The organism is Enterobacter cloacae complex sp. IR5450 (assembly GCF_049238665.1).
Lineage (GTDB): Bacteria > Pseudomonadota > Gammaproteobacteria > Enterobacterales > Enterobacteriaceae > Enterobacter > Enterobacter hormaechei_C.
Genome location: NZ_JBMKIC010000017.1, coordinates 1 through 97,806 on the forward strand (window position 1 = coordinate 1; position 97,806 = coordinate 97,806).

At 52.8% G+C, this 97,806-nt stretch carries 95 protein-coding genes, 1 tRNA gene and 3 pseudogenes; 52 read left to right on the forward strand and 47 right to left on the reverse strand.

The window, feature by feature from the left end:
* Nucleotides 1–77: 77 nt before the first annotated feature.
* Nucleotides 78–776 (forward strand): annotated as a pseudogene (locus tag ACOTYB_RS14060) (O-antigen ligase family protein); the annotation flags it as partial.
* A gap of 26 nt (nucleotides 777–802) precedes the next feature.
* On the opposite strand, the gene ACOTYB_RS14065 reads toward ACOTYB_RS14060, so the two are convergent.
* The gene (locus tag ACOTYB_RS14065) at nucleotides 803–1,756 is read right to left on the reverse strand and encodes a polysaccharide deacetylase family protein (protein ID WP_045346022.1); all 954 of its coding nucleotides are present in this window, start codon (nucleotides 1,754–1,756) and stop codon (nucleotides 803–805) included.
* 150 nt (nucleotides 1,757–1,906) lie between these two features.
* Here ACOTYB_RS14065 and rfaQ point away from each other — a divergent pair, with 150 nt between their 5' ends.
* From rfaQ to coaD, 7 genes are all read left to right on the forward strand, one after another.
* Nucleotides 1,907–2,977: a putative lipopolysaccharide heptosyltransferase III gene (gene rfaQ / locus ACOTYB_RS14070; protein WP_003860870.1), complete on the forward strand. Its 1,071-nt coding sequence runs from the start codon at nucleotides 1,907–1,909 to the stop codon at nucleotides 2,975–2,977.
* On the forward strand, nucleotides 2,974–4,101 hold the full coding sequence (locus ACOTYB_RS14075) for a glycosyltransferase family 4 protein (RefSeq protein WP_023315168.1): 1,128 nt from the start codon (nucleotides 2,974–2,976) through the stop codon (nucleotides 4,099–4,101). The genes rfaQ and ACOTYB_RS14075 overlap by 4 nt, the downstream gene beginning before the upstream one ends.
* A gap of 2 nt (nucleotides 4,102–4,103) precedes the next feature.
* The gene (locus ACOTYB_RS14080) at nucleotides 4,104–5,204 is read left to right on the forward strand and encodes a glycosyltransferase (RefSeq protein ID WP_023323973.1); all 1,101 of its coding nucleotides are present in this window, start codon (nucleotides 4,104–4,106) and stop codon (nucleotides 5,202–5,204) included.
* A gap of 11 nt (nucleotides 5,205–5,215) precedes the next feature.
* Entirely contained in the window at nucleotides 5,216–6,205 is a 990-nt protein-coding gene (locus tag ACOTYB_RS14085; protein WP_045335972.1) for a glycosyltransferase, read from the forward strand.
* Between the two features lie 66 nt (nucleotides 6,206–6,271).
* Complete coding sequence (gene waaA, locus ACOTYB_RS14090) at nucleotides 6,272–7,546, forward strand: lipid IV(A) 3-deoxy-D-manno-octulosonic acid transferase (RefSeq protein ID WP_003860874.1); 1,275 nt, start codon at nucleotides 6,272–6,274, stop codon at nucleotides 7,544–7,546.
* Complete coding sequence (locus ACOTYB_RS14095) at nucleotides 7,546–8,316, forward strand: glycosyltransferase family 2 protein (protein ID WP_003860875.1); 771 nt, start codon at nucleotides 7,546–7,548, stop codon at nucleotides 8,314–8,316. Before waaA ends, ACOTYB_RS14095 begins: the two co-directional genes overlap by 1 nt.
* A 3-nt stretch (nucleotides 8,317–8,319) precedes the next feature.
* Complete coding sequence (gene coaD, locus ACOTYB_RS14100) at nucleotides 8,320–8,799, forward strand: pantetheine-phosphate adenylyltransferase (RefSeq protein WP_023315165.1); 480 nt, start codon at nucleotides 8,320–8,322, stop codon at nucleotides 8,797–8,799.
* Between the two features lie 2 nt (nucleotides 8,800–8,801).
* Here the strand turns inward: coaD and mutM are convergent, their stop codons facing one another.
* From mutM to radC, 4 genes are all read right to left on the reverse strand, one after another.
* The gene (gene mutM, locus ACOTYB_RS14105; protein ID WP_003860879.1) at nucleotides 8,802–9,611 is read right to left on the reverse strand and encodes a bifunctional DNA-formamidopyrimidine glycosylase/DNA-(apurinic or apyrimidinic site) lyase; all 810 of its coding nucleotides are present in this window, start codon (nucleotides 9,609–9,611) and stop codon (nucleotides 8,802–8,804) included.
* Between the two features lie 72 nt (nucleotides 9,612–9,683).
* Entirely contained in the window at nucleotides 9,684–9,851 is a 168-nt protein-coding gene (gene rpmG / locus ACOTYB_RS14110; RefSeq protein WP_003024094.1) for a 50S ribosomal protein L33, read from the reverse strand.
* A 22-nt stretch (nucleotides 9,852–9,873) separates the two neighbouring features.
* Nucleotides 9,874–10,110 (reverse strand): 50S ribosomal protein L28, encoded by a 237-nt coding sequence (rpmB, locus tag ACOTYB_RS14115; RefSeq protein WP_002436699.1) that lies wholly within the window; start codon nucleotides 10,108–10,110, stop codon nucleotides 9,874–9,876.
* 217 nt (nucleotides 10,111–10,327) lie between these two features.
* Nucleotides 10,328–10,993 (reverse strand): RadC family protein, encoded by a 666-nt coding sequence (radC, locus tag ACOTYB_RS14120; protein ID WP_006812419.1) that lies wholly within the window; start codon nucleotides 10,991–10,993, stop codon nucleotides 10,328–10,330.
* Between the two features lie 173 nt (nucleotides 10,994–11,166).
* On the opposite strand from radC, the gene coaBC reads away from it, so the two are divergent.
* The 3 genes from coaBC (at nucleotide 11,167) to slmA (ending at nucleotide 13,532) form a co-directional block, all read left to right on the forward strand.
* On the forward strand, nucleotides 11,167–12,378 hold the full coding sequence (gene coaBC / locus ACOTYB_RS14125; protein ID WP_168707755.1) for a bifunctional phosphopantothenoylcysteine decarboxylase/phosphopantothenate--cysteine ligase CoaBC: 1,212 nt from the start codon (nucleotides 11,167–11,169) through the stop codon (nucleotides 12,376–12,378).
* The gene (gene dut, locus ACOTYB_RS14130) at nucleotides 12,356–12,814 is read left to right on the forward strand and encodes a dUTP diphosphatase (RefSeq protein ID WP_015570042.1); all 459 of its coding nucleotides are present in this window, start codon (nucleotides 12,356–12,358) and stop codon (nucleotides 12,812–12,814) included. The genes coaBC and dut overlap by 23 nt, the downstream gene beginning before the upstream one ends.
* Before the next feature lie 121 nt (nucleotides 12,815–12,935).
* Nucleotides 12,936–13,532: a nucleoid occlusion factor SlmA gene (gene slmA, locus ACOTYB_RS14135; RefSeq protein WP_003860901.1), complete on the forward strand. Its 597-nt coding sequence runs from the start codon at nucleotides 12,936–12,938 to the stop codon at nucleotides 13,530–13,532.
* An 82-nt stretch (nucleotides 13,533–13,614) separates the two neighbouring features.
* Here slmA and pyrE read toward each other — a convergent pair whose 3' ends face one another.
* Nucleotides 13,615–14,256: an orotate phosphoribosyltransferase gene (gene pyrE, locus ACOTYB_RS14140; RefSeq protein WP_003860903.1), complete on the reverse strand. Its 642-nt coding sequence runs from the start codon at nucleotides 14,254–14,256 to the stop codon at nucleotides 13,615–13,617.
* Between the two features lie 66 nt (nucleotides 14,257–14,322).
* On the reverse strand, nucleotides 14,323–15,039 hold the full coding sequence (gene rph / locus ACOTYB_RS14145; RefSeq protein WP_023315163.1) for a ribonuclease PH: 717 nt from the start codon (nucleotides 15,037–15,039) through the stop codon (nucleotides 14,323–14,325).
* A gap of 125 nt (nucleotides 15,040–15,164) precedes the next feature.
* Here rph and ACOTYB_RS14150 point away from each other — a divergent pair, with 125 nt between their 5' ends.
* Complete coding sequence (locus tag ACOTYB_RS14150) at nucleotides 15,165–16,028, forward strand: YicC/YloC family endoribonuclease (protein ID WP_003860907.1); 864 nt, start codon at nucleotides 15,165–15,167, stop codon at nucleotides 16,026–16,028.
* Between the two features lie 193 nt (nucleotides 16,029–16,221).
* A complete protein-coding gene (locus tag ACOTYB_RS14155) occupies nucleotides 16,222–17,484 on the forward strand; it encodes a tyrosine-type recombinase/integrase (protein ID WP_232961839.1) in 1,263 nt (420 codons plus the stop codon).
* Nucleotides 17,485–17,541: 57 nt separating this feature from the next.
* Here ACOTYB_RS14155 and ACOTYB_RS14160 read toward each other — a convergent pair whose 3' ends face one another.
* Together ACOTYB_RS14160 and ACOTYB_RS14165 are read right to left on the reverse strand one after the other, a co-directional pair.
* Nucleotides 17,542–17,895, reverse strand: a complete 354-nt coding sequence (locus ACOTYB_RS14160) for an acyl-CoA dehydrogenase (RefSeq protein WP_232961840.1) — start codon at nucleotides 17,893–17,895, stop codon at nucleotides 17,542–17,544.
* Between the two features lie 20 nt (nucleotides 17,896–17,915).
* A complete protein-coding gene (locus ACOTYB_RS14165) occupies nucleotides 17,916–18,461 on the reverse strand; it encodes a hypothetical protein (RefSeq protein WP_232961841.1) in 546 nt (181 codons plus the stop codon).
* Nucleotides 18,462–18,706: 245 nt separating this feature from the next.
* Between ACOTYB_RS14165 and ACOTYB_RS14170 the strand changes: the two genes are divergently transcribed.
* The 8 genes from ACOTYB_RS14170 (at nucleotide 18,707) to ACOTYB_RS14205 (ending at nucleotide 28,031) form a co-directional block, all read left to right on the forward strand.
* Entirely contained in the window at nucleotides 18,707–19,081 is a 375-nt protein-coding gene (locus tag ACOTYB_RS14170; RefSeq protein ID WP_232961842.1) for a helix-turn-helix domain-containing protein, read from the forward strand.
* A gap of 461 nt (nucleotides 19,082–19,542) precedes the next feature.
* Nucleotides 19,543–19,737 (forward strand): helix-turn-helix transcriptional regulator, encoded by a 195-nt coding sequence (locus ACOTYB_RS14175; RefSeq protein WP_232961850.1) that lies wholly within the window; start codon nucleotides 19,543–19,545, stop codon nucleotides 19,735–19,737.
* A gap of 143 nt (nucleotides 19,738–19,880) precedes the next feature.
* Nucleotides 19,881–20,906: a hypothetical protein gene (locus tag ACOTYB_RS14180; protein ID WP_232961843.1), complete on the forward strand. Its 1,026-nt coding sequence runs from the start codon at nucleotides 19,881–19,883 to the stop codon at nucleotides 20,904–20,906.
* A 491-nt stretch (nucleotides 20,907–21,397) separates the two neighbouring features.
* A complete protein-coding gene (locus ACOTYB_RS14185; RefSeq protein WP_232961844.1) occupies nucleotides 21,398–22,933 on the forward strand; it encodes an N-6 DNA methylase in 1,536 nt (511 codons plus the stop codon).
* Nucleotides 22,933–24,543: a restriction endonuclease subunit S gene (locus ACOTYB_RS14190; protein ID WP_232961845.1), complete on the forward strand. Its 1,611-nt coding sequence runs from the start codon at nucleotides 22,933–22,935 to the stop codon at nucleotides 24,541–24,543. The genes ACOTYB_RS14185 and ACOTYB_RS14190 overlap by 1 nt, the downstream gene beginning before the upstream one ends.
* Nucleotides 24,544–24,552: 9 nt before the next feature.
* Nucleotides 24,553–26,199, forward strand: a complete 1,647-nt coding sequence (locus tag ACOTYB_RS14195) for an AAA family ATPase (protein ID WP_232961846.1) — start codon at nucleotides 24,553–24,555, stop codon at nucleotides 26,197–26,199.
* Complete coding sequence (locus ACOTYB_RS14200; protein ID WP_232961847.1) at nucleotides 26,196–27,038, forward strand: hypothetical protein; 843 nt, start codon at nucleotides 26,196–26,198, stop codon at nucleotides 27,036–27,038. The genes ACOTYB_RS14195 and ACOTYB_RS14200 overlap by 4 nt, the downstream gene beginning before the upstream one ends.
* A 375-nt stretch (nucleotides 27,039–27,413) precedes the next feature.
* Entirely contained in the window at nucleotides 27,414–28,031 is a 618-nt protein-coding gene (locus ACOTYB_RS14205; protein WP_015570045.1) for a trimeric intracellular cation channel family protein, read from the forward strand.
* A 26-nt stretch (nucleotides 28,032–28,057) separates the two neighbouring features.
* Here ACOTYB_RS14205 and etk read toward each other — a convergent pair whose 3' ends face one another.
* From etk to ligB, 8 genes are all read right to left on the reverse strand, one after another.
* Nucleotides 28,058–30,235, reverse strand: a complete 2,178-nt coding sequence (gene etk / locus ACOTYB_RS14210; RefSeq protein WP_421765829.1) for a tyrosine-protein kinase — start codon at nucleotides 30,233–30,235, stop codon at nucleotides 28,058–28,060.
* A gap of 22 nt (nucleotides 30,236–30,257) precedes the next feature.
* A complete protein-coding gene (locus tag ACOTYB_RS14215) occupies nucleotides 30,258–30,701 on the reverse strand; it encodes a protein-tyrosine-phosphatase (RefSeq protein WP_003860912.1) in 444 nt (147 codons plus the stop codon).
* Nucleotides 30,689–31,822 (reverse strand): polysaccharide export protein, encoded by a 1,134-nt coding sequence (locus tag ACOTYB_RS14220; RefSeq protein ID WP_180241067.1) that lies wholly within the window; start codon nucleotides 31,820–31,822, stop codon nucleotides 30,689–30,691. Before ACOTYB_RS14220 ends, ACOTYB_RS14215 begins: the two co-directional genes overlap by 13 nt.
* A gap of 43 nt (nucleotides 31,823–31,865) precedes the next feature.
* Entirely contained in the window at nucleotides 31,866–33,959 is a 2,094-nt protein-coding gene (locus ACOTYB_RS14225; protein WP_072204470.1) for a YjbH domain-containing protein, read from the reverse strand.
* Nucleotides 33,959–34,696, reverse strand: a complete 738-nt coding sequence (locus ACOTYB_RS14230; RefSeq protein WP_250018352.1) for a capsule biosynthesis GfcC family protein — start codon at nucleotides 34,694–34,696, stop codon at nucleotides 33,959–33,961. The genes ACOTYB_RS14225 and ACOTYB_RS14230 overlap by 1 nt, the downstream gene beginning before the upstream one ends.
* On the reverse strand, nucleotides 34,693–35,337 hold the full coding sequence (locus ACOTYB_RS14235; protein ID WP_022650141.1) for a YjbF family lipoprotein: 645 nt from the start codon (nucleotides 35,335–35,337) through the stop codon (nucleotides 34,693–34,695). Before ACOTYB_RS14235 ends, ACOTYB_RS14230 begins: the two co-directional genes overlap by 4 nt.
* 115 nt (nucleotides 35,338–35,452) lie before the next feature.
* Nucleotides 35,453–35,749: a hypothetical protein gene (locus ACOTYB_RS14240; protein WP_022650140.1), complete on the reverse strand. Its 297-nt coding sequence runs from the start codon at nucleotides 35,747–35,749 to the stop codon at nucleotides 35,453–35,455.
* Nucleotides 35,750–36,456: 707 nt separating this feature from the next.
* On the reverse strand, nucleotides 36,457–38,127 hold the full coding sequence (gene ligB / locus ACOTYB_RS14245; protein ID WP_220153484.1) for an NAD-dependent DNA ligase LigB: 1,671 nt from the start codon (nucleotides 38,125–38,127) through the stop codon (nucleotides 36,457–36,459).
* A gap of 250 nt (nucleotides 38,128–38,377) precedes the next feature.
* On the opposite strand from ligB, the gene gmk reads away from it, so the two are divergent.
* The 5 genes from gmk to recG are packed head-to-tail and all read left to right on the forward strand — an operon-like array spanning nucleotide 38,378 to nucleotide 44,244.
* Entirely contained in the window at nucleotides 38,378–39,001 is a 624-nt protein-coding gene (gene gmk / locus ACOTYB_RS14250) for a guanylate kinase (RefSeq protein ID WP_006177710.1), read from the forward strand.
* A gap of 54 nt (nucleotides 39,002–39,055) precedes the next feature.
* Nucleotides 39,056–39,331, forward strand: coding sequence for a DNA-directed RNA polymerase subunit omega (gene rpoZ / locus ACOTYB_RS14255; protein WP_000135058.1), 276 nt, complete (start codon nucleotides 39,056–39,058; stop codon nucleotides 39,329–39,331).
* Between the two features lie 19 nt (nucleotides 39,332–39,350).
* Nucleotides 39,351–41,465, forward strand: a complete 2,115-nt coding sequence (spoT, locus tag ACOTYB_RS14260; protein ID WP_003860921.1) for a bifunctional GTP diphosphokinase/guanosine-3',5'-bis pyrophosphate 3'-pyrophosphohydrolase — start codon at nucleotides 39,351–39,353, stop codon at nucleotides 41,463–41,465.
* A gap of 4 nt (nucleotides 41,466–41,469) precedes the next feature.
* Nucleotides 41,470–42,159, forward strand: a complete 690-nt coding sequence (trmH, locus tag ACOTYB_RS14265) for a tRNA (guanosine(18)-2'-O)-methyltransferase TrmH (RefSeq protein WP_003860922.1) — start codon at nucleotides 41,470–41,472, stop codon at nucleotides 42,157–42,159.
* 3 nt (nucleotides 42,160–42,162) lie between these two features.
* Complete coding sequence (recG, locus tag ACOTYB_RS14270; RefSeq protein ID WP_015570052.1) at nucleotides 42,163–44,244, forward strand: ATP-dependent DNA helicase RecG; 2,082 nt, start codon at nucleotides 42,163–42,165, stop codon at nucleotides 44,242–44,244.
* A 3-nt stretch (nucleotides 44,245–44,247) separates the two neighbouring features.
* On the opposite strand, the pseudogene gltS reads toward recG, so the two are convergent.
* A pseudogene (gene gltS, locus ACOTYB_RS14275) lies at nucleotides 44,248–45,452 on the reverse strand (sodium/glutamate symporter).
* 225 nt (nucleotides 45,453–45,677) lie between these two features.
* Between gltS and xanP the strand changes: the two are divergent.
* Nucleotides 45,678–47,069 carry a nucleobase:cation symporter-2 family protein gene (gene xanP / locus ACOTYB_RS14280; protein WP_220153483.1) on the forward strand — a complete coding sequence of 464 codons (1,392 nt, stop codon included), beginning with the start codon at nucleotides 45,678–45,680 and terminating at the stop codon, nucleotides 47,067–47,069.
* 118 nt (nucleotides 47,070–47,187) lie between these two features.
* Nucleotides 47,188–48,882 carry an AsmA family protein gene (locus tag ACOTYB_RS14285; protein WP_220153482.1) on the forward strand — a complete coding sequence of 565 codons (1,695 nt, stop codon included), beginning with the start codon at nucleotides 47,188–47,190 and terminating at the stop codon, nucleotides 48,880–48,882.
* A gap of 84 nt (nucleotides 48,883–48,966) precedes the next feature.
* Here ACOTYB_RS14285 and yicI read toward each other — a convergent pair whose 3' ends face one another.
* Together yicI and ACOTYB_RS14295 are read right to left on the reverse strand one after the other, a co-directional pair.
* Nucleotides 48,967–51,285, reverse strand: a complete 2,319-nt coding sequence (gene yicI / locus ACOTYB_RS14290; protein WP_409248941.1) for an alpha-xylosidase — start codon at nucleotides 51,283–51,285, stop codon at nucleotides 48,967–48,969.
* 12 nt (nucleotides 51,286–51,297) lie between these two features.
* Nucleotides 51,298–52,689 carry a glycoside-pentoside-hexuronide family transporter gene (locus ACOTYB_RS14295; RefSeq protein WP_015570055.1) on the reverse strand — a complete coding sequence of 464 codons (1,392 nt, stop codon included), beginning with the start codon at nucleotides 52,687–52,689 and terminating at the stop codon, nucleotides 51,298–51,300.
* Between the two features lie 288 nt (nucleotides 52,690–52,977).
* Between ACOTYB_RS14295 and ACOTYB_RS14300 the strand changes: the two genes are divergently transcribed.
* Nucleotides 52,978–53,072 (forward strand) — tRNA-Sec (locus ACOTYB_RS14300).
* Between the two features lie 15 nt (nucleotides 53,073–53,087).
* Here the strand turns inward: ACOTYB_RS14300 and ACOTYB_RS14305 are convergent.
* Both ACOTYB_RS14305 and ACOTYB_RS14310 read right to left on the reverse strand, forming a co-directional pair.
* Nucleotides 53,088–54,101: a DUF3800 domain-containing protein gene (locus tag ACOTYB_RS14305; RefSeq protein WP_023323950.1), complete on the reverse strand. Its 1,014-nt coding sequence runs from the start codon at nucleotides 54,099–54,101 to the stop codon at nucleotides 53,088–53,090.
* A 5-nt stretch (nucleotides 54,102–54,106) separates the two neighbouring features.
* A complete protein-coding gene (locus ACOTYB_RS14310) occupies nucleotides 54,107–54,277 on the reverse strand; it encodes a YlcI/YnfO family protein (RefSeq protein ID WP_065186978.1) in 171 nt (56 codons plus the stop codon).
* Between the two features lie 128 nt (nucleotides 54,278–54,405).
* On the opposite strand from ACOTYB_RS14310, the gene ACOTYB_RS14315 reads away from it, so the two are divergent.
* The 4 genes and pseudogenes from ACOTYB_RS14315 to ACOTYB_RS14330 all read left to right on the forward strand — a co-directional run bounded on the left by ACOTYB_RS14315 (nucleotide 54,406) and on the right by ACOTYB_RS14330 (nucleotide 56,522).
* Nucleotides 54,406–54,702, forward strand: a complete 297-nt coding sequence (locus tag ACOTYB_RS14315; protein WP_023323949.1) for a SymE family type I addiction module toxin — start codon at nucleotides 54,406–54,408, stop codon at nucleotides 54,700–54,702.
* A 376-nt stretch (nucleotides 54,703–55,078) separates the two neighbouring features.
* Nucleotides 55,079–55,563, forward strand: a pseudogene (tssD, locus tag ACOTYB_RS14320) (type VI secretion system tube protein TssD).
* 9 nt (nucleotides 55,564–55,572) lie between these two features.
* The gene (locus tag ACOTYB_RS14325) at nucleotides 55,573–55,938 is read left to right on the forward strand and encodes a tlde1 domain-containing protein (protein ID WP_072031505.1); all 366 of its coding nucleotides are present in this window, start codon (nucleotides 55,573–55,575) and stop codon (nucleotides 55,936–55,938) included.
* The gene (locus ACOTYB_RS14330) at nucleotides 55,935–56,522 is read left to right on the forward strand and encodes a hypothetical protein (protein ID WP_023295690.1); all 588 of its coding nucleotides are present in this window, start codon (nucleotides 55,935–55,937) and stop codon (nucleotides 56,520–56,522) included. Before ACOTYB_RS14325 ends, ACOTYB_RS14330 begins: the two co-directional genes overlap by 4 nt.
* A 32-nt stretch (nucleotides 56,523–56,554) precedes the next feature.
* On the opposite strand, the gene ACOTYB_RS14335 is transcribed toward ACOTYB_RS14330, so the two are convergent.
* The 5 genes from ACOTYB_RS14335 to ACOTYB_RS14355 form a co-directional block, all read right to left on the reverse strand.
* On the reverse strand, nucleotides 56,555–56,998 hold the full coding sequence (locus ACOTYB_RS14335) for a GNAT family N-acetyltransferase (RefSeq protein ID WP_045346041.1): 444 nt from the start codon (nucleotides 56,996–56,998) through the stop codon (nucleotides 56,555–56,557).
* 48 nt (nucleotides 56,999–57,046) lie between these two features.
* The gene (locus tag ACOTYB_RS14340) at nucleotides 57,047–57,751 is read right to left on the reverse strand and encodes a GlxA family transcriptional regulator (protein ID WP_409248940.1); all 705 of its coding nucleotides are present in this window, start codon (nucleotides 57,749–57,751) and stop codon (nucleotides 57,047–57,049) included.
* A 21-nt stretch (nucleotides 57,752–57,772) separates the two neighbouring features.
* Complete coding sequence (locus ACOTYB_RS14345) at nucleotides 57,773–58,036, reverse strand: hypothetical protein (RefSeq protein ID WP_409248939.1); 264 nt, start codon at nucleotides 58,034–58,036, stop codon at nucleotides 57,773–57,775.
* A 134-nt stretch (nucleotides 58,037–58,170) separates the two neighbouring features.
* Nucleotides 58,171–58,650, reverse strand: coding sequence for a hypothetical protein (locus tag ACOTYB_RS14350; RefSeq protein WP_017693981.1), 480 nt, complete (start codon nucleotides 58,648–58,650; stop codon nucleotides 58,171–58,173).
* A 1-nt stretch (nucleotide 58,651) separates the two neighbouring features.
* Nucleotides 58,652–59,440, reverse strand: a complete 789-nt coding sequence (locus ACOTYB_RS14355) for a winged helix-turn-helix domain-containing protein (RefSeq protein ID WP_022650133.1) — start codon at nucleotides 59,438–59,440, stop codon at nucleotides 58,652–58,654.
* Between the two features lie 834 nt (nucleotides 59,441–60,274).
* On the opposite strand from ACOTYB_RS14355, the gene ACOTYB_RS14360 reads away from it, so the two are divergent.
* From ACOTYB_RS14360 to ACOTYB_RS14385, 6 genes are read left to right on the forward strand one after another with little or no spacing between them, the layout of a single operon-like run.
* Nucleotides 60,275–60,877 carry a helix-turn-helix domain-containing protein gene (locus tag ACOTYB_RS14360; protein ID WP_032660953.1) on the forward strand — a complete coding sequence of 201 codons (603 nt, stop codon included), beginning with the start codon at nucleotides 60,275–60,277 and terminating at the stop codon, nucleotides 60,875–60,877.
* Nucleotides 60,878–60,929: 52 nt separating this feature from the next.
* The gene (locus ACOTYB_RS14365; protein WP_023315123.1) at nucleotides 60,930–61,514 is read left to right on the forward strand and encodes a fimbrial protein; all 585 of its coding nucleotides are present in this window, start codon (nucleotides 60,930–60,932) and stop codon (nucleotides 61,512–61,514) included.
* Between the two features lie 53 nt (nucleotides 61,515–61,567).
* Complete coding sequence (locus ACOTYB_RS14370; protein ID WP_023323945.1) at nucleotides 61,568–62,245, forward strand: fimbrial biogenesis chaperone; 678 nt, start codon at nucleotides 61,568–61,570, stop codon at nucleotides 62,243–62,245.
* Nucleotides 62,246–62,268: 23 nt separating this feature from the next.
* Entirely contained in the window at nucleotides 62,269–64,794 is a 2,526-nt protein-coding gene (locus tag ACOTYB_RS14375) for a fimbria/pilus outer membrane usher protein (protein WP_045332979.1), read from the forward strand.
* Nucleotides 64,785–65,303: a fimbrial protein gene (locus ACOTYB_RS14380; protein ID WP_022650129.1), complete on the forward strand. Its 519-nt coding sequence runs from the start codon at nucleotides 64,785–64,787 to the stop codon at nucleotides 65,301–65,303. Before ACOTYB_RS14375 ends, ACOTYB_RS14380 begins: the two co-directional genes overlap by 10 nt.
* Entirely contained in the window at nucleotides 65,303–66,310 is a 1,008-nt protein-coding gene (locus ACOTYB_RS14385; RefSeq protein ID WP_045342670.1) for a fimbrial protein, read from the forward strand. The genes ACOTYB_RS14380 and ACOTYB_RS14385 overlap by 1 nt, the downstream gene beginning before the upstream one ends.
* Nucleotide 66,311: 1 nt before the next feature.
* On the opposite strand, the gene ACOTYB_RS14390 is transcribed toward ACOTYB_RS14385, so the two are convergent.
* Entirely contained in the window at nucleotides 66,312–66,836 is a 525-nt protein-coding gene (locus ACOTYB_RS14390) for a lipocalin family protein (RefSeq protein ID WP_003860954.1), read from the reverse strand.
* A gap of 117 nt (nucleotides 66,837–66,953) precedes the next feature.
* Between ACOTYB_RS14390 and ACOTYB_RS14395 the strand changes: the two genes are divergently transcribed.
* From ACOTYB_RS14395 to ACOTYB_RS14420, 6 genes are all read left to right on the forward strand, one after another.
* Nucleotides 66,954–67,679, forward strand: coding sequence for a MerR family transcriptional regulator (locus tag ACOTYB_RS14395; protein ID WP_023323942.1), 726 nt, complete (start codon nucleotides 66,954–66,956; stop codon nucleotides 67,677–67,679).
* A gap of 99 nt (nucleotides 67,680–67,778) precedes the next feature.
* Nucleotides 67,779–68,189, forward strand: coding sequence for a hydroxyisourate hydrolase (uraH, locus tag ACOTYB_RS14400; RefSeq protein WP_022650126.1), 411 nt, complete (start codon nucleotides 67,779–67,781; stop codon nucleotides 68,187–68,189).
* A 102-nt stretch (nucleotides 68,190–68,291) separates the two neighbouring features.
* Nucleotides 68,292–69,251: a YbgA family protein gene (locus ACOTYB_RS14405; protein ID WP_023323941.1), complete on the forward strand. Its 960-nt coding sequence runs from the start codon at nucleotides 68,292–68,294 to the stop codon at nucleotides 69,249–69,251.
* Nucleotides 69,252–69,397: 146 nt separating this feature from the next.
* Complete coding sequence (locus ACOTYB_RS14410) at nucleotides 69,398–70,486, forward strand: AAA family ATPase (RefSeq protein ID WP_006812462.1); 1,089 nt, start codon at nucleotides 69,398–69,400, stop codon at nucleotides 70,484–70,486.
* 175 nt (nucleotides 70,487–70,661) lie between these two features.
* Nucleotides 70,662–70,886: a hypothetical protein gene (locus tag ACOTYB_RS14415; RefSeq protein ID WP_023323940.1), complete on the forward strand. Its 225-nt coding sequence runs from the start codon at nucleotides 70,662–70,664 to the stop codon at nucleotides 70,884–70,886.
* Nucleotides 70,874–71,464: a DUF4225 domain-containing protein gene (locus ACOTYB_RS14420; protein WP_023323939.1), complete on the forward strand. Its 591-nt coding sequence runs from the start codon at nucleotides 70,874–70,876 to the stop codon at nucleotides 71,462–71,464. The genes ACOTYB_RS14415 and ACOTYB_RS14420 overlap by 13 nt, the downstream gene beginning before the upstream one ends.
* Here the strand turns inward: ACOTYB_RS14420 and ACOTYB_RS14425 are convergent.
* From ACOTYB_RS14425 to ACOTYB_RS14495, 15 genes are all read right to left on the reverse strand, one after another.
* Nucleotides 71,442–71,771 carry a hypothetical protein gene (locus ACOTYB_RS14425; RefSeq protein ID WP_023315117.1) on the reverse strand — a complete coding sequence of 110 codons (330 nt, stop codon included), beginning with the start codon at nucleotides 71,769–71,771 and terminating at the stop codon, nucleotides 71,442–71,444. The genes ACOTYB_RS14420 and ACOTYB_RS14425 overlap by 23 nt on opposite strands.
* A gap of 123 nt (nucleotides 71,772–71,894) precedes the next feature.
* The gene (locus tag ACOTYB_RS14430) at nucleotides 71,895–72,881 is read right to left on the reverse strand and encodes a GlxA family transcriptional regulator (RefSeq protein ID WP_022650122.1); all 987 of its coding nucleotides are present in this window, start codon (nucleotides 72,879–72,881) and stop codon (nucleotides 71,895–71,897) included.
* A gap of 25 nt (nucleotides 72,882–72,906) precedes the next feature.
* Nucleotides 72,907–73,686, reverse strand: a complete 780-nt coding sequence (locus ACOTYB_RS14435; protein ID WP_022650121.1) for an MBL fold metallo-hydrolase — start codon at nucleotides 73,684–73,686, stop codon at nucleotides 72,907–72,909.
* 89 nt (nucleotides 73,687–73,775) lie between these two features.
* Entirely contained in the window at nucleotides 73,776–75,026 is a 1,251-nt protein-coding gene (locus ACOTYB_RS14440; protein ID WP_022650120.1) for an HlyD family secretion protein, read from the reverse strand.
* A gap of 6 nt (nucleotides 75,027–75,032) precedes the next feature.
* Nucleotides 75,033–75,782, reverse strand: coding sequence for a hypothetical protein (locus ACOTYB_RS14445; RefSeq protein WP_045332981.1), 750 nt, complete (start codon nucleotides 75,780–75,782; stop codon nucleotides 75,033–75,035).
* Nucleotides 75,779–77,875, reverse strand: a complete 2,097-nt coding sequence (locus ACOTYB_RS14450) for a peptidase domain-containing ABC transporter (protein ID WP_017383654.1) — start codon at nucleotides 77,873–77,875, stop codon at nucleotides 75,779–75,781. The genes ACOTYB_RS14445 and ACOTYB_RS14450 overlap by 4 nt, the downstream gene beginning before the upstream one ends.
* Before the next feature lie 67 nt (nucleotides 77,876–77,942).
* Nucleotides 77,943–78,128, reverse strand: a complete 186-nt coding sequence (locus ACOTYB_RS14455) for a hypothetical protein (RefSeq protein ID WP_001196016.1) — start codon at nucleotides 78,126–78,128, stop codon at nucleotides 77,943–77,945.
* Nucleotides 78,129–78,151: 23 nt separating this feature from the next.
* A complete protein-coding gene (locus ACOTYB_RS14460) occupies nucleotides 78,152–78,346 on the reverse strand; it encodes a hypothetical protein (protein WP_022646586.1) in 195 nt (64 codons plus the stop codon).
* Nucleotides 78,347–78,419: 73 nt separating this feature from the next.
* The gene (locus ACOTYB_RS14465) at nucleotides 78,420–79,073 is read right to left on the reverse strand and encodes a hypothetical protein (protein ID WP_006812468.1); all 654 of its coding nucleotides are present in this window, start codon (nucleotides 79,071–79,073) and stop codon (nucleotides 78,420–78,422) included.
* 6 nt (nucleotides 79,074–79,079) lie between these two features.
* Complete coding sequence (locus ACOTYB_RS14470; RefSeq protein WP_023315112.1) at nucleotides 79,080–80,678, reverse strand: hypothetical protein; 1,599 nt, start codon at nucleotides 80,676–80,678, stop codon at nucleotides 79,080–79,082.
* Nucleotides 80,656–83,250: a CS1-pili formation C-terminal domain-containing protein gene (locus ACOTYB_RS14475; protein WP_220153474.1), complete on the reverse strand. Its 2,595-nt coding sequence runs from the start codon at nucleotides 83,248–83,250 to the stop codon at nucleotides 80,656–80,658. The genes ACOTYB_RS14470 and ACOTYB_RS14475 overlap by 23 nt, the downstream gene beginning before the upstream one ends.
* 6 nt (nucleotides 83,251–83,256) lie before the next feature.
* On the reverse strand, nucleotides 83,257–83,934 hold the full coding sequence (locus ACOTYB_RS14480; RefSeq protein WP_022650117.1) for a hypothetical protein: 678 nt from the start codon (nucleotides 83,932–83,934) through the stop codon (nucleotides 83,257–83,259).
* A 45-nt stretch (nucleotides 83,935–83,979) separates the two neighbouring features.
* A complete protein-coding gene (locus ACOTYB_RS14485; protein WP_003860995.1) occupies nucleotides 83,980–84,603 on the reverse strand; it encodes a common pilus major fimbrillin subunit EcpA in 624 nt (207 codons plus the stop codon).
* Nucleotides 84,604–84,830: 227 nt separating this feature from the next.
* The gene (locus ACOTYB_RS14490) at nucleotides 84,831–85,301 is read right to left on the reverse strand and encodes a hypothetical protein (RefSeq protein ID WP_220153473.1); all 471 of its coding nucleotides are present in this window, start codon (nucleotides 85,299–85,301) and stop codon (nucleotides 84,831–84,833) included.
* 18 nt (nucleotides 85,302–85,319) lie between these two features.
* The gene (locus ACOTYB_RS14495) at nucleotides 85,320–86,132 is read right to left on the reverse strand and encodes a winged helix-turn-helix domain-containing protein (RefSeq protein ID WP_022646580.1); all 813 of its coding nucleotides are present in this window, start codon (nucleotides 86,130–86,132) and stop codon (nucleotides 85,320–85,322) included.
* 374 nt (nucleotides 86,133–86,506) lie between these two features.
* Here ACOTYB_RS14495 and ACOTYB_RS14500 point away from each other — a divergent pair, with 374 nt between their 5' ends.
* Genes ACOTYB_RS14500 through ACOTYB_RS14515 form a run of 4 tightly spaced genes read left to right on the forward strand, consistent with a single transcriptional unit; the run spans nucleotide 86,507 to nucleotide 91,424 of the window.
* Nucleotides 86,507–87,091 (forward strand): fimbrial protein, encoded by a 585-nt coding sequence (locus ACOTYB_RS14500; protein WP_022646579.1) that lies wholly within the window; start codon nucleotides 86,507–86,509, stop codon nucleotides 87,089–87,091.
* A gap of 52 nt (nucleotides 87,092–87,143) precedes the next feature.
* Nucleotides 87,144–87,836, forward strand: a complete 693-nt coding sequence (locus ACOTYB_RS14505) for a fimbrial biogenesis chaperone (RefSeq protein ID WP_001223973.1) — start codon at nucleotides 87,144–87,146, stop codon at nucleotides 87,834–87,836.
* Nucleotides 87,837–87,851: 15 nt separating this feature from the next.
* Nucleotides 87,852–90,344, forward strand: coding sequence for a fimbria/pilus outer membrane usher protein (locus tag ACOTYB_RS14510; RefSeq protein WP_220153471.1), 2,493 nt, complete (start codon nucleotides 87,852–87,854; stop codon nucleotides 90,342–90,344).
* Between the two features lie 15 nt (nucleotides 90,345–90,359).
* The gene (locus ACOTYB_RS14515) at nucleotides 90,360–91,424 is read left to right on the forward strand and encodes a fimbrial protein (RefSeq protein ID WP_194302546.1); all 1,065 of its coding nucleotides are present in this window, start codon (nucleotides 90,360–90,362) and stop codon (nucleotides 91,422–91,424) included.
* Nucleotides 91,425–91,430: 6 nt separating this feature from the next.
* Here ACOTYB_RS14515 and ACOTYB_RS14520 read toward each other — a convergent pair whose 3' ends face one another.
* The gene (locus ACOTYB_RS14520) at nucleotides 91,431–92,066 is read right to left on the reverse strand and encodes a LuxR C-terminal-related transcriptional regulator (protein ID WP_220153859.1); all 636 of its coding nucleotides are present in this window, start codon (nucleotides 92,064–92,066) and stop codon (nucleotides 91,431–91,433) included.
* A gap of 570 nt (nucleotides 92,067–92,636) precedes the next feature.
* Here ACOTYB_RS14520 and ACOTYB_RS14525 point away from each other — a divergent pair.
* On the forward strand, nucleotides 92,637–93,257 hold the full coding sequence (locus ACOTYB_RS14525) for a LuxR C-terminal-related transcriptional regulator (protein WP_015570093.1): 621 nt from the start codon (nucleotides 92,637–92,639) through the stop codon (nucleotides 93,255–93,257).
* 75 nt (nucleotides 93,258–93,332) lie between these two features.
* Nucleotides 93,333–94,013 (forward strand): EAL domain-containing protein, encoded by a 681-nt coding sequence (locus tag ACOTYB_RS14530; RefSeq protein WP_193042212.1) that lies wholly within the window; start codon nucleotides 93,333–93,335, stop codon nucleotides 94,011–94,013.
* Between the two features lie 33 nt (nucleotides 94,014–94,046).
* On the opposite strand, the gene nlpA is transcribed toward ACOTYB_RS14530, so the two are convergent.
* Nucleotides 94,047–94,847 carry a lipoprotein NlpA gene (nlpA, locus tag ACOTYB_RS14535; protein WP_023323935.1) on the reverse strand — a complete coding sequence of 267 codons (801 nt, stop codon included), beginning with the start codon at nucleotides 94,845–94,847 and terminating at the stop codon, nucleotides 94,047–94,049.
* A gap of 229 nt (nucleotides 94,848–95,076) precedes the next feature.
* Complete coding sequence (locus ACOTYB_RS14540) at nucleotides 95,077–96,576, reverse strand: MDR family MFS transporter (protein WP_032608159.1); 1,500 nt, start codon at nucleotides 96,574–96,576, stop codon at nucleotides 95,077–95,079.
* Between the two features lie 78 nt (nucleotides 96,577–96,654).
* Between ACOTYB_RS14540 and ACOTYB_RS14545 the strand changes: the two genes are divergently transcribed.
* The gene (locus ACOTYB_RS14545) at nucleotides 96,655–97,302 is read left to right on the forward strand and encodes a TetR/AcrR family transcriptional regulator (RefSeq protein WP_003861018.1); all 648 of its coding nucleotides are present in this window, start codon (nucleotides 96,655–96,657) and stop codon (nucleotides 97,300–97,302) included.
* Here ACOTYB_RS14545 and ACOTYB_RS14550 read toward each other — a convergent pair.
* Nucleotides 97,299–97,718 (reverse strand): GNAT family N-acetyltransferase, encoded by a 420-nt coding sequence (locus ACOTYB_RS14550; protein ID WP_022650109.1) that lies wholly within the window; start codon nucleotides 97,716–97,718, stop codon nucleotides 97,299–97,301. The two genes, ACOTYB_RS14545 and ACOTYB_RS14550, sit on opposite strands and share 4 nt — an antisense overlap.
* Nucleotides 97,719–97,806 lie beyond the last annotated feature (88 nt).

The following is a 97,806-nucleotide window of genomic DNA, read 5'->3' on the forward strand; positions in this document are numbered from 1 at the left end:
ATAACGCTTACCGCTCATGGGTACCTCTCTTTAAGTCATCTTAAATGACTCTGAGGTGTCTGTTAAACCTGTGGCGATTCAGTCTTTACCTTCAACAGAACGTGAAGCTGTATGTTGTTGCGGGCTTCACTATATTAATCTCTTACTTCGTCATACTGTTGACGGGGACCCGTGCTGCGATGGGTTTATATCTGCTTCTGGCAATTGTGCTCACGCTTTATCATTTCAGAAAGATTCATCTTAAATCCGCCCTCATCTTTCTATGCATTGTTGCAGGCGTTGTAATCGTGAGCTACAAGCCATTGATTTCGCCGAAAATAAAATAAACCCAACATGAGGTTGAACGTTATCAACAAGGTTTTGACCGCACGTCATTGGGCGCACGTTTTTCGATGTGGACTGTCGGGATCGAGAATGGTCTTGCGCATCCGTTAGGGCAATCGCTGGAACAGCGTGAAGCGTGGACGCGGCAGTATATTAAAGACGGACATCCGCACCTTGGCAGTGCACTCGAATACATCAAAGTCCATCTGCATAATGAATTTATTGAGAAATACTCTTTGCAGGGGATCCCCGGCGTAGCGGTAATGCTCTTTTTCTTCGTTTCGATGATTGCGTATGCCCTACGAAACAGAAACGCGCTGCTGCTAACGTCAATGCTTCTTTTGCTTTTGTATGGACTGACGGATGTCATACTGCTCAGTTCAGAAGCCTTAATCTTCTTTATGATTTTGTTTGCGTTAAGTACACCTTTCTCACAAACAAAGCAGCAATAATAAATATGCCCGCCTGGCGGGCATAACTATTTTTTGTACTGGTAAAACTCCGCAAGCGTCATCCCCACGGTCTTATCTGATAACCAGGTAAAGAGCTGCTCCAGATCCTGATACAGTCCCTCAATCGCGGCCTGGTCTTTAAAAGTAGGGCTGCCGCCAGGCATAAATTCCGACGAATGCAGCATGAACTCTACGTAGTCATTCCCCTGAGCCAGGCACTGCTGCGCAACCTTAATCATCTCCTGCGCGTTACCGCCGGACGGGCGTAACCAGTTAACTGACGGAGAACGGTATTTACCGCGCAGACGATCGTAACCCTGCTTCAGGGAATTCAGCCATGCCGGGTGTTTATACTGGATACTCATCGGCACTTCGAGGAGAGGGCTGTTTCCCGGCCGGGAAATGTCGTCTACGTCCAAAAAATAGGCGCGATCGGGAAAATGCTGGTAATTCGTTCCGCCATTACCCTGCGGGGCACCTTTCGCGTTGCGCCAGTTCACGCGCGGCGTAACGGAACAATCTACCTGATACCCCAGCTCAATCAGCAACCGGGCGTAACGGCTGTCGAATGCCCAGCGCCCGGCGCGATGGCTGAGCATTTTTGTCTGGAAAGTCTCTTCCAGTAAGCGGGTCATGAACAGCACTTTCTCACGCATGACCTCGTCTGAAAACTCAATCAGATAAGGCTGCCAGCGCCAGTCATCACCGGTCAGATCGTGCTCCGGAGGGCTATTCCAGGCATGGAGATGCATTCCCACCTCACCCTGGCCGCGGGCTATGACCTCTTTCGCGAACTCAATGAATACCGGTTCGACGGCCATCTCGTAGTTGGTCAGCCAGACGGGCTTAAAGCCGAAGCGTTCACAAAGCGCCTGAAACCGCGCCAGGTAGCGCGCGTTTTCCGTTTTGATCATCCGGTGGTTCTGCCAGAGATTATCCCCTTCGGTATCGATCGTGATGATAAACGCTGGTTTTTTCATAATAAGTCCGCAAGACAAAATAGTTAGCGCTATGTTACGCACGCCCGAAAGCAGGAGTAAACCCTTCCAGGGAAATTCCTGACATTATGGAGAAAGAGTGCAAGTCGTTACCAGGTCTATTAGAATTGCCAATAGTACAACGCCGATAAGATGATGATGAATAACTTACCTGACACGCCTGATTTGCGCATTTTACTGATCAAACTTCGCCATCATGGCGACATGTTACTCACCACCCCCGTCATCAATTCATTACGCCAGAAATGGCCTGAAGCCCAAATCGACGTGCTTCTCTATGAAGAGACGCGAGACATGCTCGCCGCGCATCCGGCAATCGGGACGATCTATGGTATCGATCGTAAATGGAAGCAGCTGGGGACGCTGAAGCACCTGCAAAAAGAGTGGCAGTTGCTTCGTGCTTTACGCGCTCAGCATTATCATCTGGTGATCAATCTTGCCGATCAGTGGCGCAGCGCGATTGTTACCCGCTTCACCGGCGCACCGGTTCGGCTCGGGTTCGCTTTTAACAAGCGCAAGAATGCCTTCTGGCGTTTTTGTCACAGTGAACTGGTCTCGGTCGCCAGCCATCAGTCGCTGCACACCGTTGAACAAAATCTCTCCATACTGTCAGCGCTGCCGGTAATGGCCAACCCTACCGTCACCATGGCTTACAGCGCGGATGACTGGCGCCATGCTCACCAAAAGCTGACACAAAAGGGCGTGGGAGACCGCTACATCGTTATTCAACCCACGTCACGCTGGTTCTTTAAGTGCTGGGACGAAGGCAAAATGGCGCAAACTATCGCCGCGTTGCAGCAGGACGGCCACACTATCGTCCTTACGGCGGGACCGGATAAGAAAGAGCTGGCGATGATTGACCGCATTCTTGCCGCCTCCCCGCAGACGGGTGTTGTATCGCTGGCAGGGCAGTTAACCCTGCGCCAGCTGGCCTCGCTAATCGATCACGCGATCCTGTTCATTGGCGTTGACTCCGTACCCATGCACATGGCCGCCGCCCTTCAGACGCCCTGCGTGGCGCTGTTTGGCCCGTCAAAATTGACGTTCTGGTCGCCATGGCAGGTTAACGGCGAGGTCATCTGGGCAGGTAACTACGGCCCGCTTCCCAACCCTGACGCCATTGATACAAAAACGACGGAACGTTATCTCGACGCCATCCCCGTTGATGCTGTCGTCTCCGCCGCAAGGAGATACCTGCAATGAAGCTTCATCGTCTGGCCATTGTGCGCCAAAAATATCGTCCGGATGGAGGAGCAGAACGTTTTGTCTCCAGGGCACTTACCGCGCTGAGCAATCAAAATCTTGAGCTCAACGTCATCACCCGCGAGTGGCAGGGCGAAAAGCAGGACGACTGGCATATTCATATTTGCGATCCACGAAAGTGGGGCCGCATCAGCCGTGAGCGCGGCTTTGCACACGCCGCACGCGCGCTGTGGCAGCAACAGCAGTTTGATATTGTCCAGAGCCACGAACGTATTCCGGGCTGCGATATTTACCGCGCCGGGGATGGTGTACATCGACGCTGGCTGCTACAGCGTACGCGTATTCTTCCCGCCTGGCGTGCGAAGCTGCTTATGCACGATCGTTATCACCGCTACGTGATGAACGCAGAACGTGAAATGTACCAGGCTCCCGAGTTGAAAGCCGTTATCTGTAATGCGGAGATGATCAAACGCGAAATCGTCGAAGACTTTGATATTGACGCAAAAAAGATACATGTGATTTATAATTCAATAGATTCCAGCCGCTTCGTTCCGGCAGAAGAGAGACAACGCGCTGTACTGCGTCAGCAATTTGGCTTACCCGCTGATGCCGTCATTTTCTGCTTCGTGGGTTCAGGGTTTGAACGCAAGGGGCTGGCAAGCGCTATTCGGGCTATAGCAGGAACATCGGCATGGCTGGTTGTGGTCGGTCAGGATAAAGCGGAAAGCCGTTATCGCGACCTCGCCCGTTCATTAGGCTGTGAGGGGCAAATCCGTTTCCTGGGGATGCAAAAAGAGACGCTGCCATTTTATCAGCTTTCTGATGGTTTACTGCTGCCGACGCTGTATGATCCTTTCCCTAACGTCATACTTGAAGCAATGGCCTGTGGATTGCCCGTCATTACGTCAGAGAGTTGCGGTGGTTCAGAATTTATTGAGCAAGGCCAGAACGGGTTTTACTGTGATGCACTTGATATCCACACATTGAAGGAGGCCGTCATGTCCATCCCTTCACTGGAAAAAAATAATAATATGGGGCTTGCGGCGCGTGAACGCGTCAGAGAAGCAACCCCTGAAAAACTATCAAGTCAGCTTATTTCGCTTTATCAAAAATTACTGGATTAATAATGCGCATCCTAATGATTATTGATGGTTTACCCGGTGGAGGAGCCGAAAAAACGGTTCTCACCCTCTCCAGCGGACTGACAGAACTGGGGCATCAGGTCACCCTTTTCTCCTTACGGAAGGTGTGCGACTACGCCATTCCGGAAGGCATCGATTTTCAGATTGTGCAGGATACCTGTAAAAAACCCTGGCGGAAGCTGACCGAGATCCCGCGTCGCGCCCGTTTGCTGGATCGCGCCATCGAGAATGCAGAACGCAGCGGTAAATTTGACGTCGTGTTCTCGCATCTGCATAAAACCGACCGTATCGTGGCGCACAGCCGCGTGCTGGATCGGGATAAGGTCTGGTTCTGCGTTCACGGGATGTTCTCCTTCTCCTATTTGCGCCATCGCAGCGGGCTTTCTCGCTGGTTTAAGCATTATAAAATTCGGCATACCTATGAAAACCGCAACGTGGTGGCGGTTTCCGGCGCCGTGCTGCACGACCTCTCTCAAGTACTCGCGATCCCCCTGCGGCGCAAAGCGGTTATCCATAACCCCTTTGATATCCCTGAAATTCAGCGTCTGGCGGAAGCGCCCTTTGAGATGCAGGGGCAGGATTACATTATCCACGTTGGCCGTTTTCATGAACACAAACGTCACGACCGGCTGCTGCGGGCGTTTGCGCTGAGCAAGATCGACGCATCGCTGGTGTTGATGGGCAAAGGTTCTGACGCGAAAATAAACCAGCTCAAACAGCTTGCCGCTAAGCTGGGAATTGAAAACAAGATCGTCTTCCGCCCGTTCGAAACCAACCCCTACCCGTGGATCAAAGGGGCACGCCTTTTAGTGTTAAGTTCCGACTGCGAAGGTTTTGGTAATGTACTGGTAGAGTCCATTATCTGTCAGACCCCACCGGTGAGTACAAACTGCCCTGGCGGTCCTGCTGAGATCCTTACTGGCCCCCTGGCGCGAGGTCTGACAGCGTTAACCGACGAATCACTGGCGAAAACACTGGCAGAATTGTATGCCTCTCCGCCAGTTGTTGATCGCGAAACGATCGCATCGTTCGGTATTAACGCCATTTGCCAGCAATACATTGCTTTGGTCGACAACCAAAAATAATCAGGTTTCATATGCAAAATTCAGCGCCTTTATTAAGCGTGGTGGTTGCCGTTTATAACGGTGAAGCTTTTCTCGATCAGTTCTTTACCTGCCTTGTAAATCAACACATCGACAGTATGGAAGTCATCATCGTGAATGACGGATCCACTGACCGCTCGATGCAGATTGTCGAAAAATGGCGCGAAAAGCTGCCACAGATGCAGGTTATTGAACAACCTAATCAGGGCGTGTCCATCGCGCGTAATACCGGCCTGGCGGTTGCGACCGGGCAGTATCTCTCTTTCCCGGATATTGATGATGTCTTCAAACCCGGCATGTACCAGCGTCTGCTGGATATGGCCGTCACGCAGAACCTGGATGTCGCCACCTGCAATGGCAACTACGTCTGGGAAAATAACAAAAAACCGTCTCGCCCTATCTTCCCTGAAGATAAGCTCGCCTCAACGGGCGTCATGAATGGTGCGGCATGGTTAAAAAAGGCGCTGGATTCACGTAAGTTCCTGCATGTGACCTGGCTGAATATCTATCGTCACGATTTTATTCGTCAGCACGGCTTCCGTTTCGAGCCTGGCCTGCGCCATCAGGATATTCCGTGGACGACTGAGGTGCTGCTTGCCGCGGAACGCGTTCAGTACACCAGCGAACGCTTTTACGACTACTACATTCACTCCGCCTCGGTATCGCACACCCCGGATAATGACGACACGCTGATTCGCTCTGCGCGCCATTACATGAAGATACTGAAGATGCTTGATGCCATTAACCAGCGCTACCCGGATAAAGTGAAAAATATCCCGGCCTGCCACTGGCAAATCGCCAAAGAGGGTCTGGGAATTATTCATACCTTCGACAACATGAAGGATGAGGCAAAGAAAGCAATGATAATCAAAGAGTTCTTCGACACCGGGATCTGGAAGCTCATCTGGAAAAGTGCCAAAAGCCCGCGTTTGCGCTGGCGCCTGGGTCGACGCTACTTCCGTTTAAAACGGTATCTGGCATAAGAGATAGCTTTAGCACGCTTAAATGCTTAGAATTTCCCGGCCGAAACTAAAAAAACGGATAATCGCTTGGAATTGTTGTATACCGCCCTGCTCTACATCATTCAGCCACTGGTGTGGCTGCGACTGTTGCTTCGTAGCCGTAAAGCGCCTGCGTACCGTAAACGCTGGGCCGAACGCTATGGCTACTGCCGCAATAAAGTGGCGCCGGACGGTATTCTGCTGCATTCCGTGTCAGTCGGGGAAACGCTGGCCGCCATTCCACTGGTGCGTGCCCTGCGCCACCGTTATCCGTCACTGCCCATCACCGTCACCACGATGACGCCAACCGGCTCAGAGCGCGTGATGTCTGCCTTCGGTAAAGACGTGCATCACGTCTACCTGCCGTACGATCTCCCCTGCGCCATGAACCGTTTCCTGAATACCGTGCGCCCTAAACTGGTGATCGTCATGGAAACCGAACTGTGGCCGAATATGATTTCCGCCCTGCATGCCCGTAAAATTCCTTTGGTTATCGCCAACGCGCGTCTGTCGGAACGCTCGGCTAAAGGGTACGGCAAGCTGGGTAAATTTATGCGTCGCCTGCTCAGCAAAATCACGCTGATCGCCGCGCAGAACGAAGAAGATGCCGCGCGCTTTATCGCCCTAGGCCTGAAGCGCAACCAGCTTGCGGTCACGGGTAGCCTGAAGTTCGATATTTCCGTCACCCCTGAACTCGCCGCCCGTGCGGTAACGCTGCGTCGTCAGTGGGCGCCGCGTCGCCAGGTCTGGATTGCCACCAGCACCCATGACGGCGAAGAAGCCATTATCCTTCAGGCTCACCGCCAGCTGCTGGAAAAATTCCCTGATTTACTGCTGATTCTGGTTCCTCGCCATCCGGAGCGTTTTAAAGATGCCCGCGAGATGGTGCAAAAAGGCGGTTTCAGCTTTACCCTGCGCAGCAGCGGCGAAATCCCCTCTGGCAGCACGCAGGTGGTGATTGGCGATACGATGGGCGAACTGATGCTGCTGTACGGCATTGCAGACCTCGCCTTTGTTGGAGGTAGCCTGGTGGAGCGAGGTGGTCATAACCCGCTGGAGCCGGCAGCCCACGCCATTCCCGTGCTGATGGGTCCACACACGTTTAACTTCAAAGATATCTGCGCGAAATTGCAGCAAGCCGATGGCTTAATCACCGTGACCGATGCGGACTCGGTGGTCAAAGAGGTCTCAACCCTTCTGACTGACGAAGATTACCGCCTGTGGTACGGTCGTCACGCCGTTGAAGTCCTGCATCAGAACCAGGGCGCACTGACCCGTCTGCTGCAACTTCTGCAACCTTATCTGCCGCAGCGGAGCCACTAATGTCAACGCGTCTGTCGGTCGTGATGATCGCCAAAAACGCCGCCGACCTGCTTCCGGATTGCCTGGCCTCTGTTGCCTGGGCTGACGAAATCGTCATTCTCGACTCCGGAAGTACGGACAATACGGCGGACGTTGCCCGTGCAGCCGGGGCAAAAGTCTTTACCGACACCGACTGGCAGGGCTACGGTATTCAGCGTCAGCGTGCGCAGGGTTACGCCACGGGCGATTACGTGTTGATGATCGATACCGATGAGCGCGTCACCCCGGAACTCCGACAGGCCATTCAAACGGTGCTTGCCGCGCCACAGCCTGGCGCGGTCTACAGTATCGCGCGTCGTAACTATTTCCTGGGCCGCTTTATGCGCCACAGCGGCTGGTACCCCGACCGCGTGATGCGCCTCTATGCCCGCGAGCGTTATCAGTACAACGATAACCTGGTCCATGAGTCTCTGGCCTGCGATAACGCTCAGGTCATCCCCCTGACGGGCGATCTGCTTCATCTGACCTGCCGCGATTTCGCCAGCTTCCAGCGTAAACAGCTGAACTATGCCACCGCCTGGGCACAGGAGCGGCATGCGCGCGGCAAGAAGGCCACGCTGACCGGCATCTTCACCCACACGCTGGGCGCGTTTCTGAAAACGCTGCTGCTGCGTGGCGGCGTGCTGGACGGCAAACAGGGCTGGTTACTGGCCGTAGTGAATGCCCAGTATACTTTTAACAAATACACCGAGCTGTGGGCGCTGAACCGCGGCTACTCAGAGAAAACGTGAGCCATGAGCACAAAAGCGATTTATCCGGGTACCTTCGATCCGATCACTAACGGTCATCTTGATATCATCACCCGAGCGGCGTGTATGTTCGACAAGGTGATTCTGGCCATTGCCGCCAGCCCGAGCAAAAAGCCGATGTTCGACCTGAACGAACGCGTGCAGCTTGCCACCGATGCGATTTCGCATCTGTCGAATGTTGAGGTCGTCGGATTCAGCGACTTGATGGCAAACTTTGCCCGTGACCGGCATGCCAATATCCTGATCCGCGGTCTTCGCGCGGTAGCAGACTTCGAATATGAGATGCAGCTGGCACACATGAACCGCCATCTGATGCCGGAGCTGGAGAGCGTATTCCTGATGCCCTCCAAAGAGTGGTCCTTCATCTCTTCTTCGCTGGTGAAAGAGGTGGCGCGCCATCATGGGGACGTTACCCACTTCCTGCCGGTTAACGTCCACCAGGCGTTGATGGAAAAGCTAAAGTAACCCTACTTCTGACACTGACGGCAGTAAAACGTGGCGCGCTGAGCGTGCTTCGTGGCAATAATCGGCGTCCCGCAGGCTCTGCACGGCTCACCCTTACGGCCATAAACCTGCAACTCCTGCGCAAAATAACCCGGCTTCCCGTCGCTTTGCAGGAAATCCTTCAGCGTCGTCCCGCCCTGCTCAATTGAGCGCAGCAGTACCGCTTTAATAACTCTGACCAGCAGCTCGCACTCCTGCGCCGACAGCGAGGAGGCCAGCCGATCGGGATGGATCCCGGCGGCAAACAACGATTCGCTGGCGTAGATATTCCCCACGCCCACCACCAGCTTGTTATCCATCAGCCAGGGTTTAATCGGGGTTTTCTTTTTCGCGCACTTCTCTTTGAGATAATCTGCGTTAAACGCCTCTGAGAGCGGCTCAGGTCCGAGATGCGCCAGCACGTTGTGTCCTTCCAGCTCTTTGGTCCACAGCCATGCGCCAAAGCGACGCGGGTCGGTGTAACGCAGCACTTTGCCGTTACTCATCACCAGATCAACGTGGTCGTGCTTTTCCGCAGGCAACTCTTCGGTAAGAATACGCAGGCTTCCCGACATGCCCAGATGGATAATGATCCAGCCGTCAGGCAGCTCCAGCAGCAGGTATTTCGCGCGGCGCTGCACGCTCAGGACGGGTTTGTCACTTAACGCGTGGATCTCATCGGACACCGGCCAGCGCAGACGCCCGTTGCGAACGACAGCATGAAGAATAGTCGCGCCAACCAGATGGGGCTCAATGCCGCGGCGGCTGGTCTCTACCTCAGGTAATTCAGGCATGGTTCCTCCGTTGAGATGCAGAATGCAAAAAACCCCGCAGTTGCGGGGTTTTTCAATACAAGGAGACTAAAATTATTTGATTTTAGCTTCTTTGTACAGTACGTGCTGGCGTACAACTGGATCGAATTTTTTCAGTTCCAGTTTTTCCGGCTTAGTACGTTTGTTCTTCGTGGTGGTGTAGAAGTGACCTGTACCAGCAGAAGAAACCAGCTTGATTTTCTCGCGAATACCTTTAGCCATGATTTATTTCCTCTTTAAGTACTTAGTACTTTTCGCCACGGGCACGCAGTTCGGACAGAACTGTATCGATGCCTTTCTTATCGATTACACGCATACCTTTAGCAGATACGCGCAGGGTGACAAAACGCTTCTCGCTCTCAACCCAGAAACGGTGAGAGTGCAGGTTCGGCAGGAAACGGCGTTTAGTCGCGTTCAGTGCGTGGGAACGGTTGTTACCGGTCACCGGACGCTTGCCAGTAACTTGGCAGACTCGGGACATGTCTATTCTCCAAAAATCAAATTAGCTCGAGCTTCGTATGGGGTATCGGCGCCTCGTCAGGCTTTACAGCCCGGTCATCGCATAGTTCTATTGAACTCTCGATTGCCAGGCCCAAATGCCAAACCCGAGATTCTCAAAGGTGGCGTAGTATACGCTGACTCGGCGGTGTGCTCAAGTCCCGAACAGACAAAGATCCCGATGGATCGCGAGAAAAGGCCTAAATCCAGCCACGTTCGGCAAAAGAAATGTACTCTCCGCGGCCAATTATCAGATGGTCCAGCACACGAATGTCCATGAATTGACAGCATTTGATAATACGTTCGGTAATTGCTTTGTCAGCTCTGCTTGGTTCTGCACAGCCAGAGGGGTGATTATGCGCGAGGATCACGCCGGCTGCATTCACTTTTATCGCTTCCCGCACAATTTCACGCGGATGCACCTCAACATGGCTCAATGTTCCCGAAAAAAGGCGGGTATGTTTCAGTACCCGGTTTTTGTTGTCGAGAAAGATCACCATAAAGATCTCCCGCTCCAGATCGGAGAGCTGGCTTTGCAGAAATTCGCGGGTCATGTCGGGGGTGAGGATCGGGTCTTCTTCCTCCATACGCACGTTGTAAAATCGCCGGGCCAGCTCGGCAATGCCCCGCAACTGGGCATATTTCGCCACGCCAATGCCCTCAACGTGCGTAAACGCCTCCAGCTCAGCGGTCAGCAATCCATACAGTGAACCGAAATGGTCTATCAGTTCTTTCGCCAGCGTAAATACCGTTTTCCCCGGCGTGCCTGTGCGTAAAAAGAGCGCCAGCAGCTCGTCGTCCTTTAACAACGTGACGCCATGACGCAGCATTTTTTCACGCGGTAGCAGCAGTTCAGTCTCTTCCATGCCTGGCCTCCTTCTGTTTGCCATTATGCTGCCACAGGCAAATTCGGGGTTCGATGCTGGCATTTCGTTCTTGCGTAACGCCTCGCAAAGTGAATTAAGGACATCATCACCCCGTTTTAGGGATTGTGATAAAATGCCCGCTCTCTGGTGAAACCCAACAGGAAAGAATCATGATGAGCCTGGCCGGTAAAAAAATCGTTCTTGGCGTCAGCGGCGGTATTGCTGCCTATAAAACGCCAGACCTGGTGCGCCGTTTGCGCGAGCGCGGGGCCGACGTACGGGTCGCGATCACCGAAGGCGGCAAAGCCTTTATCACCCCACTGAGCCTGCAAGCCGTCTCGGGATACCCGGTATCCGACAGCCTTCTCGATCCGGCGGCCGAAGCCGCAATGGGCCACATTGAGCTGGGGAAATGGGCCGATCTGGTTATCCTTGCCCCCGCCACGGCAGATTTAATTGCCCGCCTGGCAGCCGGTATGGCGAACGATCTGGTAACGACCATTTGCCTCGCCACGCCTGCGCCCGTCGCGGTTGTGCCCGCAATGAACCAGCAGATGTACCGCAACGCCGCTACCCAGCACAATCTGGACACGCTGGCCTCGCGCGGCCTGCTGATTTGGGGACCGGACAGCGGCAGCCAGGCCTGCGGCGACGTGGGGCCAGGGCGTATGCTCGACCCATTAACGATTGTTGATATGGCCGCCGCCCATTTCTCGCCTGTCAACGATATGCAACATCTCAACATCATGATTACCGCGGGCCCCACGCGCGAGCCGCTGGATCCGGTGCGTTACATCACCAACCACAGCTCCGGCAAAATGGGCTTTGCGATTGCTGCCGCGGCAGCCAAACGCGGCGCGAACGTCACGCTGGTGAGCGGCCCGGTGTCGCTTACCACCCCTGCGTTTGTGCAGCGTATTGATGTGACGACCGCGCTGGAAATGAACGCCGCCGTACAGGCACATGCTCAACAGCAGCATATTTTTATCGGCTGTGCGGCCGTCGCTGATTACCGCGCCGAAACTATTGCTGACGCCAAAATTAAAAAGCAAGGCGATGAATTAACAATAAAAATGGTGAAGAACCCGGATATCGTTGCCGGTGTCGCCGCACTGAAAACTCATCGTCCTTACGTTGTTGGGTTTGCCGCAGAAACGAATAATGTGGAAGAATATGCCCGGCAAAAACGTACCCGCAAAAACCTCGATTTAATTTGCGCGAACGACGTATCGCTGTCCACGCAAGGATTTAACAGCGACAGCAACGCATTGCACCTTTTCTGGCAGGATGGAGATAAAGTCTTACCGCTTGAGCGCAAAGAACTCCTGGGCCAACACTTACTGGACGAGATCGTTACCCGTTATGATGAAAAAAATCGACGTTAAGATTCTGGACCCGCGCGTTGGCGAGCAATTTCCGCTGCCAACGTATGCCACCTCCGGCTCTGCCGGTCTTGACCTGCGCGCCTGTCTCGATGACGCCGTAGAACTGGCGCCGGGTGCAACGACCCTGATCCCGACCGGGCTGGCGATTCACATTGCTGACCCGTCACTGGCAGCGGTGATCCTGCCGCGCTCTGGCCTGGGCCATAAGCATGGCGTCGTGCTGGGTAACCTGGTCGGCCTGATCGACTCTGACTATCAGGGTCAGCTGATGGTATCCGTATGGAACCGTGGCCAGGACAGCTTCACCATTGAGCCGGGCGAGCGTATCGCGCAGATGGTGTTTGTACCGGTGGTGCAGGCAGAATTTAACCTGGTGGCAGACTTCGACGCTACCGACCGTGGCGAAGGCGGCTTCGGCCATTCCGGGCGCAAATAACCGCCCGACAAACACGCATCTCACAGCGCCATAATGCAATAACAAACCGCAAACGTCAGTTTGCGGGTCGCTGTGTGGTTGCCAGCCTGACAAGTGCTTATTTTCAGGGGTATTTTGTAACATGGCAGAAAAACAAACCGCGAAAAGGAATCGTCGCGAAGAAATACTTCAATCTCTGGCTCTGATGCTTGAATCCAGCGACGGCAGTCAACGCATCACCACCGCAAAACTGGCGGCCTCTGTGGGCGTGTCAGAGGCGGCGCTGTATCGTCATTTCCCGAGCAAAACCCGGATGTTTGACAGCCTGATCGAGTTTATCGAAGACAGCCTGATCACGCGCATCAACCTGATTCTGAAGGATGAAAAAGACACCAGCACGCGTCTGCGTCTGATTGTGCTGCTGATTCTGGGCTTTGGTGAACGTAACCCGGGTCTGACCCGTATTCTGACCGGCCACGCGCTGATGTTTGAACAGGATCGTCTGCAAGGCCGTATAAACCAGCTTTTTGAGCGTATCGAAGCCCAGCTGCGTCAGGTTCTGCGCGAGAAGAAAATGCGGGAAGGCGAGGGATATAATACGGATGAAACCCTGCTGGCAAGCCAGATCCTGGCATTTTGCGAAGGGATGCTCTCCCGGTTTGTGCGCAGCGAGTTTAAATATCGACCAACGGACGATTTTGACGCCCGCTGGCCGTTAGTGGCTGCTCAGTTACAGTAACGCCATCGCCGGATGGCGGCTTCGCCTTATCCGGCCTACGAACGGGTAGGCCCGGTAAGCGCAGCGCCACCGGGCAATTGAATTAAACGCCAAACTCTTCGCGGTATTGACGCACCGCCGCCAGATGATCAGCCATCTCAGGCTTCTCTTCCAGATACGCAATCAGATCTTTCAGGGTGATAATCGACGTCACTTTGCAGTTGTAGTCGCGCTCCACTTCCTGAATAGCAGAGATGTCGCCGCGCCCACGCTCCTGACGATCGAGCGAAATCAGCACGCCCGCAAGCGTTGCACCGTTAGCCTGGATTATCTCCATCGATTCACGGATCGCGGTACCTGCGGTGATCACGTCATCCACCAGCATCACGCGGCCCTGCAACGCACTGCCTACCAGATTGCCGCCTTCACCGTGGGTTTTGGCTTCTTTACGGTTAAAGCAGTACGGTACGTCGCGGTCATGGTGCTCCGCCAGCGCCACCGCCGTGGTGGTTGCGATTGGAATGCCTTTGTACGCGGGGCCAAACAGCAGGTCGAAATCAATCCCGGAATCCACCAGCGCTTCGGCATAGAAGCGGCCTAACAGTGCCAGGTCGCGCCCGGTATTAAACAGCCCGGCGTTGAAGAAATACGGGCTTTTACGCCCGGATTTCAGCGTGAACTCGCCAAACTTAAGTACCTGCTTGTTAAGCGCAAACTCAATAAACTGGCGCTGATACGATTTCATGGATTTGCTCCTTTGTCTTTTCAGTCTTACAGGCAAAAAAAAGGCGACTCATTGGTCGCCTTAAAATCAATTTTCTAACGCCGCTTTCTGCGTCGCTACAATAGATTCGATTCCCCCTCGGGCCAACGCCAGCAAGGTGAGCAGTTCTTCGTGGGTGAATGGCTCGCCTTCTGCCGTACCCTGCACTTCAATGATGCGACCATCTTCGGTCATCACCACGTTCATGTCGGTTTCTGCGGCAGAATCTTCAACGTATTCCAGATCGCAAAGCGCTTCGCCGTTAACGATACCAACGGAGACAGCAGCAACCATCCCTTTCATTGGGTTGGTTTTCAGCTTACCGGCGGCAACCAGCTTGTTCAGGGCGTCTGTCAGCGCCACACAGGCACCGGTAATAGAGGCCGTACGCGTGCCACCATCGGCCTGGATCACGTCGCAGTCCAGCGTGATGGTGAACTCACCCAACGTTTTCAGGTCAACCGCGGCGCGGAGCGCACGCGCGATCAGGCGCTGAATCTCCATAGTACGGCCGCCCTGCTTACCTTTTGCCGCTTCACGGGCATTACGGGTATGGGTTGCGCGCGGCAACATACCGTATTCGGCGGTGATCCACCCCTGGCCCTGACCTTTCAGGAAGCGAGGCACGCCCTCTTCAATGGACGCGGTGCAAAGCACCTTGGTGTCACCAAACTCAACCAGCACGGAGCCTTCAGCGTGTTTTGTATAGTTACGGGTCAGGGTGACGGGACGCACCTGGTTGGCGCTACGACCTGCTGGACGCATGATGGATTCTCCGGCTTGAAACGAATGTGGCTGCGCATTATACGGATAAAGGACGCTTATTCCTATCCTGAGAAGCCCCTGAAAGCTATAATCCCCCCATCTCTCCTTTAAAAACGGGAATGTCTATGATCCGCAGTATGACCGCCTACGCCCGGCGTGAAATCAAGGGTAGCTGGGGTAGCGCTACCTGGGAAATGCGCTCGGTAAACCAGCGCTATCTGGAAACGTATTTCCGTATGCCGGAACAGTTCCGCAGCCTGGAGCCTGTGGTGCGTGAGCGTATCCGTACGCGTTTGACCCGCGGGAAAGTGGAATGTAATTTGCGTTTTGAGCCCGATGCCAGTGCACAGGGCGAACTGATCCTGAACGAAAAGTTGGCAAAACAGCTGGTTAATGCGGCGAACTGGGTCAAAATGCAAAGCGATGAAGGCGAGATCAACCCGGTTGATATTCTGCGCTGGCCTGGCGTGATGGCCGCCGGAGAGCAGGATCTGGACGCGATTACCGCTGAGATCCTGGCTGCACTCGACGGCACGCTGGACGACTTTATCGTTGCCCGCGAAACCGAAGGCCAGGCGCTGAAAGCGATGATTGAGCAACGCCTTGAGGGCGTGAGCGCCGAAGTCGCTAAAGTGCGCGCTCATATGCCAGAAGTGCTGCAATGGCAGCGTGAGCGTCTTGTCGCCAAACTGGAAGAGGCGGAAGTCCAGCTGGAAAACAACCGTCTGGAACAAGAGCTGGTGCTGATGGCGCAGCGTGTGGACGTGGCTGAAGAGCTGGATCGTCTGGAAGCGCACGTTAAAGAGACCTACAACATTCTGAAGAAGAAAGAAGCGGTAGGCCGCCGTCTCGACTTTATGATGCAGGAGTTCAATCGCGAGTCGAACACGCTGGCGTCTAAGTCTATCAATGCAGAGGTAACCAATTCAGCGATTGAACTGAAGGTCCTGATTGAGCAGATGCGCGAGCAGATTCAGAACATTGAGTAATATCTCAGACGATCTCACCTTGTCTCATCCAAGCTAAGACCTCCTCTAATAGCCCGTTAATACGGGCTATATCTTTATTACCTTGTCTCATTATGTATCACTACAGCGCATGTTTAGCGTGTACTTAACTATGTACATAATGACTTTTATGGCATCATGATTATGTACACACAGCACATAAGCAGAGTCATATATGGCAAAAATGACAGACATACAAATCAAGGCATGGATCAGAGCTGACGAACGCTTCGAAGCAAGGTCAGATGGCAATGGTTTATCTCTCTGTTTTCCAAAGAAATATGCTGCTCCATTCTGGCGTTTTCGCTATCGTTTCTCTGGAAAACAGCGGGTAATGGGTATCGGTTCCTATGCTGAACTCTCACTAGCAAAAGCGCGAGAGACCGCCAAAGAACTCTCTGCACGTGTAGCATTGGGTTATGACGTTGCCGGAGAGAAGCAGGAACGGAAAGCTGACGCCCTCAAAAAAATAGAGGCTGAAAAACATGCACTTCGGGTATCCCAATTAGCCAGCGAATATTTTGAACGCCAGATACTTAAACGCTGGAAGCACCCCGACATACTGCGCCGCCGAATCGAAAAAGATATAAATCCAAACATAGGCAACCTGCGAATAGAGGACGTTCGCCCCTATCATATTGATGATATGTTGCAAAAGATCCTTCAACGAGGTGCGCCTACCGTTGCCAATGACGTCCTCAGATGGACTCGACGGATCTTTGATTATGGAATCAAGCGGCACATGCTGGCTGCTAATCCAGCAAGTGCATTTGACATCTCTGATGCCGGAGGACAAGAACAAAGCCGTGAACGCTGGTTAAGTCGAGAAGAGCTGGTACAGCTTTTTCAGGTAATGCCTTTGACCAAAGGATTTTCCCGTCAAAATGAACTAACTATGAAGCTCATTTTAGCCCTATGCTGCCGTAAGATGGAATTGTGTGGTGCCAGATGGTCAGAATTTGATCTGGATGAAGGCATCTGGCATTTGCCTGCTGAGCGCGTTAAAAACGGCGATGGTATTGATATCCCGCTGGCGGTACCCGTTGTTGGCTGGATTAAAGAATTAAAAATCATGTCCGGCAACAGTGAATGGGTTCTCCCAGCAAGAAAAATGCAACACCGCATGATTCCTCATATTCAGGAAAGTACATTACCAGTAGCGTTGGCTAAAATAAGATCAAATATGCCAGATGTGCCAAATTTCACGATTCATGATTTTCGGCGAACAGCCCGCTCCCATTTAGCTGCGCTGGGGGTAGATCCGGTGATAGCAGAACGCTGCTTAAATCATAAAATCAAAGGTGTTGAAGGTATATATAATCGCTATCAATACTTTGAAGAACGTAAGAAAGCTTTGACTGTATGGGCTGAGCTACTTACAACATTGGAAAAGGGTAATAATTACAACGTAGAACCAATAAGAAAAGAAATAGCTTAATATTGTAAGCTATTAATATTTACTTTAGCCTGATTAGTTTCAGGCTAAAGTAATCTTTCATTTATTATAGGTGCCGTTAATAGAACCTATAGATGTTACACTACAGTGTTTATCACAATCCTTCGAGATAACCTGCATGGCACCATTATCTAATTCACTTATCAACACAACACACATGCTTGACTGGTCACTATAAACCCAACGGTTACGTTGCCCTTTACGTGCATCAATAAGAGTTAATTCACCTCCTATTTCACATACTCCCGATGTAGTGCCAAGTGAAGAATTAATACTGAAGGCGGTGTGATTTTTGCTCTGATACAAAGAGAGTGTTCCATTTATTTTTTTAAAATCACTCGCTTTGGCTGAAAAACACAAAATCATCAGTGGTAGAGCCGTCAAAAGTTTCATATCTGCATCTATATATAAGATTAATATTTAACACCATTCTTATTAAATACAACAAAAGCGACTGAATAATATGAATTAAATACTAGCCCTTCCTCTTCTATATTCTCAGCCGCAATAAGTCCTTTTTCATTTATAACCCCCTTCAAGAAAAACTCATTATCCTCTTGATAAAGTGCAAATCCTGTTGCAGGACGCCCAGCAAGTTTTACTTTGAAGCCTATATAATTATCATACTTAACAACTTTGACTGACTGAAGATTTGGAAGGTCGTAAAAAACAGAGATAAACTGTTTCAGAGTCGAGAAAAATAAAAAGTTATCATTCAAGCTTGCGCGAACATAAACATTAGAGTTGAGATGATTATCTGTAAGTCCCAGGTGTGAGATTTCATCACTGTATTTTTCAGATAAGTATTTTAATACATCATTATTTGTCACTCCATCTTGCTGAGTTGACACTGAACTTACAGCCTCTTGTAAATGTATTTTATTCGAAGAGGAGTAGACAATATTACAAGAAAAAAACAACGAGATACTTAATATTTTAGCGATAGATGAATTGTTCATATTACCTCTCAATTATCAAAGATTCTTAGAAAAATTTATTGCTTGCTAGTGTTAATGAAGCCAAACCAAATTTCAGTTAAGTTCCTTTTATGGAAGCTGAATGATAGAAAAATGGACTTCCTTGAAGCCTAACCATCCATAAAGGAGTAAAAATCAATTTATAATCCATTATCGATATTCATGCAAGAGTAAAACACCCGCAAAATGTCTTTTATAGACATATACGTTGGAAACAAGGCGGGAAAATGGCGAAGCTTGCATCCGAAGTCACTGATAAGATGGTTGGTCAGCGTATCCAGATGCGCAGAAAGGAACTTGGTATGACTGCACAGCAATTAGCCGAGTATGCGGATATTTCACAGCAACAGCTTTCACGTTATGAAAGAGGAGCCAATAAAATTAATGTCGCACATCTTGTAAATATTGCCATAAAAATGAATACGCCAATTGGTTGGTTTTTCATTGATTGCTTTGATGAGAACTCCTCAGGTAATAACGAACAACCAGAATTTGTTCCAGTGAAAGATGTAGACCTAAAGAATAGATTTGAACAAATTTGGCCTCGTTTAACACATGAACAACGCAGGGTTCTAATCATGTTCCTAGATGAATACAAATAATTAATCTATCTTTCAAGAAGCTTTTTAGACATAAATATGTTTATGCCATGAAATCTCCTTATTTTAATTACATAACATCTATATCATTTCGAGTTAATTGATTAAAAATCACTCCTTAAAAACCAATCTAATGTAGTAAAAATAGTCATTCTTTTTATCATAGTATTCGCTGAGAGCAGCCCAAAAAGGCTGTTCTCAAGATCTACCAAGCTCACCTATTTTGCTCAGTAGGTGCGAAACTTTGCACATGGAAATCTGAAATTTTCCGCCGCTGAACTTTTGTTTTAAAACCCAGAAATTCCGAAACTTTTCGGCGTTTGAAACTTTCGAAAGTTTCAAACGCCTCAAAAAACAATAAAAACCAATAAATTCAATATGTTACAAATTTCCCACTCATTCAATCTACAAAACTGTAAATCGTAGAGGTATCAATCCGATGCGCTTTCTTGTGGATTCAAATGATGCCGAATCAACGTCTAATCAAGGTGAAAACTGTTCTGGAACTATGCGCAATTTCTCGTGCAACGCTCTACCGTCTAATCGAAGCAAATGCATTTCCTCGGCAAGTCAGCCTGACCGGAGCACGCGCAGTTGCATGGCGAGAAGAGGAGATTTTGGAGTGGATAACAAGTCGTCAGAAAGTGGATTCAATGTAGTGTAATCATTTCAGAGTTCAAATAGCTTTATCTGATTTCCCCTCTAATAGCACGCTATATACCACCTATATAGAACCTATGTATTTAGGTACATTCAAAGCCATAACCCATTTATAAAGGAAATATCCTATATGGAGACCTACATGTTTTTAAACGTCAAGAACATAGAAACAAGACCATCTATTAATGCAGGAAATAGTTATCACAGGCATGAATTGAAGATAAGAATAGACAAAGCTACTCTTGTTAGTAGTTTTTCTAACAAGAAGGAGAAAATTAAAATACACTCAGCACTCAGAAACTGTAATAAATCCCCAAACAATAAATACGTCATCACTCATACAAAACTAAAGGAAGGCCATCCGTACAAGAAAGCAATCAGCATTTTAAGCAGAGAAAAGATCCCAAGTATGCTATTGCATATCGCCTATTCCCCTGTAAATAATAACACTGGAAGTATAAGATTTGATTTTAGACCACAACATGTTAATGACGATGAATTTAAAGATCTTATAAATTGGATGGAATTACAATTTGGAAAAGCGATTATTAAAGCCATAAGAAGATCTTGGATTACACAAATAGATGTGGCATTGGATATTTATGATTGTAAGCTGCAAGATTATTTGTGGTCGCTAAAATATGCAGAAGTATCAGAATACTTTCATCATAAAAATGGATTGCCTGGCCTGAGACTGGGAAGCATAAGGTCTAAAAAGAATATATTATGTTATGAAAAAATATATATCGAAAGGAAGGAATTTTGTTCTTTGCAATCCGAAAATGGATTAGTGATAGTTAAAAATAAAAATCACAGGCATCTATTAAGAATTGAGGCTCGCGTTAAGCCTAATATCGTTTTAAAACATAAAAAATCAAAAGCACTTTCACTAAAAGAAGTATCTTCTATGGAGAACCCATTCTTACGTTTAAAAATATATAGCAACAAGATGCAAGAAAATCTTATTAAAAAAAACTACCTTCTTTATAAATTAAAGACTAATAATGTCATGGTTATCAAGAATAAAATGAAAAAAAGATCAACACTCTCTCGGCATTCTCTTGCGGTAATCGAGAAAAACGAAATTGATTTGATTGACCGAGATAAAGTATGGGAAAAATGGAAACTATGTATTAGTCGATTAGAGTATTTAATACGAGATTATTAATTTATATTAGATCGGAATTGTTCTGGAAGGTTTTGTAGGCTGAGTAAAACTAATATTACGGATGCTTATAAAATGAATTGCACGGTTTGCCGGGATAAATACAGCTTTTTCGGACCGAATAGCACTGTACTGTAGCGTACGAAATGCGGTGGGAAAAAATTTAACTGCACATGGAAGGATATTCGGAAGGTGAACATTCCAGCATATACAGATACGCTGGAAATGCGTAACCATCTGCATCAAAGGTATGAGAGTTGTACTTTCTATGATTATGTTGCCAGCAACAGCGGAGTGTGCCGTACTGGATCACGATGGTGTTGTCAGTCTGAGCAAGCTATCCAATGATAACTAGAAACAACCATTCCTGCTCATTTTTCTGAAAAATAGAGCATGTTCACCCCAATCCTAGGCTCATAATGGGTATCTTTTTATCGCGTCTTTCACGTAAAATTGTCATCCTGAGCATAGTTTAACCCTGAGTTAAAGAAAACATGAAACAAGATACAATCATTCAAAAAATTTGGAGTTTATGTAACATACTGAGAGGTGATGGAATTACCTATTACCAGTATGTATCCGAACTTAGCTATCTGTTGTTTCTTAAGATTGCTCAGGAAAATGGTTCAGAAAAACTGATACCTAAAGGCTACCGATGGGCCGATCTAGAGTCCCATGAAGAAGAAGGATTACTAGGATTCTATCAAGAGATGCTCACCCATTTGGGCGCAAATGTTGAAAATGAGATAATAAAAGCGATTTACGCATTTCCTACAACTGTTTTCTCCCATTCAGAAAATTTAAAAGCTGTCATAGACGGTATTTCAAAAATAGAGTGGCACGAAATTGGAAAAGATGGATTCGGTGACTTATACAGCGGTTTAATTGATAAGAGCGCCCAGGATACTCGTTCTGGAGCAGGACAATACTTCACTCCACGCTCTCTAGTTAATACTATAGTGCGATTGGTACAGCCAAATCTTGGGGAGTTAATTCAAGATCCCGCAACGGGTAGTGGTGGCTTCCTAGTTGCTGCTGACAGCTATATTCGAAGTAAATACCCAAGAGAAAAATACCAAATAAACCCTCCTAAATATCAAGGAGTGGAAATAGAGAAAAATACTCGTCGAATTTGCTTGATGAATGCATTTTTACATAACTTAGATGCAGATATTATTTATGGTGATGCACTAACTGATGATGCAACAGCGTTGGATAAGGCTCATATTATCATAGCCAATCCCCCCTTTGGCAATAAAGCTGGAAGCCAACGTCCTTTGCGCGACGATATTCCATTCCCAAATACAAATAAACAAATCGCTTTTTTACAGCATATTTATCTGGGATTGAGAGCTGGAGGTCGCGCTGCTGTAGTATTACCGGATAATGTACTATTTGAATCTGGTATCGGTACCGATGTTCGCCGAGACTTAATGAATAAGTGCAACCTACATACTATTTTGCGCTTGCCTACCGGTATCTTTTACGCCCAAGGTGTTAAAACCAATGTGTTGTTTTTTACTAAAGGTTCCTCCAAAGACAAAAACCAAACAGAAAAGTGCACTGAGAATATCTGGGTGTACGATTTGCGTACTAATATGCCTAGTTTTGGTAAACGCAAGCCATTTGGTAACCCTGACATTGGCTTTGCGCCAGAAGATTTCGGCACAGATCCACATCTTGGTGCGTTCGAGCTAGTGTTTGGTGAAAAACCTGATGGCACTAGCAAGCGTACTGAAGGCGAATATAGCTTCGGCGCGCAAGAGATTGATGTAGACAAAGAGGCTGTAGGTGAAAATCTGGATATTAATGAACAAATTGCTCATTCTCGCTGGCGCTGCTTTAGCCGTGAGTGGATTGCAAATACTAAAGATGACTCACTGGATATCTCTTGGTTGAAAGATAAAGACAGCCTCGACACCAACAACTTACAAGAACCAACCGTATTGGTAATGGAAGCGAAAGAAGAATTAGAGGCAGCGTTAAATAAGCTGGATAACTTGCTTGCTGCATTGGAAAGGGCTGAGTAATGGCAATATCTTTTCCGAATGAATGGGTGTCTACGAAATTAGGAATCGTCGTTGAGATTCTTGATTCAATGCGAATTCCTGTTAATAACAGTGAGCGTAGCGCACGAGTTAAAGGTAAGCTAGCAGGTGACCTTTTCCCATATTATGGCGCTACTGGAGAGGTCGGGAAAATTGATGGCTACATCTTTGATGAAGAATTGGTCGCACTAGGTGAGGATGGTGTTCCATTTTTCGACCATCAAAAAAATAAAGCATATTTGCTTACAGGAAAAACGTGGGTAAATAATCACGCTCATGTTTTAAAAGGCTGGCCAAACGGTTTAAATAATAGATTTCTTCTTCATTATTTAAACCAATTTGACTATCAAGGTTATGTTAATGGTGGAACTCGTTTAAAACTTACGCAGGCTAATATGCGGAAGATACCCGTTCCGCTCCCTCCGCTAGCCGAACAAAAAGTAATCGCCGATAAACTCGAAACCCTACTGGCACAGGTGGAAACCATAAAAGCCCACCTAGAATGCATCCCTGATATCCTAAAAACCTTCCGCCAATCAGTTCTCACTGCCGCTATAAGCGGGAGTTTGACGGAGGAATGGCGAGAATTAAATAAACAAAGCCTTAGTATGTGGAAACATGGGATTCTCGGTGATTTTATTGAAAAACCAACGTACGGTTCATCAGCTAAATCTCAGCCTGAAGGCCTTGTGCCTGTATTAAGGATGGGTAATTTACAAGATGGAAAGATAGATTGGAAAAACTTAGCGTATACATCTGACCCAGAGGAAATAAAAAAATATAAACTATCCGCTGGTGATGTACTTTTTAATCGTACAAATAGCCCCGAGTTAGTTGGTAAAACCTCGATTTTTAGGGGAGAAAGGGAAGCTGTATATGCTGGATATTTAATCCGAATCATATGCAAAGAGAATTTGAATCCTGAGTTTTTGAATTATATTTTGAATAGCCAAGATGCTAGGGACTATTGTTATCAAGTAAAGTCTGACGGCGTAAGTCAGTCAAATATCAATGCTCAAAAAATTAAAGCATATAGAATCAGCGTGCCAACAATACGAGAGCAAATTGAAATCGTCTGCCGCATTGAAGAGTTTTTCGCGTTTGCAGATAGCATCAATGAAAAAACTAGCGCCGCATTAAAACGAGTAAATAGTCTCACTCAATCTATTCTGACTAAAGCCTTTCGCGGTGAACTCACTGCTGACTGGCGTGTCGCCAACCCAGAGTTGATCTGCGGCGACAACAGCGCTAAAGCCTTGCTTGAAAAAATTCAGGCACAACGTGAAAATAATGAGAGACAACCTAAGCCAAAACGTTCCACTATAAAAAGGAAAACAGGCAGTCGTATGAGCAAACAGATCATCAAAGTGGTTGAAGCTTTAGAACAAGCTGAAGGAGCACTTAGTGGCCAGCAACTGTTAGCGGCTGCTGGCTACCCCGCTGACAGCAGCACCGAGCAGCTGGAACAGTTCTTTCTTGATATTCGTTACGCTCTTGCCATTGAAAAGTCTATTGTAAAGCTTGAGCGCGGCGATGACAATCAAGACTGGTTTGCCTTGGCTAAGCCCCCAATGAAAAAAGCAAAGAACTAAGGACAGTCCATGAAGGTCGACAAACTGCATATTCGTTCACGCTTTAAAAACCTTGAAAATGTGAAAGTGGACTTTGACGAAGACCACCTGATGACAGTAGTGGTGGGCCGTAATGGTTCCGGTAAATCCAATGTTCTAGAAGCCTTAGTGGCTATATTTCGCAACCTCGACCTAGGTGAAGCCCCACCTTTTTCTTACGAGCTGATTTATCGCCTAGGTGAGCGCCATAAGCCTAACCAACCCAGTGAGAGGTGGCTGGAAATAACTATTGATGCCGATCCAGACCGCGGCACTCTGGCAAAGCAATACGAAATACATGTACGCGATCTTTTAAGTGATGGCGTATCAAAGGACATATTTAATGAGAGGCCTTCAAGCATCATTGTTCCGTTTTCAAAAGTTAAGCGGGATAAAAGCGGTAAAGCGCCATATCTGCCTAACTATGTTTTTGCGTATTATTCAGGCCCAAGTGATCGGCTTGAAAACCATTTCAAAAAGCACCGTACGGATTTTTATCGTAAGTTGCTAGAAGATGAGTTAGATCTAAAAGGCGACATTCGGCCGTTATTTTATGCCAAGCCTCATCACAGTCAATTCGTATTACTTGCCTTTTTCTTATCAGAACATGACAGTGCAGATAAGGCATTTTTGCGAGAGCATTTAGGCATTGAAGAACTGGACAGCATTCATTTTGTAATGCGCCAACCGGGGTGGGCCAAGAAAAAAGAAGAACTATTTTGGGGTGCTTATGGCGTCGTGCGCCGCTTTCTTGATGAGCTCATAAAACACAGCCTATCCCCAGTAAAAGTAACACGAAAAGAAGATATCTCGTTGACTGGAAAAGATATTCGAAATGAATTCTTCCATTTATTTTTACCGAGCGTAAATGCATTACGTGAATTCGCTAAAGAGCTTAGTGCCGATGAGTTGTTTAAAATGCTCGAGAGTACTCTGCTGTCGGAAATTATCTCTGAAGTCAGTATACGTGTAAAAATATCCAGCAGCAAAGAACCTCTCACTTTTCGTGAACTCAGCGAAGGTGAACAGCAACTCTTAACCGTATTGGGTCTACTTAAGTTCACCGGTGGTAAAGATTCCTTGTTTTTACTCGACGAACCTGATACCCATCTTAATCCATCATGGGCTGTTAAATATCTTAAGTTCCTGCGTGAATTTGTACCCAATCATGAAACCAGCCATCTACTCATGGTCACACACCACCCTTTGGCTATTGCTGAACTGAAAAAACAGCAAGTACAAGTCATGTGGCGTGACGATGAATATAAGGTTCACTCACAAGAACCTTATATAGACCCTCGTGGTGCTGGCTTCATGGCTACGCTTACTGAAATTTTTGGTTTAAATACAACACTGGATTTAGAGACCCAGAAGTTATTGGACCATAGGAACGAACTAGCCCACATCGGAGACAGAACTGAAGCTCAGAACAATCAATTAGATCTTCTTAATGATGAGTTAAACAGACTTGGGTTTTCATTTGAAAACAGGGACCCGTTATACAGTGAGTTTCTTTTAGCTTGGCAAGACCTGAGATACAGTGATAGACCTCTACTAACCCCAGATAGAGCCGCTCACAGACGGGCCGCTATGAAAAAGGTAATTGAATCGCTTCAGGCGAAGAAGGCTAGCGAATGATTTTCATCAAACGAGACGCTGCGCTTATTCCAGCAAAGATACTAAACGTTGCTCAACGCGCGCAAGTTGCTTTAGAAGAACTACCCGCTGACCAGAGGAAAGACTTCATCAAGAAGAAGTCTCATATTTGGAGAGGCTTTTCAAAATATCTAGCCAAAATGTCTTATGGGAAGTGCTGGTATTCTGAGGCTAAAGATGCAGGTGCAAACTTTGATGTAGATCATTTCAGACCTAAAGCTGAAGCAAAAAGGACAGAAGATTTAGTCGATGCAGAAGGTTATGCATGGCTTGCATTTGATTGGAAAAACTTTCGACTTTCCGCTCAAAATTGTAACCGCTTGAACACGGATGAATCAGGTTACACGGTAGGCAAAGGCAGCTGGTTCCCGCTGCTGAACGGTAGCCCTAAAGCAAACTGGGATAACCGTTGTACCAACGATGAAATGGTTACTCTAATAGACCCTGTAGTTCAAGCTGACCTCATTTATATAGATTATGACGACAATGGTAGATTTACTTCGAGTAGGCACTGTATTGGGCAAGCAGCCTTAAGAATTGAGCAGTCTGGTGTTATTTATGGTCTTAATTTTGAGAAAATGCGTGAAGCACGATTTCAAGTCATGAGAGAAGCAAAAGAGCTTCTCGAAACTATTCAGCAAAGTGTTGAGGACTTAGATCCATTGGGTGATGAAGCACCGATGAGAACCATTGAGCGCCAAATAGAACAACTCAAAACCAAAACACGAGCCGATGCACCATTCAGCCGCGCAGTGAGAGCCCAGCTTATAAAACTTGGGGCAGAAGATTACTTAATCGATAGAAGTTTGGATGCAGCCTGAGCTTAGCACCAAATTTAGGAGACTCAGTGGGCATTTTCACCAAACTCGTTAAATACTTTCGATCCCTGTGTACTTAAGCGCGTACTTAAATAAAAGAAACAAAAATAAAAACACAATAAAATCAACGGTGACAAGTGCACATTCAACATTCAGATCCAATCGAGTAATTCCTTTCAGGGTGGTATTGCCTCGCATACCACCCATTACTTTTTCTAATCCTTTCTTAGCCCTACTTCCTTTCTATCCCGCCTTATATCAAGCCTGCCTGGCATGCGTTGATAATTTTCTGTAGGGCAAACTCCCTCACCTTAGAAAATCTCAATCGTGATCTTCCGCACAAATCGCTAATCTCCTTCTCTTCATTCCGGAGGGTTTATGCTGCTTCACATTCTTTATCTTATTGGCATTACCGCAGAAGCCATGACCGGCGCGCTCGCTGCCGGACGTCGCCGTATGGACACCTTCGGCGTGATTATCATTGCCACAGCCACCGCGCTCGGCGGCGGGTCCGTACGCGATATCCTGCTTGGCCATTATCCGCTCGGCTGGGTAAAAAACCCTGAGTACGTCATTATCGTGGCAACGGCAGCCGTGCTAACCACGATTGTGGCCCCGGTGATGCCTCATCTGCGCCGCGTGTTCCTGGTGCTGGATGCGCTTGGGCTGATTGTTTTTTCCATCATTGGCGCACAAATCGCTCTCGATATGGGTGAAGGCCCGGTTATCGCCACCATTGCTGCCGTGATCACGGGCGTGTTTGGCGGGGTGCTGCGGGATATGTTCTGCAAACGTATCCCGCTGGTTTTCCAGAAGGAACTGTATGCCGGCATCTCCTTTGCCGCGGCAGTGCTTTATGTCGCCTTGCAGCACTATGTCACCAGCCACGATGTGGTGGTTATCTCCACCCTGCTGTTTGGCTTCACCGCGCGTATGCTGGCATTGCGCCTTAAGCTGGGCCTGCCCGTTTTTCATTACAAACACAATGCGCATTAATGTCAGAACGGGCAGGCGCCGGATAATCAGTTACTCGAGTAGTTGTAACCGTAGTGATGATAGCCGTAGCCGTAAGCGTTGCTTGCCCGCTTAACGACGCCGTTGAGAATCACCCCTTTGGTATTGACGCCACTCTGCTCCAGACGCTGTACACAGACCAGCATCTCCTTCACGCTGTTCATCCCGAAGCGGGCGACCAGCAGCGTGGTGCCTGCGCGACGGCCGACAACCGCCGCGTCGGTGACCGCCAGGATCGGTGGCGTATCGATAATCACCAGATCGTAGCGTTCATTCGCCCAGTCCAGCAGCTGCTGGAAACGCGTATGCATCAGAAGCTCCGCCGGATTAGGAGGGATCTGCCCGCGCACGATGGTATCGAACCCGCCTTTATCGAAGGTCTGAACGCCCTGGGTATACTCCGCCTTACCGGACAACATCTCCGACAAGCCGCAGGTATTGTCGAGCTTAAACAGATCATGGGCATACCCGCGACGCATATCCGCATCAATATAGAGCACTTTCTGGCCCGCCTGCGCCACGACGGCCGCCAGGGTACTGCTGACAAAGGTTTTACCGCTGTCAGGCGTGGCGCCAGAGATCATCAGTATATTGTTCGCTGACTCCATCATCGCGAAATGCAGGCTGGTGCGCAGGCCGCGAATCGCCTCCACGGAGAGATCGACCGGATTATCCGCCGCCAGGAAGGGGATATGTTTGGTCTTATGGCGCAGCCCTGGGGACATAAAGTCTTTTTTACGCAAACGCATCTTTTTAGCCAGCCATTCTGACAGCGGTACGGTGGCATAGACGTTAATCCCGTGCTCCTCCAGCTGCTCCGGCGTTTCAATGCCCATACGCAGCATACTGCGCGCCAGGATCCAGCCCGCAGAGACGAACAGACCCAGGAGAACCCCCAGAACGACGACCAGCGCTTTTTTCGGCTTGACTGGCTGCGGCCGGGTCACGGCCGGATCGATAATGCGGACGTTACCAATTGCGCTCGACCGGGCGATGCTCAGCTCCTGTTCGCGGTTAAGCAGCTGCTGGTAGATAACGCGTCCCGACTCCACATCACGGCTCAGGCGCAACACCTCCTGCTGGGTTGACGGCATGGACGATACCCGTTTATTCAGGCGGTTTTTTTCCTGCTCCAGCGTCTGCCGTTTCTCAATCAGCGCCCGGTAGGTGGGGTGATCTTTTTTGTAGAGCTGCGAAATTTCCGCTTCCCGGAAGGTCAGTTCATTGAGCTGATTGTCCGCATTTACAATCTGCTCCAGCACCGCTTTTGCCTCCAGGTTCAGGTCAACGGAGTCGTTTTGCTGGCGATAGCGGTTGAGCTTCTCCTCGGCCTGGTCCAGCTCGCTGCGCACCTGCGGAAGCTGCTGCTTCAAAAATTGCAGGCTTTTCGCATCCTGCGCCGCCTGGCGAGCCACGTTCTGTTGTAAATAGTTGTCGGCGATGCAATTAAGCACGCGAGCCATCTCATCGGGATCTTCTCCCGTGATGGTCAGGCCAAGCATCCCGCTGTCCTTGCTGCGCTCGCTCACGGAAAAACGCAGCTGTAGCGCGTCAATGGCCTCCAGCTCACTCTGCTGTGTAATCGTAAATTGCGTACCCGGCTTCGCCTGGATATCGGCAATGGTAATGGCGATATTCGCCGCGCTCAGGGGTTGTCCCACAACGCCCTGTAACGTCACATTATCGCCTTCCAGCTGATAGTGGCCCTTCTCGCCGACGGTCAGCGTCAGCTTTTGCGCCCGGCCCGCGACAGGGGGAAGATTGAGCATACGGATATCGACGATGCCAGGCTGTTGGCCGGTGAGCCGCGCCCAGCCGCGTCCGACAAGGGGAAAATAGTTTTCACTTACCTGCGTGCGCAGGTTCAGGTCATCAATCGTTTTACCGAGGATCATGCGCGACTGGAGAAGCTGAAGCTCCGGTGCCGACTCCGGCGAGGAGTCAGGGATGAACTCGCTAAGGTTACTGAGTAGCGCGTTGCCCTGCTTCTGTTCCACCTGTATCAGCGCATCGGCCTGATAAACCGGTGTGGCAAAGAGCGGATAAAGCAGGGCCACCAGCGTGAACAGCGCGGTAAGGATGAGAATAAATTTTCGGTGGTCGAGCAGCTCACCCAACAGGCGCACAAGATCGATCTCGTTATTCGCGGCAGACGCATCATGGGCGTGAAGGTTATTAGTTGACATAAAACGTAACTATCCCGTGTGATTAACTGAGCCGTTTCGCCCATTCCAGACTGGCCTGCTCCAGCAGCCCATAAACATATTCAAATGCGTCCCGGTTTTTACGGTAGGGGTCCGGGATCTCTTTTCTGCCCGTCCAGTGACCAAAGAGCATCATTTTGCCGCGCGCCTCCGGTGCGATAGCCGTGACCTGCTCGATATGTTCCAGCTCCATCGCCAGAATCAGATCGTAGTCGCGCACCATGGCGGGGGTGAGCCTGCGCGCCACGTGGCCCTCAAGCAGAGTGCCGCGTTCGGCGGCGATCTCTGTCGCCTGTAAATCGGCGGTGCGCCCTTCCAGGCCACACGTTCCCGCTGAATCGACCCGGGCAGCGGGAAGCAGCCGGCGCAGCAGCCGTTCCCCAATGGGAGAGCGGCAGATATTGCCGGTACAGATCACCAGGATGGCGTTAAACGTTAGTTTGGCCATGTTCTGATATATCTCCCTGTTTCAGTCAGGTCATGTACGCCGGTAATGGTCGGCACAAGCTGAGAGATCACGCGGTTCCAGCGCACCAGCGGCGCGGTGGTGACATAGACGATGTCGTAAGGCTCAAGCTGAAATTCGGTGCTCAACACCATCGCGGTGGCATCCCGGGCGTTAAGCTGGTAGACGTTGGCGATTTTGCCGTTCTGCTTGCCCTGCAACGGACGAATCACAAAGATTCCGGTGGCGTCGGCCATATCCTGATTCACGCCCTGTGCATTACCCAGCGCTTCCGCCAGCGTCATGCCGCTACGGTCCATCTTCAGGGTGCTCTGTTTACCCACCTCGCCCATGACAAACACTTTCAGGTCGTCATTACGGGGAATGAAGAGAATATCGCCCGGATAGAGGAGTTTGTTCTGGGTGAGATCGCCGCGCTGCATCAGCGCGTAGAGCGAAATGTGCGTGTCCTGGCCGTTGTGGGTCAGCACCACATGGCGCCAGTCCGCCTCAGATGTCAGGCCGCCAGCCGCATTGATCGCATCCATTATCGTCAGCGGAATGTTGGTGATGGGCTGCTGGCCCGACTTAGCCACTTCGCCCGTCACGTAGGCTTTTTGCGAGCGGAATGCCGCGACGCTGACATCCACCTGCGGGCTCTCAATCACCGAATCCAGCCGGGCGGCGATCTCATCGCGCACCTGGGCCAGCGTTTTGCCGACGACGCGGATTTTGCCGATATAGGGGTAGAAGATCGTGCCATCGGCATTCACCCAGTTGCCCGTATCGCTGGCGCTGCGGTACTGACCTGCGGGGGTGGTCAGCTCCGGGTGGTCCCAGACGGTAACCATCAGCACGTCGCCGACGCCGATGCAATATTGGTAGTTCTGAAGCTGGCGATCCAGTTCAGGATTCGCGCGGGAGTCGACTTTGCCAGGCAGCAACTGCTCCACCAGCCCCGGCGTGAGGGGATAGACGTTGACCATCTTATTCAGATCGTAATTGCTGTCAGGCAGATCGATCATATCTTTGCCCTGGGTGCTAAGTCCCTGGCCCGGTACGATAGTACAACCGCTTAACGCCATCATAGCCAACGCCAGCACGGAAAATTTAACGTTTTTCATTCAGGAAAATCATCTGGTTAAGTAATGCCTGTTTCATCCGGTACTACTGCCCTACCGGGGTTTCGCGTTCTGACGTCATGTCATAGAGCTGATATTTACGGCCTAACATCTGGCCGCCATCACGCGTGAGAGGCGTCCAAGAGACCACCGCCCGGTTGCGATTTGGGCCGATCGTCATCAGATCAAGCGGGATCGAGATGTAGAAGCCTTTGCTAAAGCCACCTTCGCCATAATCCTCTTTCGAGACGTTGGTCAGCGCCGCCCAGACGCCTACCGTCACGCCGCTGTCGAATCGCTTCGCGACGTCGAGGGTGGCGCCTTTATCCTTCGCCAGGTACTGCCCGACGCTCAGCTTCATTAGCACACTGTTGAGCTTCGCCGGGTTCCAGTAGGCGGTGATAAATCCGGTTGGCACGCTGTAGTCGGTGAAGCGCATCATGTCGTCCCAGTCGCGCTGCTTGACGTAATTCGCATCCACGCCCAGCGCCCAGCCGCTATCCAGCGGGCGCCAGAGCGCCTCTGCTCCCACGCCGCCGTACATGGTTTCGAGGTAGCCGCCATAAATCTGGGCATAGAAGCCGTTCCCCAGCGCATCGACATAGTTGGCTTGTAAGTTGTTGATGTAGACGTCATTGCTGACATAATCGCGAATATGGGTTCTGACGCGCGGCAGGCTGGAGTCAGCGGGAAGTAGCGAGGATTTGAACTTGTCGTAGTTGTTATAGAGGTTGGCGAACACGCCGCCGTCGAGCAGCAGACGATCGGTCAGCCAGTAGCTGGCGCTGGCCATCACCCCCACCTGGAACATATAGAAATCTTCCGGACCGCCCAGCGACTGCGCCAGCGTCGGTTTAACGCTGTAGCTGAAGCGATCGGCGCGAATACGGTAGCCACGCCCGAATGCTGTGGTATCCACAGGCTCGACGCGCTGCTGCCTGAGCGCCTCCTCCTGGCCGAGCGGCTGCCCCGCCAACTGTTTGCGCAGGCTGGCGACATCGGTTTGCGTCGTGACGAGCGGCAGATGATCACGCTGCTGGGTGATAGCGATCGTGTCGACCCCGTCGGGCAGGTTATTGATCAGAATACGGTTGGCACGATCCACCGCTTCGCGCGGATCGCGATAGCGATACTGTTCGCCGGTCATGTATAAGGTATTGCCGTGCTGAAGGATCTCCGGCGCATCGAAGCCTGCGTTGTACTTAAGCGCGGTGAGCTGGTTCGCCGCAGAGGTATAGTCCAGCGTCTCGCCTGCCGGTGCCGGTTGCCAGGCCGGTTTCGGGTTATCACGCAACGCGGGGCGCAGGTCGTTAAAGTTGGTCCGCAGGGTGAAGCCAAACATCAGCGTATTGCCGCGCTCGTAGCTGAGGTTGAGATCGGCCCAGTCGGCAACGCGATAGACCGCCCCCACGTTAATATGGCTCGACTGCTTAATGGAGCCGGCAAAATCATCGGCATAATTGTTGCCGTCATACTCAAGCTTCAGGCGCAGGGGCTGCCAGGGCGTCTGATACTGGAGGCCGCCAAACAGAGACGCCGGACCACGAAACATATCGCTAAAGCTGATATCTCCGGCATCATGCGACTCGCCGCGGGTGCAATACTTATTGTTGTCATGGCAAAGCGGGTTACCCACGTTGTCGCTATTACCGGGATATCCCCAGGCTATTCCAAAGGTAAAATCGACCGGTCCGGCCATTTTACTGGCAACCAGATATTCACCATCGAACAGGCCGGTGCCTGCAATATCACGCTTGCCGAGCGCCACCTGCGGCAGGCTATAGTCCTCTTCCCACAGACGAACTTTAAAGTCGAACGACTTATCCTTGTAGCTTTGATCGCCGCTGAAATCCTCGTCGCTGCTGTATTTACGGGTGCGGACGTCGGTATAGCGAATTGTCCCTTCCAGCCACGGGAAGAGCACGACCGAAGAGGAGTAAAAACGGTACTGGTTGTTATCGCGGTAGTTGACGCTGAATTCCCCTTCCCGGCCAAAGCGCGCGTCGGGCATTTGCATCAGGCCGGTGCCGCCAAAATCGGACTGTGACGGTCCGGTCGGATCGGGCCAGGTACGCAGCTCCGCGTGGCAGGCAGAAGAGATCGCCAGAGCAAGGCCGCTCAGTAAAAAAAGTTTGTTCATCAGTCAGGTATCCGCCGCGTCAGGAGCGCAACGATTTGCTCATTCAGACCGGTAAAATCGTCCGGTACCGCCCGGGGATCAAACCCCACCCACAGAACAGCGCCCGGCTCTGCTTCAATATGGCGTGCGTTCCAGTACGCCACCGGCGCAACAACCGTACTGCCGTCAGGATCGATAACGGTTACGTTATTCCTGTCGGCGCCGGCCAGCCGCAACTGCCCCTGTAAGTAGTCCCGGATGCTTGCGCCCGGTCGCCAGGCCCGTTTCCCCGGCGTGACGACCGCCCCCATCAGCGTGACGGTACGGGGCGCAGGAGAGAGCCACAGATCGTAACGGCCCTCAAGGGAGCGATCGCCGCGGGCGTCGGTACGCACGGCATCTGGGTCGAGGCTGACAAACTGCCGCCCGACGATCCGCAGGGAGCGGATCTGTGCAGCGACAGCGCGAATGGTCGCGATCCGCTCGTCATCGGCGCGATTCTGCCAGGCTGAAAGCGACGCCAGCACCTGCTGTTGCGTCTGTTGCGCGCGCAGCGTGGCGGAAGGGGTTGCGATGACAGCCCCCTGCCACCAGACGTTGTTCAGCTGCGGCTGGGTGACCAGCCGGGAGAGCGTATCAGCCGGTTCAGCAGACCACGTTTTGCCCGGCTGATGCACGGTAACGACACTTGCGCATAAGGCGGACAGGCTGAAGAGAGATAGCCCTACGCCAGGTATCCATTTTCTGAGTCTGTTCATGGGGCGGGCTTCAACATCGTCATGGCGACAGGGAATACGCCCGCGCCGAGCATCTGTTCGCTCTGGCGTACCTGGCCGGTAGCGGAATCAATCCAGAAGGTGTTATGCCAGCGACGATCGAGGCCGTCGGCCTGCACCGCCTCCTGCCAGACCTGACAACGTAGCGTGTTTCCGGCAAGGGTCAGGTTTTCCGTCCCGCTCAGGGAGAAGCGCGAGGTCAGGTGTGCGGAGCGATACCGCCCCTCTTCCTGCCAGCGCACATCACGCGACCACTGGCTGCCGTCGCGGAGCTGCGGCGTGTGGCGCAGCGGATCGTGCTCAAGATTGGTTACCTCAAGCAGGTTATAAGGAAGCTTGAGCGTGTGGATAAGGCGACCGTTATGCGTGACGATCATCGCATTATCCTGCGATAACCATTTACTGTTTCCCTGTTCGATGTATCCGAGAACCACCAGGATCCTCGGGCCATTATCCAGTCGCAGGTACATGGTTGAGTATGGGAGCGCCTGAATCTGCCCGTCCGTTACCGTCACATCCTGGCGCCCGTCCAGACTGGCGTTAAAGGTCTCAATAATGCTCTGCTGGCTCGGCGTACACCCCTGGATCAGCAGAGTCATGATGAGCAGAATAAACAGTCTCACCAGAAATCCTTGATTAAATAACATTGAAATCAATTAAATACCCGGCTTTGATATCGACGCCGGGTCAAGTCGTTGCGCTGTTCAGCGCAAGGTTATATCGCCTTGCGCACCAGCCTTAGCGGGTAACTGTCGTCGTGGAAGTACCATTGCTTGAGTCATCGCCACTGTCGCTTGCCGCGACAACGGCTAACGTCGCTACGCCGGCAATCGCAGCGGTGGTGACAACAGCGGTTGTCCCAATCGCCCCTGCCGCCAGTCCCCCCGTAGTGCCAGCGGTAGTTCCCACCGTTGCTCCGGTTGTTGTTCCGGTTGTTGCTGCGCTGGTGCTACCTGCTTCGGTGGTAGCGCCTATAGCAGGCAAGGCAGTCGCCAGCGTGAGTGCCGTCAGCACTGTACAAAGCGTCCTTTTCATTTTTGGTCCTCATTCAAATGAAGGAAAATATGAGCACCTGGAAACCAGGTCCCGGTTAACGGGCATAAAGCCCGGGGCTGAATTCCGGCCCGACAGGGACGGAAAATCATCCATGTAAAAGCCCTGGGCTCTGAACACCAGCGCATATAAACCGCCAGGATATATTTCGGTACCCTTAATTGCTTCAATTGGAGTTCAGATAGTTAACTCCCTCACGGGGTGCAAAAAGAAAGGAAAACGCAGAAGTGATGCAAAATGCACCCCAGCGGTAACTACCTTAAAAATTTTGGATAAGATAATTCTTATAATAATTTAACGCAATGATTTCCGGCAGAATAAATATGACCAATTGTTAACCAGAAAAACTCAAAATATTATTAATTAAAAATTTAACCAACTGATATTAAAAGAAAAACCACGTCAAGCACACAGACTACATCACCTATAACGCCTTCATTACCGGCTAGTGTTCTCGATTAATAATGATTGAAATCAATTAAACCAACCTCTCGAGAAAAATAAAAACACAAGCAGAGCAAACCCTGAAATCAGGATCGGGAATAATATTTCCTCAAAATATATTTATCATGAATAATTCATTTATATTCATAATTATTGCGTATATAAACCGCGTCTCATAAATACGCTATTTCACGGCAGCGAAAATGTTTTCCTCCCTCGCCAGTCTGTTCAGGAGCTCACGCAGATTAATATCCACCGATGTGCTCTGCGGCCAGCCACTTTGCCAGGGCATCAATCTGAGGCTGATGCAGCCAGTTTACGATCTGGCGGGCTTTCTCCTGCCCGACACCCGGTAGCATCCGCCACTCCGCTTCGCTTCGCTGAATCAGCGCCTGCCAGGTGCGATCCCCTGCCGCCTTGAGCGTCGACCGGGCCAGCGGTATTCCCATCGCGGTGATCCAGCGGATAAAAGGACGCTCCCGCGCCATGTTAAACTGATGCCACAGCGCAGCGCCATGCGATGCCGATATCCCCGGCGTCGCGGTGAGCTGCGCCTGCGTGAGCTGTAGCCAGGAGAAGAGGTGCTCAAACCGATGCGCCTGATAGAGGGTCCGCCATCCTGATTCGCCCATACCTTCGATATCTAACGCCTGCCTGGAACTTAGCCACGTCAGCCGGGCAAAAAATTGCTCCATGCACTCCGGGGAGGCATAGAAACAGGTTAAGCCGTTATAGCGCGATGAGGGCGGCTGCGGTTTACGGCGATCCACATTGCGCCACACCACGTTATCCAGCCGGGGAATACCTTGTCCCGCCAGGCTTACCAGCACCTGATCGCCGGGGGCAATATCCAGCCTCTGCCAGCGGTTAACTGACCCTAAGCTGACGCGCTGTACGCGTTTATCGTCGAGCATCAGCGGCTCAAGCTGCGCAATCGCGGTGATCCGCCCGGTACGGCCAACGGTAAAGTGAATCGCTTTGACTTCCGTCACCTGGGCCACAGGAAGGTATTTCCATGCGACGACCCAACTTCCTTCCCCCGGCAGCCACTCCTCGCCCGGCGGCTCTGCCGAGGCGCGGACCACGATGCCATCCGTGGCGAAGGGCAACGAAGCCTTAAACCAGGCCGTCCGCTGCGCTTCCACGTCAGCCGCGTTTTTAACCGGCAGGGTATAGCGCGCCGTCAGGGTAAAACCAGCCTCCGCCAGCGCGGAAAGGCGTGCTTTCATCACTTTTGGGCCGTTCGGCCAGGCCCAGATAAAAATGCCTGTCTGCTTCAGCGCTGCGCGATCGGTCGCGCGCATCATCGCCCCCGCTACCTTCGCACGCGCGTTCATCCCCCCCATCCGCTGCTGGATATGCCCCTCGCGCAGCAGAAAAAGTTCCCCCTGCAACACGCTGTTGGCAAGCGGCCCGGCCAGTGTTTGCGGAATAGCGGGGATCATTCGCGCCTGTGCCGTCCACTCTTCCCCCTGTAAGCCGTCGCCCCGGCTGATCGCCTGCGCCAGCTTGCCGTTTTTGTAGACCAGGGTGACCGCAACACCATCCACCTTTGGCTGTACCCAGAGATCCTGCTGCGTCGCCATCCAGCGGCTAAGCGCCTGCTTGCTTTCTACTTTATGCACGCCGGTATGGGCGAAGGGATGCTTCACCGTCCCGCTGGCGGCAGGGCGATCGTCGTGCAGCGGCTCATCGTGAAAACAGCGCTGCCACTGTTTTAAGCGGCCGTTAAGCCTGTCGTAAACGTCGTCGCTCACCTCGCTGCTGCCCTGCTTCCAGTAATCTTCATTCCAGCGGGTCAGCTGCGCCTTCAGGGCCGCGATCTCCTGCCCGGCTTTAGCCGGTGACCAGACCGGGCAGATAGCCATCGCCCCGCTGCTTAAGAAGATCATCAGTATGCTTATCCATTTCACCATTATTACCCCTCCCTGTTTTGCGAAGGGTATACCCTGCCCGGGAGCCGCAGACCAGCTGCAAAAATGCATTTTACGAGCGCGCTTCAGCGCATTGTTTTTGTTGCAGCAAAAGGAAGGTAAAAGCTGAAAACGGCACGCAAAATTTAATCATCCGGGGGAAAAAGTGTGACAAAGGCTACGTCACACAGCGGCGACGTGTATAATAAGCCCGTATGTAGGACTTCTTCGTTAACACATACAAAAGACTCTCATGGCTCAAGGCACGCTTTATATTGTTTCTGCCCCTAGTGGCGCGGGTAAATCCAGCCTTATTCAGGCACTGTTAAAAACCCAACCGTTGTACGATACGCAGGTTTCTGTTTCTCACACCACGCGAGCACCGCGTCCGGGTGAAGTGCACGGTGAACATTATTTCTTTGTAAATCACGACGAATTCAGAGCGATGATTGGCAGAGACGCGTTTCTTGAACACGCAGAAGTATTCGGTAACTACTACGGTACTTCGCGTGAAACCATTGAGCAGGTTCTGGCGACCGGCGTGAACGTGTTCCTGGATATCGACTGGCAGGGCGCGCAGCAAATTCGTAAGAAAATGCCTGATTCGCGCAGTATCTTTATTTTACCGCCATCGAAAGATGAACTGGATCGCCGCCTGCGTGGTCGCGGCCAGGACAGCGAAGAAGTTATCGCGAAGCGTATGGCGCAGGCTGTTGCAGAAATGAGCCATTACGCGGAATATGATTACCTTATTGTGAATGATGATTTTGATGCCGCGCTGAGCGATCTCAAAACTATCCTTCGCGCAGAACGCCTGCGTATGAGCCGCCAGAAGCAGCGACATGACGCATTAATCACCAAACTGTTGGCAGACTGAACCCACTTTCAGTATCATGCCCAGTCATTTCTTCACCTGTGGAGCATTTTAAGTATGGCACGCGTAACTGTTCAGGACGCTGTAGAGAAAATTGGTAACCGTTTTGACCTGGTGCTGGTCGCCGCGCGTCGCGCTCGTCAGATGCAGGTAGGCGGTAAAGATCCGCTGGTACCGGAAGAAAACGATAAAACCACCGTTATTGCACTTCGCGAAATCGAAGAAGGTCTGATCAACAACCAGATCCTCGACGTGCGTGAGCGCCAGGAGCAGCAAGAGCAGGAAGCCGCTGAATTACAAGCTGTTACCGCTATTGCTGAAGGTCGTCGTTAATTAAACCTGCGGGTCGCCCTTGTATCTGTTTGAAAGCCTGAATCAACTGATTCAAACCTACCTGCCTGAAGACCAGATTAAGCGTCTTCAGCAGGCGTATCTCGTTGCACGTGACGCTCACGAGGGCCAGACACGTTCAAGCGGTGAACCCTATATCACGCACCCGGTAGCGGTGGCCTGTATTCTGGCCGAGATGAAACTCGACTACGAAACGCTGATGGCCGCCCTGCTGCATGACGTGATTGAAGATACCCCTGCCACCTACCAGGACATGGAACAGCTGTTTGGCAAAAGCGTTGCCGAGCTGGTGGAAGGGGTCTCTAAGCTTGATAAGCTGAAATTCCGCGATAAGAAAGAGGCGCAGGCCGAAAACTTCCGCAAGATGATCATGGCGATGGTGCAGGATATCCGCGTCATCCTCATCAAACTCGCTGACCGCACCCACAATATGCGCACGCTGGGCTCACTTCGCCCGGATAAACGTCGCCGCATCGCCCGTGAAACCCTCGAAATCTACAGTCCGCTGGCGCACCGTTTAGGTATTCATCACATTAAAACCGAGCTGGAAGAGCTGGGTTTTGAGGCGTTGTACCCGAACCGCTATCGCGTGATTAAAGAGGTGGTGAAAGCCGCTCGCGGTAACCGTAAAGAGATGATTCAAAAGATCCTCTCTGAAATCGAAGGGCGTTTGCAGGAAGCGGGCATTCCGTGCCGCGTGAGCGGTCGCGAAAAGCATTTGTACTCTATCTACTGCAAAATGGTGCTCAAAGAGCAGCGTTTTCACTCGATCATGGATATCTACGCATTCCGCGTGATCGTCCACGACTCGGACACCTGCTACCGCGTGCTGGGGCAGATGCATAGCCTGTACAAGCCACGCCCGGGGCGCGTCAAAGATTACATCGCCATTCCAAAAGCGAACGGATACCAGTCTTTGCACACCTCGATGATTGGCCCGCACGGCGTTCCGGTTGAGGTGCAAATTCGTACCGAAGACATGGATCAGATGGCGGAAATGGGTGTCGCGGCACACTGGGCCTATAAAGAGCACGGTGGTGAAAGCAGCACCACCGCGCAAATCCGCGCCCAGCGCTGGATGCAGAGCCTGCTGGAGCTGCAACAGAGCGCAGGTAGCTCGTTTGAATTTATCGAGAGCGTTAAATCCGATCTCTTCCCGGATGAGATTTACGTTTTCACGCCGGAAGGGCGCATTGTCGAACTGCCTGCGGGCGCGACACCGGTCGACTTCGCTTACGCCGTGCATACCGATATCGGCCATGCCTGCGTAGGTGCCCGCGTCGACAGGCAGCCTTATCCGCTGTCGCAGCCGCTCTTCAGCGGACAGACGGTGGAGATCATTACCGCGCCGGGGGCACGTCCTAACGCCGCCTGGCTGAACTTTGTCGTGAGCTCAAAAGCGCGCGCAAAAATCCGCCAGCTGCTGAAAAACCTTAAGCGCGACGACTCCGTTAGCCTGGGGCGTCGTCTGCTCAATCACGCGCTGGGTGGCAGCCGCAAACTGGCAGAGATCCCGCCAGAAAACATTCAGCATGAGCTGGAGCGTATGAAGCTCGCCTCGCTGGATGACCTGCTGGCAGAGATTGGTCTCGGCAACGCCATGAGCGTGGTCGTGGCGAAGAACCTGCAACAAGGTGAAACGACAGCCGTTCCTGCCACCACGCAAAATCATGGTCACCTGCCGATCAAAGGCGCTGACGGTGTGCTCATCACCTTCGCCAAATGCTGCCGTCCTATCCCTGGCGACCCGATTATTGCGCACGTCAGCCCGGGTAAAGGGCTGGTGATCCACCACGAATCCTGCCGTAACATCCGTGGCTATCAGAAAGAGCCTGAGAAGTTCATGGCGGTCGAGTGGGATAAAGAGACGGCGCAGGAATTTATCACTGAAATCAAGGTGGATATGTTCAACCACCAGGGTGCACTGGCGAACCTGACGGCAGCGATTAACACGGCCTCGTCCAACATTCAAAGCCTGAATACGGAAGAAAAAGATGGCCGCGTTTACAGCGCCTTTATTCGCCTGACCGCCCGTGACCGCGTGCATCTGGCAAATATTATGCGTAAGATCCGCGTGATGCCGGATGTCATTAAAGTCACCCGTAACCGAAACTAGCATTATGAATTCAAAACGTTACGAGCGAATCTGCGAAATGCTCGCCAGGCGGCAGCCTGATCTGACGGTCTGCATGGAGCAGGTCCATAAACCTCATAACGTCTCTGCTATCGTCCGCACCGCAGATGCCGTCGGCGTGCATGAAGTCCACGCCGTCTGGCCAGGCGCACGTATGCGTACCATGGCCTCCACCGCCGCAGGCAGCAACAGCTGGGTATCCGTGAAAACTCACCAGACTATTGGTGAAGCGGTCTCGCACCTGAAAGGGCGTGGCATGCAGGTTCTGGCAACCAACCTCTCTGCTAAAGCCGTGGATTTCCGTGAGATCGACTACACCCGTCCGACCTGTATTTTAATGGGCCAGGAGAAAACGGGGATCACGCAGGAAGCACTGGATTTGGCCGATCGGGACATCATCATTCCGATGATTGGCATGGTCCAGTCACTCAACGTGTCGGTCGCCTCAGCGCTGATCCTGTATGAAGCGCAGCGCCAGCGTCAGAATGCCGGAATGTACGAGCGCAGCAACAGCATGCTGCCGGAAGAGGAGCAGCAGCGCCTGCTGTTTGAAGGTGGCTATCCGGTGCTGGCTCGCGTTGCGAAGCAGAAGAAATTGCCTTACCCCCACGTCAACGCGCAGGGCGAAATTGAAGCCGATGCCGAGTGGTGGTCCACCATGCAGTACGCGGGATAAATCATGAAAGGCCGCCTGCTGGACGCTATACCGCTCAACAGCCTGACGGGCGTGGGCGCGGCACAAAGCAGTAAACTGGCGAAGATTGGCCTGCACACCGTGCAGGATCTCCTGCTCCACCTCCCCCTGCGTTACGAAGACCGTACTCAGCTTTATAAAATTGGCGATCTGCTGCCCGCTATTTACGCCACCGTTGAAGGGGAAGTGCTGAACTGCAACATCACCTTTGGCGGACGCAGGATGATGACCTGCCAGATCAGCGACGGCACCGGTATTCTTACCATGCGCTTTTTCAACTTCAATGCGGCAATGAAAAACAGCCTTGCCACTGGACGACGCGTACTTGCGTACGGTGAAGCCAAACGGGGCAAATACGGCGCGGAGATGATCCACCCGGAATACCGCGTGCAGGGCGATCTCAGCTCACCTGAGCTACAGGAGACGCTCACGCCGGTCTATCCAACCACTGAAGGCATTAAGCAGGCTACGCTGCGCAAGCTCACCGACCAGGCGCTGGAGCTGCTCGATACCTGCGCCATTAACGAGCTGCTGCCGCCGGAGCTGGCGCAGGGCATGATGAGCCTGCCAGAGGCGTTGCGCACCCTGCACCGCCCACCGCCAACGCTTCAGCTTGTTGATTTAGAGAGCGGTAAACACCCCGCCCAACGGCGTCTTATCCTTGAGGAATTACTGGCTCACAACCTGAGCATGCTGGCCCTGCGCGCAGGTGCGCAGCGTTTCCACGCGCAGCCATTAAGCCAGCGTGATGAGCTCAAAGATAAGCTGCTGGCCTCACTGCCGTTTAAACCCACCGGCGCCCAGGCGCGGGTGACCGCCGAGATCGAACGCGATATGGCGCTGGATGTGCCGATGATGCGCCTGGTGCAGGGCGATGTGGGTTCCGGTAAAACGCTGGTCGCCGCGCTGGCCGCTTTGCGCGCTATCGCCCACGGCAAGCAGGTGGCGCTGATGGCACCGACGGAACTGCTGGCCGAGCAGCACGCCAACAATTTCCGTAACTGGTTTGCCCCGCTGGGAATTGAAGTGGGCTGGCTGGCCGGGAAGCAGAAGGGCAAAGCGCGCCTTGCGCAGCAGGAGGCGATAGCCAGCGGGCAGGTGCAGATGATTGTCGGCACGCACGCTATTTTCCAGGAACAGGTGCAGTTTAACGGCCTGGCGCTGGTGATTATCGACGAACAGCACCGCTTTGGTGTTCATCAGCGTCTGGCGTTGTGGGAGAAAGGTCTGCAACAGGGCTTCCACCCGCATCAGCTGATCATGACCGCCACGCCGATTCCGCGCACCCTGGCGATGACGGCCTATGCCGATCTGGATACCTCCACCATCGACGAACTCCCCCCGGGTCGTACGCCGGTGACAACGGTCGCCATTCCGGACACGCGCCGCAGCGACATCATTGACCGCGTGCGCAACGCCTGCACCCACGAAGGACGTCAGGCTTACTGGGTCTGTACCCTGATTGAAGAGTCTGAGCTGCTGGAAGCGCAGGCTGCCGAAGCCACATGGGAAGAGTTAAAGCTCGCCCTGCCGGAGCTGAACGTCGGTCTGGTTCACGGGCGCATGAAGCCTGCCGAAAAGCAGGCGGTGATGCAGTCGTTCAAACAGGGTGAACTGCATTTACTCGTTGCGACCACGGTTATCGAAGTGGGCGTGGACGTGCCGAACTCCAGCCTGATGATTATTGAGAACCCGGAGCGCCTGGGCCTGGCGCAGCTCCACCAGCTACGAGGCCGCGTGGGGCGTGGCGCGATCGCCTCTCACTGCGTGCTGCTCTACAAAGCCCCGCTGTCGAAAACCGCGCAGATGCGTTTGCAGGTATTACGCGACAGCAATGACGGCTTCGTCATTGCGCAAAAAGATCTGGAGATCCGCGGCCCGGGTGAACTGCTGGGCACGCGTCAGACGGGTAACGCCGAATTTAAAGTGGCGGATTTGTTGCGCGATCAGGCCATGATCCCCGAAGTACAACGCCTTGCGCGTCATATTCATGAACGCTACCCCGAACAGGCGGCAGCGTTAATTGAACGCTGGATGCCGGAAACCGAGCGGTATTCCAACGCCTGACGATCAGCCAAACATCGGCAGCATCAGGTAGAGCTTAATGACCAGCGCGTTGACGATATCAATGAAGAATGCCCCCACCATCGGCACCACCAGAAACGCCATGTGCGACGGACCGAACCGTTCAGTGATCGCCTGCATGTTTGCGATGGCCGTTGGCGTTGCCCCCAGTCCAAACCCACAGTGGCCCGCTGCCAGTACCGCCGCATCATAGTTTTTGCCCATCATGCGCCAGGTAACAAAGATGGCATACAGCGCCATAAACACGGCCTGTACCGCCAGGATCGCCACCATCGGCAGCGCCAGCGAGGCCAGTTCCCACAGCTTGAGGCTCATCAGCGCCATCGCCAGGAACAGCGACAGGCTGACGTTCCCCAGCACGGACACTGCGCGCTCAAAGACGCGGTAGAAGCCCATCTGCGCCAGACCGTTGCTCAGGATCACCCCGATAAACAGCACGCAGACAAAGGTTGGCAGTTCGAAAGCCGTTCCCGCCAGCCATTGCGCAACGATTTTGCCCACGGTGAGGCAGATAGCAATCATGGCGATGGTTTCAATCATCACCAGCGAGGTGATACTACGGCCAACGTCCGGTTTTTCAAATGCGGTCGGCACCATTTCATCGTCTGGCCTGCCTTCCGGCGTGGTGGAGTGTTTCACCAGATAGCGCGCCACCGGGCCGCCAATCAGCCCGCCAAGCACTAGGCCAAAGGTCGCGCAGGCCATCGCCACTTCCGTTGCGTTTTCAAAGCCATAGCGTTCGATGAACAGCTTGCTCCACGCCGCGCCCGTTCCGTGGCCACCTGACAGGGTAATCGACCCCGCCAGCAGACCCATCAGCGGATCCAGCCCCAGCAATGACGCCATACCGATGCCGATGGCGTTTTGCATCAGAAGCAGGCCCACCACAACAATCAGAAACACGCCCAGCACCTTGCCACCCGAACGCAGGCTTGCGAGGTTAGCGTTCAGGCCGATAGTGGCAAAGAAGGCCAGCATCAACGGATCTTTCAGGGACATATCAAAATCGATTTCCCAGCCCATGCTTTTTTTTTCAGTACCAGCAGGGCCAGCGCCACCAGCAAACCACCGGCGACGGGTTCAGGAATGGTGTACTTTTTCAGAAAGGAAACACTGTGTACCAGCTTGCGACCAAGCAGAAGAACCAGCGTTGCGGCAACAAGGGTCGACAACGTATCGAGATGAATCATAAAAGGCTCCTGTTATGCGCGTATTCCATACACACGCGGCGTTATCCTGGGCCGGGTGATGCTCGTCATGAGCCGCCGGCGCGAAAAGTGTAATTTTTTTTTGCTGTTCGTTGTAGAAAAGCTGCTCACACCGGCAGATTTTCTCTCTTTTTTTTGCTGGCAATCGTTTGCTTTTACCAGGTGGTCAGCTAAAATGCCCGCTTTTCCACCGTGGGATTGCCGCCGATGTCTTTTAACACTCTGGAGTCTTCTGATGCGCAACCGATTGCGCAGAAGCAAAACAGCGAACTGATTTACCGCCTTGAAGATCGTCCCCCGCTGCCTCAAACCCTGTTTGCCGCCTGCCAGCACCTGCTGGCGATGTTCGTTGCGGTCATCACGCCGGCTCTGCTGATTTGCCAGGCGCTAGGGTTACCGGCGCAGGATACGCAACACATCATCAGTATGTCTCTGTTCGCTTCCGGCGTGGCCTCCATCATTCAAATTAAAGCCTGGGGTCCGGTGGGTTCAGGTTTGCTGTCGATTCAGGGCACCAGCTTTAACTTTGTGGCGCCGCTGATCATGGGCGGTACGGCACTGAAAACCGGCGGCGCAGATGTCCCGACGATGATGGCGGCGCTTTTCGGCACCCTGATGCTGGCAAGCTGCACAGAGATGTTCATCTCCCGCGTTCTGCACCTGGCGCGCCGGGTGATCACCCCGCTGGTCTCCGGCGTGGTGGTGATGATTATCGGCCTGTCGCTGATTCAGGTGGGTCTGACCTCCATCGGGGGCGGCTACGCGGCAATGAGCGACCATACCTTCGGTGCGCCGAAAAACCTGCTGCTGGCAGGCGTGGTGCTGGCGATCATTATTCTGCTTAACCGTCAGCGTAACCCGTACCTGCGCGTGGCATCGCTGGTGATCGCCATGGCGGCCGGTTACCTGCTGGCGTGGGCGCTGGGTATGCTCCCGGAAAACACCACCCCAACCAACAGCGCGTTGATTACCGTGCCAACGCCGCTCTACTATGGCCTGGGCATTGACTGGAGTCTGCTCCTGCCGCTGATGCTGGTCTTTATGATTACCTCGCTGGAAACCATTGGCGATATCACCGCCACCTCCGACGTGTCCGAGCAGCCGGTCTCCGGCCCGCTGTACATGAAACGTCTTAAAGGTGGCGTGCTGGCGAACGGACTGAACTCGTTTGTCTCGGCGGTGTTCAACACCTTCCCGAACTCCTGCTTCGGCCAGAACAACGGCGTGATCCAGCTGACCGGCGTGGCCAGCCGCTACGTGGGCTTCGTGGTGGCGCTGATGCTCGTGGTCCTCGGCCTGTTCCCGGCGGTAAGCGGATTTGTACAGCACATTCCCGAGCCGGTGCTGGGCGGCGCGACGCTGGTCATGTTCGGTACCATCGCGGCCTCCGGCGTGCGTATCGTCTCCCGCGAGCCGCTGAACCGCCGCGCAATCATGATTATTGCGCTGTCTCTCGCCGTAGGGCTTGGCGTCTCCCAGCAGCCGATGATTTTGCAGTTTGCCCCGGACTGGGTGAAAAACCTGCTCTCTTCCGGCATCGCCGCGGGCGGTATTACCGCTATCGTGCTGAATCTCATTTTCCCGCCTGAAAAGAACTGATCCCCACACGGCAGGCTGTCAATGCCTGCCGTGACATCTCTTTACACCATTCCCGCCTTGAGCATTGCGCATAAATCGTGCATAACACCCTTATGTGCGTTTCGCGGGAGGGAAGACCATGAAATTTATTGGAAAGCTGCTTATCTATCTTCTGGTAGCCCTGCTCATTGTAGTGCTCGCCTTTTATTTTCTGCTCCAGACCCGCTGGGGCGCATCGCAGGTCAGCAGCTGGATCACGGTGAATACCGATTACGAGCTCAACTTTGACCTGATGGATCACCGCTTTTCATCCCCTTCTCACATCCTTCTGGAAAACGTTACCTTCGGACGAGATGGCAAACCGGCCACGCTGGTCGCTAAAAAAGTGGATATTGGCTTAAGCAGCCGCCAGATCACCGACCCGCTGCATATGGATGCCATCACCCTGTTCGATGGCACGCTGAATTTATCGCCGCAGACGGCGCCGCTGCCGTTCCAGGCCGACCGTCTGCAACTGAATAACATGGCCTTTAACAGCCCGAATACGGAGTGGGATCTCAGTGCGCAAAAGGTGACCGGCGGCGTCAGCCCGTGGCAGCCCGAGGCGGGGAACGTACTGGGGAAAAATGCGCAAATCCAGATGAGCGCCGGGTCGCTCACCCTCAACGGCATACCGGCCAACAACGTGCTGATTCAGGGACAACTCAACGGCAAAGGGGTGGCGCTGAATACCATCGGTGCCGATATGGCGCGCGGCTCGCTTACGGGCTCGGCTCTGCGTAATGCCGACGGTGGCTGGGTTATCAACACCCTGCGTCTGAATGAGATCCGCCTGCAAAGCGACAAATCGCTGCTGGATTTCTTCGCCCCTCTCTCCACCCTGCCTTCGTTACAGATTGGGCGGCTGGAAGTGACCGATGCCCGTCTACAGGGGCCAGACTGGGCGGTAACCGACCTCGATCTCAGCCTGCGTAACCTCACCCTGAGTAAAGGTGACTGGCAAAGCCAGGAGGGACGGTTATCCATGAACGCCAGCGAATTTATCTACGGCTCGCTGCATCTGTTTGACCCTATCCTGAATGCGGAATTCTCCCCGCAGGGCATTGCGCTGCGTCAGTTCACCTCCCGCTGGGAAGGGGGCATGGTGCGCACCTCCGGCAACTGGCTGCGCGATGGTCAGGCGCTGGTGCTGGACGACGTTGCGATTGCCGGGCTGGAATATACGCTTCCGGAAAACTGGAAAACGCTGTGGATGGACCCGCTCCCGGCATGGCTGAACAGCGTGACGCTGAAAAAATTCGGCCTGAGCCGCAACCTGGTGATCGACATCGATCCGGCGTTCCCGTGGCAGATCACCTCCCTCGACGGTTATGGCGCTAATTTGCGGCTGGCGCAGGATCACAAGTGGGGCGTGTGGGGCGGTAACGCAACCCTCAACGGGGCGGCAGCGACCTTTAACCGCGTCGACGTGCGTCGCCCGTCGCTGGCGCTGAATGCCAACGCCGCAACGGTAAATATTACCGATCTGAGCGCCTTTACCGAGAAAGGGATCCTGGAGGCGACCGCCACGGTTTCACAGCTGCCGCAGCGGCAGACCACCGTGAGCCTGAACGGGCGCGGTGTACCACTCAACGTCTTGCAGCAGTGGGGCTGGCCAGCGCTGCCGATTACGGGCGACGGCAATATTCAGCTCACCGCCAGCGGCAGCGTGCAGGCGAATGCGCCGCTGAAGCCGACGGTGAACGGGAAGCTGAGCGCGGTGAATATGGATAAACAGCAGGTGCAACAGACGATGACGGGTGGTGTGGTGTCGACGGTGGCTCCGGCACAGTAAATAGCCGGGTGGCGGCTTCGCCTTACCCGGCCTACGATCTCATGTAGGCCCGGTAAGCGAAGCGCCACCGGGCATTTTTCCAGCTCAGAGGTGAACCATCACCTCATCCCCCTCGGCTTTCACCACCACACCCCACTCGCTGCCCGCATGTGAACCGCCTTTTACGCCGCCGACCTTCTGCACGTTGCGCAAGCACACCGACCAGTTTTGCGCATCTCCCGTGCCGGTAAAGGTCACGACGTCGCCCTGACGTGACGCCTTCAGCGTAAACAACACGGAACCGTCCGCCGCAGGCACTTCACTCACCGCCGTTGCGCCATCGCTCAGGTTGAAGAGCTGGAAGGCTGTCCCCTCATGCCACGCATAGTCCGGCTTCTGGTTATTATTGCCGAGCGCCAGCAGCGTGTTGTCGCGCACATAGACCGGCAGGCTCATGAAATCGTGCTGCTGCTTATGCCAGCGGCTGCCCTGAATTTCGTCGTTGTGCCACAGGTGCGTCCAGCGCCCTTCCGGCAGCCAGAACTGCACGTCGCCCGCCTCGGAGAACACCGGCGCCACCATCATTGAATCCCCCAGCATGTACTGACGGTCAAGATAGTCACACGCCGGATCGTCCGGGAACTCCAGCATCATCGCCCGCAGCATCGGCGTGCCGAACTCACGCGCCAGAGCCGCCTGACGATACAGGTACGGCATCAGCTGGCATTTCAGCTGCGTGAAGTGGCGCACCACGTCGCAGGACTCGTCATCGTACGCCCACGGCACGCGGTAGGATTTGCTGCCGTGCAGGCGGCTGTGGCTGGAGAACAGCCCGAACGCGCACCAGCGTTTGTAGACGTGCGCCGGAGCGGTGTTTTCGAACCCGCCGATATAGTGGCTCCAGAACCCGAAGCCGGACAGCCCAATCGACAGCCCGCCGCGCAGGCTTTCGGCCATCGATTCATAGTTGGCGTAGCAGTCGCCGCCCCAGTGTACCGGGAACTGTTGCGCACCCACGGACGCGGAGCGGGCAAACAGCACCGCCTCTTCTTCTCCCACCGTCTCTTTCAGCACGTTCCACACCAGCTCGTTATAGATGTAGGCGTAATGGTTGTGCATCTTCTGCGGATCGGAACCGTCAAACCACTGGACGTCCGTCGGGATACGCTCGCCGAAATCGGTCTTGAAGCAGTCGACTCCGATCTCCACCAGGCCTTTCAACTTGTCGGCGTACCACCGGCACGCGTCCGGGTTGGTGAAGTCGTAGATCGCCAGCCCCGGCTGCCATTTGTCCCACTGCCAGAGGGAGCCGTCCGGACGCTTGAGCAGATAGCCCTTCTCTTTCAACTCCCGGAAGATCGGCGATTTCTGGCCGATGTACGGGTTGATCCACACGCAGACCTTCAGCCCTTTCTCTTTCAGGCGGCGGATCATCCCTTCCGGATCCGGGAAGGTCACCGGGTCCCACTCGAAGTCGCACCACTGGAAGGCCTTCATCCAGAAGCAGTCGAAGTGGAAGACGTGCAGCGGCAGGTCGCGCTCGGCCATGCCGTCGATAAAGCTGTTCACCGTGGCTTCGTCGTAGTTGGTGGTGAACGAGGTGGTGAGCCACAGGCCGAACGACCACGCAGGCGGCAGCGCCGGACGGCCAGTGAAGCGGGTATAGCGGTTCAGCACTTCTTTCGGCGTCGGGCCGTCGATCACAAAGTACTCGAGATATTCCCCTTCCACGCTGAACTGCACTTTGGACACTTTCTCGGAGCCGACTTCAAACGAGACGTTTTCCGGGTGATTCACCAGCACGCCGTAGCCGCGGTTGGTCAGGTAGAACGGGATGTTTTTGTAGGACTGCTCGGTGCTGGTGCCCCCGTCGCGGTTCCAGGTCTCGACCGTCTGACCGTTGCGCACCAGGGCGGTGAAGCGCTCGCCCAGGCCGTAGACCGTTTCCCCCACGCCCAGATCCAGACGTTCAAACACATAGTTGCGATCGGTATTGCTGTCCTGTACGTAGCCGTTGTTTTTCAGCTGGCTGCCGGTAATGCGCTGGCCGTTGCGCAGGAAATCCAGCGCCCAGAACTCGCCTTTGGTGACGCGCACGCTGACGCTGCCGCTTTTCAGCTCGGCAAACTCGGCGTTGTTTTCAATCTCTACCTTCACGTCTTTCAGAACGTTCAGCGGATAGTGCGGGCCTTTATTCAGCGCGCCCTGGAAGTGCTCAATGCGCACCCCGACAATCCCTTCCTGCGGGGCAAACAGGCGCACCGTGAACATCAACGTGTCGAGCTGCCAGGTGCGTTCGCGCACGTCACGCGGCGCCACATACACCACCAGGTCATTGCCCTGCTGCTCCACGTCGAACACCTGAACCGGATACGTCACGTTCAGGCCCGGTTGAATAAGCCAGTTTCCATCACTGATTTTCATGCTTTCGTCCTCTTAGTTCTGCAATTCTTTACTGACCGGCAGGTTTTCAAACTCCTGCTGATTGCGGCGCGCACCCTGCGCCAGCTCGCGCAGGATTTTGGTCAGGAAGGGGGTTTTCAGCGTGTAGTAGCGTTTGGCGATGATGGCGCTCAGCACGTAGCAGATCGCTGGTGCCAGCGTAAACAGGCCGATAATGATACTGATGGTCGCGCTGTTCTGGGTTTTGGCCGCCGCGTCGTAGCCGCCGCCTGCCAGCATCCAGCCGATCATCGCCCCGCCCAGCGCCAGGCCGAGCTTCAGCACGAACAGCGTGCCCGCAAAGCTGATGCCGGTCAGACGTTTGCCGTTGGTCCATTCGCCGTAGTCGACGGTATCGGACATCATTACCCACTGAATCGGCGTCACCAGCTGGTGCAGCACGCCGATAACGAAGATGAAGCCGAACATCAGCACGGTGGCATGCATCGGCACGAAGAACATCGCCACGCTGACCACCGCCAGCGCGGCGTTGGTCCACCAGAAAATGCTGACCTTGCACTTCCAGTCGGTGAGCGGTTTTGCCAGCGCGGAGCCAATCAGGTTGCCGACGCAGTAGGTCGTCAGGAACGCGACGAACACTTCCGGCGAGCCCATGATCCAGGTGCAGTAGTACATCATCGCGCCGCCGCGCACGCAGACGGCGAGGATGTTGAGTATGGTCAGCACGCCGACGATGCGCCACTGGTCGTTTTGCCAGATATCACGCAGATCTTCACGCATGGAGGTGGTGCTCGGCGGCACCTGGATGCGCTCTTTGGTGGTGAAGAAGCAGAACGCCAGCATCAGGAACGCGACCACCGACAGCACGGCGATCCCGCCCTGGAAGCCGAACGCTTTATCGTCGCCGCCAATCAGGTTCACCAGCGGCATCATCAGCACCGTGGAGAGCATGCCGCCCGCCGTCGCCAGCACAAAGCGCCACGACTGAAGGGAGATACGCTGCGTCGGGTCGTTGGTGATCACGCCGCCCAGCGCGCAGTACGGGATGTTGACCACGGTATAGAGCAGGGTCAGCAGCGTGTAGGTGATGGCGGCGTAAACCATTTTGCCGTTGAGGCTCAGGTCCGGCGTGGTATACGCCAGCACGCAGACGATGCCGAACGGGATAGCGCCAAACAAAATCCATGGACGGAACTTGCCCCAGCGGCTGCGGGTGCGGTCGGCAATCAGCCCCATGCACGGGTCGGAGATCGCATCCAGCGCGCGGGCCAGCAGGAACATGGTGCCGACAAACCCGGCGGGAATACCAAAAATATCGGTGTAGAAAAACATCATATAAAGCATGACGTTATCAAAAATGATATGGCTGGCGGCGTCTCCCATGCCGTAGCCAATCTTCTCTTTTACTGACAGTACTTCGCTCATATTTTTATCCTTCACGCTGTAGGGGGCGCTGAGACCGGTTGCATTGGTTTTAAACCATTGTTTCAGGAGCGGGTATTGCGTTTTCTGGTTAAGAGATTACGTTTCTTGTTTTTTGTGATCGGGATAAAAGTTGATGAGCACGAAATGCTAACCTGAGGATTTTCTTAAGAATTAGCTGAAACCGGGGGGTTAAGGTCAAAAGAGAGGTGAAAAAAGTGGTGTGGGGTATGTGGTAAATGCCTGAAAGTAGCTATAATGCGCCCCGCCTCCATGTAGCAATGCAGGCGCGGAAGATCGTCATCTCCGGTGAGGTGGCTGGACTTCAAATCCAGTTGGGGGCGCCAGCGTTCCCGGGCAGGTTCGACTCCTGTGATCTTCCGCCAAATATTTTACCTACTTCAACGTATCATTCGTTTTGAGTTTTTAATTAATATTTTTACAAGCTCATCTAATTCTTTTCTTAAAGCAGCAGATTTTTCATCGAAAACAATTATGTCTATGGGCGGATTATTATATTGCTGCTGTATCATGAGACTGCCGAGTAGATTGGCTATTAAAGTATTATCTGCAAATCTCATTTTTAAAAGCTTACGCATACCAGAAGCCAAAAGATCTATAACTTGCAAACCGTCATTTTTCATTGAATCCTCATAGCTAATGTCATCCCGTAATATTTTTTGGATGTTAAAAGCGCGGCTATTAGCTAAGGATGTTTTTTTCTCGATCAGATAATTAGGTATCTCTCCTTCATTATAAATAAACTCTCTCATATATTTATAGTTAAAACCATTCACTATACCTAAAGGGTTTTCAAGGGTATACATTTGCAACAAAGCTGGTGAAAATTTTTCAAATATCAACTCATACTTAGTTTTGTGAGACGGCTGTTTTTGATCTAAACGCCATTTGAATTTTTTTAACGTCTGTGGTTGTCGTTGTGCATAGTAATTTACAGATTGGGAGATTATTGTATGCACTAATCTTATTTGGCACATCAACTGAATATAAAGTGGGAGAGATACAGACAATAATTCTTTTGCCATCAAATGTTGAGCAAGTTTTCCCTCGTGATAACGCATCTGCTCAATACTATTTACTATGGTTTTCACATGCGTATCTTTATGATTTTCGATAAAGCTTTTATTATTATAATATGAGTCTGTTACAACACAAAAAAGACTACCGTTCAGCTGCGAAATTTCTTGAAGAAACAAAATATAGTTACTTTCACTAATGTTAACTAATTTTATCTCTTGTCTGCCCAAACCATTCCTTTTTTTTAAATTATTGAGGGCATTCCTATATTTCCTTTTTTCAGTTTCCGGACAAATATAAGCAGCAACTACACTCCAAGAATTTTCTAGTTCACTTTCAGGAGTAAATGAACCTGATTCATCAATTAATATTTCCATATTTACTACTCTCTTTGGCTAGATAATAATCTTAACCTACAAGCCTCCTTCACCCATTTACTAAAATTCCCTTTCCCCGCCGCCTTCTCGATCTGCTCCAAAAGCTCATCCTCGAAACGTATGTTCTTCATCGTGCTCTTAGTGCGGTCAAAATTTGGTTTCTTTTTCTCTTGCATGGTAGGTACCACTTCGGTTAATTTATTCGCACGTGGTACCTACCACATGGATTCGGAATTTTGACAACGCCCAGCAGTGTTGGAGCACTAAAGGGCGTCTAACCTCACCAACTATCAAGGAGTTGATTATGGCTGATTCGCATTCTACCCCAGACACCGACCAATCCGGAACCGAGCGTTCGTTAATTGTGGGATACCGCCCGAATGTTTACGACAAATCTACGCCGAAAATCATCCTTTCCGGCAAGTGGCTGCGCGCGGCGGGTTTTGATACCGGACAGCAGGTCACGGTAAAGGTCATGAAAGGGTGCATCGTTCTGGTAGCGTATAACGAGCAGGAGCAAAGGATTCTGGACGATTACAAACGCACTAAAGCAAAGTTATGCCAGATCGAGAACACGCTGGCGAGCCTGCAATTATCATAACCGTTCCCGCTGTTATCAAGTTGGCTGCTGGGCATGCAGCCAACATAAAAAACAATATAGAATGCCAGATTTCTTCCATAACATCCAAAAAGCAATCGAACCCAACATGTAATGCTAACTTACAAGTTCAATATTTGATGACATTCATCATTTCAATACCTGATGCTATTTTTACTTAGCATTTATCTTACGATGGCAACGAAATCATAATTCAATGTTATAATTTTTGGAAATATATTTGAGAAACTTATACATCGCAAAGAGCAATTTTAAGTCCCACTTCCATATTTTATTTTATTTTCTATTTTGAAATAAATGTCACAATTTAAATCCATAATGAAGCGTAGTTTCCCTCAGTCTATAAAAGGAGATTGAGATGGCTATACCTGTTTACTTATGGCTTGAGGACGATGCAGGCCGGAAGATTAATGGATCTGTCGATATAAAGGATCGCGAAGGCTCAATAGAAGTGATTGAATTTATGCATTCAATAGAACAACCTATAGAGAAATTCTCCGGAAAAATCACTTCAAAACGTATTTGTAGCACCTATGCATTCATGAAAGAGATTGATTCCTCATCCTCATATCTATACAAGGCCTTGAGCACTGGACAAACACTAACAAGAGCAGAATTTATATTTTACAGGATCAACTATAACGGGCTCGAAGAGGCTTACTTTAAGACAACTTTAGAAATGCAAGAGTAGTTCAAATTGAACCACTCATGTTTGACATTAAACTACCGCAAAACGAACGCTATACACATTGTGAATATGTAGATCTAACATATGAAAAAATAACATGGCATTACATAGATGGAAACATCATTCATTCTGATACCTGGAAGGAACGCGCTTAAGGAGAAAGTATGTCCTGGGAATATAATGTAAAAGAGCACAAATTTTATCTTGATGGTGTTTATCAGTTCGATGCAGATTATGCAGGAGCAAGTGGTTACAAAAACGATCCATCTCAAGAATGTGTAAAAAACAGTGGGCCTCTACCTCGAGGGAAATACACAATTGGTTCCCCTCATAATTCTGCCCACACAGGAAAATATACCCTCAGCCTCACGCCCTACTCGACAAATGATATGTGTGGCAGAGACTCATTTAAAATTCATGGCAAAAGCAGTTTGCACCCTGATGACTCTTCAGAGGGCTGCATTATTGCTCCTTTGAGTGCGAGAAGAAGCATCTGGAAAAGCAACGATACGGTGTTGATTGTCAAATGAAGCGTTTAATTTGTTCATTGCCATTACTCGTTGCAGTCAGTTCGCACGTCTCAGCATCTGAAATGACCGGCTTCGCAACACAGTATTACGATGAAGACGGCTCGCTGACGGAAATTTCAACCATAGTGCCCCTTTCCCCGACCATCACGATCGGCAAGAAAACGGTTCAGATGGAAGTTACTCATCTGTCTCAGATTTTCAGTACATACGTGGAGAAAGACAGCTCCGCGCACTGGATCTGCCTTCATGACGACGATGGCACCAATTATTGGTTCATTTCAGATAACGAAATGGGTGCAGGGCTGTTAACTGCGCTAGCCATATCCAGGGATGGCATCCATAAAGAGTGTGTGAATACAACGGAACGAGTCAGTGTCTCAGTCTCTGGCGTTCCATTGTTAAATGCCACTCACGGGGATTTAGTTGAATTGTTCGGCAAAAAAGCAATCGGCAACAGAAAAAAGATCCTGCTTTATCAGGAGACACCTGTACAGGATGGATTTGTTCAGAACAATACCGTCTCTTATTACTTTGATGGCGAAAAATTGCGCGGCGTAATTATCGGGCAAATAACCAGTAACTAGCTTGCAGGCTCCCTCTTTTACAGAAGAGGGCGTTAAGCCTGTCCACTCAACCGCATATGCAACAGCGGAAACGGATTCCCCTGCCCGTCCAGTGCCGAGCGCCCGACCTGCTCAAACCCCATATGACGATAAAACGCCACCCCCTGCGGATTCTGCTCGTTCACATCCACTTCATTTACGCCGAATTCTGCGATGGCATATTGCAGCAGCATTTTCCCAATACCCCTCCCCCGGCTCGCATCATCCACAAACAGCATTTCAATGCGATTTTTATCCACGCCCAAAAAGCCGTGAATAATACCCACGTCATCCCGGGCAATCACAACCCTGAGATTAGGCAAATATGCGTTGAGCAATAACGGACGCAGCGCCGCGATATCGCTTTCCTGCAAAAAGCGGTGCGTGGCGCGAACTGACGACTCCCAGACTGCGACGAGGCGTTCAAATTGCGAGGGGTGTGCGGCTTCTATTTTCATGGTGATATTCCGGTTGAGTAAAGTTTCAGGGCAGCAATGTAATGATATTCAGCTCTGCGACGTGCGCCACACGCCAGGCGTACAACCATACTCCGTCTGGAAATGACGAATAAAGTGCGCGCAGTCGCTGAATCCCATCCGCTGCGCAATATCCGTCACGCTTTGCTGTGAGTTCTTCAGCAGCCAGCAAGCATAGCGCAGCCTGGCGCTGCGGATAAATTCGCGGGCCGTTTTGCCGAATTCTGCGTGGAACAGGCGGTTGAGCTGGCGTTCACTCAATGCCACTTCTCGCGCAAGCCCGGCGGTGGTGAGCGGCCGGGTCAGGAACTGTTCAATCAGCATGACGGCGCGGCGCAACCGCGAGTCAGGGATAAGCGCAAGATTCGCCGGACGTGGGGTGGCAATTTCATGCGGAACGAGCGACAAACGCTGACAGGTGGTGCTGGCGATATCATCCCCGGCATGGGCGCGGATAAGCTCAGTTGCCAGCGTCAGGGTGGAAATACCGCCCGGGCAGGTCAGCACATCGCCATCGTCGATGAAATCATACCCTTGCTCAGCATAAACCAGCGGGAAAGCCTGCCGAAATGTATCAAGGTGGAAAGGATGGATGGACGCTCGTCGTTCATTCAGCAATCCTTCCTGTGCGAGGACAAAACTGCCGGTGCCAATGCCAATGAGCGGAACCCCGGCATGGTGGGCATGTGCCAGATACGCTTTATCCCCCTGATACCCTAAGTCCAGATATTGCAATTCACCGCCGATAACAGCAAGTTAGTTAAAACTGTCCGGCGGCGCATGGGTGGAATCCGGTCTCATGATAATCCCTGCATTGCTGATAATCGGGATATCAGGAAATTCACTTATCAGGCTGATTTTAAATGCTAATTTATCCTGAGCTTTCGCTGCATAACGCAGCGCCTCCAGCAATCCGGAGACGGCCAGGAGTGAATAACGGGGCCATAATATCAACCCAATATGCAGACACTTTTCCGGTACTGATTTCCCCCCATCGGAGGAGTCAAATACACTTTTCATTTACTTGCCAAATTTAAAATTAATTACATTATCGCAACATGATCTGTCGCACTTTATATTTCTAAGACAATCCTGATATTTTAAATCAAGCATAAATGAGAAGGGAGGAAAATATAATGTTTTTCTCGTTTATATCATTCTTTTTTTGAACCACGACACACATATGTCGGTAATGTTCCTAAGGTAAAGATATAGTTACCATTATGTTGTTCATTGATCCGCATATAAATACTCTTGCCCGGATAGACAAAAAATTGCGGTTCATATTTTTCCAGCCAGCTGTCGTCAACATTATCGTCCGGGAACGTCATATTTTTTTCTGACGTCAGCAAATAGAGATGATCTTGTCTCTCCACCCGAAAGGAAATTTTCCTGTCGATGGTTTTACCCGGATCGCTCTTTGCCCGGCCATTCATGCTCAGGGTGCCGAATTTCCCGTCGAAGGTGTAATTCAGCCAGACCGTCAGCGTCTCATCCGGATGGTGCTGGACCAGATTAGCCTGGCATGAAAAAGGCTGAACGTAAGTTCGGTGCCACAGGTAATAACCCGTCAGCACGCCTGCGGTGACGAGGCCCGTCACGATGATATACAGCATCTGCCGAAAACGAGTCATGCTAGCTATCCTTCAGGAAATAATCAGATATACAGCGGTTCGGTTCTTTCATTGGCCGGTCGCAGCGAATAACCGACGCACGAGGAAGCAGAGCGTACCAGCTGATGTAAACCCAGGGATATTGCGCGCATTCAGCCTTGAATTGTTCCACATAGGTCAGCGCGGAAGCGCGTTCAGCGTGAGTCTGAATGTCGTTCGCAAGATAAACGCGACAGGCTCCGACGGATGCCGCAAAACGGTAATCCTCAACAAAACGGTTTTCTGTGGCGTTCATATATCCCGTCACGCCTGCCCCGGCCAGGACGATCAATAGCCCCATGACAACAGCCAGCCAGCGCGTGGGCTTCCTGGCAACGGGCGTTGCTGGCGCGGAGGATGCAGAGACCTCCTCGATCGCTGGCGCCTCCACACATTGTTCCTCTGCGGGTTGAGGCGCGACAGGTGAAGACTCTCTGACGGTTATTTGCGTGTCGCTTGCCAGCGTCAACCCAATCCGCGGAATGGTAACGATAGGGTCAGTTTCAAAACCAATCTTTTTGAGCCCTTTGCGCAGGATGGAGATGTTCTGGTAATAGGTATTGGAGGAGACAAGCATGCCGCGGCTTTGCCAGACAATATCAAGGAACTCTTGCTGAGTGACAATCGACCCCGCTCTGTCGATTAATAACAACAGGCATCGGCCTGCTGGCGAATTTAACACAACCACACGGTCAGGATTGTTGATATCACGTAACGTGCTGGCCGCAGGATGAAATTCGACGATATTATTTATAATGTAATGCTTATGCATAGGGGCAGTATGAATTCTCCGGTTAACAGATGTTGAACCTGGGTCACCGCATGTATGGGATGACATTCACGTCGGGATTAATGTGACTGATTAACGGCATGCTGTATATCTTCGCCATTGGCGAAAAATCTTAATTTATATTTCATCCCTTAAGCTTCACTGAACCTGCATAAGAACTCAACCCTTGTAGAATGCGGCTTGCAGAGCCACTTCATCCGCGATCATCCTCATTATGATGTTTTGTGAAGTGAATTTCCGCTCCACAGAAGTATCTCACTACCTGCAGCATCTCATTTATCAGAGCCTCACCTTTTGGCGCACTCCTCGCCTCTTGACATTGACAAATACCTACATAAAAAAACATTGTACGCCACGGACATGCGTGTCTGAAATATTCAGCACCCTTAAGCCTTAACTTTTCTCAACCAGAACAATATCAATAACTTATATGGTTTTTGTATGCTTTTCAGCCACCGTTCTATCAGTTTTTATCGATGATAACATTCGTAAATTGTTATTCCCCGTCAGCAACTTCACACCCGCACTGACACCAGACGACAAACTCCTTACAAAACATTTATCAAAGCTAAATTTTCATTAAAAATAGAAGCTATCATAATTTACAGAAAGCGAAGCGGAATAAGACCAATCAGAGGGAAGCGTCGTAACCGGTCTCGATCTTAGTAATTAATACAATTTTAGATTAATTCAGGTTACCTCTTTATTGGCCGACGTATAGTAGGCCTACACTATGCAATACGTCATTGCTTCGAGAATACTGGCGATAACCTTATAAATAATTCGCCTGATTACTATTATAAATCGAGGAATAACATGACGAACAATAGCCAAATAACACAGCATATAACTGTTGCACTGATGGGCGGCGATCATTATGCAAGAAACGGCATTAAAACATTATTAAGCAGCATCCGCGACGACCTTCACATCATTATCATCGAAGGAGGTTATCAGCAACTGGATAAGGCGCTGTCGTCGATTCGTGTCGATATCTTATTTATATCCGGCGCAGAGAAATACCATACAGGGTATGACTCACTGAAATATTTAAAAAAAATCAAAACCACGCACCCTGAAGTGATGATCTGCCTGTACTCAACCTCTGCCCATTCCCTGTTATGGGTCCGGGAAGATATTGATGCCTATATCTCGCTACAGAACACGGTTTATCAGTGGCGGATAAAGCTAGCAAAAATGGTCGATAGCCATTATCGGCCCCAAAAGCAGCCAGCGGCGTTATCGCTAACGCCTGGAGAAAGGAGGGTATTAAAGGAACTCAGGAACGGACTGGATATACGTTACATCGCAGAACTGGAGAAACTTTCTTATCGCCGCGTGAGCGCCTTAAAAAGCTCAGCGATAAGGAAACTCGGGCTCAGGAATAAGACAGATTTGCTGGTCTTTTTAACCAGTTAGACCTGCCGCTTTCAGAGCAAATCTCGTAATAAAAAAATCAAGGAATTATGAAATGAAAGCACGCCTTACTTGCCATTCTCTGCTGGCATTAAGCATTGCCGCCCTGCTGCCAGCGGGCTCAGCACTGGCCGCCACCACCAGCGGCGGCACGGTAAACTTCAGCGGTAAAGTGGTGACCTCCGCCTGTGCCATCAGCGCCGGTAGCGCCAATATCGACGTCGACATGGGGGAAGTGCGTACCGCCACGCTGGCTGCCGCAGGCAGTGAAGCCAGTACCGCAAAAGCCTTCTCCATCACGCTGGAGGATTGCGAAATCGCCGATACCTCCGCGTCCACGGAAAATAACCCCATCGCCGCAACGACCGTGGCTATCACCTTCACCGGTACGCCGGACAGTACCGATGTCAATAGCCTGGCCGCGGGAGTAAACGGCGGCGCGGGCTCGGCGCAGCATGTCGCTATCCGTCTTTATGACGAACAGGGCAACGTCGTCAGGCTGGGTGAGCCGGCAGCAGCGATCCCCCTGCGTGCGGGGGCGAACACCCTGAACTTCAGCGCGAAATATTACTCCCCACTGGGCAACGCCACGGCGGGTGATGCCAGCGCGGTCGCCACCTACACCGTGACCTATTCGTAATCTTCAGGCCCGGTCTGCTGGCCGGGTCTGACTCAGCTTTCAGGAGACGCACAATGCGCGTAAACACATGGATTTGTCTGGCTGGCACGTTATGTTCATCCGCCGTGTACGCAGGCGGCGTGGGGTTAGGCGCAACGCGGCTGGTCTACGCAGGCGCGGCTACGCAGACGATGATGCAGGTAAGAAATACCCACCCTGATGCCACGTTCCTGATCCAGTCATGGATGGAAGACGAGAAAGGGAGCCGTACCAACGACTTCGTCATCACGCCGCCGCTGTACGTCATGAAGCCCGCCAGCGAAAGCGCGGTGAAAATCATGTTCAGCGGTGACGCCCTGCCAGCCGATCGCGAGACGCTGTACTGGATGACGGTCAAAGCTATCCCACAGCAGGTTAAAAACGGTTCCGGCAATTCGCTGCAATTCGCCTCTGCCAACCGCATCAAGGTCTTTTATCGCCCGGAGCGGCTCAGGGAAGGTGCAGGGGAGGCATGGAAAAACCTTGCCGGCGCCTACCGCGCGGGCAAGGTCACGCTGACCAACCCAACGCCGTATTACCTCACCACCATTAACGTGAAAATTGATGGCAGGCCGGTATCGCCCGTCATGGTACCGCCGAAAGCCAGCGTGACGCTGGCAGACACCTTCAGCCATGCGAGCAGCATGAGCTACCAGACGATTAACGATTATGGGGCCTGGACGCCCGTCACCCGCACGTCATTGTCCCAATAATAAAAACAGTAAGGCGTGACCACATGAAAATTAAAATCCTGTGCGCCACGGCGATCGCCCTGGTGATTCGGCAAGCCGTGGCTGCCGAAAGCGAGCTGCAATTTAATCCTGCGTTTCTCAACGGCGAGCGCGCCAACAGCGCCGATCTCGCCTGGGTCAACGCCGGGAGCGCGTTGCCGCCGGGCGAGTACAATCTTAACGTGTATATCAATACCCAGTTCGCGTTCACAGGTAACGTCACGTTTCGCGTCGCTGAAAGCACCGCCGGTGAAGCCCTGCCGTGCCTTACGCCTGCACAATTCGCCGCACTTGGCATCGACAGCCGTCAGGCTAAAGGGGGTGAGCTGCCGCCTGCGCAGCGCTGCATTTTTTTAACCCAGTCATTCGCCGATACCCGGTTTGATTTTGACCAGAGGACGCTTACCCTCAACTTCACCGTACCGCAAAGCGCGATGCGCGCTCTGCCGCGCGGATACGTCAGCCCGGAGAGCTGGGAGTCCGGCATCCCTGCCGCGTGGCTGAACTATGTGGTCAATGGCGCGAATAATGACTACCGGGGCGAGACGCGCACGCGGGAACAACAGCTGTTTGTGAGCCTGAACAGCGGCGCCAACCTGGGCGCATGGCGGCTGCGTGATTTCACCACGTGGACCAAAGAGAGTAACGAGCTCACCCACGTCCAGACCTGGCTACAGCGGGATATCCGCGCCCTGCGTGCCCAGGTTTATGCCGGTGAAACGTTCACCTCCTCGCAGGTGTTTGACGCCGTTGGCCTGCGTGGGATTGCCCTGAAGACCGATGACAATATGTTGCCCGCCAGCCTGAGCGGTTACGCGCCTGAAGTGCGCGGCATCGCGCGCAGCAATGCCACGGTGACGGTTCGCCAGAACGGTAACGTCATCTATCAAACCTCCGTTCCGCCAGGGGCGTTTGTGCTGAAAGATCTCTATCCGACCTCTTCCGGCGGCGACCTCGCGGTCACCATTCAGGAGAGCGACGGTAGCCAGACGCAATACACCCTGCCCTTTGCCAGCGTGCCGAATCTGGTGCGTAACGGTCAGGTCAAATATGCTCTGGGTGCGGGGAAATACCGCCCTGCGGGCAATCAGATCTCGCCCTCCTTCGCGCAGGGCGAGCTGTTCCTGGGCTGGCGATACGGCCTCACGTTTTATGGCGGGGCGCAGTTTTCCGATCGCTACACCGGCCTGGCCTTCGGGATCGGGCAGAATCTCGGCCGCTTTGGCGCCTACTCTCTCGACCTCACCCATGCCCGCAGCCAGCTGGCTGATAACCAGCACTACACCGGTGATTCGGTGCGCCTGCGGTACAGCAAGCTGCTGAACGATATCGGTACGCGAGTCAATTTCTTCTCGCTGCGTTACTCAACGGCAGGGTTTTATACTCTCAGCGATACCACTTACAAAGGCATGGCGGGCGGAGCGCCAGAACAGACCGTGGAAGACGATGGCACCGTCACCACTCACTACGACACGGTTTACAACCTGCATATGTCGCGTAAGGCAAAAAATCAGCTGCTGTTGTCGCAGCCGATGGGCGAATACGGCGCGCTGTCGCTGTCCTGGGATCAACAAACCTACTGGAATACGTCAAAAACCACGCAAAGTTTGCAGTTCGCGTGGAACGCGACGTTTCGTAACCTGTCGCTTGGCATCAGCGCCCAGCGTAGCTCTGGCCTGTACGACAACAAGAAAGACAATATCCTCGCGTTGTCCCTGTCGGTGCCGCTGGGTAATCCGGCGCTGTCGACCCGTCTCCGTTTTACCGCTACCCATGCGGATCCCGCTGGCACCACCGCCAGTACCGGTGTCAGTGGTTATCTGCCGGGGCAGGAGAATCTTTTCTATAGCGTCAACCAGCGCTACAGCGCGCAGCAGCACTACGGCGGCGATGCCGCGCTGCAATACGAGGGCGCGTGGGGAGACTATAACCTGGGCTACAGCTACGCCGGTGACTCCCGCAACCTCAGCTACGGGATGAGCGGCGGAGCGGTGCTGCATGAGGATGGTCTGACGCTGAGCCAGCCGCTCGGGAACACCAATATTCTGGTGAAAGCCCCGGGCGCCAGCCATGTCGCCGTGCTCAACCACAAGGGCATCAAAACCGACAGCCGGGGCTATGCGGTGATCCCGTACGCCACGCCGTATCGCGTTAATCAGGTTGCGCTGGATGTCACCACCGTGGGCAATGACGTGGAACTTGAGAACGCCATCGCCAATAAAATTCCCACCGACGGGGCACTGGTTCGCGCCACCCTCACCACGCGTCAGGGAGCAAAAGCGATGTTTATCGTACGTCACGCTAAAGACGTGCTCCCCTTCGGCACGCTGGTCTCGTCAGAGGATGACAAAGCCAGCGGTATCGTCGGCGACGGCGGCAGCGTGTATCTGACCGGCCTGTCAGCGCAGGGAACCTTGCATGCCGTATGGGGACGCGACAGCGCCCAGCGCTGCACGATCCGCTATGCGTTGAACCCGCAGAATTATCACGCCCGCACCGGGCTTTATTCCCAGGAGGCCATATGTCAGTAACCGTCCGTTTCCTCCCCCTGATCCTGCTGATGGTCATCACCGTCCCCGCGCGCGGCTATGACGTGCTGGTTTCCGTGACCGGCAACGTGATCGGCAATACCTGCATTGTCTCGGAAGATTCGAAGGAGCAAAACGTGCCGCTGGGCACCCTCGGCGTGAAGCAATTTAGCGAGGCGGGGGCGGTCAGCAATATCAAAACGCCCTTCACGCTCACCCTTGAAGCGTGCGGCCCCACCTTTGCTGGCGTGAAAATCCGCTTCAGCGGTACGCCGGATGACGAAAACCCGCAGCTTCTGAAAGTCGCTGACGGCGGCGCGACCGGCGTGGCAGTGCAGATACTGGATAAAGACAGCGTACTTATCCCGCTGGACACCCAAACCGCTGCTTACGGCGCGGCGGGGGATGACAGCGTAAAAATGACCTTCTATGCGCGACTGGCCGCCACGGGTGCGCCGGTCAATGCCGGAGACGTTTCGGCAGTGGCGACCTGGACGACGGAGTATCAATAATGCGTTTACTGTTTTTAGCCCTGTTTTTCATGTCCTCTCAGGCGCTTGCCCTCTCCTGGACATCGGATATCACCCTTTCGCCAACGCCCATGTCGTGGTCCGGCCCGGCAGACTCCATCGTGCCTGGAAAGACGATCGGCTCTGAATGGAGCGCCTCTGCGAGCGTCTCGGAAGTGTTCTGGTGCGGCCTGGTATTTACCTGCTCCAAAGGGACGCTGGAGCCGAGCAGCAGTATAACCGCCACCGGCATCACGGTTATTCTTGATGGCGCAAATTACATGGTATTTGAAACGGGCGTGCCCGGCATCGGCTTCATTCTTGGGCTCAAAGATTATAACGGCACCACCTATGTGCCGATGCAGACGGGCATTACGCAGAGCTATCCGGCCGATGGGACTAACGGTTACGCCACCGCACTGGGCTGGTCGGCAAAAGTGACGTTTATCAAGACCGGCGTTCCGCTGAAATCCGGCGTATACCAGACCCCGACCATTAACGCGGCGATCCTGACGGCCTATAACAACGAAGTGAAAACCGCGCAGGTGATCATCAACCCCACCACCATCACGGTGACGGCAAGCGGCTGCACGGTAGGCACAAAAAGCGCCAACGTCGACCTGGGCACCATTGATGTTCACACGCTGCCCAGCGTAGGCAGCACCTCGCCGTCGGGGGAGTTTAACGTCAGCCTGACCTGCGATGAGAACGTGGCGGTTAACGCAGTGATGACCGATCAGACCACACCGTCAAATACCTCGTCGGTCGTGACGCTGACCGGGGACTCCACGGCCTCCGGCATTGGCGTGCAGTTTTTCTATAACGGTACCGGGCCGCTGATGATGGGGCCAGACAGCTCGGCCGCAGGCACGACGAGACAGTTTTTCATCCAGACCACCAGCGCAGCACAAACGCTATCCCTGCCGTTCCAGGCGCAGTACATCCGAACCGGAGACCTGGTCCCCGGCTCGGCCAATGCCCTGGCAAGCATCACCTTTTCGTATCAGTAGGTTAGTGCTTCACCCACACCAGCTGATCGACCCGGAAGCCCAGACCGCGTGCGGTGTTCAGGTAGTCCTGTTTTACCGCATCCGGAATGGTCGGGGTGCGCGATAAAATCCACAGGTAGTCACGGTTCGGGCCGCTGACCAGCGCGTACTGGTACTTATCGTCCAGCTTGATCACGTTATATCCGCCGTAGAACGGGCCGAAGAACGATACCTTCAGCGCAGCCGTAGTCGGTTCGCCGGTAAAGTACGCCTTTCCTTCGCTCTCATTCCATTTGTTCTTCACCGGATCATAGCCGCGGTTCAGTACGCTGATACCGCCATCGCTGCGCTTGCCGTACGTCGCGGTGACCTGTTCCAGACCGCGCTCAAAGCGGTTTTCCAGTCGGGCGACTTCATACCATTTGCCGAGATAGCGGCTGGCATCAAAGCCGGTAATGGGCTGCACGCCTTTCGGCGGCGTGGGAGATTTACAGGCAACCAGAGTCAGCGCAATGGCGACACCGGTAACTACAGGCCATAGCCTCATGAGAACTCCTTTCATTTACGCGGTTGGAAGTTAAGTGTAGCGCACCCGTGCGGCGCTTCATCCCGTCGGAGAATATTCGTAGTATATTGAGACAACTCCTTCTCTTCGGATGCAGACATGGCTTACTCCATCGGCGAATTCGCCAGACTCAGCGGCATCACCGCCACCACGCTGCGGGCGTGGCAGCGACGCTATGGCTTGCTCAAACCCGAGCGTACGGACGGCGGTCACCGCCTGTACAGCGATGAGGACGTTCAGCAGGCGCTGAAAATCCTCGACTGGGTAAAAAAAGGCGTACCTATCGGTCAGGTTAAATCACTGCTGGAACGCCCTGTGCCGCGCCGCGCCAATAACTGGCAAACCCTGCAACAGGCCATGATGCAAAAGTTGCAGGAGGGGAAAATTGAATCCCTGCGTCAGATGATTTACGACGCCGGACGCGAATACCCAAGGCCAGAGCTGGTCACTAACGTGCTGCGTCCGTTGCGCAGCCAGATATCGGCCAACGTCGCCGCCGCCATGACGCTGCGTGAGATCCTCGACGGCATCCTCATCGCCTATACCTCGTTTTGCCTTGAGGGCGATAAAAAAGCGCCGGGCGATAACGTTCTCATCAGCGGCTGGTACCTCAACGACCCGTGTGAAATCTGGCTCGAAGCGTTAACGCGCACCGGCCAGGGCCACCGCATCGACATCCTGCCGGTTCCCCCTGCCGCGCTGGCCCCGGAAATTTTCCCGGATCGCAAATGGCTGCTGGTCACCAGCGGCAAACTCACCGCCGCGCGGAAAAAGCAGGTTGCGCAGTGGCAGCAGCAGGTTTCCCTTGAGGTAATTATCCTCTGATTATTTTCTGCTGTGGCAATCTTCACGAAAAGTTGAATATTTTTTCGCGCAGCGAGTGCTAACGTTTTCCTGTCACCGACAACTCAACAGGAAAACACGATGAAAAAGACACTCCCTCTGATGATGCTGGCTGCCATGGCTTTCGCGCCTGCCGCATTCAGCGCCCCGGCAGGCACCCTGAGCGTCCACGTTCTGGACCAGCAAACCGGTATGCCGCCAGCGGATGTGACCGTTACGCTGGAGAAGCAGGAGCAGGACAAGTGGACCCCGATTGCCAGCGGTAAAACCGACCACGACGGGCGCATTAAATCGCTTTATCCGCAGGATCAGGATATGGCACCTGGCGTGTATAAAGTGACCTTCAAAACCGCCGATTACTTCCACGGCAAAAAGCTGGACTCCTTCTTCCCGGAAGTGCCGGTGCTGTTCACCGTCACCCGCACCAATGAAAAACTGCACATCCCGCTTCTGCTCAGCCAGTACGGTTACTCAACCTACAAGGGCAGCTGATTGCTCTTGATTTTAAAGACGATTAAAAAATAATCCCGCCAATACTTGGACAAACTCGCATTGTTGTGTAACTTTTAGATATGAGATCGGGAGGTGCACACCATGACAACAAAACCTGTGCTGGGTATTAGCGGATGTTTGACCGGTTCCGCCGTTCGCTTTGACGGCGGGCATAAGCGTATGGGCTTTGTGATGGATGAGCTGGCGCAGTGGGTCGCTTTCCGCCCGGTATGCCCTGAAATGGCTATCGGCCTGCCCACGCCTCGTCCGGCGCTGCGCCTGGTGATGACCACCGGCGGCGAGACAGAAATGCGGTTCAGCAAAGCGCCCCACGATGACGTCACGCACAAGATGGCCGCATTTACGGCAGATTATCTGCCGAAAAACGGCGATCTGTCGGGGTTTATCGTCTGTGCAAAATCCCCCAGCTGCGGCATGGAGCGCGTGCGGCTGTACGACGAAAACGGCAACCGGGGCCGCAAGGAGGGTGTCGGGCTGTTCACCGCCGCCCTCCTTGAAACTTTCCCCTGGCTGCCCGTCGAAGAAGACGGTCGCCTGCACGATCCGGTACTGCGGGAAAACTTTGTTGAGCGCGTTTTTGCCCTCCACGAACTGAACGTAATGCGTAAAAATGGCCTGACGCGCCGTGCTCTGCTGGACTTTCACAGCCGCTATAAGCTTCAGCTTCTGGCGCACCATCAGGCAGGCTACCGTGAAATTGGCCCGTTCGTGGCATCACTGCACGAGTGGGACGATCTGGACGCGTTTTTCGTGGCCTATCGCGACAAACTGATGACCATCCTGAAAAAACCCGCTTCGCGGAAGAATCACACTAACGTGCTGATGCACATTCAGGGCTATTTCCGTAACCAGCTGAACAGCCGCCAGCGCGGAGAACTGCGTGATGTGATCCTGCATTACCGGGACGGACTGCTGCCGATCCTCGCGCCGCTGACGCTGCTTAAGCATTATCTGGCTGAATACCCTGACCGGTATCTGATGACGCAAAACTACTTTGATCCCTATCCTGATGATTTGGGTCTGCGTCTGGCCGTTACCTGATAAGAAAGAAGCGAAGGCCCCATTGACCCACAGAGGCCCAAAGCTGTACCCCGTTTAGACGACACCCTCACTGTCGTCTTTTTTTTGCGCTCAGCGTAAAATACTGTAATTCTGTACAGGTTAAGCGTGCACAGCGGAGTAACCCGATGATCAAAAATCTGCATATTCAAAACTACCGCTCAATTCGCGATATGTCGCTTGAGCTGGAACAGCTCAATATCGTGTTCGGCCCCAACGGCACCGGAAAATCCAATATTTATAAGGCGATTTACCTGATGCACAGCGCGGCGCAGGGGCAATTCTCCCAGGCGCTGGCAAACGAGGGGGGCATTTTGAAAGTGTTCTGGGCGGGCAAAACCCGCAGCGACCAGCTGCGGCGCATGAACCTGGCGGTGGAAACGGAAACCTATGAATATGAGCTTCAGGTCGGGTTTGTGGAAAAGCTGCCCTACCCCTCACAGTTTCAGCTCGATCCGGTGATCAAAGAGGAATCTATCTGGCTGAGCGGCCAGCACCGTCGTCCGTCGTCACAGCTGATGAAGCGTAAGAATCAGGCCGTATTCCTGAACAACGTACATCACGAAAAAGTGACCCACAGCGGTACGCTGTATGAGAACGAGTCAGTGTTCGGGCAGCTCGGCGAACCGCACCTCTACCCCGAAGTGTCGCAGATGCGTGAGTCCCTGCGTAACTGGCGCTTTTATCATGAGTTTTCCGTTTCATCCGGCTCGGCGATCCGCGCGCCGCAGGTGGGTTTCCGCTCCCCGGTGCTGGCCAGCGACGGCGCGAACCTGGCCGCCGCGTTTCAGACCATTGTCGAAATTGGCGACGAGCTGCTGCTGATGCGCATTCTCGACCAGGCCTTCCCCGGCTGCGTGTTTTACAGCGACAACACCGGCGGGCGCTTCCGCATGATGATGCAGCGCGAGGGGCTGAGCAGACCGCTGGAACCGGCAGAGTTCTCCGACGGCACGCTGCGTTTTTTATGCCTGGCGGTGGCGCTGTTAAGCCCGCGCCCTCCCGCATTTATCGCCCTCAACGAACCGGAAAACAGCCTGCATCCGCAGATGCTGCCCGCCCTGGCAAGCCTCATTGCCGAGGCCAGCCGCTATTCGCAGATCTGGCTCACCAGCCATTCGCCGGAGCTGGCGCATTTGATTGAGAAGCACCGATCGTTTTCGCTGTATCAGCTGTCGATGGCGGAGGGGGAGACACGGATGGAGCGGCTGGGGTAATGCACTTCTTTTATGCTGTCACCACTTTCAAGGTCGCCATCAACGACGAAGATGATTTCCGTCGGTATATACCTTCGGCGAATTCTGCGCTCGCGACAGATTATCCAATTTATTGTTGCCAGTTTCTGATGCCAGGATAATCTGTAAACGTTGGTTATCAGATGAGAAAATTAAAATGGATATTGTACTTTTCCCTGGTCAGAACGCCCGCGCATGGGCTGAAACAATGATAAATCTTGAAGCCCGCAAGCTCATCAATACTGCGAATATTGTCGGAGGGCAACATCTCAGCGACGGACTCGCACGGATTAAATTTATGGATGATATTCGGCAGTTTGTGATGCAACAATTTAGTGCTACCCGGCAGCCAGAAGTGATGAGGAGTGCATGGAATGCCTGAAAAACATCCGGGCTGAGAACGAAAGTCTTCTTGAGCAAAGCAGAATGCTTCGCTCCCGTACAGCTCAGCTTTTTGCTCAGATTGAACTGGTTAAAGAAAATAACAAAGTCGTCGGTTACGTTATCTCATCGATTAAGGTTGTGCTTTCAGGGTTACAGATTGTTGCAGGTGTTGGTGCAATGATGACAATGAATCCAGTGGGTGCGCTTGCAGGAGCGATTCTGGTTATGGATGGTGCAAATGCCATTTCAAAAGAAATTAACAGAACGCTTCAACATCAACCAAACTCCGAAGGTATGCTGGCAGATGGCGTCATGGATATCGCTCAGTTTATGGGATTTAAACGTGAATCAGCACTTGGGGTATTCAATAGCGTAAGCCTGGCAGCAAGCGTCTATACGGTATTTGGCGCCATCCGGAAACCCGAATCATGGCGTCTGTTTCGTTATCTCCCGCTGGATTTCTACCGCAAAGTCGACGGAATGAATCGCGCAGCGCTCACTATGAAAATTGTCGGCTGGGGTGTCTCTGCAAAAGTCTCGTTTGATTTAATTTCTAATGCGTCTGGACAGAACTAATGTATTTCTTTCTGAAGCGCCAGGCTTTGTAGGTAATGATCGGGGGTTGAAAAAACCAGGCAATAATCAATACGATGAAAAGAGAAATGCCACCGGAAACAATATTATAATGTTCAGCGAAAAAAAGAAGCGCCAGGAAAATCAGGGCCACAGTCGCAGTGATACACAGAACCATGATAAATCGCTTACCTAACTCAAGCACTACCTCGAGCAGGGATGAACCATAACGGCTAATGTTTCGGTTCAGATACGCTAATTCTTTTACGGTGAAACCTGATTCAAGTAACTGCGTTTCAATATTGTTCATGCCACTACCTTTTCTTCTGGAAAGTAACGTGGATTATCTTAACCGGAAGAGAAGTGCTTGTAACCCGTCTGATGCATATCCATTGCCGCCAGCTTTAAAGGCAAAGAAGCCGCCCACGTCTTTTTATTCCATCGCGCCAGCATTATTTTTCGCTGCATACGGCTTAACGCGAAACGTCTTACGCCACTCCGCCGGACTGACACCAAAGCGCGCCTTAAACTGCTGCCGATACGTCACCGCTGATAAAAACCCCACCTGCTCAGCGACGCTTTCGATTGGCAGACTGCCGGACTCCAGCAGGATCTGGCTGCGCCGCAGGCGCTCGGCGGTAAGCCAGTCGGCAACGCTCATGCCCGTCGCCTTGATAAAATGGCGGGTCAGCGTGCGTCGGCTCATCGACACCACGTCCGCCAGCGAATCCAGGTTATGCGGCTCGGAAATGTGCTGCTGAAGGTAGTCAATGAGACAGTTAATCCGCCCGTCGCGGGTATCTTTCGGCACAGGTTGCGCAATAAACTGCGCCTGCCCGCCCTCGCGGTGCGGCGGGACGATCATCCGGCGGGCAATCTGATTGGCGACGACGCTGCCAAAGCGCTGGCGGATGATGTACAAACAGCAGTCGAGCGCGGCGGCGGTACCCGCCGAGGTGATCACATTGCCGTCGTCCACGTAGAGCGCGTTGATGTCCAGTCTAACGTCCGGAAACAGCGTCTGAAACTGGTGTTCAAACTCCCAGTGGGTGGCGGCCCGTTTGCCGCTGAGTATGCCCGCATAGCCCAGTACAAACGAGCCCAGACACAGCCCAACAATTTCCGCCCCGTTGTCTCTGGCCTGAACCAGGCTGTCGAGCAGCGTCTGAGGCGGGCGCTCCAGCACGTGCTGCCAGTAGGGTACAACCACAATTTCAGCCGATGCGATTGCAGAAAAATCCTGCGTCGCATGCAGGGCAAAACCGTCTTTCGAGGTCAGGAATCCCGGTTTTTCAGCGCAGATCGTAACGTTAAAGCGCTTTTCCCCGGATACCGTATCGCCAAACAGAATGCAGGGGACGGAGTAGTGGAACGGGCTAAACCCGTCCACCGCGACAATAGCAACGTTAACAAGCGGCATCTGTCTCTCCTTTCCCCTTTAACACTCAGAATATAACGGTTTCGCCGTCCTGAGGAATGCTCACCGCGTCACTTATCTCGTTGGCGTCAACATACTCGCGCAGCGCGCGGCGGGTCAGCAGGCAGTGGTTGATAGCTTCCATATGGGTCGCCACGATTTTCGCCTGCGGCAGCAGGAAATGCACGTTAAGCAGATCTTCTTCCCCCATGATAATCGGCCCAAACCCAATGACATGAGCGTAACCGGCGTTGAGCACGACGATATCCGGCTGGTGCTTTTGCAGATCGGCCGCCACCGCATCGCGCCAGATGGTATCCCCTGCGATATAAAGCGTCTTCTCATCGGGATGACGGAACACCACGCCGCAGGCTTCCCCCAGAAACTCTGCCAGCTCCGGCACGGCGTAAGCGCGGTCAGTACCGTGCTGGCCGCCGTGGGTTTTCACTATCCGGATATCGCCGTATGTTGTTTCCCCGGTCATGATCGTCAGGTTGGTAAATCCCTGGCTGCGCAGCAGCGCGGCATCGCTATCATTTTGCACGTAGATCGGCTTGCCTTTGGCGATCAGCTCAACGGCGTACTGATCCCAGTGATCGGCATGGGTATGGGTGACGATCACCGCGTCAGCATCCAGAAGCGTTTGAACGTCAACGGGAAGCTCGACCATCGGGTTGCGAATATCAGCCCGCGCCGTGCCGGGAAAACCCGGATAAGTGCCTTTTGGCGCCAGCATTGGGTCGATTAAAAAGCGTTTTCCCGCGTAAGTGATCAGTTGGGTGGCATTGCGAATTTGCGTAATGTTCATGGGCTATCCTCCGGTTGGTATGAGAAGGAGAATAGCCCCAGGGTGCCGTTAAGAATGTGGGCCAAAGGGCGATGATCGATGAAATCGGGTCAATCGATAAACCGCTTGCGCACCCTTTCCAGCGGGGCAATCAGCAGATTGATAAGCGGCTTACGATCGATAACGATATCGGCGTTCACCGTCATCCCGCCCATCAGCATGCGCTTTTTCTTGTCCGGGTCGGTAAACCAGGAGGGGACGCGCACTTTAGCCAGGTAGTAGTTCTGCCCTTCCTGGAGCGGGATCAGCGCCGAATGGGCATCAATGTTTACCTCATAGAAATCGGACAGCGTCGCCTCCACCGAACCGTATTTGTCCACGGGCCAGGAGTCGAAGCGCAGCTTAACCTTATCGCCTTTCGCCACGCGCCCCACCCCCGTTGCCGGAACATACAGGTACCCCTCCATCGTCGCCGCGGTATTTTTACGGATCACCACCACCACCTCGCTATTTTGCGTAATGGCCCGGCCAGGCGGGAAGTTAATCGCCACCACGTAACCATCGGAAGGGGCCAGCATCGCCATGGTGGAACTTCCCCGGCTGGACAGGTTGCGATCGATTTCGCTGATGCGGTTTTTCACATACAGCTGCTCTTCGCTCAGAGAGTCAATTTGCGACTGGGTGCTGTCGGTCAGGCTGGTTTTGCGTGCCTCAAGCTCAAGAATAGTGCTCTCCTCCAGCGTCAGGTTGAGCTGCGCATTGAGCACATCATTGTGGCTTTTATCGAGATCCACTCTGGAGACATAGCCCTTCCCGGAGACGGATTTCCACGCCTCGTAGGTGTCGGTGCTGTTTTTTAACAGCGCGCGCAGCTTCTTCACCTTATCGCGGGAAACGGCGATCTGCTTGTCGGTGAGAGCCAGCTGCTGCGCCAGATTTTTGCGATACGACGCAATCGAGTCCTCAATGGCCTGAATGCGCTGCTCGCTGCGCTTCTTCTCCGCTTCCATCTGCTGGCGGTCAAACTGCACCACCGAGCCCTGCTTGCCGCCATAGTCCTGCGACACGGTGAACAGCGGATCGTTTTCCTTCACGTACTGGCCGGGCCGGACGGCAAAATCAACAAGGGTTCCGGACTCTCTGGCGCGCACCTCCACATCGCCCTGCGCCGGGATCAACACCCCGCGTGCCAGCGTGGTTTCCGAAAAATTAAAGACAATCGCAAAGACCAGCAGGCAGAGAAAAAAGGCGATGAACAAGGTCAGCACGGCTTTCAGCCGTGGCGCGTTGATGTGATAGCTTTTTGAGAAGTGATGCGGGATCAGCGCCCGCCGCTGTCCGCTTCGGTTTTTTAATTTCACGATATGTCATCCATGATAAATCACTGAAAGATCATCCCATGCACTCCAGAGCGTGGGGGTTTTGCGCAGCGCGTTCAGCGTGTCGGCGGCGGCCTGACGGTAATCCTCCGGCGCATACGCCTGACTCTCCAGCCCAAACTCCGCCGCGTGCAGCGAACAGATCGGCAGCAGCGTTCGGACGCTGTAGCCATAGCGCGATAAAAACCGCGTTGAGACGTCCGTTAACCACGCCTTTTGATCCCCTGCCTGGGTGGAGAACAGCGGCGCATCCGGCAGGCGTTCGTCCATCAGCAGCACCGTCACCAGGCGGTGAGGGGCGAAAAACGAGCTGGCGCGTCGGCCTTCGTGCGCGGCCATCAGCTTATGCAGCGCAGGGTGACGGGTAATAAACTGAAAGCGCACATCAGCTGGCGCGGTGGCGAGCAGCGCATCCACGATCAGACCAAAGCCCGCCCAGCGCATGCCCAGTAGCAGGGTGCGAGATGAACTGTAAAATGCCTGCTCCCGCGTCCACTGCGCCACGTACCCGTGCAGATCAAAACGAACGTTGCGCGCCCAAAGTGCGGGCGGGAAGATCTGCTCCACGAAGTTAAACCCGCTCAGCTCATGCGCATTCTGATGCAGAAAATCAGCCGGAACATCGGCCTCCGGGCAACGCATAAACTGGCTGTAGTTTTGCGTGATCCGGTTTGCCAGCAGCGTGCGCCCGGCCTGGCGCGCGCAGAGTCGCGCATAGAGACGCGGCAAAAGCATCATTGCTCACTCTCCCGCAGGGTGCCGTTTTCCATGGTATAGAGACGCCCCTGACAGCCCACCACGTCCGGCGAGTGGGTGACAAACACCAGGCCAATCCCCAGGCTACGCAGGTTCGCCAGCACTTTCTGCGCGGTCGTTTTATCCAGGTTCGCCGTCACTTCGTCACAGAGCAGAAGCTTAGGCTGGCTGTACAGGGCGCGCGCCAGAACCAGACGCTGCATCTCGCCGGCAGAGAAAAAGGTGTTCCCCGGCAGCATCTCCGTTTCGTAGCCGTGCGGCAGCCGGGCGACGACGTGGTCCACCTCCGCCAGCCGACACGCGGCAATGACCTGCTCTTTATCCGGTGCGCTGTCAAAGCAGGCGATGTTGTCCAGAATCGAGCCGGTGAAGAGAATATCGTCCGCATGGACGATGCGGATGTGCTGACGCAGCGAGGAAAGATCGCACTCCTCAATGGGGATCTTATTGATCCGCAGCGTGCCAGACGATGCCAGCAGCATGCCGGAGATCAGACGCAGCAGCGTGGTTTTTCCCGACCCGCTCTGGCCCACAATCACCGCCTCTTCGCCCTGCTTCAGGGTCATGTTGATATGCTGTAGCGTGGCCTCCCGGCCAGGATAGGCAAATGAGACATCCTCAAATTGCAGACAGACCGGCGAGGTGACAATCCGCTTCCCAAACTGGCTGGTTTCAGAGGGGGCAAACAGCAGGTCGCCCACGCGATCCAGCGGCCCCTTGAGGGCATTTTTGTCCAGCAGCTTCTGCGCCACCTGCACCATGGCATCGGAAAAATAGCGCTTATAGCTGATATAGGCGTAAAGCATCCCGATGCTCATCTGCCCTTCCAGGATCAGCCACGCGCCAAAGCAGACCACCAGCAGCTGCTCGGCATTGATCACCAGCAGCGAAGCCACGTCAAAGCGGGCCAGTAGCCGCTCTTTACGCATCAGCCCGGCGATGTGCTCGCGCTGGGATTTGTCCATCACCGCATCCCGGGCCTGCTCCATGTTGTTCGCTTTGAGCGTTATGATCCCTTTCTGCGTCTCCACCAGCAGAGACTCATACTGGGCGGTGCGCTCGATGGAGTCATCCACCGCGCGTTGATAGGGGCCGATCAGCGAAAAGCGGATCAGAAAAAACACGCCCATCAGCAGCATTGTCAGCAGCGCAATTTTGACGTTATACAGCAGCATAAACAGCAGGCTGGTGACGGCGATCAGGCTGGAAAAGAGAATTTGCACGTAACCATTGCTGATGAACTCCGCGCAGGCGTGGAGCGATTTCTCAATAGCCAGCACGATGCCCGGCGGGCGCGAGCGGAACCAGCTGGTCTGGGTGCGCAGCATGTAGTGGCGCACGGACTGGCTTAAATCGTCATAGGCAATGTTACGCATCAGGATCTCAAGCAGCTGCTTGAGGAATTTACCGATGACTTCAAAGATAAAGACGATAGCGAAGATCGCGGTGAGCAGGATCACCAGATCGCTGTCGCTGCGGGAAATGGCCTCATCCATAATCAGCTGCACGTAGGTGGGGCTTGCCAGCATGGTGATGAGAGTAAAAATACAGAGCACAAACAGCAGCAGCTGGCGCTGGAACAGGCTCGGAGATTTATTGGCTAAACGGCCAAGCGTGAGCTTTTCATCCGGGGATTTCTTTTCGAAGCACGGCGTGGGCTTAAGTTCAAGCACATAGCCGGAAAAGAGTTTTTCCGCCTCTTTCAGACGGTAACGACGCACGCCGCTGGCCGGGTCGTGAACGGTCACGCTGCGGCTGTCGATCTTCACGATGACCACGAAATGGTTGCCGCGCCAGAAGGCGATGAGCGGCAGCTCAGACGTTTCTATTTCAGTGATTTCGCCTTTAAGCACCCGGCCAGACATATTTTTATCGCTGGCAAGGGTCATCAATTCCGCCATTGAGGTTCCCGCATCGGCGGAAACGGAAATCTCCCGGCGCAGCTGGCTGACGGAGACATGGTGGTCGTAGTGCCCCAACACCATCGCCAGGCAGGCCAGTCCACATTCGGTAAATTCATGCTGGCGAATAACAGGGGTCTTACCCTGTTTTTTATACTGAAAGAGCGAAAACATAATGATCCGTGGCTGAAATAAAAAAATGGCCCGGCAATGCGGGCCATGCGTACAACGTGCTTCTCGCTTAGGCGCTGAAGAAACCGCCGATGAAGCCGCCCACCAGGCCGAATACGCCGCCGATGGTGCCGCCCAGCGCGCCTAACATCTGGCTGCCCGCGTTATAGCCCGCGCTTGCGCCCTGAATAGCGGCAGCAAACGGATCCCAACCACCGATGATGGCCTGTGCTTTTTTGAAATCGATAACTTGCATGATACTTTTCCTGTTAACGTGAATTAGTTGTAGCTACCAACCAGCGCGCCCAGGAAGCCCATTGCGCCACCCAGAACTCCGCCAACCACACCGCCAACCATGCCCATGATGCTGGCGCCGGTGTCGTAACCCAGCTGTGCACCTTTAACCAGACCAGCGAACGGGTTTAACGCGCCGCCAATAATGTCTTTCGCTTCTACGAATGAAATCGCTTTCATTTTTATCTCCTGTAGTGATGGATCTTTAGCATGATGCTAAAGGCTAATTTCCTTTTATGAAGGAAAGCGGTTGCTACGGGCAGGTGGTCAGCGGAATGATTTTATTGCCATAAATAATCATCCGCCTTGCAGCCTGCCCGGCATTATCTATTTCCAGCCGTTGCCCGGGTGGAATATATTTTGAATTGTTGTATTGCGTACTGCACCCGACCGAGGAAACATATTTAAAATAGGTATTCCCGGTATTACTCACCACCCCGTTGCTAAACGCATAATCAAAATGTCGTGTCCATGGTCGGACAATCAAAATAGCCTCAAGCGAGACCACCACATCCGACTGGATGCGCTGGCCTTTGCGCGTGATCACCTTTGCCTGGAGCGGCGTCTCGGTGAATTTTACGCGATAGTATCGCTCTTTGTTGTCATGCGGGCCGGTATAATAAAATTTAAAACCCGCGCGTTCACCGCTCCCCAGCGTTAATTGCTTAGGCGAATACATGACTTCGCCGTCTTTTATTTCGGTTTCTTTTCCCTTCTCTTTAGGAACGTCTACCTGAATAAGCGACACGGTATAATTCTGACGCTCGCTGGTATCGTTTTTTATCGGCTGAAAAACAACTTCTCTTTCGGGAAGAAAATCAATATTCAGACTTTCGATAATTAAAGCATTTGCCCCTGTGGAAATGAAGCAATTTATTGCAAAAATAGCCAGGAATTTTCCAGTCATGGTTGATTAATTCCAGGATGCGCTAACATCTATTCTTCCCTGCGCGGTTACTTCACCAAACCAGCTATTTCCGTCATAGGTGGTTTTCGATACCGGATTATCCATAACGAACTGGAGGATCAGCGGTGTTTTCCAGAGCCACATATCGGTCACGCCGGAACTCATTTTGTCCCACTCTTCCGCATGGGTGGCCGGCGCCGGGATCGACAGTACTTCGCCTTTACAGTTGTGCGCCATCAGCGTCTGGCTTTTCCCCACCAGCACGTTGCCCGGAATGGGAACCGTGAAGCCGTTGCCGCTAAAGGCGCAGTAGTCCACCCCATTCAGGCTTTGGGTAGGCCCGGTGACTTTTACCGTGACCGCAATCGCCGCATCTTTTTGCGCCCCGCTGTAGGTGATGGTGTAGGGGATCTCAATGGGCGCTTCGCCGATAATGCCTTTCCCTGAGCCGCCCAGACCGTCAGGATCGAGGGTGTAATCCGGGTTGTCTGGCACAATTTCCAGCCCGGGTTCGATCGGGTTAATCACCAGGCCGCCCCCCGGCTGGAAGCAGAAATCCGCCGCCAGCGAGCTGTTGCCGGGCGTCAGACACAGGCTGACGATATTGCCAATGTTGCTGCCGTCCCCCGCCTGCGCCACGCTCAGAATTAACGCTTTCGGCAAAAAGATTTTAAGGTACGCTTTGCCGCCGTTTTTCTGCGGCGCTGCAAGGAAGGTGTTCGCCAGGACACGCGTATCGCTCAGGATACCGCCGGAGATACTGTACCAGGTGTTTTCATCGAAGGTCAGCTCGGCGGCAAGCCCGGTGCCGCCGCTCATGTGCGATTGCAGCACGCTGTTGACGCGGGAAGAGGTGAGCGCCAGCCCTCCGTTGTAACCGGAGATATCTTCCCCAACAAATGTGTATTCGAGCAGGTCGCACAGGACGCCAGAGACCGTGTTACGGGTGTACTTGGTGCAGGTGGCCCCCGTTGATCCATCGACAATCGTCACCTCGCCGCTGATCGGGTCAATACCCAGGTTAAGCGCTCTGGAGTTGGTCATGGTCAGCGTGCCCACCTTGTGAAGCGTATTGGTGGTGGTCACTTTGTTGATGGAGCTGATTTGCGGCGTGGAGGTGATGGTCACTTCATCCCCTGGCGCGGCGTTGAGCAAATAGTTAAAGAACGGATCGCCCAGTACCCAGCGCCCGTATGACGTGCCGGGCTCCATCACCGGCGGCTTAACCACCATCGACGTGTCGGTATAGCTGGTCGTCGGGGTGTACCCCGTGTTGCCGCAGGACGAGGAACACGCCGTCCCTTTAAAGAACGGAGAAGCGCTGGAACCGGTCACCGAAAAGTCGATAGTTAACGCGCTGCCTGCCGGGCCGTTGAAGCTGTTGTCCGGGATGTAAGTGGCGATACCGTTATTCGTTTTCGCACTCAGGGTCGGCCACTCGCGCGAACCGTGTAAAAACGCGGTCGACGTGCTGTTCAGACTAAACAGCCCCGCGCTGTTTCCCGTACCGTTATTGTCCGGGTTATTAATGGCGAAATAGGGCAGCTCCTGCGCCTGGGCCGCCGCGCTCATCAGCAGTAAATTAAGAGCGAATATCTTTTTCATCGTCACGTTCCTGCGTTCCTTTTGCTTCCTGCCAGACGAAATCGCCTTTGTCGCAGGAGATGTCCCCAAGCCACAGCGCACCGCGGTTAGACTCGATGTCCAGGCGCACTTCGCAGACGCTGTCGTCCGGCGTGGCGATACTCAGGACAGGGTTGTTCTTATCAACGTCGATCACGAAGCGTCCGTCGTTTTCCGTCCGGGTCAGCCCGACGTGGTTTTTGATCTGCATGGCGCCAATCGGGGCCCCGTTTGCATCCACAAGACGACCAAACAGAGTGACGATTTTCTTCACCTGCGGCTTCATCACCACGGTATTGCCCGGATAAACCGTGATATGGCGACGCGCATTCGCGCCAATCTCATAGCTTTCCGTACCGGTTTCACTGTTCATCACTTCCAGGTCATAAGCCTGGTATGCCGGCAGCGACAGCCAGGTCTTATCCCCTTTGATGCGTTCTGCCCGGCCGTTAAGCTTCAGGGTCAGCGCTTCATCAGATTTGAGACCGGTACTGACAATCACCCCTGCGCTTTCGGTGCCTTTCCCGGCGGCGATGGCCTCTTTGGACCAGCCCACGCTGCCGTCACTGGTCAGCGTGGAGTTCCAGCCTTTACTCATGCCGCTCTGGACGCTGAGGATGTTGCTGTTCCACGGCGTGTCGAAGTTCACGCTGCCGCCGCCGCTTACGCTGCGATCCTGGCGGCTGTTAAAGGCTTTTGAGACGTTGGCAGTAGCCGATTTCAGGTAATCGCCTTCAAACTGGCGGCTGGCGCTGACGTTCAGCGCCGTGCCGGTATCGCGATTGTGGGAAACGCCAACCGACACGGTATTGCCGAGCGGTATAGCGAAATCGAGCATCACGTAACGATCTTTCTCTTCGTAATACCCGTCGTATTTGTTGCGCGACATTCCCACCCGCAGGCGCGCCGTACCGTAGCGACCGGCGTATAACCCCTGGGAGTAGTCCAGCTGATAGCGTTTATAGCGATAGAGGTCGTCCTCCTGGCGCATCAGGCTCAGGTTGCCCGCCGAGGGCAGACCGAACGACGGCAGGCTAAAGGAGGCGCCCCAGGTATTGCCCTTGCTCTCATAGATATCGAGGAACTTGCCACTGGAGAGCTGTTCATGGGAGTACCACACCGAACCGATCTGCCACGGCAGGCTGAGATTCGCCCCATAGTTGGCGCGATACGTTCCGTCGGAGGCGGCCATGGTCTGGGTATTCACCGAGAAATAGCCCGTCAGGTTCAGGGAGGCCCACAGCTCGCTGACGATGTGTTCCCGCATCATGTAGGTGGAGGCGTTCCAGTCGACCATCCCGCTGCGCTTGCTGAACGAGGCTCCCACCAGCGACATGGTGTCTTTATGTTTGGTGTCGTAATCGTAGTAGTAGGTGTTGTCCTGCTCGTTTTTGCGTTTCGCGTATTTTTTATAATTGACGACGGATTTATCGCGGCTATACATCCCGCCCCACATCTGCCAGCGCAGCGTTTCCGACACGTTGCTGGAGAACGGCTTATTTACGGTGTACATGCTACGCGACACGGTGCGGCTTCCGCTCACCACCTCAACTTCGATGCTGTAGATCCCGTAGGGCAGGCTGCTGGTGTCAATTTCATGGTTGCCGACGTCAAAGCGCTGAATGCCGATAAGCTGCCCGTCACGACGAATACGGGCCTCGCCCGCCGTGGGGAAATAGACCACCACCGGCGTCAGAGAGAGCGTGTTATCGCGTTTGCGGGAGTTGGCCTGATTGCCCATGGAAACGCCGTAGACTTCACCGCCGGAAATCCCGCTGACGCTCGCCAGAGACTGCATCGCCCAGCCGTTCAGCATGCCTGCGGCGTAGCGCATCCCCTGATAGTCGCGCTCCCACATAACCGCATTCATCTGGGTATCGCTGCTGCTCTCGTTGACGTAGCCAGAGCCGTCGATCAGCACATGATCGACGCCCATTGAGATCCAGTTTCTCGCGTTCAGATAGCCCGACGACCAGCTGTCACCGTAGCCGCTCTCGGTGTGATACGCCCCGAGGTTGTAGGAGAACGTGCCGCTCAGGTCGTCAGACTCCGGCGCATCAATGTCCACCTCACGCGGGCGAATATTCACCCCGTAGTCGCTCTGCGACAGATTCAGCAACAGGCGCATTTTTTTCTGATCCAGCTCGAACGCGGACCCCGTACTTACCGGAATGCGCATCTGGTCATCAAACTGCTTATCGTTAATGCTCTGCAATAACGTTCTCATCTCTTTTGACAGACGAATGCCGTTATCAGACTCCTGGACCTGAACGTCCCTCAGCCCCAGCTTCAGATCTTTTGCAAAGAGCGTCACGTCACCGATACGAACATATTCGCTCGCCGTACCTTCGTGGTTCCCTTGTTGTGCTGAGTGTGGACGCGTATTCACCAGATAGACGGGAATTTTGATCCCCTGCTCCAGCAGTGCATAAAGCGAGTCGGGAAAACGGTAATTAGCGATAACCACGGAGCTTGAGGCTGCAAGCGCAAGCGCGGGCAGCGTGCCGGATGCGCAAGCCATCATCACCGGCAACACTAATTTATTTTTCACCATGCATCCTTACTTAACAGGAATGAACTGTTTCAGGTCCCATATTCCGAGATGAAAATGGTTATCCGTAACGTTGATATCCTCAATAGCGCGCGAGGTCTCTGGCATCAGGTAGAAGTTTTTGCTACACGGCGTGCCGGGGGATTCCGGATTCGGCTTCAGGCAGGTCCCGGTCGCATTGACGCGAAACGAGGTGTTCCCTTTATTGGTTATTTTTCCCGCCACATAGACGAAATCAATCTTCTTATCCCGGGGCTGAACCACCAGAATGGTGCTCACCACCGCGCGCGTCATCCCGGTGCCGTTTTTTGGCGAACCGCTGTCCACCTCTTCGCTTACCCCTTCATCCGTGAAGGTAATGCGGTAGTAACGCTCTTTGTTATCGGCGTTTCCGTGATAGTAAAATTTGACGATATTGCTGGTACCGGCGGGCATCACCATGCGCGTGGGCGTCAGCAACAGTTCGTCCACTTTCTCCGGATTAATGACAATCCCTTCATCCATTGGGCTGCTGATCCGCTGTGCGCGAACAGAAACAATACGCACGCTGTCTGCTTCGTTTTTTATTTCCTTGGCGGTGGAGTCAGCATCCGCAGAAATAATGGTGGTGACTTTTCCCACATTAATGGCCAGCGCGGAGGAAGAGATAAATAATAAAAATAAGAAGGCGGATTTGAGGTTAAACATGCTATTTCCCTAAACAGGGGCTTGCGCCCCTGGATCGATCAGGCCTTAGCCCCAGGTTGCGCGGAACGCAACAGACACGGTCCCTTCCCACAGGCTGTTGGTCAGGTCTTTGAACTCTTTCGCCGTACCGGCATTGTCCTGAGCGGAGTCAACGTAGAAGACGAATTTGTCCTGGCCGGTAATTTCGGTATCTGCCGCCGCGCCTGCGCTGGTGGTCAGGTTCCACAGGCCAGAAGAGACGCCGGTGTTAGAAGAGGAATCAACCAGCGTGGTCCATGCGGTTGATTTCGCCCCCACGGTGCCACCGATAGAGCCCAGGTCGTTACCGCCCCAACGCGCACCCACTTTCAGCTTGGTCGCTTCACCACCCACGCTGAACAGCGTGTTGTTTGAATCGTCGAGGATAGCTTCGAGTTTGAAGCTGGTCGCCGTAGAGTGATCGCCACGGATAGCCACATCAAACAGACCGGTGTCGGTGTTGAAAGATTTGGTGTTGGCGCTGTAAACAAAGTTCAGAGCACGCGTTGGCGTAACAACCAGATCGGATTCGCTGTCTTTGGTCGCGGTTGCCTGCCATGTGGCAGAAGCCGTCGTTTCTGCTGCATTAACTGCGCTCAGGGCAGAAACAGACAGCAGGGAGCCCAGAACGATAGCGTTCAGTTTGTTCATTTATTTAGTCCTTCAAAAAAGAATCCACGTGTATAAAAAGGGGAGCCCCTTTTTCGAGGCGGAGTATAGACAGCCGCAAAATAACGAGGCAATACAGAAAAATTCACTCGACGGAGAGCAACAATAAAAATATAAATAAATTTCTCGTATCTTATTGTTACGTATTGAGTAAATTACTCACTTTCCCGAGTAATAGATAAATATCGATTTTTTAATAAAGAGAAATATCAGGACGTCGGGACAGCCACACACATCATTACAGGCAACACCAGCCCCTTAATTAACCACGCATGTTTTTTTACGCTGGTAATATAGAAGAATTTGATATTATCAAGTAACATTTCGTTTACAACGCCATCCGGCGCCGCATCATCTTCAGATTTATTCAGCTTTTTATCCTTAATATAAAAGATATTGCTTCCATCGACTTTTTCCACGCTGAGCGTGTAATTTCGGTCAATCAGGTAGCTTTTGCCCTCTTTCTTGAGCACGCCTTTATGAATAACCGTCACAACATCTTTGTTGTTAAACAGGAAAAGCGTGGTTAGCGACATATCGGTTGACTCACCCGTGGAATAGGTTTTCCAGGAAATGGTATCTGACTGGCAGCCAAACCCCTCATCCTGCGCTCTGGTAAAATAGATCCATAACAACGCGATGACAGACAGCGCCAGTACGATACTGAACAGTACACTCATTTTAGTCCTTGACATATTTTAACTCCCGGTCAGGCTTCTGTAAGAAATGCAGTTCTTATAATCGTCGATACTGTCCTGCTGATAACAGATGGCCAGGAAATAATTTTCTATCTGCGACTTTTTAAACCTGGAATAGTAAGCATCTGCAACCTGATGTTGACAGTCGATATGTTGACTGGCGATGACCTCTTTTACGTGATTAAAGTAGTGCTGTCGCGGCTGATACATATTCTTATCGATCAGGTATACCGTACACCGGTCCACTTTACCGAGCAGATGCATATCAGAATCTTTCAGGCTCTCGGCATAGGAATCCCTTTGGTGCAACAGTAAAACAGCGGTGCCGATAACGGTAATCAGTAATAAGGTGCAGAGAGAAATAAAGAGTCTGTGCAGCGATATTAATTGTTTAGGCGGATCGGCATCTTTCTTATGCGCTAGCGTATCGAATGCTTCAGAGGCAGATTGTTCACTAAGCGTTGAAACAACCGGCGGCCTGACCGTGTGGTGTTCAATATGCGCAGCAAGGCTAAATCCCTTGCCACGTATCGTTTTTATCAGTAAAGGGTCGCATCCTAATGTACGAAATGCTTTTCTGATTTCACTTATGGCAACATTCAGACTCACCGAAGAACCAGAGAAACCATGATCCTCCCAGACCTTCTTTATCAGGTCGTCTCTGTCGAGAGTTTTACCATTATTGATGATAAGTTCATAAAGCAGACGACCCGCCTGGTTAGATAACTTAATGGATGACTCTTCCTCTCCATTAATCATGATCATACCGGTGTCGACTTCATAAAGCATTGTAAGATCAATGAGATACTTCATATTATTATTACGCCATTGTTAAAATTATGTGCATTTGCCAGGCAATAATAAGTCTAAAGTTTGTGTGGTCAAGTCGCGTGATATTAATTGAGAGATGAATTCATAAAGCTTCATTAATTAACAATTATTAAATCATTAATAAAAATATTTGAACCAACGCATTTAGGTTAAAACATTAAAAAAAACTAACACACAAGATTATAATCTTAAACTTTAGAAATTGTTGGAATAATGTTTTGTTATGTACTTTTTTAGTGCAACATAATATCGTCAAAGCATTCTCCCGAGTCGCCATGCGTCTAGCCGGTACATCAGGGACATGTGTAGCCGATTAACATTCATTTTAAATAACACAAATCTTCATGGAGTTTATCATGTTCAAATCGATCATGACCGTATCACTGCTGGCCGCCGCTATTGCCTCTACCAGCGCAGTGGCCGCAGACAATTCGGCGGGTGGTATTATTAACTTTACCGGCGCTATTACCGATACAACCTGTACCATTAACGGCGGTAAAAGCGCAGACTTTACCGTTGCGCTTTCCCCTATTTCGGTAAAAGATGCAGGCACCACGGTTGGCCTGATCACTAAGAATAAAAAATCTATTGCACTGACTTTCTCAGGTTGTTCACCAGCAGCCGGAACGACCGGCACCCCGCTGAAAGTGTATTTCTCCAGCGCGGATAATATTTCCACTGACGGTAAATACCTGCTGAATAACAGCGTGAACGAAAGCGATGCCAGCGTGGCACGTAATGTCGGTTTTGCGTTAGTGGAGCCAGGTTCGTCTACGCCAATTACCCTGAACCAGCCTTACACCACAGATATTATGGGTACAGCGACCGCGCCAGATTCCGAGACGCTGACGCTGGATGTTTATTATTATAAAACGAACGCCGCTGCCGCCACCGTGGGCGAGTTAAGCTCCAACGTAACGTATACCATTTCCTACCTGTAATAATGATTATTCAGGCTCTGTTTTCGCAGAGCCTGTATTTAAGGTTGCAATCATGCGCAAGGCAATTTTGCTGGCAGGTTTACTGCTAAGCACCGGTCACTCGTGGGCCAATATTGTCATTAATGGCACCCGTGTCCTTTATCCTGAAAATAACAAAGAGGTGATCGTCCAGTTAATGAATACGGGCGATGCGCCCGCTCTGGTGCAATCCTGGATAGATGACGGTGATATTAATTCCACGCCGGAAACAGCCAATGTGCCGTTTTTGCTGTCGCCGCCAGTGATAAAGGTTAACGAACATAATGGCCAACAGCTTCGTATTAAAAAGCTGCCGTCCAGCTTGCCTGCGGATCGCGAATCCGTCTTTTTCCTGAATGTTCTCGACATTCCGCCCAGACCTGAAAATCTGCAAAACCAGAATACCGTTCAGCTGGCGATTAAATCCCGTATCAAACTTTTTTACCGGCCCGCTGCGCTGAAAGGCACGCTGGATGACGCGGTGGCGAAACTGACGCTCGCCGCCGAAGGCGATCGCTTTCGTATTACAAATAACAGTCCGTTCCATATTACGGTCGCCAATATTTCGCTGGGTAAAACGAAATTGCTCCAGGAGTCCCCTATGGTTTCCCCGTTTGGGCAGCTGACGGTCGCCGCAAAAAATACGGTTAAGCGCGGACAGACCTTCCAGCTGATGTATGTGGACGATCTTGGCGCGTATAAAACCCGGACTTTCACCAGTCAGTGATCGGAAAGACTCACCATGAAAATGAAACAAAACAGACTCTGTCTGCTGGCAGTCTGCACGCTTCTGCTTTCGCATAAATCAGGGGCCGTCTCGTTTGATCCCTCCCTGCTTGCTGGCGCATCCGGTGAGTCCGATCTGTCTCGCTTTTCCGAAAACAACGCCATGCCTGCCGGCAGCCAGGAGATGGATATCTACGTAAACGGCAGCTGGAAGGGACGTTATACCGTCATCTACGGCGAGCAGCGTGACGACATCCGCATTGCCTGGAAAGATGCCCGGTCGCTTGGCATCAACACCACGTCCGTGCCTGCGCCCGCCATTGCGCACGGGCAGGTTCAGCTGCGCGATCTGGTTCAGGGCGGTGAAGTCAAAACCGATACCAGCACCCTGAGTCTGACGCTTACCGTTCCGCAGGCGGCCGTGCTGCGTACTGAAGAAGGTTACATTGCCCCCCAGTTCTGGGACGAGGGGATACCGGCGTTGATGCTCTCGTGGAACACGACCTGGTACAACACCCGCGCGAAAGGCGCTGCGAAAGACACAAATGATGATTTTTATGCCGGGCTGGATTCCGGCGCCAACCTGTTCGGCTGGCAGTTTCGCGACAGCAGTGCCTGGCGGAAAACGGCCAGCAGAGAGAGTAGCTGGCAGAATAATACCCGCTACCTGCGCCGTCCCCTGGCCTCGCTGAAATCCAACCTGACGCTGGGTGACTTTTATATTCCTGGCGATCTGTTTGATTCCCTGCGCGTGCGCGGCGTGTCGCTGGCGTCGGACATGAAGATGCGCCCAAATTCACAGCAGGGTTTTTCACCGGTGGTTCACGGCGTGGCACGGACGAACGCCCTGGTGAAAGTTATCCAGAATGGCAACGTGATCTATCAGGAGAATGTGCCGCCGGGCCAGTTTACCCTCGACAGCATTCAGCCTACCGGCTCCGCGGGCGATTTGCTGGTGGTGGTGCGTGAAGCGGACGGTTCACAGCAGTCCTTCACGGTGCCGTTTTCCGCCGTACCCGGGATGCTAAAAGAAGGGGTGAGTCAGTACAGCGTGGTGGCGGGTAAAGTGCATCAGAACACGCTCGATGCCGAACCCGCATTCATGCAGGCCACGCTGCGCTACGGGTTTAATAACCTCATCACCGGGTATACCGGGACGATTATTAGCGATAACTACCAGGCCGGGCTTGTCGGTACCGGGTGGAACCTTCCCTTTGGCGCGGTCTCGTTTGATGTCACCCACGCCAAAACCACCCTACAGGATCGCACCAGCAGCGGTCAGAGTTATCGCGTGTCGTACAGCAAATTTATCGATACCACCGCCACCAACTTCACCCTGGCGGCCTATCGCTATTCCACTAAAGGCTATTACAGCTTCAGCGACGCGCTCTATTCGCGCGAAGGGTATCAGCGCCTGAGAGCGCAGTACGACGACTATGAAGATCGGTTTGGCGTTGCGCCCGACATGTCGCTAAGCACCTGGGACGCCCTGCGCGCGGCGCAGCCCAAGAATACCTTTACGCTTAACCTTAATCAGCGCCTGCTCAATAACTGGGGCACGGTATTTGTCTCCGGCACACAGCGCGATTACTGGAACTCACAGCAAACCACGCGCGAATACCAGATGGGCTATTCCAACGCCATCGGCCGCGCCAGCTATACCCTGTCGGCCAGCCGGGTACGGAACAGGGACAGTGAAGAAGAGACGCGCCTTTACCTCTCCCTCAGCCTGCCGTTCTCGCTGTTTGATAATAATGCCTGGATCACCTCCAGCCTGACGGCCAGCGATTCGCATTACGAGCAGAGCAATATCAGCATGAGCGGGAACGCGCTGGCGTCGAACCGACTGAGCTACACCCTCTCCGGCAGTAATGCGCGGGGGGGTAAAAATGCGGCAAGCGTTAACGCCGCGTACCGTTCGAACTTCGCGACACTCGGTGGCTCTTACAGCGAATCCTCCGACTACCGCCAGACCGGGCTCAGCGGACGCGGCAGCCTGGTGGCCTACCCGTGGCACGTTCTCGCCTCAAACGAAACCGGCACAACCATGACTATCGTCGATGCGCCAAAAGCGGAGGGGCTGATGGTGAACGGCGATGAAAGCATTATGACGAACCGCGATGGCGTGGCGCTGGTGCCTTACGCCACCCCGTATCGCAAAAACGCCATTACGTTAACTGAAACGGAAAACAGCGCTGGCGCGGAGGTGATCGGCAATATGGCTAACGTGGCTCCTTACGACGGGGCGGTGAGCTATATCCGCTTCGAAACCGACAAGCGCCAGTCATGGGTACTTCATGCGACGCGCGCCGACGGCAAACCGCTGCCCTTTGGCACCGAAGTGCTGGATGAACATGGTGAATCTGTCGGGTATGTCGGACAGGCCAGCGTACTGTATATCCGTGCTGAACTGCCGCCACGCGCGCTCAACGTGCATCTCCGCGGTGGAAAGTGCGAAATCTCCTCCCCGGCCTGGGGGCTGAACAGCCCCTCATCGGTTTGCCATTAATTACGGATTATCAAAATGTTACGATCATTCATGTTCCTGCTCCTCACCAGCGTTAGCGGGATGAGCTATGCCACCTGCTCCGGCAGCAGCATCGTTTATGGCACACCGATTACCATTGATTTATCGGATAAGCTGAGCCCGGCCACGCCCACATGGACCGGCAGCTTCACCACCCAGTACAGCGGCTCGTTCAACTGTACTACGGGTAACAGCGAATTTTCTTACACGCCGATCCTCTCGACCGACAGCAAATACGCCACCATCCTCGGATTCAGCAACAACAAGTATATGGTGCGGGCGGAGATCACCAATCCCCCGGCCAATAAAACCCTGTCTGCCAGCGGTAGCCATACGGCGTCTGAGTTGAACACACCGTTTACGGTTCGCTTCACCCTCGTTAACCAGAGCGGCACCACCCTGACGGGGGATACGGCGAACATGAGCGACGTTCTGTTCGTCAGCGACATGAGCGGATTGTCGATTTTGGAAATCATCCTCTGGCCAATTAATCAGGTCATCAAAATCGCCCAGTGGTTATTCAGCGGGTTCAAGTGGCCTTACGACAACCGTGATATGTTTGGTCAGCCGATGATCATCAAATACGCGCCAAAACTGACTACCTGTTCCTTTGATAATGCGGGGCTGACCGTGGCGCTGCCGACGCTCGGCATTCCCCAGCTCAGTGCATCCTCACAGCCGGGGCTGACGCCTTTTTCACTGAACATGAGCTGTCAGAACGTCGGGGTTAACGGCAATTCCGATCGGGCAATTGAGATGTTTTTGTCCAGCACGCAGCTGCTTTCGACCGACAGCTCGGTGCTGATCGACAGCAGCAGTAGCGCGGCGCAGGGCGTGGGGCTCCGCCTGATAAAACGTGACGCCCCGCAAACGCCGGTGACCTTCTCTACCTCGACCACCAGCCGTGGCAACGCCACAATGATCTTCAGCGTGGCGGCTGGCGCGGCGCTGGACGAACATTTCACCCTTCCGATGGCGGCGTACTATTACGTGTGGGCACCCGCCCAGGTGAGCCAGGGTAAGATCAATACATCGGCTACGCTGAATATTATCTACCCCTGATGTGGACTATTCCTCCATCTTTCCAACCGCCTGCACATACTTAATCAGTTCGCTGTGGTTGGAAAGATTCAGCTTTTTCATCGCATTATGCTTCTGCGTCGCAATAGAACTGACCGAACGGTTTCGATGACGGGCAATCTCCGTCGTTGAAAATCCTTCCACAATAAGATGAAGCACCTCCCACTCTCTGGCCGAGAGGATGGAGCGCGCCCGGGAGCCGGACCGCATTACCCGCCTGAGCCACGAAGAGATCGACGGTTTTTGCCCGTCCGCCATGAGCAACGCGGGTAATTCCTTTTTCAGTTCAGTCAATTCATCCTGCTGACTGATGGTTAATTCAAATTTCATCTCCAGAACTTTTTTTAACAGCCCGTAAGGCAGCTCGGGCACCAACAGAACACGCCTGACGTGATGGGTTTTACATAAAGATGTAAAACGGCTGCTGACCTCCGCACTCCACTCTTTATGATTAAGCAGATAATTAAATTCAGTGAAGAAAACATCCACGTTATTATCCGCCACCGCCGCCAGCGCCTGTTCTGTGGAATCGACCTGAGTAATGTTCAGTACGTAATCGGGTAAAAGATCCTGGAGCGCCCGGAATATTATCTCTTTAAATATATTTATTTTGTAAAACACCATTACCCTTACGATACGTTCAGTATTATTCATGTCTTTTCTAAATTCTCGTGACCGGAGGAAAATGATAATAGTTTATGTACTCACCACTCACAACCTCTTCGCGCCAGGATTTTATCCTTCTCAGGCTTAAAAATCTGAACAAGGACATTAAATTCATAGAAAAAATTCTATTTTATTCTGCGCGCCGTTTCCCCTTGCAGATAAAGCCTTGTCGATAACTCTGCCACGATCACAATTTTTCTTACAGGAATAGCATTAAGCCACTGAAAAATCGGTGGATTAACCCCATTAATTAACCGCCCGATGCTTATTATCCGCTCATTTACAGAATAAAAATCTGGCATGAATATTATTAGAAGATTAAAACAATTGCATATACCATTAAAACCCTTTTTCAATTTTATCTTCCTCTAATAATTGGCATCAGCTTTACTCGACGGTTTGTATTGGCTTACATTGATGCCATCGCATCGCGTTATTTAAAAAAGTGCTCGCTATTCTTTTAATAAGAGAGTGCGAACCGCCATTTTCTCTTATATGGACTGTTTACTCAGCGAAAGGAGAATGCCAATGCAAAATAAAAAAACAATTCACGTTGCCGTTGTTGACAGCTGCGAATTCACGATGATTGGCCTGCAATCGCTTGGAAAGCGTGAGCCTGATGAAAAACACGACGTTATTTTCCATGGGTTTACCCATATCGAAGAACTTGCTATGAGTGAACAACTCTTTGATATCATCATTTATGATCCGTTGAATACGCGTCATTTCCGGGTGACGACGAATGACGACATTCTCTGTATTAAACAGAAACAAGTGACAGCGAAGATCTATATCTATTCGTTATCCGCCGGCTATTTGAAATTCAAACATGTTGATGGAGTCATAAGCAAAAGAGTCTCCCTGGGGGATATCAAAGCGCTGTGGCAAATACTGATGAGCCAGACGCCGCAAGAGTCTGGCCGTTACAACGTAGGCATGACGACCCGCTTACGCACCCCGGCGAGGCTGTCCAGCGAGGAGGCAAGCGTATTGCGCGGCTATTCCTGTAATCTCAAAACCAAGCAAATCGCCCGTCAGCTGGGGTGTAACGTCAGGCTGGTTTACTTTTATAAGAACAACGCCATGAACAAGCTTAAGGCCGTGCGTGGTCCCTCGTTTTACCAGAGCATTCGCTGGATCCTGAATTAAAAATTTGACCGTGTGTCGTTTGCCTTTTGTTCCCGCGTCCGCGGGAACCTTTTTTCATTTCCTGAAGGCTGTTCCATGTATACCGTTCTTCCCTCTCCCCTGTTGCAACGTATCTCAGGGCTGCGATTCCAGCCGCTTGTCGATCTTCATTCGGGCCAGGTGTTCGCGCATGAAGTTCTCGTGGAGATCCATAACGTCAATCTTGAGGTGCTGTTTGCCTCGCTGCCCTCGCGCAGCGCGCTGCAAATCTTCTTCTGGCAGGCCAACACCCTGTTACAGATACCCGCCCGGGACGCTTACTGGCTAAACCTTCCGGCAGAACACCTTCTCAACGAACGCGCTATCCGGTTGTTGCTGGCGTTACGCCATCAGCAGCGGTTAACGATTGAAATTCAGGATCCCCTGACCATCACACGGCTGAGCGAGGATGAGCAACGTCGCCTTCATGCCACGCTTGTTCGGTTAAAAGAGGCGGGATGGCAAATCTGGCTGGACGATTTAACCCGGGAGTTGGCGGAGGCGTTCGCGCGACTTGCGCTGCCGCTGGATGGGGTGAAAATTGACCGCTCAGCGCTGCGCGAGCGCGCGCCGCTTGCCCCGTTTGTACAGGAGGTCAGGGCAGGTATCGCGCAATCAATTCTTATAGAAGGCATCGAAAACTCGCGGGATCTGGCGCGCGCCCGCACGTCCGGCGCACAGTCTGGCCAGGGTTTTCTGTGGCCCGAAAGCCGAACCGATGCCCGCGTAACGCTTTGACGGCCAGCGGAGCGCTGGCCTTTTTACCGGGGCTTACCAGCCCGGCACCGCGCCACCGTTAAAAAGGGTCTCTGCCGCTTTCGCCACCTCCGGCGACTGATAGGACTGGATAAATTCCTTCACGTTTTCAGCGTCTTTGTTGTCTTCACGCGTGACCACAATATTCACATAGGGTGAGTTTTTGTCTTCAATAAAGACGCTGTCGTGTACCGGAGACAGCCCCGTTTGCTGGAGATAGGTGGTACTGATGATGGCCACATCCACTTTCGGATCGTCCAGCACGCGCGGCAGCTGCGCCCCTTCCAGCTCCATAATCTGTAAGTTTTTCGGGTTCGCGGTAATATCCAGCGCCGTTGGCAGCAGGCCAACATCCGGTTTAAGGGTAATCAGCTTCTCTTTTTGCAGCAGCAACAGCGCGCGACCAAGGTTGGTGGGATCGTTTGGAATCGCAATGGTTGCGCCGTCCTTAAGCTCAGACACCGATTTAATCTTTCGGGAGTAACCCGCCATCGGGAAGACGAAGGTATTGGCCACGGCGACCAGCTTGTAATTGTGCGCCTTGTTATCTTCTGCAAGGAAAGGGCGATGCTGGAAGACGTTGGCGTCCAGTTCGCCCTGGTTGGTGGCATCGTTGGGTAGCAGCGAGCCGCTAAAGCCCACCAGCTCAACATCCAGACCGTATTTCTCCTTTGCCACCTTTTTGGCGACTTCCGCCACGTCCTGCTCAGCGCCATTGATTACGCCGACTTTAATGTGTCTGGCATCATTGCCGCCCTGGTCACAGCCCGCGAGCAGCAGGCCAGTCAGGAGAAGCACACCCATTCGAAGTTTCACGAGACAGTTCCTTTTGAAAGACGTTTTGAAGACTATATCGACAACGAGACGGCAGGCTAAAAAACGAAAAGGAATCAGTAAGACGGTTAAGTTATATGCGGCCTGTTGCCGGGTGGCGCTGCGCTTACCCGGCCTACGTGACGGGGGAAGTGTAGGCCCGGTAAGCGTAGCGCCACCGGGCGATGGGCATCAGGCTACGGTAGTCCAGGCGCAAGCAGAACCGCTAACCTCACGCCTGCCGACGCAGCGGCGCTTCGCGCAAAAACCACGACAACACAAACGCCAGCACCATAATCCCCGCCGCCAGCATGAACACCGCATGGATCGCCGAGCCGAACGCATCCAGATAGTCCAGACGCAGGGCATCAGGCAGATGGTGTATGGCAACGGGATTAAGTTCGCGCGGCAGTTCCGCCCCTTCCGGCAGCCTGTCGATCAGGCCTGATTGCAGAATATGGGTGAACACCGCGCCAAACAGCGCAACGCCAATCGCCCCGCCAATGGAGCGGAACAGCGTCACCCCAGACGTCGCGACGCCGTATTGATCGGCTGACACGCTGTTTTGCACCGCCAGCACCAGCACCTGCATCACCAGTCCCAGCCCCATGCCCAGCACGCCGGTAAACAGGTAAAGCTGCCAGGTTGGAGAGGTGATTGAAATGCGCGTCAGTAACATCATCCCCACCACGCCGAGCAGCGTGCCGAGGATCGGGAACAGACGATATTTCCCGGTACGGCTGATGATGCGCCCGCTGATGATGGAGGTGAGCAACAGCCCCCCCATCAGGGGGATGAGCTGCAAACCGGCCTGCGTCGGCGTGGCGTCTTTTACCACCTGTAAATAGAGCGGCAGGAAAGTGACGGAGCCAAACAGCGACATGCCGATAATAAAACCGATCAGGCTACAGAGCAGGAAGCTGCGGTCGCGGAAGAGCGACAGCGGGATAATCGGCTCCCACGCCAGCCGCTCTTCGTAGATAAACCCGGCGATCCCCGTCAGGCCGAAGGCCAGAATGCACCACAGCTGCGGGTCGCTCCATTGGCGGATCGTCCCCCCCTCGGTGGTAAACAGAATGATGCACAGCAACGCCATGCTGAGGTAAATCGCCCCCAGGTAATCAATCTCATGCTTGCTGCGCCGCGCGCTGCCGTGGAAAACCGCGCCAATCACCAGCAGCGCAAACAGCCCCAGCGGCAGGTTGATGTAGAAAATCCAGCGCCAGGATGCGTGCTGAACGATAAACCCGCCGATCAGCGGCCCTATCACCGTCGCCAGGCCAAACACGCCGCCAAACAGCCCCTGATAGCGACCCCGATCGGCAGGCGGGATCACGTCCGCCACGGCAGCCATGCTGATCACCATCAGACCCCCGCCCCCCAGCCCTTGCAGGGCGCGCATCAGCACCAGCTGGGTCATGTTCTGCGCCAGACCGCACAGCGCGGACCCTACAAGGAACAGCACAATCGCGATTTGCAGAACGATTTTTCGGCCAAACAGATCGCCGAATTTGCCGTACAGCGGCACCACGATGGTCGAACTGAGGATATAGGCCGTTACCACCCACGAGAGTTTATCCAGCCCGCCCAGCTCACCCACGATGGTCGGTAGCGCGGTGGAAACAATGGTCTGATCCAGCGCCGAGAGCAGCATCACCAGCAGGAGTGCGCTGAACAGCAGCTTAATCGACGGCGCCTTTTTCGCAGGTTGAGTCATTACGTCGGACTCCATAAGACATCACTTGAAATTAATTAATCGTATAATTAATATTTGTGGAAGTGATGAATAAGATCAAGAGATACGGTGACCATGTCAGCACAAAAGGACAATTCTGAACCCCGCCGCCCCGGTCGGCCACGCGGCGGCAAGCGCGTTACCGCCAGCCGTGAACAGCTGCTGGATATCGCCCTGAATCTCTTTTCCCGCCAGGGGATCGCCAATACGTCGTTGAACGCTATTGCCCGCGAAGCAGGCGTGACGCCCGCCATGCTGCACTACTACTTCAACTCCAGAGAACAGTTGCTGGATGCGATGATTGAGGAGCGCTTCCTGCCGTTACGCGAGCGGATCGGGGCGATTTTCGCCGACAACCGGGATTCGCCGGTGGATGCCCTGACGGAAATGGTCAGGGTGCTGGCCGAACTGGCGGAAAAGTATCGCTGGTTTGCCCCGCTGTGGATGCAGGAGGTGATTGGCGAGATGCCGGTACTGCGCACCCATTTGCAGGCACGCTTTGGCGATGAGAAATATCACACCACGCTGGCAACCATCAAAGGCTGGCAGCAGGAAGGAAAGCTGAATCCGGCGCTGGCCCCCGAACTGCTGTTCACTACGCTGCTGAGCCTGGTGCTGGTGCCGTTCTCCCGCATGCGCAATGACGAGAGGCTTAGCGCCCTCTCGCCGGAGATCGTGGTGCGCCACGTGTTAGCCGTGATAGGCACCGGGATCGGCGGTTAAAGATTTTTGGACAGATAGTGTCTCTGCATTCCCTGATAAGGGTAATCCTGCAAGGACATCTGCACCTGATAACCCTGTTTTTCATAGAACGGACGCGCCTGGAAGCTGACCGTATCCACCAGCGCGTGACGACAGCCTTTGCGACGGGCCTCCTCTTCAGCCGTTTTGATAAGCTGGCTTCCCACACCCGTACCCCGCACGCTGTCACTGACCCACAGATAGTCGATGTTCAGCCAGTCGCCTTTCCGTACGCCGATTAACCCGCCCAGCATGACGCCATTATCGTCTCGCATATATACGCCAATATCGCCACTAAACGTCGCCAGATCTAAATACTGCGCGTTATAGGCTCTTAGCCCCGTTAATAATTCTTCTTTTTCTTCAGCCGTGACTTTATCTGTAATGCTCAGGTGCATAAATCTCGGTAATGCTGCCAACTTACTGATTTAGTGTATGATGGTGATTTTAAGGTGCTTGCGTGGCTTCCATTTCCATCAGATGTCC

Bases quoted from the DNA above. Each gene is read 5' to 3' on its own strand.
- ACOTYB_RS14065 (WP_045346022.1), bottom strand. From the start codon at position 1,756: ATGAAAAAACCAGCGTTTATCATCACGATCGATACCGAAGGGGATAAT.
- rfaQ (WP_003860870.1), top strand. From the start codon at position 1,907: ATGATGATGAATAACTTACCTGACACGCCTGATTTGCGCATTTTACTG.
- ACOTYB_RS14075 (WP_023315168.1), top strand. From the start codon at position 2,974: ATGAAGCTTCATCGTCTGGCCATTGTGCGCCAAAAATATCGTCCGGAT.
- ACOTYB_RS14080 (WP_023323973.1), top strand. From the start codon at position 4,104: ATGCGCATCCTAATGATTATTGATGGTTTACCCGGTGGAGGAGCCGAA.
- ACOTYB_RS14085 (WP_045335972.1), top strand. From the start codon at position 5,216: ATGCAAAATTCAGCGCCTTTATTAAGCGTGGTGGTTGCCGTTTATAAC.
- ACOTYB_RS14095 (WP_003860875.1), top strand. From the start codon at position 7,546: ATGTCAACGCGTCTGTCGGTCGTGATGATCGCCAAAAACGCCGCCGAC.
- coaD (WP_023315165.1), top strand. From the start codon at position 8,320: ATGAGCACAAAAGCGATTTATCCGGGTACCTTCGATCCGATCACTAAC.
- mutM (WP_003860879.1), bottom strand. From the start codon at position 9,611: ATGCCTGAATTACCTGAGGTAGAGACCAGCCGCCGCGGCATTGAGCCC.
- rpmG (WP_003024094.1), bottom strand. From the start codon at position 9,851: ATGGCTAAAGGTATTCGCGAGAAAATCAAGCTGGTTTCTTCTGCTGGT.
- rpmB (WP_002436699.1), bottom strand. From the start codon at position 10,110: ATGTCCCGAGTCTGCCAAGTTACTGGCAAGCGTCCGGTGACCGGTAAC.
- radC (WP_006812419.1), bottom strand. From the start codon at position 10,993: ATGGAAGAGACTGAACTGCTGCTACCGCGTGAAAAAATGCTGCGTCAT.
- coaBC (WP_168707755.1), top strand. From the start codon at position 11,167: ATGAGCCTGGCCGGTAAAAAAATCGTTCTTGGCGTCAGCGGCGGTATT.
- dut (WP_015570042.1), top strand. From the start codon at position 12,356: ATGATGAAAAAAATCGACGTTAAGATTCTGGACCCGCGCGTTGGCGAG.
- slmA (WP_003860901.1), top strand. From the start codon at position 12,936: ATGGCAGAAAAACAAACCGCGAAAAGGAATCGTCGCGAAGAAATACTT.
- pyrE (WP_003860903.1), bottom strand. From the start codon at position 14,256: ATGAAATCGTATCAGCGCCAGTTTATTGAGTTTGCGCTTAACAAGCAG.
- rph (WP_023315163.1), bottom strand. From the start codon at position 15,039: ATGCGTCCAGCAGGTCGTAGCGCCAACCAGGTGCGTCCCGTCACCCTG.
- ACOTYB_RS14150 (WP_003860907.1), top strand. From the start codon at position 15,165: ATGATCCGCAGTATGACCGCCTACGCCCGGCGTGAAATCAAGGGTAGC.
- ACOTYB_RS14155 (WP_232961839.1), top strand. From the start codon at position 16,222: ATGGCAAAAATGACAGACATACAAATCAAGGCATGGATCAGAGCTGAC.
- ACOTYB_RS14160 (WP_232961840.1), bottom strand. From the start codon at position 17,895: ATGAAACTTTTGACGGCTCTACCACTGATGATTTTGTGTTTTTCAGCC.
- ACOTYB_RS14165 (WP_232961841.1), bottom strand. From the start codon at position 18,461: ATGAACAATTCATCTATCGCTAAAATATTAAGTATCTCGTTGTTTTTT.
- ACOTYB_RS14170 (WP_232961842.1), top strand. From the start codon at position 18,707: ATGGCGAAGCTTGCATCCGAAGTCACTGATAAGATGGTTGGTCAGCGT.
- ACOTYB_RS14175 (WP_232961850.1), top strand. From the start codon at position 19,543: ATGCCGAATCAACGTCTAATCAAGGTGAAAACTGTTCTGGAACTATGC.
- ACOTYB_RS14180 (WP_232961843.1), top strand. From the start codon at position 19,881: ATGTTTTTAAACGTCAAGAACATAGAAACAAGACCATCTATTAATGCA.
- ACOTYB_RS14185 (WP_232961844.1), top strand. From the start codon at position 21,398: ATGAAACAAGATACAATCATTCAAAAAATTTGGAGTTTATGTAACATA.
- ACOTYB_RS14190 (WP_232961845.1), top strand. From the start codon at position 22,933: ATGGCAATATCTTTTCCGAATGAATGGGTGTCTACGAAATTAGGAATC.
- ACOTYB_RS14195 (WP_232961846.1), top strand. From the start codon at position 24,553: ATGAAGGTCGACAAACTGCATATTCGTTCACGCTTTAAAAACCTTGAA.
- ACOTYB_RS14200 (WP_232961847.1), top strand. From the start codon at position 26,196: ATGATTTTCATCAAACGAGACGCTGCGCTTATTCCAGCAAAGATACTA.
- ACOTYB_RS14205 (WP_015570045.1), top strand. From the start codon at position 27,414: ATGCTGCTTCACATTCTTTATCTTATTGGCATTACCGCAGAAGCCATG.
- etk (WP_421765829.1), bottom strand. From the start codon at position 30,235: ATGTCAACTAATAACCTTCACGCCCATGATGCGTCTGCCGCGAATAAC.
- ACOTYB_RS14215 (WP_003860912.1), bottom strand. From the start codon at position 30,701: ATGGCCAAACTAACGTTTAACGCCATCCTGGTGATCTGTACCGGCAAT.
- ACOTYB_RS14220 (WP_180241067.1), bottom strand. From the start codon at position 31,822: ATGAAAAACGTTAAATTTTCCGTGCTGGCGTTGGCTATGATGGCGTTA.
- ACOTYB_RS14225 (WP_072204470.1), bottom strand. From the start codon at position 33,959: ATGAACAAACTTTTTTTACTGAGCGGCCTTGCTCTGGCGATCTCTTCT.
- ACOTYB_RS14230 (WP_250018352.1), bottom strand. From the start codon at position 34,696: ATGAACAGACTCAGAAAATGGATACCTGGCGTAGGGCTATCTCTCTTC.
- ACOTYB_RS14240 (WP_022650140.1), bottom strand. From the start codon at position 35,749: ATGAAAAGGACGCTTTGTACAGTGCTGACGGCACTCACGCTGGCGACT.
- ligB (WP_220153484.1), bottom strand. From the start codon at position 38,127: ATGGTGAAATGGATAAGCATACTGATGATCTTCTTAAGCAGCGGGGCG.
- gmk (WP_006177710.1), top strand. From the start codon at position 38,378: ATGGCTCAAGGCACGCTTTATATTGTTTCTGCCCCTAGTGGCGCGGGT.
- rpoZ (WP_000135058.1), top strand. From the start codon at position 39,056: ATGGCACGCGTAACTGTTCAGGACGCTGTAGAGAAAATTGGTAACCGT.
- trmH (WP_003860922.1), top strand. From the start codon at position 41,470: ATGAATTCAAAACGTTACGAGCGAATCTGCGAAATGCTCGCCAGGCGG.
- recG (WP_015570052.1), top strand. From the start codon at position 42,163: ATGAAAGGCCGCCTGCTGGACGCTATACCGCTCAACAGCCTGACGGGC.
- xanP (WP_220153483.1), top strand. From the start codon at position 45,678: ATGTCTTTTAACACTCTGGAGTCTTCTGATGCGCAACCGATTGCGCAG.
- ACOTYB_RS14285 (WP_220153482.1), top strand. From the start codon at position 47,188: ATGAAATTTATTGGAAAGCTGCTTATCTATCTTCTGGTAGCCCTGCTC.
- yicI (WP_409248941.1), bottom strand. From the start codon at position 51,285: ATGAAAATCAGTGATGGAAACTGGCTTATTCAACCGGGCCTGAACGTG.
- ACOTYB_RS14295 (WP_015570055.1), bottom strand. From the start codon at position 52,689: ATGAGCGAAGTACTGTCAGTAAAAGAGAAGATTGGCTACGGCATGGGA.
- ACOTYB_RS14305 (WP_023323950.1), bottom strand. From the start codon at position 54,101: ATGGAAATATTAATTGATGAATCAGGTTCATTTACTCCTGAAAGTGAA.
- ACOTYB_RS14310 (WP_065186978.1), bottom strand. From the start codon at position 54,277: ATGCAAGAGAAAAAGAAACCAAATTTTGACCGCACTAAGAGCACGATG.
- ACOTYB_RS14315 (WP_023323949.1), top strand. From the start codon at position 54,406: ATGGCTGATTCGCATTCTACCCCAGACACCGACCAATCCGGAACCGAG.
- ACOTYB_RS14325 (WP_072031505.1), top strand. From the start codon at position 55,573: ATGTCCTGGGAATATAATGTAAAAGAGCACAAATTTTATCTTGATGGT.
- ACOTYB_RS14330 (WP_023295690.1), top strand. From the start codon at position 55,935: ATGAAGCGTTTAATTTGTTCATTGCCATTACTCGTTGCAGTCAGTTCG.
- ACOTYB_RS14335 (WP_045346041.1), bottom strand. From the start codon at position 56,998: ATGAAAATAGAAGCCGCACACCCCTCGCAATTTGAACGCCTCGTCGCA.
- ACOTYB_RS14345 (WP_409248939.1), bottom strand. From the start codon at position 58,036: ATGAAAAGTGTATTTGACTCCTCCGATGGGGGGAAATCAGTACCGGAA.
- ACOTYB_RS14350 (WP_017693981.1), bottom strand. From the start codon at position 58,650: ATGACTCGTTTTCGGCAGATGCTGTATATCATCGTGACGGGCCTCGTC.
- ACOTYB_RS14355 (WP_022650133.1), bottom strand. From the start codon at position 59,440: ATGCATAAGCATTACATTATAAATAATATCGTCGAATTTCATCCTGCG.
- ACOTYB_RS14360 (WP_032660953.1), top strand. From the start codon at position 60,275: ATGACGAACAATAGCCAAATAACACAGCATATAACTGTTGCACTGATG.
- ACOTYB_RS14365 (WP_023315123.1), top strand. From the start codon at position 60,930: ATGAAAGCACGCCTTACTTGCCATTCTCTGCTGGCATTAAGCATTGCC.
- ACOTYB_RS14370 (WP_023323945.1), top strand. From the start codon at position 61,568: ATGCGCGTAAACACATGGATTTGTCTGGCTGGCACGTTATGTTCATCC.
- ACOTYB_RS14375 (WP_045332979.1), top strand. From the start codon at position 62,269: ATGAAAATTAAAATCCTGTGCGCCACGGCGATCGCCCTGGTGATTCGG.
- ACOTYB_RS14380 (WP_022650129.1), top strand. From the start codon at position 64,785: ATGTCAGTAACCGTCCGTTTCCTCCCCCTGATCCTGCTGATGGTCATC.
- ACOTYB_RS14385 (WP_045342670.1), top strand. From the start codon at position 65,303: ATGCGTTTACTGTTTTTAGCCCTGTTTTTCATGTCCTCTCAGGCGCTT.
- ACOTYB_RS14390 (WP_003860954.1), bottom strand. From the start codon at position 66,836: ATGAGGCTATGGCCTGTAGTTACCGGTGTCGCCATTGCGCTGACTCTG.
- ACOTYB_RS14395 (WP_023323942.1), top strand. From the start codon at position 66,954: ATGGCTTACTCCATCGGCGAATTCGCCAGACTCAGCGGCATCACCGCC.
- uraH (WP_022650126.1), top strand. From the start codon at position 67,779: ATGAAAAAGACACTCCCTCTGATGATGCTGGCTGCCATGGCTTTCGCG.
- ACOTYB_RS14405 (WP_023323941.1), top strand. From the start codon at position 68,292: ATGACAACAAAACCTGTGCTGGGTATTAGCGGATGTTTGACCGGTTCC.
- ACOTYB_RS14410 (WP_006812462.1), top strand. From the start codon at position 69,398: ATGATCAAAAATCTGCATATTCAAAACTACCGCTCAATTCGCGATATG.
- ACOTYB_RS14415 (WP_023323940.1), top strand. From the start codon at position 70,662: ATGGATATTGTACTTTTCCCTGGTCAGAACGCCCGCGCATGGGCTGAA.
- ACOTYB_RS14420 (WP_023323939.1), top strand. From the start codon at position 70,874: ATGGAATGCCTGAAAAACATCCGGGCTGAGAACGAAAGTCTTCTTGAG.
- ACOTYB_RS14425 (WP_023315117.1), bottom strand. From the start codon at position 71,771: ATGAACAATATTGAAACGCAGTTACTTGAATCAGGTTTCACCGTAAAA.
- ACOTYB_RS14430 (WP_022650122.1), bottom strand. From the start codon at position 72,881: ATGCCGCTTGTTAACGTTGCTATTGTCGCGGTGGACGGGTTTAGCCCG.
- ACOTYB_RS14435 (WP_022650121.1), bottom strand. From the start codon at position 73,686: ATGAACATTACGCAAATTCGCAATGCCACCCAACTGATCACTTACGCG.
- ACOTYB_RS14445 (WP_045332981.1), bottom strand. From the start codon at position 75,782: ATGATGCTTTTGCCGCGTCTCTATGCGCGACTCTGCGCGCGCCAGGCC.
- ACOTYB_RS14450 (WP_017383654.1), bottom strand. From the start codon at position 77,875: ATGTTTTCGCTCTTTCAGTATAAAAAACAGGGTAAGACCCCTGTTATT.
- ACOTYB_RS14455 (WP_001196016.1), bottom strand. From the start codon at position 78,128: ATGCAAGTTATCGATTTCAAAAAAGCACAGGCCATCATCGGTGGTTGG.
- ACOTYB_RS14460 (WP_022646586.1), bottom strand. From the start codon at position 78,346: ATGAAAGCGATTTCATTCGTAGAAGCGAAAGACATTATTGGCGGCGCG.
- ACOTYB_RS14465 (WP_006812468.1), bottom strand. From the start codon at position 79,073: ATGACTGGAAAATTCCTGGCTATTTTTGCAATAAATTGCTTCATTTCC.
- ACOTYB_RS14470 (WP_023315112.1), bottom strand. From the start codon at position 80,678: ATGAAAAAGATATTCGCTCTTAATTTACTGCTGATGAGCGCGGCGGCC.
- ACOTYB_RS14475 (WP_220153474.1), bottom strand. From the start codon at position 83,250: ATGGTGAAAAATAAATTAGTGTTGCCGGTGATGATGGCTTGCGCATCC.
- ACOTYB_RS14480 (WP_022650117.1), bottom strand. From the start codon at position 83,934: ATGTTTAACCTCAAATCCGCCTTCTTATTTTTATTATTTATCTCTTCC.
- ACOTYB_RS14485 (WP_003860995.1), bottom strand. From the start codon at position 84,603: ATGAACAAACTGAACGCTATCGTTCTGGGCTCCCTGCTGTCTGTTTCT.
- ACOTYB_RS14490 (WP_220153473.1), bottom strand. From the start codon at position 85,301: ATGAGTGTACTGTTCAGTATCGTACTGGCGCTGTCTGTCATCGCGTTG.
- ACOTYB_RS14495 (WP_022646580.1), bottom strand. From the start codon at position 86,132: ATGAAGTATCTCATTGATCTTACAATGCTTTATGAAGTCGACACCGGT.
- ACOTYB_RS14500 (WP_022646579.1), top strand. From the start codon at position 86,507: ATGTTCAAATCGATCATGACCGTATCACTGCTGGCCGCCGCTATTGCC.
- ACOTYB_RS14505 (WP_001223973.1), top strand. From the start codon at position 87,144: ATGCGCAAGGCAATTTTGCTGGCAGGTTTACTGCTAAGCACCGGTCAC.
- ACOTYB_RS14510 (WP_220153471.1), top strand. From the start codon at position 87,852: ATGAAAATGAAACAAAACAGACTCTGTCTGCTGGCAGTCTGCACGCTT.
- ACOTYB_RS14515 (WP_194302546.1), top strand. From the start codon at position 90,360: ATGTTACGATCATTCATGTTCCTGCTCCTCACCAGCGTTAGCGGGATG.
- ACOTYB_RS14520 (WP_220153859.1), bottom strand. From the start codon at position 92,066: ATGGTGTTTTACAAAATAAATATATTTAAAGAGATAATATTCCGGGCG.
- ACOTYB_RS14525 (WP_015570093.1), top strand. From the start codon at position 92,637: ATGCAAAATAAAAAAACAATTCACGTTGCCGTTGTTGACAGCTGCGAA.
- ACOTYB_RS14530 (WP_193042212.1), top strand. From the start codon at position 93,333: ATGTATACCGTTCTTCCCTCTCCCCTGTTGCAACGTATCTCAGGGCTG.
- ACOTYB_RS14540 (WP_032608159.1), bottom strand. From the start codon at position 96,576: ATGGAGTCCGACGTAATGACTCAACCTGCGAAAAAGGCGCCGTCGATT.
- ACOTYB_RS14545 (WP_003861018.1), top strand. From the start codon at position 96,655: ATGTCAGCACAAAAGGACAATTCTGAACCCCGCCGCCCCGGTCGGCCA.
- ACOTYB_RS14550 (WP_022650109.1), bottom strand. From the start codon at position 97,718: ATGCACCTGAGCATTACAGATAAAGTCACGGCTGAAGAAAAAGAAGAA.